Origin of the sequence: Bradyrhizobium sp. CCBAU 11434 (assembly GCF_028128895.1) — a bacterium.
Taxonomy (GTDB): Bacteria; Pseudomonadota; Alphaproteobacteria; order Rhizobiales; family Xanthobacteraceae; genus Bradyrhizobium; species Bradyrhizobium zhengyangense.
This window is the reverse complement of record NZ_LBJX01000088.1, coordinates 1-110,856: the sequence shown is the minus strand read 5'-3', so window position 1 is coordinate 110,856 and position 110,856 is coordinate 1. Positions and strand designations below refer to the sequence as shown.

Here is a 110,856-nt window from a genome sequence, read left to right as displayed (position 1 = left end):
CTCCAGCAGTGCGTGGCAGTCATCGACGGCGCGGTGCGCCTGGTGGAAGAAGCCGGTCCCGTTCAGCAGATAGCCGAGTTGCGCGCCTGCGAAGCCGTGCTCACGCCAGTCGATTTCGGTCGCGCTGCAGCCCCAGGCCTTGTGCTCGAAGACCGGCCAATAGCGCTCCGCGAACTTCCGGTCGAAACCACTGTTATGCGCGATCGTGATGACCGCGTCGTCGACGAACGCGGAGACGGCAGCATCGTCGATCCGCTGGCCGGCGACCATCTCGTCGGTGATGCCAGTAATCGCGGTTATCTCGGGCGGGATGGGGGCGGAAGGTTCGTTGAAGGCGGCGAACGTATCCCTGACGCCGACGATCCGACCGTCCGGCGTGTAGTCGAACTTGACCATGCCGAGCTCGATGATCTCGTCCTTACGATGATCGAGGCCGGTCGTCTCTGTGTCGAGCAGGATGCCGGTCCTGGTTTCCTGCCCCGCTGGCCGGGACAACGGTATGCGCGGGACCAGGCGGCGCAGCACCCGATAGTCCGACGATCGGCTGAGTGCCTCGGCCAAGGCCGCGAGATCGGTCGTGTGTTGAAGCATCGATTCTCAAGGGATAGCGCTGTTCGCTTACCGGTGTGGCACAATACGGGCCCGCGAGGTATCCGAGATTCAAGCGATTCACGGCGTTTTCAGGAGCGTAGATGTTGTTCGGCCGGATTGCAGGCGCAGCAGCATCGGCTGAGCGGCTCGGCGGCGGGGCGGAGTTCGGACCGTCTCCCAGGGTTGGGAACACGGGCCGGCCCTCCTGCGTAGCGTCGTTGTTCACGACAGGTTGAGCGAGCGGCTCGATGGCGAGAAAGCTGAAGACCTACGTCACGTCGCTGGGCTTCTACGACCAGGCCGTCGCGGCGCCGTCGATGAAGGCAGCGCTGGAGGCCTGGGGCGCCAGCAGCAACCTCTTCCATCAAGGCGCCGCGCGTGAAACAGACGACCCTGACATCGTCGCCGTCACGATGGCGAAGCCGGGCGTGGTGCTGCGGCGTCCGGTCGGCTCGACCGGCGGTTTCACCGAGCACGCCGAACTGCCGACCGACCTGGCGGAAGAGGAAGGCGCCAAACGTCCCAAGCGGCGTCAGGCCAAGCCTGCGAAGCGCCCGGCCAAGATCGACGACAAGGCCGCGCGCAAAGCCGCGCAGGATTTCGAGAAGGAGCAGCGCCGACGACACGCCGAGCGACGCAAGGAGGAAGCCGCTCGCGAGAGGGACCGCGACCGCCGCGACAAGGCTGTCGCCCGGGCGCAAGCCGATCTCGAGAAGGCCAAGCGGGCGTACGACGCGAGAGTAGCTGATATCGAAGCCGAGCGGGCCACGCTCGACGAGCGCGCTCAGGCCGAGGACACGCGCTGGGAGCGGGAGCGCGAGAAGCTGCAGGCGGCTCTCCGTCGGGCGCGAGACTAGGACGCGCTGGAGCCGGGGCTCAGAACGGCTCGGCTCCCAGGCTGAGTCCGAATGCCATGGCCGCCAACAATGACAGCAGCAGGCCGGCGCCGCAGAAGATCGCGACGATCTTCAGCTCCTCGGTGCCGACTTCCGCGCGGGTCGCTTGCGAGAGCGCTCTGGCCAAGGCGACAAACATCGGTCTTCTCCGAAGAACGGGAGAGGACACCGTAGCTGGCCGAGGCGCGGCGCCGTGTGAACTGGGTCTCACATGCTGCGCGATTTGAACTCGCGGATTTGGCGCAGACGGCCAGCAACTGCAGTGAGCAGCGGTCGTTATCTTCCATGGAGAATGAGAGAGCCAAATTGCTGGCCCAGGCCGAGCGGTGCCGGAGGCTTGTTGCTTCCATCACGGATCCGGACACGGTCGAGCGCCTCACCGATCTCGCCGAGGAATGCGAGAGGCGCGCCGCCGAGATCACCTCCAAAGGCAAAGAGAGCGATCGGTGAGATCCGCTCGAGGATATCAGGCCTCGCCAGAGCCCGAGAACAGCACCGTCGGAGGCGTTGCCCGCGGTGGCGGGATCGACCTTCCGCCCGGGCTTCCGGGTCTGCTCCTGAGATCGTACCGCTGGGCCAGGTCGAGCAGCCGTCGCCTGGTGAACGGATCCGCGTTCTCGGCCAGATCGCGCGCCCGCTGCGCGAAGCTCTTGTAGAACTCTTCCACGACGCCCCCCCCCGCAACATCACTGAAAGCCGAATTTCAACGCGGGGTGGCCGTCGCGTCAAGAGATCTGACGCAGTCGGATAGCTTCCTGCGATCCGCTTGCGCTCTCCTCACGTCGGGAACTAAGCTGCCTGAGGCAGGACAAATCCCAATGGCGGTACTCTACCCGATCCGGAAGGCGTGCCCGGGGTGCGGCAAGCCGATGAAGGCTGTTACTGACGAAGCTCGGGAGGGGCGACCGCGCTACGTCTGCACCAGCTGCGACGACGACCCGCTGCACGACCCCGCCGCGCGGAAATGGGCGGAAAGCCCGCTGCGGCCGCCGGCCAAGTAGCCAACAAGGAGATCGGCCCTGGCAACCGTATTGCTGCCGAGGCCGATCTTGCTCTCAAACTGTACAAATTCTTTCGCGGTGCAACCCGCAGTCCCGGGCTTCGTTCCATCGAACGTATGCCCGCGGGTCGCTCTCGGAGCCGACGCCGTAACTGCGGTCGCAAAGATTCAGAGCGGAGCCCGGAGTACCTAGGAGTCCGGGTCTCCGCAACCGTAACAGCACTGAGCGCACGCTCCTGCCGCTCGGTACGCAGTCAACTCTACTCCGACTTCGGCCGTTCGCTTTGAGCCATCTCAACTTCGCGTGCGACGACGGCGCCGTTCCGCCGCGCGTCACGCCCACGGCACAGGTCTTCGAGTTTCGCCCGCATGCGCGTCAACAGGAGCTCGGCGGATGCCGTAGGGACGGCGGCGCGCTGCAGCATCAGGATCTCGCGCTCCTGTGCGCGGAGCTGGCCGCGAAGGCGCTCGATCTCGTTGCGCACCCAGTCGAGCTTTCGCTGGGAGGAGTCGCCTCGTTTCGACATCGGCTAGTCCGGATCACGGCCCTGCTCGTACCCGCGCAGCACGACCCTCCGTTCGGGCGGGTGAGCGCGCAGCAGCTCGATTAGATCGGCAGCCTTCATAGCACCTCACAATGCGCTCAGGTCGTCCGGCACGTCGCCGAATTTCCGGATCAGCTTGGCGTCGCTGAAGTCGCCGCTGGAAGGATCTCCCGTCCGAGAGACTCCTGGGCGACCTGTTTCGCCTCCTCGTGCGCTCTTAATTGGGGGGAGGGATCGGCTTCTTTGGGTGGTTCCGTATCGCTCATATCGAAAGTTAGAACAAAATAGAACACTGACAACACTGAGGCGGCTCACTGCCGTTCGATGATGTTGGGCGATAGGTTATCGTCGGCTTTGGGCAAGCCCTCGTCGTCTATCCGCTCCTTTAGATCGGCGGCCCTCTCGATAAATCCAGCCGCGACCGCTGGATCGGAACTCGTCTTGGCGAGCTTGAGTAGCGTGGCTGCTACTTCCCGGGTGTTCTTCGTGACCACGGCATTCACTAACAAATATCAAGTGCAGGGAAGAGTCTGGAACACCTGCATGAGTTCCTTGGAACTGTACAAAAGTGTACTTAGTGGATTAGGCCACCAACAAATCAAACTAGGCCACTGAGGTCGGAAGCAGGCCAACGCCAAGAATTCCTACAGAACAGATCGCGAAAGCTCGATGGCCCCTATGGCGGAGGGGGAAATCGGCCTCCCCCGATGTCGGAACGAGGCTGCCTCGTTCGTCTTGAATCCAAGCCATTCCCAACCGGAGTTCTGCGTACATGGCCCCCCGCGCCAACTGGAAAGGCTTCCTGCGTCTGTCCCTCGTCACCTGTCCGGTCGCGCTCTACCCGGCCACCTCCGAGAGCGACAAGATCTCGTTCAATCAGCTCAACAGGCAGACCGGCCATCGCATCAAGTACCTGAAGGTCGATGCCGACACTGGCGACAAGGTGCCCAACGAGGACATCGTCAAGGGCTACCAGTTGGAGAAGGACCAGTTCATCGAGGTGACGAAGGAGGAACTTGAGGAGATCGCGCTCGAATCCACGCGCACCATCGAGATCGACGAGTTCGTCGACAAGACCGACATCGATCCGCGCTACCTGATCCGCCCATACTACATCCGCCCCGACGGCAAGGTCGGCCACGACGCCTTCGCAGTGATCCGCGAGACCATCCGCGAGATAGACAAGGTCGCGATCGGCCGCGTCGTGCTGACCAACCGCGAGCACATCATCGCGCTGGAGCCGATGGACAAGGGGCTCGTCGGCACGCTGCTGCCTACCCCTACGAGGTCCGCAGCGAGCAGGAATATTTCGACGAGATTCAGGACGTCAAAGTCACCAAGGACATGCTCGACCTCGCTAGGCACATCGTCAACCAGAAGGCCGGCCGGTTCGAACCCGAGAAGTTCGAGGACCACTATGAGACCGCGCTCATCGAGCTCATCAACCAGAAGCGAGCCGGCAAGCCGATCACGCCGAAATCCAAGCCGGCGGCGACCAACGTCTTCGATCTGATGGAGGCGCTGCGCCGATCGGTCGGCAAGGAGGCCACGCCGGCGAAGACCGGCAAGCCCGCCAAGAAAGGGCGCAAGGCATCGGCCGGACAGAAGGAAATGCTGATGCCGATCGAGGGCAAGAAGCCGAAGGAAGCGGCTGCGGAGAAGCCGGCCGCAAAACCGCAGCGGAAATCGGCGTGATGGCACTTGTCTTCATCACCGGCAGCACGGACGGGCTGGGTCGCGCGGCGGCCGAGTCGCTTCTCGGCGGCGGCAACCGAGTGGTGCTGCACGCCCGATCGGCGGATCGCGCGGCCGGCATCGGCGATCCCGGGTCGCGGGCTACAGGAGTTGTGGTCGGCGATCTCCGTAGCGCGATCGAAACCAGAGGCATCGCGGATCAGGTCAACGCCATCGGCCGCATGGATGCGATCATCCACAACGCGGGCGTCTATGCGCAGCAAAGTCGCGGCTCGACACCTGAGGGGCACGCCGGTGTCCTCGCGATCAACACTCTGGCACCCTACATGCTGACGGCGCTGATCGAGCGCCCTCGTCGACTGGTGTACCTCAGTAGCGGCCTGCATCGCGGCGGCGAGGGCTCCCTCGCCGACCTCGACTGGACGAAGCGCACCTGGGATCCCGCGAAGGCCTATGCCGAGAGCAAGCTTCACGCTGTGGCGTTGGCTTTCGCACTGGCACGCCGCTGGCCAAATGTCCTGAGCAACGCCGTCGATCCCGGCTGGGTGCGCACGAAGATGGGCGGGCCCAGCGCGCCGGTCGACATCGAGACCGGGCAGCGAACCCAGGCATGGCTGGCCGTAAGCGATGATCCGGCAGCCAGGGTGAGCGGCCGGTACTGGCATCACCTCCAGCAGGAGCAGCCGGCGCGCGAAGCCGCCGATCCTGAATTCCAGGATCAGCTCATCACCAGACTGGGCGAGATGACTGGCGTCGCGCTTCCTCGGGATTAGGGATCAAGGCCGGCCCTCGAACGTCCGAGCGCGGTCCTCCGGATTCGTACGGCTCCCGCCGCCATCTGTCGTTTACGCACTGTTGGTACGATATCTACCGCATGGGCAGCGACTTCGATCCTCGAAAAATAGGCTGAGGCGGCGATGAAGGAGGCCGTCAACGCCGTTTCGAACGGCAGCGCTGGATCAGCGTCGCGCAGGCCTGGCTCGAGCTCGCTCGCCCGGCAGAGGGGTAGGTACCGCTATGGACGAGAGAAGGGCACAAACGTTCATTATGGCAGCCGCCTTGACCTTGCTCCCAAGTTTTAGCCCGTTTTGAGTTCGCCATCGCCGTTGGATTTGCCCGGTTACGAGCGAGGGGAGTTGGCGCTGAGCCTTCGGCATAGCGCAGCGCCAGATCCCGGCGTTGGTGACTACCTTGCAGCCGTGCGCGGGAGGTCCCGGCCCGGATTTGGCTGCAAACAAACATTCGCTGTACGTTAGCCCCGCCCCTGCTATGCTTATACTATTGGGACCGAATTGCAGTCTCGAATAGAAAAAAGAAGCGGCTGCCGCGTCCTCCTCATACTGGAGATGTACCATGGCTGCGTCCGATTGGCGTCTCGAAGGCGAATGGATCAAGAACTGCAATTGCGCATTCGGGTGTCCCTGCGATTTTAACGCCCCGCCGACCCATGGATCCTGCCAGGGGCTCGTCGCCATGCGGATCACCAAGGGGCATTTTGAGGGCACCAGGCTCGATGGCCTTTGCTTTGCGGCCGTCGTCGATTTTCCAGGCGCGCTACACGAAGGCAACGGCAAGATGCAGCCCATCGTCGATGAGCGGGCGACGCCGCAGCAGCGTGAAGCCCTTTTCAATATTCTGTCGGGCAAGCATTCAGCAGAAGGGACGATGTTCCACATCTTCAGCATGATCGTGACCACCATTCACGATCCAGTCTTCGTTCCCTTCGAATTCTCCTTCGACAAGAACGGGCGCGTCGCGAAGCTTGTCGCCAAGGGCGTGCTCGAAACCAGTGTCGAACCGATCAAGAATCCGGTCACGGGCGTCCCGCACCGGATTCAGGTAATGATGCCCGATGGCTTCGAACACCGGGGCGCCGAGGTCGCCTCTGCCGACATCCATTCCACTGGCGAAATCAAGTTCGACACCAAGGGCACGCACTCTTCTCTCGCCAATGTGACGCAGACGCCGCAGGGTGTCGCGGCCTGATGGTGCGTTGAAGCCGGACCAATAATCGGCTGTATCCTCGGTCGAGAGCATCCATGACCGCGCACCTGGCGCTTGAACGCCTGCTGCACCGCGAACGCCTCATCGTAGCGATCGGCACCGCAACGGTGGCGGCGCTCGCCTGGGTGTATCTCGCCAGCGGCGCCGGCATGGATACCGACATGATGACCGAGATGCCGGACATGGCGCCGATGCCATGGACGCCGGTCTCTGCCGCACTGCTGTTCGTCATGTGGTGGGTAATGATGATCGCGATGATGGTGCCGAGCGCGGCTCCTACCGTGCTGCTGTACGCTGCCGTCAAGCGCGGCAAGGATGATGCATCCGGCCCTGTGCTGGAAGGTTGGATGTTTCTTTCCGGATACCTTCTGATATGGGCGGGCTTCAGCCTCATGGCCGTTCTCGCGCAGGGGGTGCTCGAGCACTTCGGACTGCTATCGATGGCGATGGCCAGCACCAGCCGTGCCTTAGGCGGCATCATCTTGCTCGCGGCGGGACTATATCAGTTCACCCCGCTCAAGCGCGCCTGCCTTCGTTACTGTCAAAGCCCGCTCCTGTTCCTCAGCAGCTTCTGGCGGGAGGGCGCCGCAGGGGCGCTTCGCATGGGAACGAGGCATGGCACTTACTGCGTAGGCTGCTGCTGGTTTCTGATGGCGCTCCTGTTCGTCAGTGGTGTGATGAACTTCGTCTGGATCATAGGCATTGCGCTCTATGTCGCTTGCGAGAAAATGCTGCCGTTCGGCGGCAGGCTCAGCCATTTCGCCGGGGTGGCCCTCATCCTGTCGGGCGCGTTCCTGCTTGCGCGCGCAGCGTGAAGTCAGAGAGAGAGCGCATCGGCCCCGGGTCGCTGGTCAGTCAGGCCCGGCGCCACACCTGTCAGAGCGGAGACGCGGTTGACGAAGACGGGTTTGAAGTCGCTTTTAGTCAGGCGAGGAAGCTGTAGCGGCTCCGATCTTTCGTGTCCCCAGACCGATGCTGATTTCTTTTGCAGCAGCAAAAGCTTTCAGCTTCTGAATTCGGAGACCAATCTGTAACGCAATTCGCCAACCCTCACGGGGGCCGCTGACTACGCTGCTCGACTACCGGCTTTTAAGAACGTGGTGTGAGTGATGGATACTGTCGTCCCCCAGCTCCCGACAGAGTTTCGACCTGGGCGTTTAGACTTTGCGCAAGCGCCTTCACGATGCCGCTGCCAAGTCCAGTTTTAGCTTGCGCAAAAACGCCATCCTGTCTGCCAACTCCATTGTCGGCGACCGAAAGCTCCCAATCTGTGCCACTGACTTCATACTTAATGATGATCTGTCCCTCTGTATCGACTTGGCTGGATTCGACTGAGACGGGTGGTAGTCCTGACCAGCGACCAAGCGCCCCCGTGGGCAACGCTCCACCGCAGGTCCTGGTCAAGGAGCAGACGATCAAGGACGCAAGATCCGCGAAAAGAGCGTGTCACCGCAGTGGTCGAGGAGTTGCTGCAGCGAGGGTTGGATAAAGCCTACACGCCGAAAGGATGAAGCATCGTTTACCTCTCCGACTTCGCGCCCTTTTCTGTTGCCGACAAAATGTCTATATTTCTCAGCGATATCCAGTTTGATTGGGAACAGTCTGTGCCAGGCGTCGTGACCGTTGCCGAGAGAAAGTCCCGCGAGACCGCCAGACGGCGGGCCGCGGCAGATCTCGTCATGTCCGAAATGAGGACCTTCGGCGCCGCGCGGGGCGGAAGGTTTCTGATCCTCGGCTCCGCTAAAGAAGACCGGATGAAGTTCGACAGCGACCTCGACGTCGTCGTCGACTTCCCCGCCGACATGGAATCGGAAGCCGTCGAATTCGTGGAAGACGCCTGCCGAAAGCAGGGCCTCCCGGCGGACATCCATCTCAAATCCAGATCGAGCAGCCGTTTTCTGGACCGCATCCGGAGTCATATGGTGCAGGTGCCATGAGCGACGCCAGGTGGACGGACGTCGACAAGGACATCGACTACGCGCGCTGATCTCGGCATGGCAATCCGCCTATTCGAGGCCGCAGGCTTCGACGCGCCCGGCCTCGATGGCTACAGGAATTCGAGCGCGTTCATGCACGCGATGGGAGCCGGCTACACCTCGATCGAGAACGCGGTTCGTCGGGTCCTCGACATCCTCGGCGAGACGCCGCCATCGGGCGATGCATGGCACAAGGATCTCATCGACCGTCTCTCAAGGCCAATAGCCCGGGGAGAGCGCCAGGCCGGCATTGTTCGACGCCGAAACGCGCCGAGATCTTCTCGAGTGCCTGAGGATGCGGCATCGCGTCAGGCATGCCGAATACGACGAATTCATCCCGAACAAGGCCGAGCCATCGATCGAGGCGGCGCGCCGGGTCGTATCCCGCATCAGGGAAGTCGTCGCGCGTTTCAAGAGCCAGGTCGATCCCGATCCGAACGACGAAAACGACGGTGGGGATGGATCTGGAGGGAGAGCCTCGGGTGGGCCGCCGATCTAGCCTCTGAGGCGAGCGACGGGATCGATGCAGCAGGAAGTCGTCGCCGGAGCCGCCAGGGACGATCGCATCTTCATCTGAAGGCTGCGTGCGCATCCTTGCGATGTAGTGCGAGCACTACGCTGGCAACTCGCCCATTGCGGGCCAACTACGCCTCCGTTTGCGGGCCAACTTGGCCGCTGTGCGGGCTAACTATGGGTCGGTTTGCAGGACTGGGGCCGGACAATGTCAAAGAGGCTATCCGGCCGGTACAACCTGCCGGCGTGGACTCAAAAACGAAGACCGACAGCGAGGGCACCCACTCGAAAGACCTGGTGAAGGTCCAAGCTTTCAATCGCGCCGCGAAGAACGGCTGATCGCTCTTATCCAAACTGGGCGAGCTGACGGGCGTGGTACTTCCCGAGCCATAGGATCACGGCCCCGGTTTCTGCAGCGGCCCCGGATTCCTACGGTGCCATCGACGCGTGATCGTTTACGATCTGCGATTATATTTCCGCCCGATGGAGACCGAGTACGACCCCGAGCATGAGGCAGTTGCGGCGATGAAGCTCGCCGCTGAAGCCGATGGAGCCGAGGGGCAGAGATGGATCAACGCTGCGCTGGCGTGGATTGAACTCACTCGCCTGCGGGCGTCCGGCCGCGAGCGCAGCGGGGCGGAAGAGACGGTCTAGTCACTTGCCAACGATCCTGCCTCGGATGCTCGCGCCCCAGTTGATCTCATCCACGATCTGACCAATACTCAGTCCCCGCAACGTCATAGCGGGGCTGGCCATGGCTGAACTTGCATTGCCCGAGACGCAATATGCGCAGAGCGGCGATTTCAGCATCGCTTACCAGGTCATGGGCAGCGGCCCTGTCGACATCATCCTGGTCCCTGGCATCATCTCGCATATCGATTACCAGCATGAGCTGCCCGGCTACACGCAAATCCTCCGCCGGATGGCCCGGTTCTCGAGGGTCGTCACTTTCGACAAGAGAGGACAAGGCCTGTCCGACAGGCTTGCCGATGTGCCTTCGCTCGAGGACCGCATCGACGACGTCCGGGCGGTGATGGACGGAATCGGATCGCGGCGGGCCGTGTTGGTCGGTTTCTCCGAGGGCGCTTCCATGAGCGTTCTGTTCGCGACGACCTATCCAGATCGCGTCTCCCACCTGGTTCTTTTCGGCGGCCTTGCCCGCATCGCCGACCTGTTTCCGCCGAGCTTTTCCCCTGCAGAGGCCGATGAAAGGCTGGCGAACCTCGTCAAGCGCTGGGGCAGCGGAAGCTTTCTCGCGAACGTATTCGCGAGCGAGGCCTCCAATCCGGACGCGGCCGCGCGCATTGCGAAGTTCGAAAAGCTGGCGTGCAGTCCGGGCGCCATCAGGTCCTACATAATTTCCAATCGCCGGATAGACGTGAATGCCATCCTTCCGTGTGTCCGCGCCCCGACCTTGATTCTGCATCGGGCGACCGACGCCCAAGTGCCGGTAGCGCTGGGCCGTAAGATGGCGGCGGGAATACCCGGGGCGAAGTACATCGAGTATCCGTCCGGAGATCACGCATTCTGGACCGGGGACACCGAGACCCTGGTCGGCGACATCGAGGAATTCGTGACCGGCCATCGCCAGGCGGGCGACACCGATCTCGAGCGCATTCTCGCGACCGTCATGTTCACCGACATCGTCGACTCCACGCGGCAGGCGGCCGAAATAGGCGACCAGCGGTGGCGGGGCCGCCTCGACGAGCACGACGCGCTTGCGCGTCAGTTTATCGACCGGCATCGAGGCAATCTGGTGAAGACCACCGGGGACGGCGTGCTCGCCACCTTCGACGGGCCCGGTCGTGCGATCCGGTGCGCGCTGTCGTTCAGCAGTGCCGCCCGTCAGATCGGCTTGCCGGTACGCGCTGGTCTGCATACTGGCGAGATCGAGATGCGGGGCAGCGACATTGGGGGCATCGCCGTCCACGCGGCGGCCCGCGTCATGTCGCAATCCGCGCCAGACGAGGTGCTGGTTTCGCGAGTTGTGACCGATCTCGTCGCGGGCGCGGGACTGAGGTTCAGCGAGCGCGGTTCGTACGAATTGAAGGGGCTACCGGGCAAATGGGATCTGTTCGCGGCCACCGGTTAGCCTCTGCGCCCGCCACCAGCCACCTGTTGTGCACCGATCAGGCGCTGGGAAAAGCCCAGATGTTCATGGTGGCTATACCCTCGCGCAGTTTCTTGATCGGAACGTAGTCCGGCGAGTTCCAGAACGCGTGGATCGCCTCCATGTCGGGAAACTCGAACATGACGACCGGGCGCTGATCGTGTTCGCCTTCCAGCACCTCCACCTTCGCTCGTCTGGATACAAGTTTTCCGCCAAAGCTGGCTATGAACGGCACGACGGCCTGCACGTATTTCTGGTACTGCGCTTCGTCCTTGATGGTGTTTTGGACAATGAAATAGGCGGGCATAATCAACCTCTCGCGGCAATGATCTGAGAGCAGAAGACGTGCAGCCTAGCATGCTTTCTTGGGGCTCGTCCCACTTGTGGTCCCTTGTCGCAGATAACTGGGGATGCCACAGGCGAACTCATCCTGGAAGCGCGTGACGGCTGAACCTCCGAAGGTGCAGCTGCGATTGTCGTCAATCGTCGACAGCGCACTCGGGGCAAGTGTCCCCGATCGAGTCCAGCACGTCCCGGATCTCCGCGAGCGCCGCTTCCGGAGAAATGCCGTCCGGTGGCTCCTGCCTTGCGATATCCAACGCGCGCTCCCGCGCATGCGGATCGGCGCGGTCCTGCGCCCAGCCGTGCTCCTCGCACTCGCGGATGGCGCCGGCCTCCTGCAGCACGCCGATCGCCCAACCACGCAACGTCCGGATCGCCGATCGTCTTTCCTTCGTCATCAGCATCGAGATCACTCCTGCCAAGACGAATCCTTCGGACCGCCGGCTCGTTCCTGGCGGTTAGCACGGGGCAGGGATTCGCGATCGGCAGGGCTCCGGCTTGTCCACCTGTTCCTGTAGGGGCAAAGCGGACTTACTTTTCGTTGAATCACGCCGCTAAGGGGTGCGCAACTTCGAGCTTGTCCGCCTTAGCGCTCGCGTTCCCATTCTAGTGTTCCCACGACTTTCTTGCCCGGATAGACGGCGCTGATTTGTTCGGCCGTTCTGAGGCTCAGCTTGTCCCCTTCGAGCTTGAAGAATCTGACTTGATCTTGACCCGTTAGAAGCTCGTTCCACGAAATGTCGACCTTGGTCGTAAACCTGTCGCCCTCTATTGTGAACTTTCCGGTGTAGGCAGAAGACTCTTGAGCAGGGCTGCCGACTCCGCATCGTTGGTCGCCGGCTTGCGATTTGCCGCGGTAATGATGAACGCGACGTGCCCGTCCGGCGTAAAAACTGGCCGCCCTTTCGGATCCTGGCCCATCGGTTCGGTGAGCTCGCCACCGATAATCTGAATGGTCCAGGCTGTGAGTTTCCAGCTACCTGCGAGTTGCCCTGCTGCATCGTCCGCGAGAAGCAACGCAGGCTGCAGATAGCAATAGGCGGCAAAGGCCAAGGCAAGGAGACGCACCACGTTGTCCTCCTTAAAAGTAGATCGTGCTCAACTTTGGCAGATTAGCCGAAACCCATCGACTCCGCGATACCCTTCGGGCGAGAGTAGTCGCGATCCACCTGATGTCTGATGCCCGAAACCGCCTTGTGCAGCGCGCGTTCTCGTTGATATGCTGATCGTCCAACGAGGAGTAGCGAACGATGTTCGATATTTCGCGCCGCGACCTCACACTTGGCGCCGCAGGTGCCTGCGCCGCGTTTGGACTCGATAAGCCAATCACCTTTGTCGACGCGGCTTACGCTCAACAGTCCGTCACTCAACCTTTCCGCAAATACAAGGTCGGCGACATTGAGGTCTTCTCCCTGATCGATGGCATGCGGGAGGCGCCGCTGCGCGACGGTATGGTCAGGAATGCCAGCGCCGAACAGGTGAAGACCGTGTTGCGTGGTGCCGGTTTTCCCGAAAATCAGGCGCCCGTGTGGTTTATCGTCATGGCGCTCAAGCTGCGCGATCAAGTGGTCCTGATCGACTCGGGTACGGGCGGTCATCCGATTTATGGCGAGGGGAACGGCCGGTTATTCAAGAGCATGGCGGCGGCGGGTCTCGACCCCAAGGCAGTCAAGACGATCCTCATCTCCCATCTCCACGGCGACCACATTTATGGCCTCATGAACAATGAGAGCGACGCGCAGGTCTTCCCGGATGCCGACATCGTGGTGCCCGCCGCAGAATTGAAATGGTGGACGCGCCCGGGGGTTGAGTCGCTCGATCTTGGACCGACGCGCAAGGGCCTCGCGCGGCGCATTCAGGCTACCGTGGCGACTTGGAAAAACGTCAGGACCTTTGAGGGAGAACCTGAACTCCTGCCTGGCGTGCACGCAATTGAGGTGCCGGGCCATAGCCCGGGAATGGTCGCGCATCTCGTCGCTTCCGGCGGCGAGCAGTTCCTGATCAGCGCCGACGTGGTCAATCTTGCGCCCCACATTGCAACAAATCCCGAGTGGCAGCTCTCAATCGATCAGGATCCACAAATGGCGGTGGAAACGCGAAGGAAGATCTTCGATCGCGCGGTCGCCGACAAGCTCACCATTTCGGGTACTCACTGGTTGATGCCGAACGTCGGCACGCTTGCCAAGGATGGCAACGGCTACGTATTCGCAGCCAAGGGGTGACATCCCCCGTGGCACTAGGTCATGGCTATGCGACGACGACTGCAGCCGGTAGCGGGCGAACCGCTCGGCACGTCAGTCTGCCTCTGGCCCTAAGCCGGCATGGCCACGTCGACCGGCGACGTCCAGACTTGATGGTAGAACGGAAGCCTTGGTCAGTCCGAGTCTGCCCCTAGCCGACTGAAGTCGTTTTTGCATTGACCGATCACGTCCCGATTTTCGGGACGCTTAAGTTCAAAGTTGGGATGATTCCTAGGACATCGGCCCCATGACGGCCGACTAATTCACGTAACTATTGTTTCCGTACGCTGCGGCTCGATCGCTGCCTCAAGGAGGCAATCAGTGGATTATGTTGTCCGGACTTCAATTACGGCTTGCCTCATCGCTGCTATTTGGATGAACGGTGCCATGGTCCGTGCCGCGGCCGAGGATTTCCCTCACCGCACGATCAAGATCGTGGTACCCGTTCCGCCGGGTCCATTGCTGGACGTGGTGCCCCGGATCATCGCCGAGAAGCTTTCGGCGAAATGGGGCATCGCCGTCATCGTCGAGAACCGGCCTGGCGCAGCTCAGAACCTCGGTGCCGAGGCCGTGGCCAGGTCGGATCCCGACGGGTACACGCTGCTGGCTTCGCCCCCTGGACCGCTCGTCGTCAGCGGTCATCTGCGGAGCAATTTGAGCTTCGATCCGGACGCGTTCGTGCCCGTGAGTCTGATGGTCAAACTTCCGACTGTCCTCGTCGTCAATCCCAAGGTGCCGGCATCGAATCTCGGAGAATTGCTCGCCTATGCCAAGGCCAATCCCGGCAAACTGACCTTCGGATCTCCGGGAACGGGAAGCACGCCCCATCTCGCCACCGAGCAATTGATGCAGGCTGCCGGCATTCGCCTGGTCCACGTGCCGTATCAAGGAATGGCGCCGGCCATGAACGATCTTATCGGCGGCCATATCGACGTAATGATCGACCTCTACGGCAACGTCGCAGGCAGCATCAAGGAGGGCAAACTCAAGCTGCTCGCCGTCACGACGCCGACTCGCCTGCGGCAGGAGCCGACCGTTCCGACGATTTCCGAGTCCGTGCCAGGATTCGCCCATGAGGAATGGTTTGCGATGGTCGCGCCTCCGAAGACGCCCGACGCCATAGCCGCAAAGCTTTCCGCAGCGATCGCGGAAGTCTTGGCGCGCCCCGACGTTGCCGGACGGCTGGCCGATCTTTCGGCGGAGCCGGTGGGCGGCACTCCGGACGAAGCCGCCGCCTTCATCAAGGCCGAAAGCCTACGCTGGAAGCGTCTGATCGACGCGACTGGTCTCAGGATCGACTGATGCCGAGTCCGGCGGAGCCGTCGAGATGAGCACACCCCGCGCCCTGGTCATCGGCGGCTCCCTAAGCGGACTGCTCACGGCGAACCTGCTTCGAAACATCGGGTGGCAGGTCGAGATCTTCGAACGCGCGCGCGGCGATCTCGCCGGGCGGGGGGCCGGGCTCGGCGCGCAGTCCGACCTGTTCATGGTCATGCGACAGATCGGAGTCCGTATCGACAGGTCGATGTGGACGGAGGTGCGTTCGCACATCTGCCTCGATCGAACGGGTGAGCCAGTCTGCCGGGTGCCGGTGCGAGAAGTGACGACGGCTTGGGACCGGGTCTACCAATCTCTCAGGGAATCCTTCAGGACCGGACAATACCATGGAGGAATGAGGCTGCTCCGCTGCGAACAGACGGAGCGTGGCGTCGTTGCTCTGTTCGAAAACGGGGCGCGCAATGAAGCCGATCTGCTGATTGGCGCGGACGGCATCCGTTCGACGGTGCGTCGGCAGTACGCGCCTCAAATCATCCCCCGCTATGCCGGCTATGTCGCGTGGCGAGGCATCGTCGAGGAAAGTCAGGTCCCATCACAGTGGCGCGCCACCACGCTTCAGGACATGGTGTTCTGCCTGCCGGACGGCGAACTCGCGTTTTCCATCCCGATCGCCGACGGTGACGGGACCGGCCACCGCAGATGCATGTTCGTCTGGTTTCGTCCGGCCGACTTTGATACCACATTACGAGAGTGGTGCACCGATGCAACGGGAGTTTGTTACGGAGACTCGATACCTCCTCCATTGATCCGAAAGGAGGTCGTCGCGGATCTCCGCCTGGCCGCTCGCAGGTTACTGGCTCCCCAGTTGGCCGAATTGGTCGCCGGCGCTCGGCAGCCGATCTTGTCTGCGATCTTTGATCTCGAAACGACGCGCATGGCGTTCGGTCGCGCCGCGCTGGTCGGCGACGCGGCTTTCGTGGCCAGACCGCATGTCGGCACCAGCGTCACCAAAGCAGCGCAGGACGCTTGGGCGCTTGCCGATGAGCTTGTCAAGGAAGGAGATGTCGGCGCCGCACTGGCGCTCTACGAACGTCGTCGAAAGCCTGCGGGCAGCGAGCTCGTCGCCCGCGGACGTCGCTTGGGCGAACATCTCGAGCCCGGAGGCGCCGGGCTTCGACCTCCGATCGACGCGCTTCTTGGGGAATACGGGCCTGGCGGGATCGGCGAGTGGCCCTCGACGGTCTAGTCGCGGCTATGCTAGTTTTCGGCCGGATATCGTGCCGAACGAAGACTCCTGGGTGGATCGTGTTGCCTCAAACGCAGCAGATACGTTTTTGCACCAGCCGCGATGGCACCCGCATCGCCTACGGAATATGCGGTAGCGGACCGCCGCTGGTGTGGGTCGCGCATTTCGTCCACCATCTGGACTTCGATTGGGACAGCCCGGTCTGGCGGCCTTGGATCGCTGCGCTTGCAAAGCGCCATACTCTGGTCCGCTTCGATTTTCGCGGGACAGGCCTTTCCGACCGTACGGACGTCGAGTTTACGTTCGCGAAGCTCGTCGAGGACTTCGAAGCCGTCGTCAGCGCGTCCGGAGTTTCCAGTTTCTCGCTTCTGGCCATGTCCGGCGGCGCGCGGGTCGTTCTTCCCTTCGTGGTGCAAAATCCTGATCGCGTCGACCAACTTGTCCTGTACGGGACGTCGGCGGCGGGACCCTTGACGGCCAAGGCTCCGCTTGAGCAGGTCGAGAACATGCAGGTCCAACTCAAGGCGTTCGAGATGGGCTGGCCGCAGGACGTCCCCGGGTTCGGCACCTTCCTGACGTCTCTGCACATTCCGGACGCGACCGCGGAGCAGGCCCGTTCCTTCAACGATCTGCTGCGCTTGACGACTTCCGCCGAGAACGGCGTCGCCTTGCTGCGCACGCTTGTGGAGAGCGACATGCAGGACCTGCTGCAGCACGTGCGCTGTCCGACGCTCGTCTTTCATTCCCGCCGGAGCGCGGTGTTGCCTTTCGATGAAGGCCGCAAGGTCGCGGCGTTGATACCCGGTGCGCGCTTCGTGCCGCTGGAGAGCCGCAACCACATTCTGTTGGGCAGCGAGCCCGCCTGGAAGCAGTTCGTTCGTGAGCTCGACGATTTCCTTGCGCACACTCCGCACGACGGCAATACCGAGTCGTTCGAGGAGTTGACGGCGCGGGAGCGCGACGTCGTCGAACTTCTTGCGCACGGCATGACCAATGCCGACATCTCGGCCCGGCTGAAGATCTCGGCGAAGACGGTCAGAAATCATGTCTCGACCGTGTTGGGTAAGCTCGGCGCGAACAACCGGGCTCGTGCCGTGGCCGTCGCGCGCGACGCTGGCTTCGGCCGGCGGGTTACGCCGCAGGCGAGAAGCAGCCAGCGCATTGAATAGCTGGATGACGGTTTGAACCGGCGTGGCTGTGCATGGTACCGTGCAAGCGCCTGGTCGAGACTATTGCCTAGGGATGGACCGATGACTTTGCGTGCAATTTTCGCCGCGTGCGCGATTGCGGCTTCTGGATTTATCATGATGACAGTCGACGCGATCGGGCAGAAGCAATCGTTGAAAGATCAACTGGTCGGTACGTGGACGCTGCTGTCGTGGGAGCAGAAGAAAACCGACGGCACCAAGATCGAGCGTTATGGGGCCGCTCCGAAGGGCATTGCTTTCTTCGACGTGGATGGGCACTACATCATCACGGTGATGCGATCGGATCGAGCCAAATACGCGAGCAATGCCCTGTGGCAGGGCGCATCCGAGGAGAACAAAGAGACCGCGGACGGCACGATAACCTACTTCGGAACGTATTCGACGAACGAGGCAGATGGCAGCATCGCGATCCAGGTCGAAGGCAGTTCGTTTCCCAACTGGAATGGCGCGCAACAGAAACGCTTCGTCACGGTTTCAGGAGATCAACTGACGCTGACTGTTCGTCCTCCTGCGGGAGACATAGTTGACGTAATTTGGAAGAGAGCGAAGTGATCCGACAAGTAGATCGGCCCGTAGACATGCGGCGATGCTCCCGGTCCACCCGTCCCGCGGCTAGTACAGAACTTAGGCCGCTGGCGCCGGATCTTCCTTCACGCCGCGAGCTACGATCCGCAGCGCGCCATCCGGGAGCGGCCGCTGCAGCCGCAGTGCTTCGTCTGGCGACGCGGTCATCCAGGTCTCGACCTCCTGGGGCGTCGTCAAGATCACCGGCATCGCCTTCGGATGGATGGCGCCGACCTCCGCGTTCGGCTCCGTCGTCAGGAATGCGTAGAGGTCGTTGGTGGTCTCGCCTTCCTTGACCTTCCGGACCGACGTCCAGTTCGCCCAGATGCCGGCGAAGCACGCGAGCGGACGGCTCTCGTCGAACGCGAACCAGATGTCGCCGCCCTCGGCCTTGTTGAACTCGCTGAAGCTGTTGAAGGGTACCACGCAGCGGTTCTCCGGGCCCAGCCATCGCTTCCAGTGTTTGCTCTTCACGTTGCGGATGTTGGTCGTGCCGCCGTCCGGCTCCATCCGGAGCAATTCCTTGAAATCGACGGTCTTGCCCTTGGCTTGCAGCTTCTCTGCGCGCCTCTTGGTGGCGTCCATCAGCGCTTTCGACGACGACGGCATGCCCCAGCGCGCGGTCGCAAGCTCGCGGCCATCCGTTCCGGTCCGCACGATCGGCGCGCGGTAGTCCGGAAAGACGCCGGGCATGGGCGCCAGGTTGCCGACATAGCGGTTGACCACGCGGAACAGCGCGCTGATGGCGGCCTGATTGGTCGTGATCGAATATAGGTTACAGATGTGGACGGCCCCCCACTTGTCAGGATTGTAGCAGACTTTTGGCCAGATCGCTTGCTATCAGATGTCCGGCCTGTTTGCGCGGACAAAGCCCGCTGGCCGAGATGGTGTTCGCTACGCGCGCTCCAAGCACATGGGCGACATTCTTGTTGCCAGTGTAATCTTCGGAAGCTCGCGCGTATCGACCGATCGGTCCTTCCATCTACTGCGTCCTGCAAGTTCGTGGGCAATCCGCCGAGCAACCTGCTCGCGGGCCGATTTCAGATCAAGTCGGCATGACGGCTACCGGCTGCTTGTACACGCCGCCCGATATCATCAAGCGCCAAGCGATGCGGGCAAACTTGTTGGCCAAGGCCACCGCGACCAACTTTGGCGGCTTTCGCTCCAGCAGCGAAGCGAGCCATGGTGTGGGCTTATGACGGCCCTTTCGAATATGCCTCAGCAGTGCGGTCGCACCGACGATCAACGTTGATCGCAGTATAGAATCTCCAGCCTTTGTAATGCCGCCGAGCCTTTGCCGGCCGCCAGTTGAATGATCCTTAGGTGTCAGCCCGAGCCACGCCGCAAAGTCGCGACCCGATCTGAAGGTCTCGGGCGGCGGCGCTTTCATGCTTAGCATGGACGACCCAATCGGACCGACGCCGGGAATCGTCGCGATTCGCCTGCTGACATCATCGTCGCGGTGCCACTTCATCAGCTTGGCTTCGATCTTTGCCAGGCGGGCTCGACCGCGGCATATTCCTCTGCTTGGAGTCGGAAGAGATCCTTTGCCATTTCCGGCAAACTGTCATCCTCGAGTACCCGTTTGATAAGTTGCGCGACATTCTGCCGACCGGCGGGGCCGACGATGCCAAATTCAGCCGCATAGCTCCTGAAAGCATTGGAAAGCTGCGACTTCACGCTGACCAGGCGTTCCCGCACAGTCATTAACATGCAGGCCGCTTGCCGTTCCTTCGATTTGACCGGTACAAACCGCATACTCGGCCGGGTGACCGCCTCGCACAGCGCTTCGGCATCGGCCGCGTCGTTCTTGCCGCGCTTCACGTAAGCCTTCACGTACTGAGGGGGGATCAGCTTCACCTCGTGACCGAACGACTGCAGCAGGCGCGCCCAATGATGGGAGCTGCCGCAGGATTCGATGGCGACGAGAACCGGTGGAAGCCGCTCGAAGTAGCGGATCATCTCGGCTCGCCGGAACTGGCGGCGGACCACCACCGCCTCATTCTCATCAACACCATGAAGCTGGAAAACCGACTTGGAAGTGTCCATACCGATGCGAACAGGAAGATTCATCAGACTTTCCTCTCATCTAGCTGTGACGCTGACAGCGCCATAGGACCGTGGGGATGAGAGGCCGTCCACACCAGCACATCGAAGCCAGATGTCTGGAGTGATCTGCCTACGCGGGAGCGTCAATGATCTCGCGGACCTTGTTGACCAAGGCCGCATTGGAGAATGGTTTGGTGATCACCGCCATCCCCGCATCAAGATGGCCATTTCCGATGGCGGCATTCTCCGCGAAACCCGTGATGAATAGCACCTTGAGCTTCGGATTGATGACGCGCGCGGCGTCGGCGACCTGCCGGCCATTGAGGCCATTGGGCAATCCAACGTCGGTGACGAGGAGATCGATGCGGCCACCCGCCTGGATGATCTTGAGGCCGGAAGGGCCATCCGAAGCTTCGACGACTTGGTAGCCGATCTCGGCGAGAACCTCGCCGATCACCATTCGGATCGCGGGTTCGTCGTCGATGATGAGCACCGTCTCGCCGTCGCCTCGGTCGGCAATGACCGCTTCCGCAAGGTCCTCCTCCGAAAGCTCGCCCGCGAATCGCGGGAAATACAGTGTCATCGTCGTACCTTTGCCGATCTCGGAATAGATCCGGACCTGACCGCCGGATTGGCGCACGAACCCGTAGATCATCGATAGACCGAGACCGGTTCCCTGGCCCAGCGGCTTAGTGGTGAAGAACGGGTCGAAGGCCTTCGCGATAACGGGGGGCGTCATGCCCGTGCCGGTGTCGCTGACGCTGATCGAGACATATTGTCCTGGCGGGAGTTCGTGCTCCTTTGCGGCCCTATCGTCCAGCCATTTGTTGGCGGTCTCGATGGTAACGCGACCGCCGTCTGGAGCCATCGCGTCGCGGGCGTTGATGCAGAGATTGAGGATCGCATTCTCGAGTTGCGACGGATCGAGTTTGGTGCCCCAGAGGCCGCCGGCCTGGACGACTTCGATGTGGACGGTCGGGCCCACCGACCGCTGCAGCAGGTCGGCCATTCCGGCGATCGTGCGGTTCGCGTCGATCACCTTGGGATCGAGCGTCTGTCGACGGGCGAAGGCGAGCAGCCGCTGCGTCAGGGAGGCGGCGCGGCGCACCGATTCCTGGGCCACGCCGACATAACGGCCGACGCCTTCGAGACGTCCCTGCGATATGCGCTTGTCGAGAAGCTCCAAGCTGCCCGACAACCCGGCCAGGAGGTTGTTGAAGTCGTGGGCGATGCCGCCGGTCAGCTGTCCGATCGCCTCCATCTTCTGGGCTTGCCGCAAAGCTTCGCCAGCGGCGACCAATTCCGCCGTCCGTTCCTTTACTTTTGCTTCCAGGTTCGCGTGCGACTCGCGCAGCGCCTCCGTACCCTTCAACCGCTCCGTCGCCGTCCTCGTCCGTTCGGCGACTTCCTTGACGAAAGCGAGGTCATCTTCCGACCAAGTTCGTGCCTTGGCGTTGTTCAAGAAGAGAACTGCCACCAGCCGACCGCGCTCGATCACCGGGACATTGACGAACGCGCCGGCGCTGCGGCTCTTCAAAGCTTCGGCGGCGGACGCCGTGCGCTCGTCCTGGTCGACGTCAGCGATCGCGATGAACTCGCCGCGCTTGAGGCTGTCGATGAAGGATCCGTAGTCCCGCAGACGCAAGGTGCCGGCAAGCGACTCCACGCCCGGTGCGAGCCAGTCCCTGTCGACGGTGAGAGTTTCGGCGTCCTGATCGATCGTGCCGTAGCTGGCGCGGCTGATGCCGAGCGTTTCGCCGAGGATGGTGGAAGCTGCGAAGGAAAGCTGGTCGGGGTCGTCCAAATCGCGGATGTGGTCGGTCAGCTTGACCAGTGCTTCCCGCCTGATCTCGGCCTTTTTCCGATCCGAGATGTCGAAGCTGAGGCCCGAGAATCGAAGTGGTTTGCCGTCGGGAGACAGCACGCAGCGACCTTGCGCGATCACCCAGCGCACCTCGCCATCGGGCTGCGGCAGCCGATACTCCGAACTGAGCAAATCGCCGGTCTCCATGCTTCTGGCTACATCGGCTCGGACCCGAGCTACGTCGTCGGGATGGATGCCGCCGAAGAACTCCGCGATCGGGGCGCCGACCCTTGCTCGTTCCGGATCCACGCCGTAGAGCCCTGCAAAACGGGCGTCGGCGAAGACCCGGTCGGATGGCACGTCCCAATCCCAGGTGCCGACGCTGTTTCCGGCCGAAAGAGCGATCTGAAGCCGCTCTTCGCTGACGCGCATCTCGGCTTCCGAGCGACGGAGTTCGCGCGCGGCTTTCACGGCTTCCGAAGTCTCGACGACGACCGCGATGACACCGACCGGTTCGCCGCTTTCGCCGATCACCGGCGAATAATCCAGATTCATCCAGACATGCTCGGCTGCTCCGGACCTGAAAAGGGTGAATTCCTGATCCTTGTAGGAAAGCGAGCCGCCGGCCATGCCGACTTTCATGACGTTGTCGTTGAAGTCGCTTGCCTCCGGCCAACCTTCGCGCACGGGCGACCCGAGCAACGCCGGGTGCCGCCCGCCTGCCAGCGTCGCGTAGGCCTCGTTGTAGATCATGATGCCCGCATCGCCCCACAGGGTCGCCATCGGGATCGGCGAACGGACGATGAGGCCCACCGTCGTCGTGATGGAGGTTGGCCACGTGCCGATCGGGCCGAGCGGGGTCTTGGACCAGTCGAACGCGGAAATAGCCTCGGCCATCATGCCGCCGCCGTTGAGAAACGTTGGAATGGCCGCAGCCCTTGTCATTCGTGGATCTATCAAGAAAATTTCCGCGGTATCAACGGAGAAGAGCTGTGTGAGCGGAGCCGGTACTGCCAACTTGGTATCTTGAGCAGGTCGCCGTAGGCGGTTCGACCCGTCACATGCTCCCATTCTCCAGAGAAACGAAACCGGGCCGAAATCGTTCGCGCTGGCGCGGAAAAGTGGCTTAGGTCTCCGGATCAGGATGCCGGCCCCGCTGCGCCAGCTGCAGCAGGGTAGCGGCCGGCCGGCGTCCCGCCTTCGCACACATGCTGCAGCGAAGTCGGCTGGCCAGGTCGTGGACGAAAGTGGTCGGCGGGTGGCGCAGCGTGGCCATATCGACGTCGCGGGCGGCTCTGCAGCGGGAACATTCGATCTGGAGCCAGCAATAGCCGCCGTTGATCGCCTGGTCGATCGTGGGAGAAGGGTCGATCGGCCCGCCGTCCGCCCAGATCCGTTCGTTCCACGACTCGGAGAGCAACTTGTCGGCCTGACGAATGAGGGCCTCACCTTTGGCACGGGTCTCGGCGGCCTGCGCCGCAAGAATCGTCGTCATAGCGCGCGAGCGGCCGAGCTCCTTGGCGAGCGCCTTGCGATCGCCGCCGGAAAGAGGCGTCGGATGATGTTTCGGTGCCACAGCAACATCCCGGCCGCGCCGACGGCTACTCGAGCGTAGCAGTCTTCTTCATGTCGCCCAGTCCGCTCCGCGCAGGTATTGTCCAAGAGCCGGCGCGCGACATCCTTCCAGAGCGCCTCACGACCATAGAGGCGCACGGCGTCTGCCTTCTGGATCTCGACCAGCGGCGGCATCCCACTCTCAAGAGATGTCCAGGAATTTGGCTAAGCCGCAGCGTGGCTCCGGAGGGGACCGACCGCCCATCGGCGCGAGGGTCGTCCAGTATTGCCTGCCAGTACTCCGCCGGTAGATCAGCGTGGGGCGCCAAAACGGGCTTCTGCGGTACCTTTCTGCCGACGAGAGCGGCCATTTTATTCATCTGCTTCGGTCTCGGCATGCGCCAGCTCGCGGGTCGGTCGGACATCGCTGAACTAGAACATAAAGAGAACAAATGTCGAGTCCGATCGGGCGATGGAACTCGAAAGAGGTCCTAATCAGGATGCCAGCTGACCACTTTGCTCCCGTGCGCATTCGGGACACATGTCGCCAAGCTCGTCGAGGACATTTCTTATCAGTGCCACGACGGCTTCATCGGAAAGCCCGACGAGTGGATCGCGACGCGCGATCTCCAAGGCACGCTCCTTGGCATGGGGGTCGGCGCAATCCTGCATCCAGCCGTGCTCCTCGCATTCCCGGATCGCGCCAGCTTCCTTCAAGATCGAGAGAGCCCATCCTCGGGTCGGCTCAGCCTTCAAGGTGTGGATTTTATCGATGGCTCGACGGTCTTCGCGATCTCACAGAGGTGGCGGTGATGAGTGAAATAAACTACCTGGCCTTTGCGGGCCATCGCCGCCAGCAAACGGAATGCCTCTTCCGCCCGAAAATCGTCGAATGTCTCCATCACGTCGTCGGCAAGGAACGGCGCTGGAGCGCGGGTTCGGGCGAATTCATGATAGCCGGCGACCCGCAGCGCCAAGTAGAGCTGAAATCGCGTCCCCTTCGACAGTTCGGAAGCTATCCTGGAGCTACCGTCGACTCCCTTCGCGATCAGAAGCTCGCTGCCGTTCGAGGGTTGGGTTAGGAGTTCGGAATAGGCGCCTCGACTTATTAGCGCGAATGCCTCCGACGCTCGAGCCATCATCGAGCTTCGATGACGATCGCGGTAAGCTCGGAGCGCCCGCTCGGCTGCCGCTATTCCGAGCCTCAATTTGAGATACTCGATGGCACGGTCTTCCATCGTCATCAAGACGGTGCGCCGCTTCGATTCAAGAACCGCGACCGCAGCATCGCCTCCGACAGCGGCGATCCTGTCCTCCGCCCTGTTGCGCAACGCGAAAAGTTCGCGGCTTCGGCTACGTCTCGCTGTCCGCCACTTCCCGCGAGCTCTCCGCGCGGATCGCCGAGAACATTGATTTCGACGTCACCTCTCTGCAGGATCTGCGGGCCATCGTCGAGACCAGCGCGCATCTCGGCGGACGGACAGTTCCGGAATCGGTCGGTCTCGTCGCCCCTCTGGATCATGTGCAGTTGGCCTCCGCGCTCAACGCACCCGGCGCGAAGGTAGTGGACAACGATTTCCGCTACGGCCGCGACGGCATCTTCGCGCTCACCAGCCGCGACAACACTTTCAGCGGCAACCGCTTCCGGGATCTGCGCTTCGCCGTACATTACATGTACGCCAACGGCGGCAAGATCGTCGGGAACGTCTCGAAGGACAACATCATCGGATACGCCCTGATGTTCTCCAAGAACCTGGTCGTGCGCGACAACGTCTCGGACCACGACCGCGACCGCGGGATCCTGTTCAACGCTACCAACGGATCGGACATCTCCGGCAACACCGTCATCGGTGGGCCGCAGCCGGCGGAACGCTGGGCCACCTCCGACAATCGCGCCACCGACGAAGGCGTGCCGCAGGCGGCTGCCGGTCGCTCGGAGGCCAGCGGCAACGAACGGATCGGCCCGGAAAAATGCGTCTTCATCTACAACACCAACAAGAACCGGATCAAGGGTAACTGGTTCGAAGGCTGCGAGATCGGCGTCCATTTCACGGCCGGCTCCGAAGGCAACGACATCACCGGCAACGCCTTCGTTGGCAACGCCAACCAAGTGAAGTACGTCGGTACCCGCCATCTCGATTGGTCCAAGCAGGGACGCGGCAACTATTGGAGCGACAACCCGGCCTTCGACCTCAACGGCGACGGCGTCGCCGACACGGCCTACGGGCCGAACGATCTGATCGACCGCGTGCTCTGGACGGCACCGGCGGCCAAGGTGCTGATCAACAGTCCCGCCGTCCAGGTGCTCCGCTGGGCTCAAGCGCAGTTTCCTGCGCTGCTGCCGGGCGGGGTGGTCGACAGCCATCCCCTGATGTCGCCGCCGAAGCGCCGCACGGCCGAGGAGGCGCGATGACCGGCACGGTACGCGTCAGCGACGTCGCCAAGGAGTTCGGCCGGGTCAAGGCCGTCTGCGGCGCCTCATTCCAGTTGGAGGCGGGCGAGCTGGTCGCCCTGATCGGCCACAACGGCGCCGGCAAGACCACGCTGATGAAGCTGATGCTCGGGCTGATCCGGCCGACCTCAGGCGCGGTCGAAGTGCTCGGCGACAATCCCGCGGCCGGCGAGTTCGCCGGCCGACGGCAGCTCGGCTATCTGCCGGAAAATGTTTCCTTCGACGCCGCCCTCACCGGCCGCGAGTCCTTGGCGTTCTACGCCAGGCTGAAGCGGGAGCCCACGGCGAAGGCGCTGGAGCTGCTCGATACCGTCGGTCTGGGAGCCGCCAGCCGCCGCCGCGTCAACACCTATTCGAAGGGCATGCGTCAGCGGCTCGGGCTCGCGCAGGCGCTGATCGGGCATCCGCGCGTGCTGCTGCTGGACGAGCCGACCACCGGGCTCGATCCGGAGCTGCGCCAGACCTTCTACGAGATCATCGCGCGCCTGGCGGCCGAGGGCGCGACCGTGCTGCTGTCCTCGCACGCGCTGACCGAACTCGAGGAGCGGGCCGGCCGGGTCATCATCATGAACCGGGGCATCAAAGTTGCGGATGGCTCGATCGAGAGACTTCGCAACATCGCACGATTGCCGACGAAGATCCGCCTCAAGGTGGCCGGCCTTTCCGGAAGCAAGATGCCGGGCTGGGTCCCGAGCGACGCGGTCTGCCGTCGACTGAACGGCCACATCGTCGAGATCGACGCCGTGCCGGACCGCAAGATCGAGCTCCTGCATCGCGCGACCGCCGCCGGCAACGCGATCGAGGACGTCGACGTGATCGCGCCGACCCTCGACGAGCTCTACGCCCACTTCCTCCGGCAGGCGGAGCGGACGCCATGAACATCCTGATCATCGCGGCGAAGGAGATCCACCAGGCCGTCCGCAATCGCTGGGTTCTCGCCGCGACGCTCGTTCTGGCCGGGCTCGCCCTGTCGCTGAGCTTCCTCGGCAGCGCCCCGACCGGGAACGTCGGCGTGCGCGCGCTCGACGTGGTCATCGTCAGCCTCTCGAGCCTCACGATCTTTCTCGTTCCCCTGATCGCGCTGCTGATCTCGCACGACGCCATCGTCGGCGACATGGAGCGCGGCACGATGCTGCTGCTGCTCAGCTATCCCGTCGCTCGCTGGCAGGTGCTGCTCGGCAAGTTTCTCGGGCACCTCGCCGTGCTCGCCTTCGCGACGTGTCTAGGCTACGGACTCGCGGTCGGCGCGCTGGCGGCCACCGGCAGCCGCATCGATACCGACAGCCTCCTCGCCTTCGCGGCCATGGTCGGCTCCTCCGTGCTGTTGGGTGCCACCTTCGTCGCGATCGGATATCTGGTCAGCGCGCTGGTGCGCGACAGGGGAACGGCGGCGGGAATCTGCATCGGGCTGTGGTTGCTGCTGGTGCTGATCTACGACATGGCGCTGCTGGGCGTGCTCGCCCTCGACCAGGGCCGCAACATCTCGGCGGCTGCCCTCAACGCCATGCTCATGTCGAATCCGACCGACGCCTACCGACTGATCAACCTCACCGGTTTCGCCAACGTCAGCACCTTCGCCGGAATGGCGGGGCTGGCGCAAAGCACGTCCCTGACCGTCCCCGTCCTTTTGGCGGCCCTGCTCTGCTGGACCCTGGTGCCGCTGGGCCTGGCCGCCCTCGCCTTCTCGCGGAGGGAGCTATGAGGCACCTCGCCCGGGTCGCGCTTATCTTGCTCGTTCCCCTCGCGCTGGCAGGCTGCTGGGAGAAGCAGGCGGCGCAGGCACCATCCCCTCACCGGATGACCGCAGAGGACATCGGTCACTACTGCGGCATGAACGTGTTCGAGCACCCCGGACCCAAGGGGCACATCTTCGTGGCGAGTCTGATCGAGCCGGTATGGTTCTCGTCCGTGCACGACACCATCGCGTTCACCATGCTGCCCGACGAGCCCAAGGACATCCAGGCCATCTACGTCTCCGACATGGGCAAGGCTCCGAGCTGGGACAAACCAGGCGCCGATAACTGGGTCGAAGCCAGGAAGGCGGTCTTCGTGATCGGCAGCCGCGCTAAAAGCGGCATGGGCGGAAACGAGGCCGTGCCGTTCTCGGAACGAGCCGCCGCCGAGAAGTTCGTCGGCGAAAGCGGGGGCAGGATCGTCGGCTTCGACCAGGTGCCCAGAGACTATGTCCTGGCGTCGGTCGGCGGCCAGAGGCGCGCTTCCGTCGACGACGAGGCCGGCGCGCGCCGGCCGAACGATTGAGGAGACATGATGATGATGCGCAGCATCTCGCGCCGGCGCTTCGTCCGGATCAGTGCCGCAGCGGCTGGCCTCGGTCTTCTCCCCTCCGGGCTTGCCGCCCGCGCCGGCGCGGCGCCCGTTATTTGGCGCGGCACCATGCTGGGCGCCGTCGCCACGGTGGAAATCCACCACGACGACCGGCGGGAAGCGGAACGGCTGATCTCGCTGGCCAGCGCGGAGGCGCGGCGCCTGGAGCGATTGTTCAGCCTCTACCTGAAGGATTCCGCTCTCGTCGAACTGAACCGGAGCAGCATCCTCGTCGATCCGGCGGCCGAGATGGTCGACCTGCTGACGAGTTCTCAGCACTACTCCAAGCTGACGGACGGATCGTTCGATGTCACCGTGCAGCCGCTATGGGACCTCTATGCGGGCCACTTTGCCCGCGAGGGCGCGGATCCATCCGGTCCGACGCCCGCCGCGATTCAGGGCGCGCTTGCGTGCATCGGCTGCGGCCGGCTGTCGGTCGGCCGCGATCGGATCTCAATGCCTCGCGGGATGGCAGTGACCCTGAACGGGATCGCGCAAGGCTACGTAACCGACAAGATCGTCGACCTGCTGCGCGCCCACGGCGTTGCCCATAGTCTGGTCGACATGGGCGAAAGCCGGGCCATCGGTTCGCGTCCGGACGGTCGCCCCTGGGAAATCGGCGTAGCCGACCCTGAGGTCCCGGGGCGCGTGGAAGCGGTCCTTCCGATCGTCGACCGCGCGGTGTCGACCTCGGGAGCCTACGGCTTCCAGTTCGACCCCGATGGCCACTTCAATCACCTTTTCGATCCGAGGACGGGCCGCTGCGCGAGCCGCTACCGGAGCCTTACAACCGTGTCCCGCAGCGCGACTGCGGCGGACGCGCTGTCGACCGCCTTTAGCCTGATGCCTGAGGAGCGGATCCGCTCGCTGCTACCCGCCGTGGACGTTGAGCGGGTGCATCTCGTCGACGCTGAGGGTAAGCCATCCGAAATCGCCGCCTGATCAACCCAATCAACCACCGAAGGAGAACTTGATGAACCGGACAGCACTCGTAGCCCTGTTTCTCGCTGTGGGCCTCGGCCAGGCAAGCGCCCAGGACGCCGCCGCGGGCGAAAAGGCCTTCGTCGTATGCAAGGCCTGTCACCAGGTCGGCGACACCGCGAAGAACGCCGTCGGCCCTGTGTTGAACGGCCTGATCGGACGGAAGGCCGGATCGGTCGAGGGCTACAACTATTCCGACGCCAACAAGAAGTCCGGCATCACCTGGGACGAGGCGACCTTCAGCGAGTACATCAAGGACCCGAAGGCGAAGATCCCGGGGACCAAGATGGCGTTCGCTGGCATCAAGGATGAGCAGGAGATCAAGGACCTGATCGCGTACCTGCACACGTTCGACAAGGCGCCGGTGAAGCTCACCCAGTAACGTTGCGCCCGTCTCCAGCAAAGCTAGTGAGGATGCACATGAGCGAAAATTGGTTACCTTCCTTGAAGACCGACACACCTCAGGCCGGCTTCGAACTTGCGGTCAAGCTATCGCGGATGGCGGTGAAGATGACGCAGCCGTCGGACGAAGTCCGGACCCGCCTTCGGACGGCGTACGAGCAGGACGCAGAGCAATTGATCGCGACATCCCATGTCGTCGCGGTCCACTTCCAGACGGTCGCCGCCGCGAACAATTGGTGGCGCTAACGGGAGCGCGCGGAGCACATGAGCTTGCACGTCCCAAGGGAGCTCCGCGGCCAAACGGAGCTCCCTTGGCAAGCCGTGCGTTCACGAAAGCAGGAAAGGAAACGAAATGGCCGTGCATCATGCCGGTTCGGGAGAAGCCGTCGACCTTCGGCCCCTTGGAGCAAAGCTACACGACGCACGCACGACCGCGATCGTGAAGACCGACACGTTTGAAGCCGTACGCCTGATTGTTCCGGCCGGGCGCGAAATCGCGTCCCACCGGGTGGACGGGGAGATCACCCTCTTCTGTATAGAAGGTTGCGTGCGCCTTGGTCTTTCCGACACGGAATTGGAGCTCTCCGCGGGCGAATGGCTCTACCTCGATGGAGGAGCAGCGCACTCGGTCACGGGAATCAAAGACGCCTCCCTGCTGCTCACGATCCACTTCCAGTCGAAATGACAGCGAGCGGCAGCTTGGGTCCGGCCGTTCGCTTTAGACGGCCTTTCCGGACGCTACTGCTCGACGAACCGGTCCGTGGCGGAGAGCGTATTACCGGCCTCATCCCGAGCCGTGAACACGACGTCCTTCTGCTCGGCGTCCGCCGCCGTCAAGGTGACGCGCAAGGACTCTGAGGCATCGGCGGCGACCTCGGTGGGAGCGACACCATCGCTGCCCACGATGGAGAGCCTCGCCTCGATGCCGGCGACGGACAGCGTGTAGCGATGAGGACTCGAGGACTTGTTGAGGAGCTTCACCGTGTAAGCATTGCGCAGGGAACCGTCCGACAGGCGAACGGCGACGGGATCGCGATCGTGTTGGACAGACAGGCTCGCGGTGCTCTTCGTCGCGAACGCAACGCCGATCGTTCCAGCAAGTGCAAGGGAGACCGCCGCAAGGCCGAGCGTCTTCGGCCGCAGCAGACGGTTGCGAGGAGGCTCCTGGCTGCGCCCGCGTTCGATGTTGGCCCAGCTTTCGTAATCGATCAGACCCCGCGGGCGCCCGAGCTTCGCCATCACGCCGTCGCATGCATCGACGCAGAGGCCGCAATTGATGCACGCGAAATTCGGACCTTCCCGGATGTCGATACCGATCGGACAGACCGCCACGCACTGGCCGCAGTCCACGCAATCGCCTGCCGTCTCACCCCGCAGGCGCAATTCGGCGGCCTTCTTTGCGGAGGTCCGCTGCTCGCCGCGGTAGTCGCGATAATTGACGGTATAGGCCTCGGGATCCCAGATCGCGCCCTGCAGGCGCGGCCAGGGACACATGAAGGTGCAGACTTGCTCGCGCGCAAAACCCGCAAGCCCATACGTCGTGCCCGTAAACACCGCAATCCAGGTCAAGACGTTGGCCGACAGATTGCCGACGGCCAAGCCGCGCAGCAGGTCGGGCGCGTCGGTGAAGTAGAAGATCAGCGTGCCGCCCGTCATCAGCGAGATCAAAAGCCACGCCGCGTGCTTGGCGGCGGTCTGGGCAACCCGCTTGGGCGTGAGGGGTGCTCCGATGTTCTTCAGACGCTGGCGCCTGTCGCCTTCGATCAGGCGCTCGACGAGCAGGAACAGATCGGTCCAGACCGTCTGCGGACATGCGAAGCCGCACCACAGACGCCCCGCCAGCGCGTTGGTAAGGATCAGGATCGTCGAGGCGAGCACCAGGAGGCCCGTGACCAGATAGAGATCCTGAGGCCATAACTCGACGAAGAACGCGTAAAGGCGCCCGTTGACGAAGTCGAGCAACACGGCCTGGTCGGGCGCGTTCGGTCCGCGATCCCAGCGCACGAATGGAGTGACGTAGTAGATCGCCAGGGTCAGCAGCAAGATGGCCCATTTGATCCTTCGGATGGGGCCTTTGACGGCCTGCGGCACGACGGGCAAGCCGGCTGCAGCAGCTGCCTTGGCCCGCGTCCTCGCATGATCGATCTCGATAGTGATGGCCATTGCGCGCCGTCAATTCACTGCAGCAAAGCCAAGCGAGGCCCGAACGGACGGCTCGATGAGGTCAGGGGTCCAGGCCGGTTCGAAGGTCATCGCGACGTCGACGAAAGCGACCCCTGGAACGGTGGATGCCGCCGCCTGCACGCCTTCCTTCAGGAAGGACGTCGCGGGACACCCCGGCGTCGTCGCCGTCATCGTGATGCGGACTGCGCCATCTAGGACTGCGATGTCGTAGACGAAACCGAGATCGACGATGTTCTCGCCCAGTTCGGGATCGATCACGACGCGTAGCGCGCCGCGGATGTCCTCGACCAACCGGTCCATCATGATGGCGCCCTCACGGTCAGCTCGTAGGTGGCGCCGTCAGGCCGAAAACCACCGAGCCAGCGAAAGCCTCGCTTCTCAAGCTGAGGAAACAGGAACACCGGCTCTCGCCGCAGGAGAGATGACAGCGTCTCGCCGGGCCCGAGCTTTTCCGCCGCTGCGAGGATCCTGACCATAGGCTCGGGTGGATCGAGGTCGCGGTTGTCGAGTTCAACGACAGGTTCGGGCCAGGGGTCGAACGGCGAATTGATCGCAGCCATCGGTGTGGCTTCCGGCTTGGCTCCGACCGGCGTGAACAACACCTCCCATTCGCCGCCTTCGAGTTCGCTTGCCGAATGAGCGAAGCCCTTGTCCGCCATGACGCTGAACAAAGGAACTGGCTTGAACGGCGCGTAGAGGCGGAGACCCTGCCCTTGTTGCAGACGACCGACCGCAGCCATGATGACCGAGAACGGCTCGCCTCCGGCACGCAGGATCGGACGGGCATCGACATCCAAATAACAGGTCATTGCGATCTCCTCAGGTTTTGGCGAACAGCAGGTGCGGCGCGACGGCGCCCGCCGGCAGGCGCAACGGCGAGGCGACGTCTTCCAGACGCCGGATTCGAATGATTTCGTGGATGATCCCGACGACGCCGATCATCATCGCGGCCGCTGCCGTCCGGAATGCGCCTGGCTCTGCCGCCAGCAAAGCAAGCGTCCCGATCCAGACGGAGACGTAGTAGATCACGAACCACTTGCTCGCCCTGTTTTCCGCGACGAGGTCCTGGACGCGGGGCGTCGGCACGCGTCCCATCACGGGTCCGTAGGTCTCGAGCCAGGTGAGAAATGCGACGATCTTGTAGAGCTTGGCCAGGACCAGCCCCGACAACCAGCCGAACGCGACCAGAAAGGCAAAGGCGCCCAGATGCAGCGGCAGCGTTCGCGTCGAAACGAGCGCTATTCCCAGCAGCGCCGTTGCCGCCAGACTCGCGAATGACAGCGTCGCCATCCGCATGTTGAGCTCGAGTTGACGCCGCTTGCGGCTGCGGAAGATGCCGGCAAGATCCCGCCCGTAGAGAGCGGCGCAAGCCAGGCCAAAAAGCGCGGCGGTGAAGAGCACAATGTTCAGCCCCAGTTCGAAGCCGATCGCTGCGGCTCCCCCGACGACAGTCGCCGCGACCGCAAGCGCGCCAGCGGCGAGCGTGAGGCGGCTCTTCCGGTCCTCGACGTCAGGCGCCAGCATGAACATCGAAAGCAAGCGGTAGCTGACGCCCATGGCCGTCAACGTCAGCCAGCCGCCGAGCCCGGCGATCGCATGCAGCGGGATGCCGCGCGCCAGGACAGCATCACCGATCCGCCCTGCCCAGCCGGCCAATGCGAACGCGAACACCGCGCCGAATGCGGCTGTTGCGCAAAGAGAGGCCAGGCCAACCAGGACGAATCGCGCCGGTCCTGCCGGCCGCCTCCAAGCCGTCAAGGCGAGATCAACCACGACGAGGCCGAAGCCGCCGACCAGCAGCAGAGCCCCGAGCGGCAGCAACCATGGTGCGGAAGGCAGGCGGGCGCCCAAAGCCAGGAACCCGGCGAGCAGCGAGACCAGTCCCGCCGTTAGCAACGCCAGGGCCGGCAGGGCCCATCGTTCGGAGAAGAGAGGCTGTGCCACCAGGACAGGCACGAATTGGAAGAGCGCTCCGCACATCGCGACGCTCAGCCAACCGATGCAGACCACGTGCACCAAAACGAGCGTGTCCGGCGCGGCCAAATCAGCTGCAGGGTGTCCGATGCCCGCGACCATCAGAGCGAGCGCGGCCAGCAGCCAGGTCAGCGCCGCCGCGAAGTAAGTCATCGTCCATCGCGAAATGCTGCCGCCGATCATGATCGTTGTCGTTTCCTCATCCCTTCCCGCCGCGGAACAGACCGGGTTAGGTCTCGATAGGTTGTGGGTTTTGCCGGATGTCTTCTGACCGATGATCGGCAGCCTACCGGAGCTACCGTCGAGAACGTTGCGGTGTCGCAAAGAAACCGAGATCTCGCGGCGCAATAAGGTTCAAGAACCTATCGGGGCACGACATATGCGAGTTTTCCAAAGGCTACGGCAGCACATGCGAGTTCCAACCCAATTGCTCGATCCTATCGCCCCATACGCCGACGCCTTCCCACGTCATTGCGGTTCACTTGACGGATTCTGCCGCGAACAACTCACGACACTGAGGAGGAGGAACCCCACTCCCCGCTCGGCGATTCAACCAGTCATGGGGGCGATTAAGGGTGCAGCCATGCGAGGCCTCAGTACCGGTCAAGTCATTCTCCTGGTCGTTTTGGGCGCCGTATTGATCCTCACAGCCGTGTGGGGGGCCTCCGTCTGGGGCGCAAGCGCTGGCGTCGAGATGGGTAAGCACGGGTGGATCGCTCTGGGGCTTGGAACCTTCTTTTCGCTCCTCATCGGTTGCGGACTCATGGCGCTGATGTTCTTCAGTAGCCGCTCCGGCCACGACGATGCCGCGGATCCGTTCCGGCAGCGTGAGCGTCGCGATCCGTGATCCCCGGCGTTGTGGCGCCACCCTGAGTACCTTTGAGCAGCCTCCGGAAATCATCTCCTGGGCAAGTGACCCAGTCCGCCAAGGAATAGAAACGTTAGCGTCAGTCCTACGGCTGAGGCGCGTCCACCTCGTCCAACGCCCCTCGAGAGAGCGCCCTTCTCTGGCGGTGGTTTTGACCTCGTCCGTAAGCCGACGCCCCGCTCGTCGACCCCAGTGGCCATTCCTCGCCTTTCGACCGCCGGCGAGGCTCCAGCCACTATGGTCCATTCTCAGTCCGGTAACCGAGCGCGGAGAGAGGCGTTTGCGGCGATGAAGCTCGCCGCGGAAGCCGATGGAGCCGAACGGCAGAAATGGATCAACGCCGCGTTGGCGTGGATCGAACTCACTCGCCTGCGGCCGCCGTTCCGCCGCAAGTCGAGAGAAGAGACGGCCTAGCCGGTCTCGGAGAGGTACTCCGGACAGGAGTCGCCGATCGAATCTAAAACATCGCGGATCTCGGCGACAGCCTCTTCCGGAGAGAAGCCGCTCGACGGACCCTGACCTGCGATGTCGAAGGCCCGCTCGCGAGCGTGCGGGTCGCCACGGTCCTGCATCCACCCATGCTCCCGCACTCGCGGATGGCGCGGCTTCCTGCAACACCGAGATCGCCCACCCGCGCAGCGTCCGGATCGCGGGCCGTCTTTCCTTGAACATCAGCATCGAAATAGCTCCGTGGCCTTCGACGAATCCTTGTCGGCCGCCGTGCGTTCCGCGCTGCTACCGCAGCCCACGGATTCGAAATCACCGGGCTGTGTTTTTCCACGAGTTCCCCGCTGCGCCGACTTCGGGTGTGTTTCCTCCGACGAGGCCCCTTCCGGAAAGAGGTCAGCGCCTGTGACGCGCAGGCTCGAAGGTCACTTCAGAGAAGCCCGAGCTTTTTCAGTTCTCCGGCGAGCGCCTGCTCGGCGGCTTGGTACAGCGCCTTCTTGCGCTTCCCGGCCTGCTTCCTGTCCTCCCCGAGCTTCCACAATGCCTTTACGATGTCGGGGTTGAGCTGGAGGTAAAACTTGATGGCTTCCTCGACGATCACGTAACCCGGCTCGGGTTCGTCGATCACGCGTTTCTTGAATGCCGACAGGATGTCGGGAAACAAGTAGATCGTCGTGGCTTTGCGCTTCTCTTCGGCATCGCCCTGCGGGTTCTCGGCGTCCTTCTCGGATTTCTTAGGGCTCATAATCGGTCTCCTTTCGCTTCGGATACCAGTAAGCGTGCGAACGCGACAGGTGAGAACATCGAAATCCCGAGAATTCTTGATGTTTGAACATCTAGACGTTTTAATTGACTTAGTGGGTCCGCTCTGATAGACGCCCCGCCCCACTCGGCAGCCGAGAGCGCCCGCTTGGTCGCTCAGGGAGATCGACGAGCCCATGAACTTCAAACCGCTTCCGTCAGTTGCAACTTCCGCCGGGCCGATGATCCGTTGCCCGAAATGCAGCCACGAGATGAGACTAACGGACTCGCTCGCTGCTCCCATCGTAGAGCGCCTGAAGGCGGATTTCGCCACAAGGTTGGAAGAACTTGACAGTCAGCTCGCGCGCGAACGCGATAACGCCCGAAGCGAAGCCGCCAAGACGGCTGAGGCTCGGCGGGACCTCGAAAGCGAGCTAATCCGACGACTGGCAGCGGAACGTGCGAGGATCGCCGCGGAGGAGGCCGGCAAGGCGCACGAAACGGTCGCGAGCGAGCTCGCCCAGCGCGAACAGGAACTCGAAGACCTCCGTGATCACGTACGGAGGAGCGACGCCCGCCTCGCCGAGGCCCATCGCGCCCAGGCAGCGACGCTTAGGATGCAGCGCGAGCTCGACGCCGAACGAGCCCAACTTGAGCTGACCGTCGAACAAAGGGTGAGGACATCTCTCGATGCCATCCGTGCGCACGCTCGCCGAGATGCGGAAGAAGCCGCCCGCCTACTAATCGTCGAGCGCGACGGCACCATCGCCTCAATGCGGCGCACGATCGACGAACTGCGGCGCCAGGCCGAACAGGGTAGCCAGCGTCGGCAAGGCCAGGCGCTGGAGATCGAGCTTGAGCAGGAGCTCAAGGCCAAATTCCCCGCCGACATCGTCGAGCCGATCCACAACGGCCAGCCAGGGGCCGACATCGTCCAGCAGGTCAACGGCGCCGTCGGCGAAGCCGCGGGACGCGTGGTTTGGGAGCTCAAGCGGACCAAGGCCTGGAACGCCGCCTGGCTTGGAAAACTGCGCGACGACCAGCGCCGCTGCGGCGCGGACGTCGCCGTCATCGTCTCGCAGGCCCTGCCCGAGCGTATCGAGCATTTCGATCAGATCGACGGCGTCTGGGTCGTCTCACCGCGCTGCGCCATCCCGGTCGGCATTGCGCTGCGCCACGGGTTGCTGGAGGTGAATCGCGCTCGGTCGGTCCGCGCCGGCGAGGCCTCGAAGGCCGAGCAGCTCTATCGGCATCTCACGAGCCCTGCCTTCCGCCGTACCGTGGAGGCTTTGGTGGAAAAGTTCGACGACATGCGCGCCGACCTCGAGCGTGAACGCAAGTTCCTGCTCCGGCAATTCGCCAAGCGCGAGACGTTGATCGGGACCTGCGTCGAGCTCACGGTCGGCATGGTCGGGGACCTGCAGGCGATCGCGGGTGCGGGCCTGGCGCCGTTGCTGCTCGAAGCGGAGGACGAGGCGGTCCGGCCGACCGACAGCGAAAGCGATGGCTCGACCATCACCTGAATAAATCTAGGCATCTAGATATCTAGATATTGACTCGGAGGCAGCGGTTTGGTATGAAGATGGCGACGGGACAATCAGAAAGGATGCAGGCGACATGGCCGGCAAGTTCGATCGCGACCAGTTCCAGAGCGGCAACAACACCCGGGTCGGCGCGCAGCCGAGCTTCCGCGGTCCCCGCCTCCACGGGCTCAAGTGCTTCGGGTGGTTCGGGACGGCGCTCGGCGATCACCGTCCCCGCCAGCGCGTTACGTTGACGCGCAGCTTCCACGCGCCGCGGCGGGATTACTGACCGCCGACGAAGTGCTCGCCTGCGACGACCGCACTCGGGCGGCGCAAACGGGCGGAGACGTCGGCGGAGCCCTCGCGAGCCGGGCCCCCTGGCCGCGCCCGCGGGGCGATCTACGCAATGAAATCGGTCGGCCCGCCTCCTGTCGTAGCCGAACCACTACCTCAAAAGCAGAGGAGATTCGAATGACCAACGACGAAACGGACAACGCCGCCGGCGCTCCCTCCGCAAGCTCCACGTTCAATCTTCGAAGGGCTCCTGGTCTTCATGTTCACGATCCGCCGCCACCCGCGGCCAAACGTCGTCGTTTCTCCCAAGGCTAAAGGCGCCCTCCCCGCGCACGGGCCGCTCGCGCGGGACCTCGCCATCCAAGCCGTCCTCGATCCGAGCGTCCACGCCGTCGAGTACCGCCACCGGGTCGTCCATGGCGGTCAGGTCGTCGATGCGCGCTCCCTCGTCGTCGACAAGCCGGGCGGCCGATTCCTCCTCGATCTCACGGGCGAGCATCGATCGCGCGGCGCGCTCGAGACCCGGATTCTCGAGGCCGGACTCGAACGCGATGGTATCCGACGCATCGAGGTCGCCGCCGACACTGTGCGCCGCGAACCGCGCCGCGGAAACGCAAGGGCCGTTTGGGCGCGCCGAGACTTTCCCGTGCCCCACCGCATTCGGTCGCGCCTCCTCGACGCGCTGACCGAACACGGTCCTCTGACCATCGCAGAACTGGAGAACGAGGTCGCGTCGTCCGTCGACGTCGAGGCATCGGTCTACCGGCTGATCTGCGACAATCTCATTGAGATCGACCTCGACGCCGCGCCGCTCGGCGCCGCCACGATGGTCCGGATCCGCCGATAAGGAGTGCTCGTCATGACCACGACGACGAGGCCCGCGGATCTCCTCGCGCGGCGCTATCTCGAGCGGCTGTCGGCGAAGCGGGGCGGGTCTCCGCATTCCGACGACGGGTTCTCGCTCGATCTGACTGCGTCGGCCGTCGATGATCCAGCAAATCCGTCCCGGCCCGCCGCCGTGCGGCCGGACGTGGCGCTCGCCGCGCTGCTGTTCGCGCGCGCGATCGAAAACACCTCGGGACTGGCAGCAGCGCTGCGTGGCGGTAGGTCGGTCATCGTGGTCGGCACGCGCGACCCGCAGCTGGTAGCGCCGGCGTTGGAGGTGCTGGAAACCTGCGTCTTCGATCCCCCCACTAAGATCCGGGCCGAGGGGGATTTCCTCGCCGATATTTCCGGCGGCGTTGTCTTGTTCGGCCGCAACGGTCGCAAGAAAGGTCACAGCCCCGACAGCGGCAATGAGAGGGTGGCCGACTTGGTGCACGGCGGCGCGACCCTCATCGGAATAGCGCCCGAGCCGCGGAGCCACCTGCCGCGCGATTTGATCCGCATTTGCGATTTCGAGCTCACGTTGCCGCACGCGGACGCCTCGGCGCTCGCGTTCGTCATCGAAGCGGTCACGGGGCAGACCGCAAACATCGAAGAGGCGATCGCCGGACAGATCGAGCTCGGCGATCTGCCCCTCGCGATCCGCCCCGGAACGACCGCGACGGCCAGCGTCGAACGGTTGCGAAGGTTGGTAGCCGACAAGAACGCGTTGACCCGTGAGGTGCCGCGCCTGGAGACGCTGCATGGCTTCGGCGGTGCGATGATCTGGGCGCGGAATTTCGTCACCGATCTCCGGCAGCTGAGGTCCACGGGGCGGGTCGACTGGTGGCAGTTGATGGGGAGTACTTCGCTACTCCTGTCGGGCCCGCCCGGCACGGGCAAAACCACGTTCTGTCAGGCCGTCGCGGCCTCGGCGGGCATCGCCATCGTGCAGACCTCGGTCGCGGAATGGTTCAGCCATCCCTACCTGAGCGGCACATTGAACGCAATCAAAGATTGTATCGCCCGCGCGAAGAAGTGCGCGCCGAGCCTGCTCTTCGTCGACGAGGCGTCGGGTCTCGGCGACCGCGCCCGATTGGTCAACGCCGATTACGGACCCTTCTACAGCCAGGTGATTGCGTTGGTCCTCGAATCCTTGACGGAATTGAGGGTGCATCCTGTCGCCGTGATCTTCGCCTGCAACGACCGGGATCATCTCGACCCCGCGATCCGGCGCGCGGGACGTCTGGATACCGCGGTCGAGCTCGCCCTGCCCGATTTCCGCAGCCTCGTGCAAATCTTCGAATCCTATCTTGGCCGCGATGTTCTGACGCAAGCCGAATTGACCTCGGCGGCCTCGCTCGCAGTCGGACGGACCGGCGCCGACGTCCAGGCCTGGGTCAAGCGCGCGCGCGCGACCGCCAGACGTGCGGGCCGCGCGGTATGTCTGGTCGACGTCACCGACGAGATAAAGGCCGTAAGGCCGCCCTTGCCGCGGTGGCTGCGCCGTAACTGCGCGGTTCACGAGAGCGGCCACCTCGTCGTCGGCGTGGCGCTGCGGATGTTCGAGCCCCGGAATCTGTCGATCACGGACGAGGGCGGCATGGCGAGCGTCGAAACGGGGTACGCGCCGCAGACGCTCGCCGAGATCGAAAACTCGATCGTCGCGGCTCTCGGCGGCAGGGCGGCCGAGGTCGTGCTCCTCGGCGAGAAAATGGCGACCGCCGGCGCGGGCGTCGACGACGAACGCCGGCGGAGCGATCTGTCGCTCGCCACGGACGCCGCGCTAAACATCGAGCTGGCCTACGGCATGGGCGAGATGGGGCTGATGCGCTTCTCCGATCGGTCAGCCACGGCGATGATGCACGATCCCAGGATCGCGCGGCTCGTTCGCGATCGTCTGGATCGTTGCTTCGGGCGCGCGAAGAAGCTCGTCGCCGCCAACGCAGGCGCAATCCGCGCCTTGGCCGTAGAGCTCGAAGCCGCGGGCTATCTCGACAACGCAGCGATTGCAGCAGTCCTCGAAAAACATCAGATCGAAGGAGATGTCTGAACGTGATCCTCGTGAAGATTAACTGCTCCCGGGCGTCGTCGGTCGAGTGTTTTGAGCCTCGTAGAAACAGCGATGAAGGAAGACCAATCATTTCTTGCGCAAAGGATCGAGATCCAGACCGTGATTGTAGCTAAGGCCTTTAATCGGCTGACGCAAAAAGTCTAACAAAACTCTGGATTACCGACGCAAAGCTATACCGGAGGCATGATGAAAACGATCAATGCGAAAGACCGGCCGAAGGAACTGAAAAGGCGCGCTCTTGTTCGTGCACTGGCCTGGATGATGGCGGACCGCTTCGTCGATCAGCGCAGACGTGCCTGGCAGGAAGCGTTTCACGCTGCGATCGACGCACAGCGCGAATAGACAACTGCACCCCGGCGAAGATTAGCGTACCAATGATGAAATTAGGCAGACGTGACACTGCTTTCGAGGTCCCTCGGCCTATGGGAGACTTCCCTCACACTCACATCGAAGCGTTTGCATAGACCTCGGCCAAGGATAAGTTGATATCGAGATCAGGAAAGGCGATCACTCCGTCGTCGACAAGTCGTCTCGCCGTCCACTTTCCATCGCGCTTCTCCCAGTGCGCCACCAGGCGGCGATCCGTGCAGACCAACAGGATATGTCTCAGTCCACGCACGCAGCGAAACCGTTGCACTTGCGTGGTGCTTAGTGAAAATCGTTCGTAAAATGTTCGCTGAGCGACAATGATGGGGGCAATCATCGTAGCGCCGACGGCGCTACCACGGAAACCCGCGCACAGATCAGGCATGAGAACTTTGTGGTCGGGGGCTCGTACTCGCGTTCCCTTCAGTCGAATATCGAGAGATTTTTGGCACGCCGAGAGGCCTTCCGCAGCTTTGGCAAAAATACCTTTGGTGTTTTGGGCACCCCGCCTCACCGCCTCTAATGTTTTCTGTCTGTCTCGATTGACGGAAGCGCCCCAAGCGTTGAGATCTTCGACAGGAAGGCCGATCAACATTTCGGGGAACGCCTTACGCCACCTGGCGACCATCTGGTCCCAAACGCCGCTTGCTCCCAAAATCTTCGCTTCGCGCCTGAAATCGCTCCCCTTTTGCCAGGGAGGCGGCATTTTGTGCCAAGCCGCTCCGGACCTAAGCTTGATCAACACTCCATTGACCAATGTGCGCGGGTCTATCGTCTCTCGAAAGTAGCGCGGCCGGAAAAGCTCGGGTGTAATCAGGTCCCTGACGGCCTCAAATTGAGGCGTCGTGACATTAGCCGTGCCGTCTTGTGCCAGCTTCGCAGCAATCATTTGGCCGTTGCCGAACAAGCAGGATTGGCCATTCAATTTCCCACTCGGTCGAAATTTGTCCAGATCGAGTCCCGCCGGCCATTTGGAATCGGCCGCGCTCAGGATCCGAACCATCTCGGCCATCGCACCGACCCTTACGAAGCGAACGATAAGTGCTTCTAGCTCAAGGGGATCGCCAAAGATGGTTGGCAAGCGCTCATGCTCGATCCCCGTCCGGAACTTGAAGATAGCAGCATCTGCGACACGCCTCGTCGGCATCATCGCGGAGACCCTATTGTAACGGACGTTCATGTCCGGAAGATGGTCTTTCAGTAGCTCCCATTGAGCATCGGTCAACGCGTATTCGGCCGATGCTGCGAGAGCTTCGAGCGCGGCTGCTGATTTGGCGTTGGCGCGAAACGCTTGCGTTCCGCGAACCTCTGTTCGGTCGATGACCCAATCCTGTTCGGTCGTCTGATGCGCGCCGGAGACATAGCCATCCACGTCGAGAAAAACCTCGATCTCTGCTCGGCCGGCCAGCACGGTCTCGCGCCGGATAACGACCTTAGGGACCAGAGCGCTAATGATCGTCGTGACCGCAGCATGATCGTCGCCTTGAGGTCGGAACGGAAGCTGTTTTTCGACGATTTCGTAGGCTGCCGCGATCGACGTGAGATTGTTGTCGATGGCGACCGCATTAACGGAAATAACCGGCAACCTAGCAATCTCGATTTTCTTTCGCTTGAGATCGTCCTCCAGCGACTCTACCTTGGCGCGCACGCGATCCGGATCAAAGCCGCTCTTTATTGCGTCTCTGAGGGTTCGGTTGATCTGATGGTCTAACTCGTCGTGCTCGGCTTGCAAGCGGTTTCGATTGAGATTGTCTCGAGCCGCGCGTGCGTCTACACGCTCCAGAAAGTCGGCTTTGAAGTCGTCGTCTTTGCAGAGCGAAAGCGCATGCTTCCGGATGCTCGACACCACGACACGTTGGACGTCTTCGATCGGGATTGCGCTTTGACCAATTCGGCACAAGCAAGCCCCGCGGCTGATCCCTAGCGAACACTGATAAGACGGCGTGGCATCGTTGTGCCAGCAAAAGATAAAAGACTGATTGTCCGGTCGACCCGGACAGTCGCAAACCGGATTCCGGAAAGGATCTGGAATGGGCGCTGTGCGGACCCTGACGGTGCCACGACGGTTCTGGCTTCGCGCCATGGCCACCGCAAGGAAATCTTCCTCTTCTATGATTGCGTAATCCGAATTGTATCCGACGATCCATTCGGACGCCTGACGTTTGGTTCGTCCTCTAACGTCTTTCGTCCTCACACTGAAGTCGCCGGGTATCAAAGGCGCTTCCTCGTCGACTACCCGCTTCGATTCCTGATCGGTCACCCGATAATTGATAACTCCGATGTAGATCAAGTTCGAACGGATCGCGGCGACTTGCGCTGCTGTCCATTGCGTGCTGCCGTTGGGAGAGATGAATCCTTCGAGCTCGAGTTGATTGGCCGTTTCGCGATCGGTATTTGTTTTTGCGAGCTCGAACAGCCTTTCGACCGCCGGAGCTTTCTGTTCACAGATGACAGGGAATCCGGGTCGCGTTCCCTTTTTGAACGCGAACGGCTTTTTTCCCGGAATGCCTCCTTCGCGGACGAGATTGTAGACGCCGTCGCTCATGGATTCCCAGCGACGGCTCTGGTCAGCTTCGGCTCGCTTCGCCTCGTCGACAAATTCCTGGCGACTGACGGCACGATCTAAATTCCAAATATGAAGGCGGACGCCAAACGCCTCCAAGGTTTCTCCGATTCGGGTTGCGTCCCACGTATGACGGGACAGTCGGTCGAAAGCCTCGATGACGATATCGCTGACCTTCTTCTTCATGACCAATTCCATCATGGTCATGGCGTCCGGTCGATCCCTTAGGCGCCTACCGCTGTATCCCTTATCGGCGAGGATCTGAATATTATGGTCGGGGAGCTTATGTTTTTTGATGTATCCGCAGCACCTATCCTTCTGGCGTTCGATGCTCCGCAACTTCTGTTCGAGAGTCGAGAAGCGGGCGTAGATGATGGTAAGTTTTGTTTCCGGCAACTTTTGCCAAATACCGCCTGCCTCGTTTGCTTCAGCTAGTAGCTTTCGCTGCTCCTTCCCAAACTTGGGCAAGCGCGTGCTGGACTGAGGACCCGGCTCTGACACCGTCCGGGAGCTGGCGTGCATCGTGCGCTTCAAGCAACAGGTTCCACGTGTAAAACAGACCTGTTTAATTAGACGTATTCATCTGAATGTCAATGCCTGGCTAACCTCAAGGCTTTTCAGCAGGTTGAATAGGGGTCCGCCTCGTGCGCGCGATCACGAATGGTGGGGCCTGAGATTCCATGCTGAAGGTCGACAGCATGTTGAAAATACGGCGAGGATTTATGTGCAATCGTGTGAGTTGCGTGACGATAATATGCTCAAAAAAACAATACCTTGCGAGATTGGCATCGCCTATCCGAATTTTGCAATGGTGCCGATAAGCCGTCCCACGACGTTCGGTAACCGCGCCGCGGCTCGGTTCGGGATTTTTACGATTTCGAGTTTCTTGCCGGAGCTCACGAGATAGTCCGTGTCCTCCCCAACATCAGAGAAGGATTTGGTGACGAAGACGCGTCTGTATTTCGCGTACTTCGGATCTGCTACATCGACCAAGACAGAGAAAAATTCGTCTTCCCAGTCGGCAACACGTGGGAATTGAATAGTCGATTTCGGTTTGAGTTTGGTCAGATCTCCTCGACCTTCTATCAAGGAGGACCAGAGATACTCCGGCACGGGGATCGTCCCCTTTCGCCTACCCGTTTCTAGGTGGGTTGGCGGCCCATGATACGTGGCTGCCAACTGCGCTGCCGCGGCGCCTAAGTACTGCATAGGATCGTCAATGATTTTATGGATGTTTCTGTCGATTTCCTTGCCGAGGCCAGAGGGCAATTTGCCAAGCAGCAGCCAATCGTATGAAACGCGGAAGTCGTGTGCGTAGGATTCGAGAAGCCCTTCCCCGATGCCGTTGCTTCCGTTTTCGTGTTTCAGGTACGTGGGCGTGCGGATCCCGAGCGACTTTGACGCGGCGATCGCGCTCGAAAACCCGCGAAGGATTCGAGCGCACTTTAGCCGCCTTGCGATGGCTAATCGCGGTGAGGTCGTAATCCGGCGTGCCTCGTCCAACTGTCGATCGACCGTCGCCCAATCGGGATTTAAGATGGTAGACTTCGCGACTCCGAAGGAAGCGGCATAAATCCTGGCGTCTGCATCCGGAATTTTTCGGGCTCCGCTTTCGTGAGAACGATAGCGGCCGACTGCCCATCCAAAATGGGCTGCGGCTCCAGCGGCGGTCTCAAATCCGGCCGCCTTACGGGCAGCCTGAAGAGCCACGTGGACCGCGGGAACATCATAGTTGGCCGGCAAACAAGCACCTGCGCTGTTGAGATCGCAACTTACTCTTTACGCCTCGGGGGAACAATCAGCTTGCCAGACGAAGACAGCGTGACTTTTTGCCCGGCGTTGAGCGGCTGCCCGGCGGCGGGAATGGACGCCTCAGCCGCGCCCCAGCTGTACAAGAAAATGGATCTTCCGACCAACGTGCACGCAAATCCAGTCCCAACGATCGGCAAGGATTGGTTCACCTCGTTGGTTCTGATCCCGATGGCGAGGATGAGTTGTTTCTGACGGCACGATCATTGGTCTAGTGGCCTGACTGTCGCCGTTGACGAGTATGCGAGAGTTCCAGGATGAACGTCTAGTCATCTCGACGCGGGACGAGCGGCTCGTACCACGTCCACGTTGCCATCATTGGTCTCGTAACCTGATGCCATGAAACGGAGATTCCGCTCTCCACATCCGCGTAGCCGTTTCGGCTGGTTTTTCGTTGCTCGCCGGGCTTTAGGATCCGATATTGAAATCGGCCCGCGCCTCGTATGCCGGACTTGTTCAATCTCGATTGGGCACACGCGTGACGAAGCTGAACCTCAAGACCATCAACGCGCACTTTCCCGAGCATCGCGCTGCGCGGTCAGCGGATGCAGTCGACTGCCTCGAAACGGAGATTGCGGCCGGCCGCGTTCCGAACGCGTCTTTCGTGAAATCGAAAGAGGCCATCAACCACGCCGTTTCAGATGCCGTCCAGGAGTTCAGCAGGCGTCACGGGCAGTCTATGCAGTTCGACGTCCTCGTGCTCGGAGCCTACCACCTGCCCGCTGCTCACAAGGAGGCGGTTCGGGCGTGCGCGGGGGGCCGCGCCGGCTTCCTTGCCGATCTTCTGCCTCTACACGAGCTTCTGCAGAGCGCGAAGCCGCTCATCGTGAAGCGTTCGGACGGCGCCGCGAGCGGCACCATCGCAGCACCCAAGCGCGGGGCCATGACATGCCAAGTCTGCGGGCGGTTGATATTTGCCGCGACTGGTTCGATTGCGCATCATGGTTACCGCCGTCCGTGGGGAGGAGGACAGACTTCTTCGTGCGAAGGCGCCATGTGTGCGCCGTTCGAAGCCAACCGCTCACGGTTAGGCCGCCTGATCGAAGAGCTTCGTGCCGACGTAGCTGCGAGCCTTCGTATCCTCGAGGACGTCGATGCCGAGCGATCCCCGGTCCTTGTCTCGGTGGCGGACCGGACGATGCCGCTTGGCAGCGACGGCCGCCGGCCCACGCGGAAAGTGCCAGTCACGCGGGTCACCTTCGAGGAAGCCAAAGCTCGCGGCGACGTTGACTTTCTTGTGGCGAGTTTTGATGCCCTGAAAACCAGCCATGTCCGCGGCCATCGCCATGCGATCGAGAAGCTTCAAGCTGAGATCGATGTGCAGACCCAGCGGTTCGAAGGATGGGTCCCGACACACCGCTGGGAATCCGAGCGGGGAGCGTGGAGCCCGCTGGTAGGTGCCGCATGAGACCGCCGGCCGCAAGGACGTAAACACGGCGACAGTTAGCCTTCGGGCGCAGCACGAAAGCAAGGCTTCAAACTCATGACGAAGAACATCTTGGCAAAGGCGCCCGAGCCGACCTCGGACGCGCTCGAACCGATCGCAGAAATCGGCTGGAGCCGCGAACTGGTCAGGCTGATCGCCAAGGACGTCGGGGAAGCCGTCGCCACGCACATTGAGTTGATGTACCCGAGCGCGGTGGCCGCCACACCGTCGACGTTCAAGACGTCGGTGAGAAACTGCGTGTTCAACGAAATCATGGCGGCGGTCGACGTGAGCGATGCCGGCCGGATCGAGGCGCGCCTCAAGGATAGGCAGGCGTCGCGCCGCAGGCTGAAGGCGGCGTACCGCAAGCTGCGCGAGACGGACGAGGCGTCGGCCGACTAGGGCCGGCCGACGCGCAGAATGTCCATTGATGCTGGTGTACCTCCGCTCCGGGAAGCACGGAACGTCCAAAAAGGAGTAGCTCGCGGGACCAGAACCCGCGGCCCATTCTCGGACGCCTCCTACTAGCCAACGCGACTTTTCGGCTAGGGGCAGGCGCCAAGCGGGTGGACAGCCCGCAGCGCTACGGGAGCGCGAGGGCGGCGCTTCCGGGGGAGCTGGTTCACGCATTCATCGATAGGAAGAGGCGGTCTTGGGATGCGTCCGGCAACCCAGCCAGGCGGCAGAGCGTCAGCCGTGGTCACCTTCAGCCGCTTCGCGAACTCTCGCTGCGCCAGCGTGGCGGGATCGAACATCTTTGAGCCGGCCATCGCGGTGCAATTTGAAAATCCACCTCGATAGTTCGCGAGTGTGCACTGTCGGCCATCAACGTGCGTGATCGGTCGCTGGCGTATATTCGACGTGTATTCAACGAGCGCGGCGCCGATCGGCTAAGGCGTTGTTATTGCTGGCGCTCCCCAGGGGAATCGAACCCCTGTTTCAGCCTTGAGAGGCCGAAGATGAGGTCGAAGGCTATGAGCGGCCCGCCGAGAAAGCCCCCGCGTGCTGCTACGGCTGAGGCATTGGCTTCCTGAGGCGACCGGCCGTTCCTGTCAGGACTTTGAGACCTGCGGTAGGTAGATGGCTTGCGCTTAGGTTCATAAGGGAACGAGCAGAAACGTGGTACCAAGCGTGGTACTTAAAAGTGCCGGAGTCAGCTTGTCGATGTAAGTTGCTGATATTGTTGGTAGCGGGGGAGGGACTCGAACCCCCGACCCCAGGATTATGATTCCCGTGCTCTAACCAGCTGAGCTACCCCGCCACAGGGATCGCGGAGGCCGAAACGGCCGATCTCGCGAACGCGCGGCATATAATGAGGGGGGCGGTGGGAAGTCAAGCCAAGGTCGCTTGAGATGTGACTTGGCTGATTTGGCAGCGGAATCCGACCTTTGGCCACCGGACTCGTGGAGAGTCCCCCTCACCCGGAATCCGCGCCTTGCGCGGATTCCGGCCTCTCCCCGCGGGCGGGGAGAGGCGAAGGAAGAAATCCCCTATTTCGGCCGGACCGTCTGGTCGCCGCCGGGGCTGCCGGGGGGCGGGACGACGGGCATGCTGCCGTCGGTGCTCGGCGCCGGAGCGTGCATTTCGGGGTCCACGCCGGCGGGTGGGCAGAGCACGCCGTCGGATTTTGCGAGCTTGTCGCCGAGCGGTTCCCGAGACTGGCCGGTGGTGGTGCCGTCCGGCGCGGTGGCGCGGTTCGGGCGGTCCTGCGGGGCGCAGTCGGCGACGTGTTGCGGGGATGGCGGCGCGGTCGTTTGCGGCGGCGTCGCCGGGGCGGGCGGGGCCTGCGCGATCGCAGGCCCAAAGGCTGCGATCACGAGGCTTGCCAGGATGATGTTTGCTGTCGTGCGCATGGGAGGGAAACGCGCGGAGCCCGCGCGCTGTTCCCACCCAAAAGCGCGATGTGATCGCGCTTTCGTCTTCGTTTTGAGCATGATCTGATCGGAAAACCGCTTCACACTTTTCCGGATCATGCTCGACATTACGATTTGTGGTAGCGGATCAGCGAGAAGTGCCCCATCGGCGGCATGGGGCGGCGCTCTGCCAGGGTGACGCCGCCGTGCTTGGCGGCCCAGTTCACCAGGCGGGCCCACGGGAATTCCGGGCGCCACCCGAGGCGACGGGCGAGCGGCGCGAAGGCGAGCTCGGAGAGCTTGCGCAGGCCCTTTTCCGCGCCGATGTGGTTGACCAGGATCAGCTCGCCGCCGGGCTTGAGCACGCGCACGAATTCGTCGAGCGTGCCTTCGGGATCGGGCACGGCGGTGATGACATATTGCGCCACCACGGCGTCGAAGGAGGCGTCGGGAAACGCAAGGTTCTTCGCGTCCATCACCGAGAGCACTTCGACATTGGAGAGGCGCATGCTCCGCACGCGTTGTTGCGCCTTGCGCAGCATCGGCTCGGAGATGTCGACGCCGCAGATCTTCGTGGTGCGCGAATAATCCGACAGCGAAAGACCGGTGCCGACGCCGACGTCGAGGATGCGGCCGCCGATGCGGTCGGCCTCCGCGATGGTCGACTGCCTTCCGGCATCGAACACCTTGCCGAATACGAGATCATAGACCGGCGCCCAGCGGCCATAGGCCTTCTCGACCCCGGCCCGCGAGATGTCTGCTGCCATGCCCCCTGCCCCGGAATTTTTTAGCCGCGGACCGCCTCGACGAGCGGCCTCGCCGTGCTCGTAGCGACCTTTGCGGCAGCGCTCTGGATGAAGCCGCCGCCGAGCACGCGCGCCTGCCCGCTGGCTGCGTCGTAGAACACGCAGGCTTGTCCCGGCGAGACGCCCTCTTCGCCGGCGACGAGCTCGACCTCGTAATGACCGTTTGCACCGCGCAGCCACGCCGGCTGCGGCGCGCGAGTGGATCGCACGCGGACGAACAGCTCGAGGCCGGCTCCGATGGCGCTGTCGATATCGCCGCCGCCGATCCAGTTGACGTCGCGCAAGGTGATGCGATGCATCTTCAGAGCCTCACGCGGGCCGACGACGACGCGGCGATTGGCGGCATCGAGCCGCACCACGTAAAACGGCGCGGCGGCCGCGATCCCGAGGCCGCGGCGCTGGCCGATGGTGAAATTGGCGATGCCGTGATGCTGGCCGAGCACGCGGCCGTCGAGATCGACGATGTCACCAGGGTCCATCGCGTTCGGACGCAGGCGCGTGATGATGTCGGTGTAGCGGCCCGTCGGCACGAAGCAGATGTCCTGGCTGTCGTGCTTGTCGGCGACGGACAGACCAAAGCGGCGCGCGAGCTCGCGCGTCTCGGGCTTGGTCATGTCGCCGAGCGGGAAGCGCAGGAAGTCGAGCTGCTCCTGCGTGGTCGCGAACAGGAAATAACTCTGGTCGCGATCGGCATCAGCAGCGCAGACCAGCGCGCGCGAGCCGTCCTCGCGGCGGCGCGAGGCGACGTAATGGCCGGTGGCGAGCGCCTGGGCGCCGAGCTCGCGCGCTGTCTTGAGGAGGTCGCGGAATTTGACTGATCGGTTGCACTCGATGCACGGCACCGGCGTCTCGCCGAGCGCGTAAGAGTCGGCAAAGTTGTCGATGACGGACTCGCGAAAGCGGTCCTCGTAGTCGAGCACGTAATGGGGAATGCCGAGCTTGGCCGCGACGTCGCGCGCGTCGTGGATGTCCTGGCCGGCGCAGCAGGCGCCCTTGCGGTGGGTGGCCGCACCATGATCGTAGAGCTGGAGCGTGATGCCGACGACGTCGTAACCCTCGGCCTTGAGCAGCGCAGCCGTCGTCGAGGAGTCGACGCCGCCCGACATGGCAACGACGACCCTGGTATCCTCAGGACGGCCTTCGAGATCCAGACTGTTGAGCATGGGCTTAAGCTGACGTGACGGCGGCGTTTCCCGCGATTCCTGTTGCGCTTCCCGATCGCTTGGACCGGGACGGCAGCGGTCCCCGGGAACCCCTTGGTTCCCTCGGGGGCACTGGCTGGCCCGGTCGAAAGCGGCTGAGAGCACCCTTTAATATAGGCGGCCTTCCGGTGAAGCAATCATGCCGGCCCCGCGCTTTCAGGCAATTCTTGCCGGGGCGGCAGAAATGACGGGGCCAGAGGCGGGGTGGTGGCGGCCGGGATAATTGAGTAAATAATTGATTCTACTATATAATTTTTCAGCGCGAGGGATTGGCCCGCTCCTTGCTGATCTCCTGACCCGAAGATGTTTTCAAGGGGTCGCCTGTGGTCGGTAGTACATCAGACGTAGCGGCAAGTGCGCAGGTCTCCAGCGTGCAGCAGAAGCCTGCCCGGCCGCAGACCAAGGACCAGGCGCCGAGTTCCTCCTTCGGCGACCTGGTCGACAGCAACACCCAGGCCATCAGCAACAGCGCCCAATCCTCCAGCCAGGACAACGCGCCGCGGCACAGCGACGCGTCGTCCACGTCGTCGTCGTCCTCCTCGTCGGACCGGAGCAACAGCTCCTCGACCGACCAATCCTCGCAGAGCAAGGCGAGCGACGACACGAATTCCCAGGCAACGACGGCCGCCAGCGACACGTCGGCCGCTCCGGCCAAGGCCGATGGCAAGGCCAAGGACAAGGCCGACGCTTCCACCGCCAAGTCGGGCGATAAGTCGGGCGACACCAAGGACGGCACCAAGGACACCAAGACCGACAGCACCGACGGCCTCGCCGCCGCGGTGGACGCCTCGGCCGCCGCGCAGACCGCGACGCCGGCCGCAACGCCCGATCCGACCGCCGTTCCGGTTGCCGCGCCCGCGGTGCCGGTCGACCCGAATGCCGCGGCGAACCAGGCCGCCAACGCTGTTTCTTCGCCGCTGACGATTGCAGCTGCCGGCATCGCCGCCAGCGCCTCGACCACGGCGCAGATCGCCGGCACCAAGACGGACGCGTCCGGCAAGATCGCCAAGACCGGCGATGGCAAGACCACCGATGCGAAGGCCGCACTCACCGAGGTGGCGGTTGCGAACACCGACGGCACCGCAACCGATGTCACGGCGAAGGCCGCGCAGGTCACCGCGGTCGACCAGGGCACGCCGAAGACCTCGTTCAAGGCGGTCGCGACTGCGCAAGGCCAGACCGACGTCTCCAATATCGGCCAGGACGCCGGCAACACCGCACAGGCCGCGACCACGGCCCAAAATCCCGCAACCGCGACGATCGCGGCGACCAACGCCGCCGCGCATCCGCAAGGCTCAAAGCCGCAGACTGACGCGGCCGCGACCGACGCGAAGGCCGATGCGGCCAATCGCACCGCTGACGCCGTGCCGGCCGCGCCCACCACACATGCGCATGCCGATACGCAAGCGGTTGCCGCTGCGACCACCGACGTCAGCACGCAGGCAGCGAACGCCGTGCAGACGCCGCTGACCACGACGACATCGATGGCCACCGCTTCCACCGCGACACTCACCGCGACCGCGGCCAATCCGAACGCCGTGCCGATCGCCGGCATCCCGGTCGAGATCGCCGCTGCCGCGCGCGCCGGAAAGACTCGCTTCGACATCAGCCTCGATCCTGTCGATCTCGGCCGTATCGACGTCCGCATCAATGTCGACCGCAACGGCCAGGTCACTTCGCATCTCACCGTCGAGAAGCCGGAGACGCTGCAGATGCTGCGGCAGGACGCGCCGCAATTGCAGCGGGCGCTCGACGATGCCGGCCTCAAGACCGGCAGCAACGGGCTCTCCTTCAGCCTGCGCGACCAGAACTCGTCGGGCCAGAACGCCGGCCAGAACAACGACAATGGCAGCAATTCGCGCCGGCTGATCATCAGCGAAGACGATCAGGCCGCGAGCGCCCCCGTCGGCCGCAGCTATGGCCGCATGCTCGGATCGAGCAGCGGCGTCGATATCAGAGTGTGAGGAGTATCAGGCAATGACCACCACGAATGCCGCCACCGCACCGTCAGTCGTCTCCGGTACGACGCCGACCTCGTCATCGTCCTCGTCGAGCTCGAGCCTGAGCTCGTCCACGGGCGCAACGCTCGCCGGCAACTTCCAGACCTTCCTGACGCTGCTGACCACGCAGCTGCAGAACCAGAATCCGCTCGATCCGCTCGACACCAACCAGTTCACCCAGCAGCTGGTGCAGTTCGCCGGCGTCGAGCAACAACTGAAGACCAACGACTCGCTGTCGCAGCTCGTCACCTTGCAACAGACCACGCAGGCGACGCAGGCGCTGGATTTCGTCGGCAAGACCGCGGTGGTCGACGGCACCACCGCGACGATGTCGCAGTCCTCGGTGACCTGGCACCTCAACGTGCCCTCCAGCGCCACGGTCAATATCTCCATCGCCAATTCCACCGGCCAGACCGTCTTCACCGGCCAATATACCGCCGGCCAAGGCAGCGACATTCCCTTCACCTGGAACGGCCAGGGCAACGACGGCACACAATGGCCTGACGGCAAGTACACCATCACGGCGACCGGCAAGGACGCCTCGGGCAATTCTGTCGGCGTCGCCGCGCAGGTGCAGGGCACGGTGAGTTCCGTCGACCTGACCCAATCGCCACCGCTGCTCTCGATCGACGGCAACAGCTACACGCTGAGCCAGGTGAAGAGCGTGGTGGCGGCCAGCAGCAGCAGCGGCAGCTGAGGCAGAGGCTGAATAGTGCTTCTACAAACTTGGTGTCGTCCTGGCGAAAGCCAGGACCCATAGCCACCGAAGATCGTTTCAAGGCGAGGATGTAACCCCACGTCTTCGTCAAACTACTCCTTGGGGTCATGGGTCCTGACTCTCGTCAGGACGACAATTGAGGCCCTTGCGACGTCAACGCAGGCCCCGTTCGTTAGTAAAGTATTTACGAAGACCCCGCTCAGCCGGCTGAAAGCGCGTTCTCAGCCCGCCGGGCCGGCTTCGTTCCAGCCGGATTCAACGAGAATTGTATTGAAGCCTTAGGCTTAGCGGATTTTTAAGCCGGCACGCGTAGGGTTACGGCGTGAGTTCAGTGGTTGAGAGTTTGTGAGTACGCCATGACAGAACCCCATCGCCCGAGGGTAAAATACGTCATCGGGCCGGACGGCAGTCCGCTGACGATTGCAGATCTGCCCGCACCCGGCACCAAACGCTGGGTCATCCGACGCAAGGCCGAAGTCGTAGCCGCGGTTCGTGGCGGACTTCTCTCGCTCGAGGAGGCCTGCAGCCGTTATACCCTGACGGTCGACGAATTCCTCTCCTGGCAGTTTTCCATCGACCAGCACGGTCTGGCGGGTCTTCGCACCACCCGCATCCAGCAATATCGCCAGTAAGCGATCCGGAAATCTGCTGCTTTTGACGAAAATCGGCCTCGCCCCGCGAGGTCGATTTTTTTCATATTTGCGTTTGGCGCGACTTTTGTCCGAGCTCTTAACCTTCGTTAACCATATCGAAACCATCACCTAGGCAATAATTGCCCAGTCGGCCTTTCCAGTGAAAGCAGCCGAATCTGTCGGGGCGGTTGCTTGCAAGGTCTTGCGGACTTCTTAAAGGGTATTGGCGCCGCCCGGTTCGGGGCGATGATCGCGGTCACCGCCGCGCTCGTCGGCTTCTTTGCCTTCGTCATCATGCGCGTCACCACGCCGCAGATGACGACGCTGTTCACCGACCTCAGCGTCGAAGATTCTTCCAGCATTATCAAAGACCTGGAACGCCAGGGCATCCAGTTCGAGCTGCGCAATGAGGGCACCATCATCATGGTGCCGAAGGACAAGGTCACTCGCCTGCGCATGAAGCTCGCCGAGGGCGGCCTGCCCAAGGGCGGCGGCGTCGGCTACGAGGTGTTCGACAAGTCGGATGCGCTCGGCACCACGTCTTTCGTCCAGAACATCAACCATCTGCGAGCATTGGAGGGCGAGCTCGCCCGCACCATCCGCGCCATCGACCGGATCCAGGCCGCCCGCGTCCATCTGGTGCTACCCGAGCGCCCGCTGTTCGCGCGCGAGGCGCCGGAGCCGTCGGCCTCGATCGTGGTGCGGGTCCGAGGCTCGCTCGAAGCCCAGCAGATCCGCGCCATCCGCCACCTCGTCGCCTCTGCCGTCAACGGCCTGAAGCCGCAGCGGGTCTCCATCGTGGATGAGGCCGGCCAGCTGCTCGCCGACGGTGCCCAGACCGATCCGGAGCAGGCTGCAGGCGACGACCGGCGCGTCGCCTTCGAAAAGCGGCTGCGCAAGCAGGTCGAGGACATCGTCTCCTCCGTGGTCGGCTCCGGCCGCGCCCGCGTCCAGCTCTCCGCGGATTTCGACTTCAACAAGATCACCCAGACCTCGGACAAGTTCGATCCCGAAGGCCGCGTGCTGCGCTCGACCCAGACCCGCGAAGAGCAGAGCATGACCGCCGACAACAACGGCCAGGTCACGGTCAACAACGAGCTCCCCGGCCAGCAGCAGAACAGCGGCGTGGCAGCGAAGGACCAAAGCAAGAAGAGCGAAGAAACCAACAATTACGAGATCTCCCGCACCACCAAGACCGAGGTGACCGAGGCCGGAAGAGTCAATCGCATCTCGGTCGCGGTGCTGGTCGATGGCATCTACACCAAGAACGACAAGGGCGAACTCGCCTACACGGACCGCACCAAGGAGCAGCTCGACCGCATCGCCACCCTGGTTCGCTCGGCGATCGGCTTCGATCAGAAGCGGGGCGACCAGGTCGAGGTCGTCAATCTGCGCTTTGCCGACGCCCCCTCCACCACCCCGATCGCCGAACCGTCTGGCTTCCTCGGCATGCTGCAGTTCACCAAGGACGACATCATGTACTTCGTCGAGCTCGGCGTGATGATGATGCTCGGCCTGGTCGTGATGTTCATGGTGATCCGTCCGCTGGTGAAGCGCATCCTCGCCTCCGACGAGGTCGCGGCCGCCATCAGCGGCGTCCTGGCGGGCCCCGCAGCTTCCGAAGAGGCTGCACCGGCCGGCGGCCAGGCGCTGATACCGAGCGGCACCGCGAGCGCGATCGACGTCGCCACCGTCCAGGGCCAGGTCCATGCCCAGTCCGTTCATCGCGTCGGCGAGCTCGCCGAGCGCAACCCCAACGAAACCGTCGCCATCATCCGTCAATGGCTGACCGAACCCGCGAAATGATCGAGTGAACTGACATGGCCGGCAATCTGCAAAACGCCAACTCGAACGACATCACCAGCGTGATCTCCACGCTTGGCCAGCGCGCGGGCAGCCGGGCGAGCAGCGGCAAGACCGAGGTCGTGGCAGGGCCGAAGCGCGCCGCGATCCTGATGCTGGCGCTCGGCGAGCAATATGGCGGCAAGATCTGGTCGCTGCTCGACGATGACGAGGTACGCCAGCTCTCGCTGGAAATGTCGACGCTCGGCACCGTCGAGGTCGACACGGTCGAGGACATGCTGCTCGAATTCGTCTCGCGCATGTCGGCCTCCGGCGCGCTGATGGGCAATTTCGACGCCACCGAGCGACTGCTGCAGCAATATCTTGCGCCCGAGCGCGTCAACGGCATCATGGACGAGATCCGCGGCCCTGCGGGGCGCAACATGTGGGAGAAGCTCTCCAACGTACAGGAAGAGGTTCTCGCCAACTACCTCAAGAACGAATACCCGCAGACCATCGCGGTGGTGCTGTCGAAGCTGAAGCCGGAGCATGCCGCGCGCGTGCTCGGCATCTTCCCCGAAGACCTCGCGCTCGACGTCGTCAACCGCATGCTGAAGATGGAAGCGGTGCAAAAGGAGGTGATCGAGAGCGTGGAGAAGACGCTGCGCACCGAGTTCATGTCGAACCTGTCGCAGACCCGCCGCCGCGACGCCCACGAGGTGATGGCGGAAATCTTCAACAATTTCGATCGCCAGACCGAAACCCGCTTCATCACCTCGCTCGAAGAGGACAACCGCGAATCCGCCGAGCGCATCAAGGCGCTGATGTTCACCTTCGACGACCTCGTGAAGCTCGATTCCGGTTCGGCCCAGACGTTGATGCGCAACGTTGACAAGGACAAGCTCGGCGTGGCGCTGAAGAGCGCCAACGAGGACGTCCGCAACTTCTTCTTCGGCAACATGTCCTCGCGCGCCGCCAAGATGCTGCAGGACGACATGGCGGCAATGGGACCGGTCCGCCTGCGCGACGTCGACGAGGCCCAGGCGCTGTTGGTCAACCTCGCCAAGGACCTCGCCGCCAAGGGCGAGATCATGCTGACCAAGAACCGCGCTGACGACGAGCTGGTATACTGATGGGCGCCCCGGCCAAATTCCTGTTCGATACCGATTTCGCCGCGCCCGACCGGACGCGCGAAAAGGCCGCAACCGCGGCAGAGATCGCGCAAAAGGTCGCGGAAGCCGAAGCGCGCGCCTATCAGGACGGTTTTGCGGCGGGCCAGCGCGAGGCCAAGGCGGAAAGCGACCGCCGCGTCGCCCTCGCCATGGAAGAGATCAACATTGCGGTCCGTGGCATTGCCGCAGGCATCGGCAACATCGAGAGCAAGATGGAGACCGAGGCGGTCGACGTCGCGGTCGCGGTGGCGCGAAAGCTGTGCGCCGACCTGGTTGCCGCCGAGCCGCTTGGCGAGATCATGGCGCTGGTGAAGGACTGCTTCTCGCACCTGGTCGCGACTCCGCATCTCGTGGTCCGCATCAACGACGCGCTCTACGACGTCGCTCGCGAGAAGATGGAGCGGCTCGCCAAGCAGAGCGGCTTCGAAGGCCGGCTGGTGATCCTGGCCGAGCCCGAAATTGCCACCGGCGACTGCCGGATCGAATGGGCCGATGGCGGCGTCGTGCTGGAACGCAGCGCAATCGCGGCCAAGATCGACGACATGGTCGGACGCTATATCGCGTCCCGCAAGGGGAACTAAGCCATGAGCGAGAACGACGGACAGGTCCCGCTGCCCGATCTCAACGGCCCGTTGCCGCCTGCCGGCGCCGACGTCGGCTACAACGAGGACGAATATGCCTCGCGCGTCGCCGCCGATCTCGAAGCCGTCTTCGACGTGCCGGTGCAGGTCTCGGCCGTGCTCGGCCGCTCCAAGATGGATGTCGGCGAGTTGCTCAAGCTCGGACCGGGCACCGTGCTCGAGCTCGACCGCCGCGTCGGCGAGGCGATCGACATCTACGTCAACAACAAGCTGGTCGCCCGCGGCGAAGTCGTCCTCGTCGAGGACAAGCTCGGCGTGACCATGACCGAAATCATCAAGACCGAACGCAGCTAGTAGCGCAAGAATAGACGCGCGGCAGCGCGACCAGACGGACAGGAGACTGACATGCGGCTTCTCATCGTTGGCACATTGAAGGGCCAGCTCACCACCGCCACCAAGATCGCGATGGAGAATGGCGCCACCGTGACCCATGCCGAGGATCACGAGCAGGCGATGCGCGTGCTGCGCGGCGGCAAGGGCGCAGACCTCCTGCTGGTCGATGTCGCCCTCGACATTCGCGACCTCGTGATGCGGCTCGAGGCCGAGCATATCCACGCTCCGATCGTCGCCTGCGGCATCACCAACGATGCCCGCGCCGCGGTCGCCGCGATCCACGCCGGCGCCAAGGAATACATCCCTCTGCCGCCGGATCCGGAGCTGATCGCAGCGGTGCTGGCCGCCGTCGCCAACGATTCCCGCGAACTGGTCTATCGCGACGACGCGATGGCGCGGGTGATCAAGCTCGCCCAACAGATCGCAGGCTCCGATGCCTCGGTGATGATCACCGGCGAATCCGGCACCGGCAAGGAAGTGCTGGCGCGCTACGTCCACACCCGCTCGGCCCGCGCCAAGCGTCCGTTCATCTCGATCAACTGCGCCGCGATCCCCGAGCATCTCCTGGAGTCCGAGCTGTTCGGCCACGAGAAGGGCGCCTTCACCGGGGCGATCGCCCGCCGCATCGGCAAGTTCGAGGAAGCGACCGGCGGCACGCTGCTGCTGGACGAAATCTCCGAGATGGACGTCCGCCTGCAATCGAAACTGCTGCGCGCCATCCAGGAACGCGTGATCGACCGCGTCGGCGGCACCAAGCCGGTGCCGGTGGACATCCGCATCATCGCGACCTCGAACCGCAACCTCGCCGACGCGGTGCGCGAAGGCACGTTCCGCGAGGACCTGCTGTTCCGCCTCAACGTCGTGAACCTGAAGATCCCGCCGCTGCGCGAGCGTCCCGCCGACATCATGGAGCTCGCCCAGCATTTCGTGAAGAAATACGCCGAGGCCAACGGCGTGCCGATGCGCCCCATCTCGGCCGAAGCCAAGCGCGTGCTCTCCACCAACCGCTGGCAGGGCAACGTTCGCGAGCTGGAAAACACCATGCACCGTGCGGTGCTGATGGCGCAGGGCGACGAGATCGGCCCCGATGCGATCCTCACCCCGGATGGCGACCGCCTCGACCTCGCCAAGACGCCGCCCGCCGTGGCGCATGCCACCATGGCCGCCGAGCAGGTGACGCGCGCGCTGGTGGGCCGCACCGTCGCCGACGTCGAGCGCGATTTGATCCTGGAGACGCTCAAGCACTGCCTCGGCAATCGGACCCATGCCGCCAACATCCTCGGCATCTCGATCCGCACGCTGCGCAACAAGCTCAACGAATATGCCGACGGCGGCATCCCGGTCACGCCGGCCGGCACGCCGGGTGAGTATCCGCGGATGCCGATGATCGGGGCGTAGGGCCCCTCAGAACATAAAGCTGACGAACGAATGCCCGGGTCAGTCCCGGGCATTTTCTTTTGGAGGCTCACCCGCCCGCCACACCCTCGATGTCGTCCTGGCTTTCGCCAGGACGACGATGAGGGTCTCAACTCGCAGCACGCGACATGGCCGCACCGCATCCGGCGACTAGGTCATCGCCGCGCGAGGCCCTATAACGCTCGCGAGAACCACGCGAGGAAACACATGTCTGAAGCTCAAATCACCGATTGGCTGGCGTCGCAGCGGCAGGCGATGATCGATCTGTTGCGCGACGTCGTGAACATCGATTCCGGATCCTATGACAAGGAAGGCGTCGATGCGGTCGGTGCGCGGTTCGAGCGGCACTTTGCCGAGCACGGCATTCCGTTCCGGCGCGAGAGCCACGGCACGTTTGGCGATGCCATCCATGCCGAAGTGGCCAAGCCGGGAAGCAACGAGAAGCCGGTGCTGTTGATGGGGCATCGCGACACCGTGTTCGGCAAGGGCGAGGCCGGCAAGCGCCCGTTCACGATCAAGGACAAGCGCGCCTATGGGCCCGGCGTCGCCGACATGAAGGCCGGCGTTGTGATGAACATCTTCGTGGCCACCGCCTTCCACAAATTCGGCGGCAACCCGCATCCGATCAAGCTGCTGATCACCTCGGACGAGGAGATCGGCTCGCCCTCCTCGCGGCCGGTGATCGAACGCGAGGGGCGCTCAGCGCGCGCCGTGTTCAACTCCGAACCGGGCCGCCCGACCGGCAACGTCGTCACCAGCCGCAAGGGCGGCATCTTCATGCATATGGCCATCACCGGGAAGGCAGCGCATTCCGGCGCCAATTTCGCGGCGGGCATCAGCGCGATCGGCGAGCTCGCGCATAAGATCACGCAAATCCACGCGCTGACCGACCTCACCAAGGGCATCACGCTCAATGTCGGTCTCATCTCGGGCGGCCAGTCGGTCAACACGACGGCGCCTTATGCCGAGGGCCAGATCGACATGCGCTACGTCGACCCCAGGGATCGCGCCACTGTCATGGCCGAGATCGAACGGATCATCGCGACGCCTTACGTGCCCGGCACCACCGCGACGCTGACGATCAAGGGCGAGTTCGTGCCCGTCGTGCAGAGCGAAAGCTCAAAGGCACTGTTCGAAGATTACCAGGCTGCGGCGAGGCGGGCGGGGCTCACCACATTGCAAGGCGAGTTCTCCGGCGGATGTGCCGATTCCGGCTTCACCGCCGCAGTGGGGACGCCGACGATTTGCGGCGTCGGCCCTGTGGGCGGCCTCGCCCATTCGCCGGAGGAATATCTCGAGCTCGACAGCATCGTGCCGCGTGCGCAGACGCTGGCACTGGCGATTCTGCGGGGGTGAAGGTGCCGTAGGGTGGATTAGTTAGCCGAAGGCGTAATCCACCAACTTCGTCCGGCGTTCGCCGAAGCATGGTGGGTTACGCTCAGCGTCTGCGCTTCGCGCAGTCGCGGGGCTAACCCACCCTGCGAGACCGTCACGAATAACTCGGCGCGTCGGGCTTGCGAAAAATGTGGATGGGATCGCCGGGCACGAACGGCTGGCCGCGAGACATCGCATAGGCGTAGAGCGCCAGATAGGCGATCGCCAGCGCGCCGACGGCGTAGAAGACCCAGACTGCAAGACGCTTGATCAAATCCTGACACCACATTGCGGAGAGACGGAGCGACCCCCGCTCAGGCGGGCCTTTTAGGCCGCGAGCAGGCAAATTGCCACCGGGCAAGACCTTCTGCCGCACCGCGGCGTCACGCACTCTTCACACGCAACGCGGGCAAAATCGATTGCCGCGCGCAACCTGTTGTTGATAGGATCACTGAAACAACGGGAGGACGATTTCATGACTCTCTATGCGCAAAGCAGCGGGACTCACTCGACCAGCTCCGGCTCGTGGTCGGCCATTCCAGGCCTGACCGTCACCCTTCCCGGCGGCGTCGGCATCACCGCGATCGTCATCCTGAACGTCCCAAACCCCTACGCACAGGGCAATGATTTTCCCGGCGGGACTTTTGGCATCCAGGTGGGCAACACCGTGCAGGCCGTAACGGCGACCTTCACCTACAACGAGGCCCAGCCGCAATCCACCGGGCGCATCCCCACCACGCTCGTCGTCGGCGTGCCCCTGGTCCAAACCCCACAGCCGGTCACGGCTGTCTGGCAAAGCGTCCGCAACAGCAAGGTCATCATCGATACGCCGGCCACGCTGACCGTGCTGACGATCTAGTCATAGAGCTTGCTCACCTGGCGTGGACGTGCCGGCCCGGGGACGCTGACCTCGACGAGCCGGGCTGCGTCCTCCTCATGGTCGATCGCCACATATTGGCCGTGCCAGTAAGCGAGCGCGGCGTTGCGCGTCGAATTCCTGACATCCCTGACGCGGCCGATGACGATGCCGTGCGAATGGCGCTCGATGATGTCCTCGACCTCGCAATCGACGGCCGATAAAGCGCCGACCAGCAACGGCACGCCTGATATGGCCGTGACCCACTGGCTGCCTGCAAAACGATCGGCCCCCTTCAGTCCACCCTTGCCGGCAAAGCGCTCGGCGATGTCGAGCTGGTCGGCCGCGAGGATGTTCACGCCGAAGGCGCCGTGGCGCCGGATCAGCGGGAAGGACGAGGCATCGCGGTTGATGCTGACCAGCAGCGTCGGCGGATCGACCGAGAGCGAGGTCACTGAAGTCACCGTCATGCCGGTGACGTCCTTGCCCCGCCCGGCGGTGATGACACTGACGCCGCCGGTGAGGTGACGCATGGCGCCGCGGAAATCGGCGGACGAGACGGGAATTTCGGTCATGAGATCGCGGGGCACTATGTTCATGGGCATGGTCCCCAAAGCGGGGTTTCCCTCTATTTAGGTACGATCGTCCGCCGACAAAAGATGGTTCAGGATCGAGCCTTCGAGACCGGCAAGCTCAAGAAACGCGAAAACAACCCCATGCAAAGTAGGCGGGCGTCCGAATGCGACAGACTACGAATTATCCGAAATCGATTTGACCCGTCGGGCAAAACAGGAGTAGGGTGGCATGATGGCGGCATTCGGCTGGATGGCCCTGCCCGGCTAGACTAGTGCTGCCACCGAACCGGCAAGTTCTGCAAGCCCCGGAACGCCCAGCCGCCGATCCGCACCGGCTCGTCATCGGCGAGCTCGATTCCATGGGCGCGCGCGAACACGGTCGGCAGAGCGACGTCGGCGATCATGGCGCGCGAGGCGAAAGCGCCGGCGCAGAAATGCGGACCGGCGCCGAAGGCAACGCTCTTCGAGGTGTCGCGCCGCACGTCGAACGCGTCGGGGCGCTCGAAATGCTTCTCGTCGCGATTGGCCGAGCCGAACATCAGGAACACGCGCTCGTCCGTCTCGAAGGACACATCGCGAATGCTCCATGGCCTCGCGATGCGCCGCGGCGACATGCCGATCGGCGAGATCCAGCGGGCATATTCCTCGAACGCCTGCAGCCACGACACCTCGCCCTTGCGCACGAGGTCGAGCTGTTCGGGATGGGTGAGCAGAGCCCATACCGTGCCGGCAATCGCCTTGCGCGGCTCGTTCTGGCCGCCCGAGATTGCGAGCTTGACGTTGGCGCGCACGCTCTCCATCGGCATGCCGGAGGCGAGCAGCACGCCGAGAATGCTCTGATCAGGATGCTTGCGCATGACCGGCAGGATGTCGTCGATCGCAGCATCGATGCCCGACGTCGCAGCGTGGCAGCGCGCCTCGACTGCGGGATCGCCGCCGTAATTGGCGATGCCCTCGATCATGCCCTGCGACCAGGCATCCATGTCCGCAAAGCCGATATTGGTGAGGCCGGTGATCGACTTCAGGCACTCGCCGGAAAACGGCAGCGCGAAGTCGCGCATGAAATCGATCCGGCCCGGCTCGATCGCGTTCATGATGCGATCGGCATGGGCCTGAAACAGCGCGGTCCAGTGCGCCTTCACCGTCTTCGGCGACACCGTCGGAAACATCGCCCGGCGCTCGACCTGATGCGCCTCGCCATCCTTGCGCATCATGTTGTGGCCCATCAGACGGTTCATCAGGCCGGCGGGCTGGTGCGAGGAGAACACGTCGATCTGCTTCTCCGAGATCGAGATGTCGTCGCGGCTGGTCAGCAGCGTCGAGCCGAGCTGGGGCACGAAGGCGATCGGCGCCTCCTTGCGCATTCTTGCCAGCATCGGATAAGGATCGGCCCAGAACGAAGTGGGGTCGATATCGACGCGCGGCGCGGTGCTCAAGGCGGGCTCCCTGGATTCTCGTTTGATTGAGGTCAGACTAGCGAAATCCGCGGCGCCCGTCTGTCCCTAGTGATAGGGACAGGTGGCATCGGAGCGTGCGTTCACAAGACGGGGCATCCCGCAAAGAAACGGCTAACCACGCGCAGCGACCGCATCAGCGAGGGCATGGGAAGGTCGATCAACCAATGATAGTATTTACTTGCCTAGACCAACCCAAGGGAACCTCCGTGACTGAAAAGACCAAGCCTCGAGTTCGGCTTCTGTTTGTCGCGATATGGATCGCTCTCGTCGTTGCTCTCTTCGTTGGCTTTACGTTCATCAACGCACCACACGGTGGTTCGCCACCCTGGATCGCTAGCGTGATTGTGTCCTGGTTGCCGTTCCTGGCGCTGGTGGGCGTTTGGCTATGGTACGCGCGCACGAGCCGACGCTCATCATCCGGCACGAGCTGGGTGGATCTCTATGAGCAGCAGGTCGCCGAAAACAAGCGCACCAACGCATTGCTGGAGAGAATCGCGGCCGCTCTGGAAAAGCCGTCCCCGGGTTAGCTCGAACAGCGGCGCATCACGGGGAGAAGAGATATGCGCTTAGGGATTTCCGCGCACATCTGGCTGATTGTCTTGACGTTCGCGACAGCCGTTTCTGTCAGCCAGCCAGCGGCAGCCGACGATCGACAGGAGTGCCTGAAAACGTCGAAGGACACTGCTACCGCGGCGATCGCCGCTTGTACACGCGCGATCCAGAGCGGAGTCTACGACGACCAGGACCTCTCCGACCTGTATCATCACCGCGGCTATTCCTGGTCATGGACAAGCTACGCCGATCGCGTCGACCGCGCCTTCGACGACTACGCCGAGGCGATCCGGATTGACCCGAAGGCGGTCAGCTCACTGCTCAACCGGGCGGGAATCTACAACCAGCGGCACGACTACGACCGGGCGATAGCGGACGTCGACCGGGCGTTCGAAGGCGGCCTGTCGAACTATGGAAAGCGGGTCGGATACGGCGAGCGCGGCTACGCCTATCAAGCCAAAGGTGACCTCGACCGCGCCATCACGGACTACACCGACAGTCTCCAGCTCGATGCGAACAACGCCAGCGCACTTTGCGCTCGAGGCTACGCCTACCTCATCAAGGGAGATCCCGATAGCGCCATCGCCGACTACGACAAGGCGATCGCACTCGATCCAAGCTATGCACTGCCCTACTACAACCGCTCCGTTGCATACAGGGAGAAAGGTGACCTCGATCGCGTCATCGCCGACAGCAGTCAGGCAATCGCGCTCTATCCGAGCTACAGGGACGCCTACGCCAACCGCAGCTATGCCTATCGAGCCAAAGGTGACCTCGACCGCGCCATCGCCGACTACGATCAGATGATCGCGCTCGATCCAAACGACAGCGACGCCCGTAACGGCCGCGCCACGGCGTACCTGCTCAAGGGCGATATTCGTCGCTCTATCGCAGACTTCGCTCCGGAGCAGGTACTCTCATGGATCGCGATTGTTGTTGTCTTGCTAGCGGTGGCGACCTGGCTCTGCTCCCGAACAGGCACGCATGCGCGCGGGTGGTTGTCCAGGCCGAAGATGATCGAGATGTTCGAACGGGAACTCGTCGAAATCCAGGGCAAGAACGCCTCCCTGGAAAAGATCGCGCTCGCCTTGGAGAAGCATTCGCCGGGTAGCGGTGGAGCCGTCCGGTGATCTACAACGGACTTACGGGTTCGCCGCCGCAGCGGCGGTCGCCACATATTTGGTGTAGAATTCGGCGACCCGGCCGCGCCACATGCCGACGAACGCTTCTGACGTCACGTTGTCCACCGATTTCCAGCTTCGCTTGAATGCCGGAAGTGCATTGCCCCAGATCGCGCGCTTGCACCACCTCTCGCCCTTCTCCTTGCCTTCGCCGGTGGCGCACATGGATTTCCAGGCGGTGCGAGCAGGCCGGCTGATGTGCTCAGCGGCGCCTTCCCAGCCTTGCTGATGGATCAGGTAAAGGTCGCTCATGTCCGGCTTCCGATGCGTGATCCACTCGAACTGCACGCCTTCGGTAATGATCTTGTAGGCGGCCGCTACGGCGTTGTCCCGCGGGTTGAGAATCTGACCGGAGCCGAACTTGCCGAACTCATATTTGCTCAGCTGAAACAGGCCGATATACGACCCGGTGCGTTGATTGGGGTTGAAACCGGATTCGATCTTGGCAACCGCCATCATGAAATTGACATCGAGACCAAACGCATCGGAAACGCGCTTGATCTCTTCGGCCGGCGTTCCGAGCGGGATGTCCTTGAACGCACGCAAGACGGTCTCCGCCGGTTTCTCGGCGGGCGGTACTTCGGACCAGATGTAATAGGTCAGATAGCGAAAATCCGGCGTCGACGCCGCTTTGGGGGCACCGTCGGACGCTTCGCGTGCTGCCGGTAGCGACTGGACGATATCATCTCCCAACGACGCCAGCTTCGGCCCGGCCGGACGATCGGCGATGTCGGCCCCGGTGCTCGACGGCGCGGAACCTGCTGACGTCGCGGCGCCCAGCTCTGGTCGTTCTGCCCGAAGCGCGGCCGCGAGTCTGGCGGATGCCTCTGCGTATAACGCAGGCGTCACCATGTTCGCAGGAGTCATAATGTTGGCGGGAGCCGCCATGTTCGCAGAAGCTGCAAAGTTCGCTGCCGCTTCCAGCATGACCTCAGGCGCCGTCGCGGCCGATCTGTTTCCGCCAGCCAGATAAAGTCCCACGGCGGCGATGACAGCCACGATGCAGCTGGTCTGCCAAACCTTCATTGCCCGAAGTCCACGGATGGCTTCCGTACGAAGGCTGTTGGCATGTTCCTGCGGCCCATGGTGAGTCCCCTTCGTAGAATCTTAAGGTTTAAATGTGGTGAACAGGGGCAGATTTTCTGCCTCGCCAATCATGGAACATGTCCCACTTTGGGTCAAAGGCCAGCCGCCCGGCGTGCCGCCTCGGTTCAGCGCGCTGCCGTCGGCGTCGAACAGCGCATCGCTGATAGGATCGGATTCGTGGAACTGCCGGCATGCGCCGCGCCGAGATTCCGCTGCTGCTGGTCGGATGTTGCCGGCCGTGGCCGGCCATGACGCTGAACATACGCGTCGGTTCCTGTAACAAGTCAGCCGGTTCGATCGAAGAGAATGCATGACATGAACAAGGAGGCGCTCCATGTTCGTCGGCTTTGAATCCCGTCTGGTAAACCTTGAAGCGACGCCAATCTTTGCAAGGATCGCGGGAGATGGCCCGCCGCTACTCCTGCTGCACGGTTTCCCTGAAACCCATCTGATGTGGCGGGACATTGCGCCAATCCTGGCACAAAAATTTACGGTGGTCTGCGCTGATCTCCGCGGCTATGGGCAGAGCGGCACTCCGGCATCGGCTCCCGATCACGCCCCTTACGCAAAGCGTGCGATGGCTAACGACATGATCAAGCTCATGAAGCGGATTGGGCATGACCGCTTCATGGTTGCCGGGCACGACCGCGGAGGACGCGTTGCCTATCGAATGGCGCTTGATTGTCCGTCAATCGTCCAAAAACTTGCGGTGCTCGACATCATACCGACGGCGGATGCGTGGAGTCGGGCCGACGCTCGCTTTGCGCTAAGCTTCTGGCCGTGGAGCTTGCTTGCTCAACCGGCTCCTCTCCCAGAGGACACCATCGGCGTCGCGGCAGATGCCGTTATTCAAGGCGCGCTATCGGGCTGGGGCTCGCCGTCTTCGATCTTCCCACAAGCGGTTCGCGCAAGCTACGCGGCAATGCTCAGAGATCGCGAACATCTCCATGCCATTTGCGAAGAATACCGTGCAGCAGCAACGCTCGACCGTGATCACGATGTCGCCGATCGCGCTGCCGGAAACAAAATTGTCTGCCCAACCCTGGCGCTTTGGAGCGGCGGCGGCGGACCGGCGACGTGGTATGGTGGAGAAGGCGGTCCATTGGCGATCTGGCGCGGATGGTGCGAAAATGTGGAAGGACATGCCGTGGCTGGTGGTCACTTCTTCCCTGAAGAGTTTCCGTCGGAAACTGCCAAGGAATTAGCCGGCTTCTTCGAGGCCTAGGATCATGGGCTCTATCTTGCGATAGGCATCTTCCACAACAACGAACGACGCTTTGGGTTGATCTGAAAGAGGTAGGCAAACCAATTCAAACCGAACCGGCAGCCTAACTCCCGGTTCGCGCTCCGGTCCTCAATGGAGAGCCTGCCCGATGTCAATTTCCAGCCCGTCACCGCATCTTATGGATGTTTTTTGCGTCGATTCCATTCATAATCATCGAATGAAAACTCGCAATAGCCGATGGCTCATCGCGACTGGACCGAGCGGCATCCGCCGTGCTGCAGTGACATGACAATGGTCGAGAGGCCCTTCAGCAGCGCACCAATTTCCAACATTGCGCGCTTGAGCGCTGTGTTCATGCCGCGAAGATTCTGAGCGTCAATCAGGGAAACCGTCATGCTCTCCAGGATTGTTACGGCGGCCTTTGCGGCGCTGTATCTTTCAGCACCTGCTGTCGTCGCCGCTCAATCGGTCCCCTCGCCCGCCGCCACATCAAGCAATGGGCCCTTGGAGCGGGCCGTCGATCAGCTGTTCGCGCGATGGGCTGAACCGAACTCACCCGGCGCTGTCGTCGCTGTCCTGCAAGACGGCAAGATCATCTACAGCCAGGGCTATGGCGCGGCCAATCTGGAGTATGGCGTGCCCAACACGCCAGCAACCGTATTCCACCTCGCATCGGTCTCCAAGCAGTTCACGGCCTTCGCGATCCATCTCCTCGCTCACGAAGGAAAACTGTCTCTGGACGACGATGTTCGCAAATTCGTTCCGAAGCTGCACGACTTCGGTAAGTTGATAACGATTCGCCAACTGCTTCACCACACCAGCGGCGTTCGCGACCAGTGGAATCTTCTGGCGCTCGCGGGGTGGCGGCTGGACGACGAGATCACGGACGACGATGTTGCGCGCCTGCTGTTTCAGCAAACCGAGTTGAACTTCGCGCCCGGCGATCAGTTCCTCTACAGCAACAGCGGTTACACGTTGCTCGCGATGGTGGTGAAGCAGGTGTCCGGCCAAACGCTGCCGGAGTTCGCGAAGGAGCGCATCTTCGAACCTCTCGGCATGTCTCACACACACTTCCAAGACAAGTACAGCATGATCGTCAAGGACCGGGCCTATTCCTACGCCCGGCAGCCGGACGGCAAATACCAATACATCGCGCTCACCTATTCGACGGTCGGACCTTCGAGCCTGTTTTCCACGGTCGGCGACCTGGCGCGCTGGGACGAGAACTTCTACACCGGAGACGTCGGCGGCCTGACGCTGCTCGCCGAGATGCAGCAGAAGGGCAAACTCAACAACGGCAAGAACATCAATTACGCATCGGGCCTATCTATCGGAAAGTATCGCGGGCTCAGAACGGTTGAGCATGCCGGCGGCGATGCCGCATACCGGACCAATATTCTCAGATTCCCGGACCAGCATTTCTCGGTCGTGATCCTGGCAAACGCGGGAGATCTGAACCCGGCAGCGCTCTCATTCAAGATCGCCGACCTCTATCTCAAGGAGTTGCTCGAGCCTGCTCCCGACAAGCCGACCCTTGACGACAAGCCGGAAGTTGCGGTCGACCCCAAGATTCTCGATGCCTACGTTGGCGACTATGAACTCAGGCCGGGGTTCATCATTTCCATCAGCAAGGACAATGACCATCTCGTCACACGCGCGACCGGCCAGCCATCCTTTCCGATGTACGCTGTCTCCAACACCGCCTTCCGACTGAGGGTCGTTCCCGCCGAAATCGTCTTCGACGAAGTCGCGGCAGGCGGAACGGCTCAGAACGCAGTGCTGCACCAGAACGGCGCCAATCTTGCTCTCAAGCGGATCACGATCAGCAAGCCCGCAGCAGACCGACTCAAAGCGTACGAGGGCCACTACTACAGCACAGAGCTCGGCGTCATCTATGACGTGTTCCTTCGCGAGGACGTGCTGATGGTGCACACCCCGCGGGGAGACCTCGATCTGCAGCCTGTCGGGGTTGACGCGTTCTCGACGGGCTTTCCGATCGGAAACCTGAAGTTCGTGTGCGCAGACGATGGCAAGTGCAATGCAATGTCGATCGACGACGGCCGCGTCAAGCAGCTGCGATTCGACAAGACCTCGCTCGATCCGATCGGTTCGAAGTCAGCGCAATGAGGCTGGTCATCCTTACAGGAGCGTCGGGTTCGGGCAAGACGACGATTGCAGAAAGGATCGAGCGGCAACATCCGAGGCTTACTCGCGTGTTCCGGTTTGACAGCATCGGAGTTCCGTCTCCGGAGGAACGCATTGCGAGATGGGGCGCAGAATCGCGGCCAGGAGGCGGTTGGCAGCGCGCGATGACCATCGAGTGGCTGGCCCGGATTGCGCGAGAAATTGATACTCTCCCTGTTCTATTTGAAGGCCAGATGCGGCTGTCGTTCATCACGGAGGGGTTGACAGCTGCCGGGATTGCAAGGGCTCGCATCGTCCTGGTGCATTGTGACGATGAAAGCCGAACGCATCGCCTCGTTAACGAACGCAACCAGCCTGACTTGGCCAATCCCGATATGATGAACTGGGCAAGATTTCTGCGCGGTGAGGCTGAGGCGGGTGGATTCGAGGTGCTGGACACGTCGAAAATTTCGATCGAAGACAGCGTTGAATACGTTTGCGAGCGTCTCGGGATCGGGCGATCTGGCGGATCAGCAACTGTTTCGACTGGCCGTCGGGCATAACACGCAACTCTGGCCGATCACAACTCCCTGACCAGCTTGGGAAGCATTCTACCAGGTATCGAGCCTGAGGGGGCGAGGCCACAGTCTTTGGCGCCCATTCGTCGATAGAACGGCGCGGCATCCGGGTCGGCTTCGATCGACATGCGCTCGGCACCCATTCGAGCCGCTTGGCTGATAGCCCAGTGGAACAGCTTCGTTCCTACACCGCCGCGAAGCATCGTCGGTTCGACGAACAACTTCAACAAGTCTGCTTCGTCGCCGGTCACCTTAATTTGGGTAATCCCGACAATCTGGCGGTCCTGTTCCGCCACGGCAATCGCACTCGACCGCATGTCACCGGGTTCGATGGTGAGCTCGCTGCGGCAGGCTTCGATGAAGTCCTTGTCGTAGCCCCACACAGCTTTTGACCGGAGGCACAAAGCAGAGAGTGCCGGCAGCTCTTCAAGCAGGGGCGGTCTGAGAACACACGACACGAGGCCAGCTCCGATCGATTGGCCTCGCATAACACATCGCGCCACCGATGTCTCTCAGCGCACGCGCGCGCCGCTTTCGGCATCGAAAACGAATGAGCGTGGCGGCGTCAGCGAGATGCCGATGCGCTCGCCTTGCCTGCCGGCAAACTGCTTGGGGGCCTTCACGGCGATGAAGTCATTTTCGACCTTGACCGTCACAAGCGTATGGTCGCCGATCAATTCGTTGGCGTAGATTTCGCCCTTCAGATCGCCCTTGTCGTGTTCGACGATGGTGCAGTCCTCAGGCCGCACGCCGAGGACGGCCTTGGCGATCTTGCCTGGCACCGGTGATGTCAGCCGGGCTCCGTGGCCCATGAAGGCCGTGCCGTCGAGAGCCCCGTGGATGATATTCATCGGCGGCGAACCGATGAATTGGGCGACAAACAGATTGGCAGGATCGTTGTACGTGTTTGCCGGCGTATCGAGCTGCTGCAAGACGCCCTTTTCCAGGATCGCGACCCGGTGGGCCAGGGTCATGGCTTCGATCTGGTCGTGTGTCACATAGATGGTCGTGATGCCCAGCGACTGCTGCATGTGCTTCAGCTCGGCGCGCATGTGACCGCGAAGCTTGGCATCGAGATTTGAAAGCGGCTCATCCATGAGAAACACCGACGGGCGGCGGATGATGGCCCGCGCCAGCGCAACCCGCTGACGCTGGCCTCCGGATAGCTCCCTTGGATAGCGATCGAGCAGGGTCTGGAGTTGGACTTGAGCTGCAGCCTCCTTGATCGCGGCGGCACGCTCGGCTTCGGGAATGCGGCGAACCTTGAGCGGAAAGCCGATATTCTCGGCCACGGTCTTGTGCGGGTAAAGCGCGTAGGATTGAAACACCATCGAGATATCGCGGTATTTCGGCAGGATGTCGGTGACATCGCGGTCTCCGATCAAGACGCGGCCGGCGCTGGCGGTCTCGAGGCCGGAGAGGATGCGCAGCGCAGTTGTCTTTCCCGAGCCGGACGCGCCGAGCAGCACCAGGAATTCGCCTGGCGCGATGTCCAGGTTGAAGTCCTCGAGCACCTTCACGCTACCGAAATATTTCCGTACCTTTTCGAAACGGACCGGGACCTGACGAGCAGCGGCCGAAATGACACTGTTCATCCGCTCATCCCTTGACCGCGCCAAGCAGGACGCCCTTGGCGATATAGCGCTGCAACACAATGGCCATGATGATGACCGGAAGGATCATGATCATGATGATGGCGCACATCTCCCACCAGAGAATGCCGCGCTCCCCCGTGTTCTTGGCGGCAACCATGATCGGCATGGTCAGGGCGCGAGCGGTCGTCAGGAAGATCGCAAAGAGATACTCGTTCCAATTGAGAATGAGCGTCAGCAGGGTGGTTGCAGCGAGCCCCGGACGGGTCAGGGGCAACACGATGTCCCAAAAGATTTCGAAGCGCGACGAGCCGTCGAGCTGTGCCGATTCCTCCAGTTCAACGGGAAGATTGGCGAAGAAGTCATGCATGAGCCAGACCACGATCGGCAGATTGGCGACCGCGTAGACGATGATCAGCGCGAGGTGGGTGTCGATCATGCGGACCGACTGAAACATCATGTAGACCGGGATGATGACGACGATCGGCGGCAATATGCGCTGAGATACGATCCAGAACAGGATGTCGTTATTTCCGAGCGTGGTCTTGAAACGGCGCCCCAGGCTGCGGGCCAGAAGGAAAAACAAAGCGAGGCCAACGGAGCCCGAGATCGCCCAATGAACGTCGAAATAATTGGACGCGACGATGGCCGACAGGGCCAGCAGCACGAACACCACGACGTTGCCGAACTTCGGCTTGTAGCTGATACGCGCCAATGCGTAGGCAGCCATGGACCCGACCGCAATGCAAAGCGCGGTGGCGCCGAAACTGATCACAAAGGAATTCGTATAAGCGAGGTAGACCTTGCAAATCTGCGGCTCCATTCTTTCGATCGCGATAACAGGCGAAACAATGAAGGCGAACAGATTGTGGACCAGCAGGACAAGCTGGCGGCCGACGGAATAGGCATCGCAATAGGGGTCTGTTGCGAATTGCGCAGTCCAACCTTTCAACGTCGGCTGGAAATCGACGAAGGGGATAAAGAACGGCCCGTTGTTGACGGTCCAGGCATCCTTGAAGGCCGTAATGACCACCCAATAGATCGGAAAGAGCACGAACAGCGACCAGAACAACAGGATGGCCCCGGCCACAAGGTTGGCCATCAGGGACATCTTGCCCACGGCGGGCGGCTCGAACAGCCGTTGTCTGAGCGACCGCGCCGGCTTGGAGATTCCGTAAGTCGCCCCGCTCATGCCCGCGCCCTGCGCAATCGTTTGAGGACCACATAGTTGAAGAACGAGGAGCAGACGACCACGGTCAATATCAGGAGAAGATAGGCCACGGCGGCGGAATCACCCATGTTGTTGGCACGCCAGAGAAACAGCGAATGCAGTGTCATCGACTCGGTCGCGATCCCGGGCCCTCCTGCCGTCATGATGTTCGGCAGATCCACGATCTTGAACGCCTCGATCATGCGAATAAGCATGACGGTTGCCGCGACCGGAAGAATCTGCGGCCAGGTGATTTCGCGGAAAATCTGGAAGCTGGAGGCACCATCGACCTGAGCGGCCTCGACATGATCCTTGGGCACGTTCTCCAGTGCGGCCAGCAGGACGATGAAGATGAAGGGGATCCATTGCCAGGAATCGCCCAGGATAACGAACCAGCGAGCGGCCCAGGCATCGGTCGACCATGCCCAATTCCCGAGACCGACAAATTGCCAGAAGGGCTGGAACGGACCTTTGGTCACGTCGAGGATCATCTTGAAGGCGTAGCCGACCCCGAGGGGGGTGATCATGAGGGGGATGAAGAACAGGACCCGGAAGAAATTCTTGCCGCTCACGGGCTGTGAACACAGGAAGGCCAGCATCAAGCCGATGACGAATTGGATGGAGCACCCGACGACGACATAGAACAGGGTGTTGAGCAGCGTGCCCCATTGATTGCCTGACAGCAGCGTGGCGGCGAATAGAAGCGCGATGAACATGGCCATGGCCGCGCTGATCAACCGCCCGGCGAGGCCCACCCAGCTTACTCCGCTGACAACAGCGCGATAGAGCCACCACAAGAGAGCGCCGGCCATCAGCAGGCTGAAGACCCAGCCGGTCAAGCTCATGGTGGTGAAGCGGCCAAGGAAGTGAACCTGCTGGTTGCCGGCAAATTGGGCCGCGAAGTTCTCGAACCAGACCATCCGGAATTTTAGACCGGTGGCCGAGAACCTGACATGACTGATCGCGAAGACGATCGTGTAGAAGGTCGGGAAAATCGCAAAGAGCAGGACGAGCGTAACGGCCGGGGCAATGAAAAACGTTCTCGAATGGCGGTCAAACCATTCGCCCCAGCTTTCACCCCGAGAAAGTCCAGCCGGGGAAATCCCCGGCTGGCTCGTAACTGTCACCTCAGACATCGGGCTCGCTCACTTTGCAGGTCCGACAGCGAGTGCCATCTGCTTGATCTGCTCGTCGCGACCGAAGTCTTTGGTGATTTTTTCCCAGCCCGCGTCGATGTTCTTCAAGGCTTCGTCCACGGTGATCTCGCCGGCCATGTAGCGCGCCAGCTCCGTGTCGAGCACGACGCCGGTGTACTGCTGCGCACCGGGAATCTTGAGGTCCGAGGCCATATTGGGATTGTTGAGGGCGTCGTTGATGGCGCCCATGTAGTTCTTGGCAAGGCCCTCATCCATGCCCGATTTCACCCAGAGGTCCGTGCTCTTGAGCTGGCTCAGGCGGTAAGGGTTGAAGCCGGTCCAGCCCATGGTCACGTCGACGTTGGATTGCTCTTTCTGACTGATGTAGGACAGGAAGTCGTAAGCCGCCTGCTTGACCTTGCGATCCGACTTGGCGTTGATCGCGCCACCCCAACCGCCAAAGGCCGAGAACGGCGCATAGTTGATGCCGTCGATCGCATTCGGTGCAGACTCCTTGCTGACGGGAACAAGCTTGCCGGTCTTGCGGTCCAAGACTTCCTTCGAACCGACATTGGTGGCGTAGAGCTTGTTCTTGATCCCCTTTGCGTCGTCCTCGAGCTGGAGCGGACCCGGATCGCCCCATTCGATCAGGAGGCCGCAGCGGCCCGACTTGAACAGGGCACGGGTGTCGCCGATGTCCATGTTCAGCTCTTCAGGCGGTCCGTATTTGCTCGTCTCCTTGTAGAGCTCAAAGGCCTTCTTCCAGCCGGCATTGTTGACGAGGGGCTTCATCGTGGCGTTGTCGAACTGAAAGCCCTGGGCCGTACCCTGGGTCTGAACGATCGTCGAAGCGATCGTCTGTATGGCGAAATAGCTCTGCGCATTCCGCTTCTTGAAGATGCAGGAGCCGTAGCCCGGCTTGCCGTCACCGCTCATGTCCTGGCCGTTGATCGCCTTGGCAATGGCGAGATAGTCGTCCCAGGTCTTGGGCGGCTGCAGATTGTTCTTTTCCAGGATGTCCTTGCGATAATAGACCATCTGGAAGTCGCCATCGACCTGGATCACCATCGTATGCCCGCCGATCTTCTGGGCAAACTCGCGGAAATAGGGAGCGATGTCCTGGACGTCGATCTTGCCGTCCTTCGCAATGTAGGGATCGAGGTTTTCGAGCAACCCTGCCGCCGCGAGCTCGACGCCCCAGCCGGCGGCGAAGACCGCGACATCAATGGAGTTCGTGCCCGTGGACCAGTCTTGCTGAACCTTCGGGAAGATCTCGGCATAAGGCACTTCGTTGACGATGATCTTGGCGCCCGTCAGCTTCTCGAATTCCTTGCCCCGCTGGGACACTGCACCGGCGATGACCGGTCCCGGGCGCGTCAGGATGTTGATCGTAATGCCGTCATATTGGCCGGCAGCGGCGATGCCCGACCATCCACACAAGGCGACGGCCGACGCGGCAGCTGTCGCAAGCTTCCGAATGTCCATAGGTCCCTCCCGTGTACATTTTTATTGAAGTGCAGGCCTGAGCCCGCACAACCCGCAGCCTACAGCATTTCGCCGCCCGGGAAAGCCGGCGCATTCTTTATTTGCTGGATGGCCTTTATTTGCTTGATGGCGCGCCGTCCTTCAGGCCTCGACCCGGTGTGCAAGCGCAGCAAGACCACGTGCAGCGGCGCAGTTTATCAACCGACGCGGACCCAGGCGCCATCGGCCGCCGATGATCTCACTGCGGCGTCGATGAACTTCATGCCGGCGAGCCCATCATGCACCGTCGGATAAATCACCGCCGGATCGGGTTTGACGCCTGATGTGGCGGCGCGAATTGCGCGCGCGGCTTCGGCATAGATCGTTGCAAATCCTTCGAGGTAGCCTTCGGGGTGACCTGACGGAATGCGGGTGACGCGGCCGGCGTCCGGTAGCGCGCCGGCGCCTCCGCGGGTCAGCAGCTGCTTCGGCTGGCCATAGGGCGTGAACCAGAGATAGTTCGGATCGGACTGCGCCCATTCGAGGCCGCCCTTGGTGCCGTGGACGCGCAGCTTCAATCCGTTCTCATTGCCGACCGCGACCTGGCTCGCCCAAAGCATGCCCTTGGCGCCGCCCTTCCACCTCAGCAGGATCTGGACGTCGTCGTCGAGCAGCCGGCCCGGCACGAAAGTCGAGAGCTGCGCAAGCAGCGCGTCGAGCTCGAGCCCGCTGACGAAGCAGGCGAGATGATAGGCATGGGTGCCGATGTCGCCGATGCAGCCGCCGGCACCGGAGCGGGCCGGATCGGTGCGCCACGCCGCCTGTTTCTGGCCCGTGGCCTCCAGCCGCTCCGTCAACCAGTCCTGCAGATATTCGGCCTGGACCAGCCTGATCTCGCCGAGATCGCCTGATGCCACCATGGCGCGGGCCTGGCGGATCATCGGATAGCCCGCATAATTATGCGTGACGACGAAGACCTTGCCGGTCTTTTCCACCAGCGCTGCCAGTTCCTCGGCCTCCGCGACCGTCGTCGTCAGCGGCTTGTCGCAGATCACATGGATGCCGGCTTCGAGGAACGCCTTTGCCACCGGGCCATGCATGTGATTGGGGGTGACGATCGAGACCGCCTCGATGCCGTCGGCGCGGGCGGCTTCCGATCTTGCCATCTCCTCAAAGCTGCCATAGGCGCGGTCCGCGGCAATCCCGAGCTCCTTTGCCGAAGCTTTGGCGCGGGCGGGATCCGAAGCGAGCGCACCGGCCACGAGCTCGAACTGGTCATCGATCCTGAAAGCGATGCGATGCACCGCTCCGATGAAAGCCCCCTGCCCGCCGCCGACCATGCCGAGCCGAATACGGCGGTGACCCCCGGCCTCGTTGCCTGCCTCGATTGCCATCTGTTGCCTCGCTCTAGGAGATGCCAAGCATCTTGCGGACCATCTCGACGTCGGTGCCGGCACCGGCGAAATCGTCGAAGGCCTTTTCGGTGACGCGGACGATATGGTTCCTGATGAATTCGGCGCCCTCGCGCGCACCGTCCTCGGGATGCTTCAGCGCGCATTCCCATTCGAGCACCGCCCAGCTGTCGTAATCATACTGCGTCAGCTTGGAGAACACCGCGCCGAAATCGATCTGCCCGTCGCCCGGCGAGCGGAAGCGGCCGGCTCGGTTCACCCAGCTCTGGAAGCCGCCATAGACGCCCTGTCGGCCGGTCGGGTTGAACTCGGCGTCCTTGACGTGAAAGGCCTTGATGCGGTCGTGGTAGATGTCGATGTAATCGAGATAGTCGAGCTGCTGCAGCACGAAGTGCGAGGGATCGTAGAGCAGGTTGGCCCGGCGATGGTTGTTCACCCTTTCGAGGAACATCTCGTAGGAGACGCCATCGTGGAGATCTTCGCCGGGGTGAATCTCGTAGGCGATATCGACGCCATGCGCGTCGGCATCGTCGAGGATCGGCCGCCACCGCCTGGCGAGCTCGTCGAACGCCTCCTCGACGAGGCCCGGAGGACGTTGCGGCCATGGATAAATATAGGGCCAGGCCAGTGCGCCGGAAAAGGTCGCATGCGCCGTGAGCCCAAGGCGCTTTGAAGCGCGGATCGCTGACTTGACCTGGTCGACGGCCCATTCGGTGCGCGCTTTCGGATTGCCGCGCACTTCAGGCACGGCGAAGCCGTCGAACACGGCGTCATAGGCCGGATGAACGGCGACCAGCTGGCCCTGGAGATGGGTCGAAAGCTCAGTGATCGCGAGGCCGTGACCGGCGGCGACCCCCTTTACCTCGTCGGCATAGCCTTGCGACTCCGCCGCCCTCTTGAGGTCGAACAGCCGTCCATCCCAGCTCGGGATCTGGACGCCCTTGTAGCCCAGCGAGGCGGCCCATTTGCAGATCGAATCGAAGGAATTGAACGGCGCGGTGTCGGATGCGAACTGAGCGAGGAAAATTGCCGGTCCCTTGATCATCTTCATCGAATGATTCCTTCTTACTTGTTTCGCGTGGCGGCCTGAGCGACGGTACGGCGAGGCCGCGACGTCGGCCGTGCGTCAGAACGTCTCCGCCGCCCACAGCGCCAACGCGTCGGTCTCGGACATTGCCGCGGGCCGATCGACACGCGACTGTACGGCGATCTCGCCGCCCTCGACACCCGCCTTCAGGGTGGCGTGCATCACCTCGAGCGCATGGCTTGCCAGCGCTCCGGAGGCGCGGTGCGGCGTACCGTGCAACACCGAGCTTGCGAGTTCGGCGACGCCGAGACAGCGATAATTGGCCTGGCTCGGCATGTGATCGGCCCAATTCGGCGAGCGCCAATTGGGCTTGCCGAACGCGCGGTCGTCGGCTGCGAGCGAAATCCAGTCGCTGCCTTTCTCGGTATATTGTACCACGCCGCCGAAAAAGTTCGGATCCGGCACGCGCAGCGATCCCTCGGTGCCGTACAGCTCGATCGGCGCATGTCCGTGCTTCCAGACGTCCCAGCTCATCGTGAAGACGATGTCGGCGCCCGTCTCGAAGTGAAGCAGCGCCATCACCGTCGTCGGCGTCTCCACTGCGATCGTCTTGCCGTTCATCGGCCCCTTCGAGGAGACAAGCCGCGTGGCGAAGCCGGAACTCGCGCGTCCCTGCACATGCGTCACCGATCCCAGGAGATTGATCAGGGCCGCAAGGTAATAGGGCCCCATGTCGAGGATGGGTCCGCCGCCGGGTTTGAAGAAGAAAGTGGGGTCGGGATGCCAGTGCTCCATCCCGTGCGACATCAGAAAGCAGGTCCCGTAGAGCACCTTGCCGATCCTGCCCGCATCGATGAGCTCGCGCGCGGTCCGGCCACCGCCGCCGAGGAACGTGTCGGGCGCGCAGCCGAGCTTGAGGCCGCGCTGCGCCGCTTCGCTGACCAGCGCAGCCGCATCGGCGGCCTCGACCGTGATCGGCTTCTCGCCGAACACATGCTTGCCGGCGGTCAGCGCGGCGTGGCTGACCGCGAAATGCGCGTTGGGTGTCGTGAGATTGACGACGATCTGGATATCGGGACGCGCCAGCAGCGCCTCGATCGTCAAGGCCTCGATGCCGAATAGCCCGGCCTGGTCGCGTGCGACCTCGGGGCGCAGGTCGGCGCAGGCGACCAGCCTGAGATCGCGGAAGTTCGGAATGTTCCGCAGGTAGATCGTCGAAATGTTGCCGCATCCAACGACGCCGACGCCGAGCTTGTTCATGTCACTCATGTCTTTCAGCTCCAAGTCCTTCAAGTCCAAGCGGTCACGGTCTCGTGCGCCCGGCGCGCGAAGCGAGCGACATCGTTCGGCTTGTCATGTTCGGCGACGAACAGCGACACGCTCGCTTCCTTCATCGCGGCCCGAAGCGCAGGCCAGTCCATGGTGCCGTGGCCGGGATCGGCCCAGCCATCCTCGTCCGCGCATTGCCCTGACGGTGCGAGGTCCTTGATGTGGCAGGCGACAAGGCGCCCCGCGTGCTTCTTGATTTCGGCGACGGGATCGCCGTTGCCGCGTACGATCCAGGCGAGGTCCGCCTCCCAGACGAGTTCGGGCGCTTCCTCGAACAGGCATTCGAGATAGGTCACGCCGCTGGCGGTGCGGCCATATTCCCAATGGTGGTTGTGCCAGCCGAAGCGCAGCCCTTCGCCTGTCACCGCCTTGCCGATCGCGGCCAGCTCGCGCCCGATGCCGCGCCACTCCTTCTCGCCACCCTCGCGTTCGCCAGGCGGCGGCGCCGGGGCAAAGATCGTATCGATACCCAATCCCTTGCAGAGCTTTGCGGTGCCGGCCGCGTCGGTGCGCAGCCGGTCGAGGCCGACATGCGCGCTCGGCGCGGTCATGCCATGGTGTTGAAGCAGCCGCTTCAACGTATCGGTGTCGTTGAACAGCGCGCCCCAGGGCTCGACCATCCTGTAGCCGAGACCGGCAAGCAGTTTGAACTGCGCCTCGAGCGGTTCGATCGAACGGGCGGAATAGAGCTGGAAGGACAGTCGGTCTATCGGCGTGGTCATGCTGGATTCTCGTGCGAGGTGGGGTACGGAGTTAAAGACGCTGTCCGCACTGGTCGTCGAACAGCGAGAAAGCTTCGGCTGGAAACCGCAAGCCAAGGACATCGCCCGCGCCTGCCTTTGCATCGGCATCGGCGCGGAAGGAGAACGCGGTCCCGTCGGCAAGGCGGCACCAGATCAGCGCGTCGGCGCCCATTGGTTCCACCATCTCGACTCGTGCCGTCACGGCGGACGGATGATCGGAGCCGATGATCTCGATGTGCTCGGGACGGATGCCGAGGACGGCGGGGGCATCTGATAGCGGCGAACGGAACGCGTAGCCGTTCAGGTCGAACCTGACATCTCCGGCGATGAACGCCGGGCCGCCATCACGGACAATCCGGCCGCGAAGGAAATTCATCGCGGGCGAGCCGACGAAGGAGGCTACGAAGCGGTTGGCCGGCTCGCGATAGATCTTTTTCGGCGTATCGAGCTGCTGAATGACGCCGCCCTGCATGACGGCGATACGGTCGGCAAGGGTGAGCGCCTCGATCTGGTCGTGCGTCACGTAGATCATGGTGGCGCCGAGGCGCGCGTGCAGCCGCTTGATCTCGACCCTGAGCTCGGCGCGCAATTGGGCGTCGAGATTGGAGAGCGGCTCGTCGAACAGGTAGACGCCGGCATGGCGCACCAGCGCTCGGCCGATCGCGACGCGCTGGCGCTGTCCGCCGGACAGTTCGGACGGACGCCGGTCGAGCAGCTCGGTCAGCCGCAGCATCTTTGCGGCCTCGCCGACGCGGCTATCGATCTCGCCCTGCGGCGTGCGGGCAACCTTCAGTCCGAACGACAGGTTCTTGCGCACGCTCATGCGCGGATAGAGCGCGTAGCTCTGGAACACCATGGCGATGCCGCGATCCTTCGGCTCGGCCCAGGTCACGTCGCGATCGCCGATCCGGATCTGGCCGCCCTTGACCTCGATCAGTCCCGCGATGGCGTTCAGAAGCGTCGACTTTCCGCAGCCGGAGGGGCCGAGCAGGACGAGGAATTCGGAGGCGTCGACGTGAAGGTCGAGATTCTCCAGAACCTTCAACCCGCCAAAGCCGATCTGCAGCTTCGTGATATCGACGTTGGAGCGTTCCATGTTGCCTCAGCCCTTCACAGCGCCCGCGGCGATGCCGCGAACGAACCAGCGGCCGGAGCCGAAATAGATCACGAGCGGCAACAATGCGGTGAGCAGCGTGGCCGCCATGTCGACATTGTAGGCGCGCTCGCCTTGCGTCGAGTTGACGATGTTGTTGAGCTGCACGGTCATCGGCAGATTGTCGCGGCCGGCGAACACCAGCCCGAGGATGAAATCGTTCCAGATGCCGGTGGTCTGCAGGATCACCGCGACGACGATCATCGGCGTCGCCATCGGCATCATGATGCGGGCATAGATCTGGTAGAAGCCGGCGCCGTCGATGCGCGCGGCCTTGAACAGTTCGATCGGCAGCGAGCTAAAATAGTTGCGGAACAGCAGCGTCATGGTCGGAAGGCCGAAGATCGTGTGAATGGTCACGATGGTGGCAAGCGACTGGCCGAGCCCCGTAAACGAGAACACCCGCACCAGCGGATAGATGAACACCTGATAAGGGATGAAGGCGACGACCATCATCGCGCCGAACAGGATGTTGGCGCCCCGCACGCGCCACAGCGACAGCGCGTAGCCGGTCAACGATCCAACGACGATCGAGATCACCACCGACGGCACCAATATCCGCAGCGAATTGAAGAATCCGGTCCTGATGCCCTCGCAGGTGAGCCCGGTGCAGGCCGACGTCCAGGCCCTGACCCATGCCGCAAGGCTCGGCGAGGCCGGCAGCGCGAGCAGATGGCCCTGCCGGATCTCGGCCATCGGTTTCAGGGACGTGACGATCATGACGTAAAGCGGGAGCAGGAAGTACAGTGCAGTGATCAGGATGAACGCATAGAGACCCCAACGCGCCGGGTTGACGCGCCTCGGCCTGACAGAGCTGAGAGCGATCGCGCTCATCGCACCTCTCCCTTGCGCGCGCGCCAATAAAGATAGGGCGCGACGACTGCGATCACGGTCACCAGCATGGTGGTGGCGGCCGCGGTTGCGAGCCCGATATTGGCCCGCTCGAACAGATGGTCCATGACGAACTTGGCCGGCACTTCGGAAGCGATGCCGGGGCCGCCATTGGTCATCGACACCGACAGGTCGTAGAGGCGCACGACGGCGGTCGAGAGCAGCACCGTGGCGGTCGCAAAGCTCGCGCCCATCATCGGGATGATGATGGATATGTAGACCCGCCATTTCGGCAGGCCATCAACCCTTGCCGCCTTCCAGATTTCATCGTCGACGCCGCGAAGACCGGCCAGCATGATCGCCATCACGAGGCCCGAGGCCTGCCAGACGCCGGCGATCACCAGGCAGTAGATCGCCGTCTCCGGCCGCACGATCCAGTCGAAGGTTGCGCCCGCGAAACCCCAGCTGCGCAGCACATACTGGACGCCGAGGGTCGGGTTCAGAAGCCACTGCCACACCAGCCCCGTGACCACGAAGGACATCGAATAGGGATAGAGGTAGATCGAGCGGATGGTGTCCTCGGCCCGCACCCGCTGGTCGATCGCGACCGCCAGCAGGAACCCTATCAGCAGCGCCAGCGAGACGAACAGCACGCCGTAGATGATGATGTTGTGGACCGAGGTGATCCAGCGATCGTTGGTGAACAGCAGTTGATATTGCCGGAAGCCGACGAAATTGTTGTTCGGCAGCATCCGCGAATTGGTCAGCGACATCCACGCCGTCCAGCTCGTGGCACCGATATAGACGACGAGCATCACCATCAGCGCCGGCAGGAGCGCCGAGATGACGGACAGTTTGGAGGTCAGCGAAAGGCGCATCGTATCGCCGGATTGGAGAGGGATCGACGGACCGGGAGCGGCGGCCGACCATGTGCCGGCCGCCCCTTGCGATGCATCACTCGGCGGATTTCAGCACCGCAGCAACCTTGGCGGAGAATTCATCGGCGCTCATATTGGTGTTCCAATATTGCGAGATGGCATCCTGCAGCGCACCGGTCAGAGAGGGCGGCGCCAACATGTCGCCGGACGGCATTTGCTGGGCCTTGTCTGCGACATAGCGCATGCCCTTCTGGGCGCAAGCGTCCAGGGCTGACGTGTCGACATCGCTCCGCACCGGGATCGAGCCCTTCTTCAGCGCGAACTGAATCTGCGTCTCCGGCGTCAGCATCAGCCTCGCCAGGGTCATCTGCGCCTTGGTGGTGGCAGGATCCTTTGCCTTCGGGAAGACGAACACATCGCCGCCCATCACATAACCGCCGTTGCCATTGGATAGCACGGTGCAGCCGTAATCCTTCTCGGGGACCTTGCCGGCGGCGACGAACTCGCCCTTGGCCCAGTCGCCCATGATCTGCATTCCGGCCTTGCCCTGGATGACCATGTTGGTTGCGTCATTCCAATTGCGGCCGGGCGCGCCGGGATCGACATAGTCCTTGAGCTTCTTGTAGGTGACGGCGACCGTCTTGAACTCGGCGCTCTGCGCCAGCGCCGCGTCGCGCTTGCCAAGGATGCCGGTCCACATCTGCGCGCCGCCGACACCGATCATGACCGCGTTGAACAGATTCTGTTCCCAGTTCTTCTGGCCCGAGAAGGCCAGCGGGATCACCTTGCCGTCGGCCTTGAGCTTCTCGAGAACGGCAAGCGCGTCGTTCCAGCTCTTCGGCTCGTCGGCGCCGACGGAGGCGAGCACCGCCTTGTTGTACCAGAGCCAGTTCTGGCCGTGGATGTTGATCGGCACCGCATACATCTTGCCGTTGCGGGTCGCGGCGGCAATGATCGCGGCCGGCATCACATTTTTCCAGTTGCCTTCGGTGGCGATCGCATCGACATCGGCGAGCAAGTCGCCTTCCACCAATTCGTCGAACTGCTTGCCGGTGTTGAGCTGCATGGCAGTCGGCGGATTGCCGGAGACGGTGCGGGTGATCGCTGCGTTTCGTGCGTTCGCCGCGCCGGCGACCGCGCTATCGATCCAGGTGCCGCCTGCCTTGGTGAACTGGTCGGCGAACACCTTCACGGCGGCGGCCTCACCGCCGGAGGTCCACCAGTGGATCACCTCCGCCTTCATCTCCTGGGCGTTGGCAGGCAACGAGACAAGCGCCGTCGTGGCAACAGCCACCGCGGCAAGCAGTGTGCGCTTCATGACTTCCCTCCCGTGTAGGCCCATTTGCGGGCCGATTACCCTTTACAGGCTTATGTAATCGATTACATATGATCGTATCACAACCGCAGGATTTTGCAAGCGCGGCGATGGCACAGCATGTCCAAGCCGCCTAGATCTGGATCAGCAGATGGCCAAGCGCACCAAGGAGACACGTCGGCCGCCCGCGAAGATCGCCGATGTTGCGCGGCTCGCGGGCGTTTCTGTTGCGACAGTGAGCCGGACGCTGGCGCGGCCGGCGGTCGTGAGCGAGGATACCCGCAACCGCGTGCTCGCCGCGGTCCGCGACACGTCCTATACGCCGAACATCTCGGCGAGGAATCTACGCGTCCGCAAGACCATGGTGGTGCTCGTGGCGGTGCCCGACATCGCCAATCCGTTCTTCGCCGAGATTCTGCAGGGCATCGACGATACGCTGTCGGCCGCCGGTTACGGTCTCGTCATTGCCAATCTGGCCGGTCCGCCGGAGAAGGAGGCGCGCTACGTCGATCTGGTGTGTGCCGGTCAGGCCGACGGTGTGCTGCTGCTGTGCGGTCACGTGATACGGAGTCGCGACCGCGACTTGCGCGATGCGCACGTGCCGCTGGTGGGAGCCTGCGAGTATATTCCCGGGGCGAGCTTCCCGCAGATTTGCATCGACAATGTCGGTGCCGCGCGCGAGGCGGTGCGGCATCTGATCAAACTCGGGCACACCGGCATCGCCTATCTGTCGGGACCGCAATCGACGATCCTGGAACGACAGCGCCTCGAAGGTTACAGGCAGGCCCTGAAAGAGGCCGGCATTGCTGCCGTCGACGGCTTGATCATGCCCGGCGATTTCACGTTTCGAACCGGTGTCGAGGCCGGGCGCGCACTGCTTGCGCTCAGCCCGGAGGTCCGTCCGACCGCATTGTTCGCCGCCAATGACGAGATGGCGATCGGCCTGATCAAGACCGTGCACGCGGAGGGACTGCGGGTCCCGCGCGACCTTTCTGTCGTCGGTTTTGATGGCATTCCCTATGCCGATTATTGCGAACCGACGTTGACCACCATTGTCCAGCCGCGCCGGGAGCTCGGCGCCAGCGCCGCCGCCGAGCTGATTGCACTGATGACGACGGAGAAGTCAGCGGTACGCAAGGATATCGAGCTTCCCGCGAAGTTGGCATTGCGCGACAGCACGTGTCCACCATCGACTCGCAGCACCTAGCTGCCAACGGTCATTTTGAAAGCGCTACAGAAAGTATCGCAAACAGAGCGCGATCACCGCTGCTCTGAGCTACCTGTTGGCTTGTCGCATACCCGTGCGCCAACTCGACGTTTGCCTCGGAGACGTGCCATTTCCATAGCGCAGGCTCCTGATGGATCACGGTGACTTCCAGAAGCCGCGGCGTGAAATAGGTTTTCATGCCACGACTATGCGCCGCTACACACGGTGAGTCCATCTTCTGCTTCATGGCCCGGTCCAGGCGGCTCTCGCGTCATGCATGAGCCTGGTTGCCCGACTCCACTCGTTGCAGCGTCACTTCGGTGGGCTGCCCTCGCATTTCGCGGCCGCCTTATCAGCCTCGAGCATTTCGATGGCGCATCGGATCATCGCCAGGCTAAGCGAGTCCATTCCCGGGGCTATCAACCTGCGGAACTGTTCAATCTCGTTGTCGATTCGGTCGCACTCGTTGCACATGGACGTCCCGCGGCTTGGAGGCGGGAGCAACAAGCTCAGTCACCGATAGTCGCCTAGATATCCGAAAAGGTGATCAAGCTTAAAGCCGCTCTTCCAGCCGCGTTCCCTGAAGCTGCAAAAAATGAGACGCAGACCGCACCTGACCAGGTAAAGGTCGGCTTCGACACGGCGGGCTGAAGTCCGTCACCTCGGGCAAGGACCAGTCCAAAATCTAGGACGGCGCCCGAAGTCCGGGCGAGGTCAACCACTCGTTGATCTCTCCAGCAACATCGATCTGCCTGGCCTTTCGCAAGAGCTCCGTGCGGCGAATGCCGAGCGGCATCCCCTTGGCCTGCAGGCGGAGATTGATCGCCTCTTGCGCGAGGCGATATTCGAATGTCGAGGATTGTCCTGGGGATCGATGAGCCGACATATTTGACGCTCCGCTGCGGGGTTGAGCGGGAGCGCAACTTGCGTCCACATCACCGATAGATGCTAAGGGCGGCGCGGTGGTAGCGGGACAATGCGCCTTTACCTGCCGGATAGCGAGCGCATTGTTTGGGTCCGAGCAGGAACCATGCGCGAATTGCCGAGTGCTAGCCGCGGACCCGCTGAGCCCTGAGCAATTGGCCGATCGCACGTTGAGCCGCGACGATAGCCTCCGCTCGGTTGAAGGCGATCCCTGTTTTGGGGGATCGACCATGTCGCTCAAACGACCATTTCCAGCCCGATGGATTGAGCGTCTGGACGACCGTGTATTCAATACCCTGATATTGCATGCGCTATCACAGCTCTGTGTCGAATCAACCCGTCTGCCGCGACCACGTCCGGTCAATCATCATTGCTTGAAGTCTTGTTTGAACGATCGACGCGGACAGCTCTAAACTCCGCAGGCCCGTCAAGCAGGCGATGCTTTCGTGTCTGGCGTTCCTTGGGACTCGCCGAGCTGTCTGCCTTGTCCTCCAATGTCGCGGTGGCCAAGCGAAGGGCCCGCCTTCGTTGGCGGACCACCCTGCGACCTCCCGCATCTTCTTCCGTCATTCAATCGGGCCTCTGAATTGGAGCGCAGTCGATCGGGCTCGCCCGCGCGATCGACGAGACTCAGCAGCCGCGGCAAATATTCTTCAGCTTTGCAGCTGTTCGGGCCTCTTCCGCAAGGAATGGATCCTTGTCTCCCGACGACCCGGCGATGCCGTTTTCGGCAGGTTTCGCAGTCTTTGGCGGAAACGCCGCATCGTAACAGGAGAGGCGCGCACTGGTGCTCTCGATCGCTCGGCAACTCGGCTCCTTGACGGAAGCCGCTAACGCCGATGCGCCGATTGCCGATGCGAGCAACAGCGCTGCCGTCCAAGTGACTGGTCGAGCCTTCTTCATGCCGAATATCCCATCGCTATTTGCTCTTGCTGGCCCAGGACGGACGCTCGCCGGTCCAAGCCGGAAGAGCATCCCACTCGGACCAACGCATCCGGCGCTCCTCACCTCCGACCCTCACGAAAACAAAGGGCGCATCGTCCCGGCCCGTTTTCGAGCCAACGAAGATTGCTGGAACTCCGTAAGCATCCCTGATGATTGCTGTGTTTGCCATCTTCGGCTCCCGCTTGGCTTGAACTGGCTCCAGCGCCTGCATTTTGACGCATGGTGATCGAACGAGCTTACCGCTGTAAAATGGCCGCGATCGTAATCAGCAGCGCAGGGAAGACGGGCACCAGCAACGGTGGTACGGGCCACTCACGAATGTCGGATTTTTCGGGATTTGACATCTGACCGCCTTTTATCGGGTCAAGGCGGGAGCGCGACGCTCTCAGTCACCGATAACAGCCACGTAGCGCGCGGTGATACCAACAGTCTAGCAGCGTTCTCGACAGCAAGCGAGATCAATCTCAACCGATGGTTCGCCGATTGTCCAAGGTGCGCGCCTTACGCAAGCTCATCCGTCCACACCTTGAAGCTGACGAGTGTGTTGGGCCCGAAAGTCTGGGTAATCGGAACATCTGCGGCATCGCGGCCCTGAGCAATCAGCACACGGCCGATTCGCGGAGTGTTGTTGCGTGGATCGAAAGTGTACCAGCGACCGCCGAGATAGGCTTCGAACCAGCCTGCGAAATCCCCGACAGCGTGGGGCGGCGGGATGCCGATGTCGCCGAGATAGCCGGTGCAATAGCGCGCCGGAATGTTCATGCAGCGGCACAATGCGATCGCAAGATGCGCATAGTCGCGGCAGACGCCTTTGCGCTCGTTGAATACTTCCCAAGCGGTCATGGTGGGCCGCGCGTGCTCGTAGCCGAACGCGATGCGATCATGCACGAAATCGCAGATCGCCTGGACCCGTGGCCAACCCGGCGCCACTTGCTCGAACAGCTTCCATGCGATGTCGGAGAGCCGATCGGTTTCGCAGTAGCGGCTGCCGAGCAGATAGACGATGGTATCAGATGGAAGATCCTCCACCGCGTGTTGCGTGGCGGACGGCGCGATCATGTCGGGCAATCCGCTATCGCGCACCGTCCCTTCGGCAGCAAGGCGCATGCGACCGGCGGGCGCAACGAGCCGGTTGCACCAGTTTCCGAAGCCATCGCGGTAGGGCGTGATCGGCACGGCAGGCTCGGTGGTGAGGTAATCCGGCACAATGATGTCGGATGCCCGGGTAAAGTGCATCCCGACCACGGCAATCAACGGCGTGACCTGCTCGAAGTCGTAGATTATTTCGAAGCCAACACCGATCTTCATGCTTTTGGCCTGACCCCGATTGCATCGACTCGAATTGGCTGCGTGGATGATCGCGCTGACAAGGGTGACCTCCGGCCGTCACTTCAAGGTAGAGGCTTCCTTGGTGATGGCCGAGATCGAACTGCCAGACTTGCGAACGACGCTGATAAACTGCTCATCCGATAGCTTGAGCCGCTTGCGCAGGAGCTTGACCTGCACTTTGTCTCTCAAATCCAGCGAATTGCGGAAGTATGTCGGCTTGCGCCTGTACATGTGAATCTCTCGCGATGAAGGAGTAGACCGGATCGCGACCAAGCGGGCATTACGCCGCTCCGGCCGCGATGGTGACTGTCCCGCTGCTCGCGAAGATTCTGTCGCCACGAAGCCAACCTTCTCAAGGAACCCGTGTTCCACTGCCTTGATAATTATCTCGTCCTTGGACGAATTGGAGGGCAACCGGAAGAACCCCGGAAGGTCGCATGCAACAAAAACGCCGCCCGCTTAAATGAAGCGCAGGCGGCGGCTCTCCAGCCCCGGGAGGGAGATTGTAAAATCCCGATGTAGGTTTGTCTGACGGGATGACGCAAGGTTCAACCGGCGAGCGATCGCGCTTCGGATTCCCGTTCACCCGGCACGGCAGCAATCGCGGATGGTTCCTGGCTGGAACCAAAACAAAGCGCTCGCTATCCGGCTGATAACAGCGCACAGTCCGACGACCATCGAGCGGCCCCTTAGCATCTATCGGCGATGTGAACGCAAGTCGCGCTCCCGCTCACCCCCTACAGCGGAGCATGAGCATGTCAACTCGACGATCTCCGGAGCAATCGAGCACGTTCGAATACCGCCTGGCGCAAGAAGCGATCAGTTTGCGCCAACAGGCCAAGGAAATGCCCTCTGGCGTTCGCCGCACGGAGCTTTTGCAAAAAGCGCGGCAGCTTGACGTTGCCGGCGAGGTCAACAAGTGGCTGACGTCGCCTGGCTTACAGCCACCATCTTGAACTCAGGTGTTAGCGTTAGAAAGAGCCGCTTCCGGCGTGACCGTCGGTGCAGACCGGCCCCAGGGCTGTGAATCCCTGCTCATGAGGGTAGGGAACGGGCGTCATGCGGCGGAGTTGACAACCATGACACTTGTCAGCGCTCTCGAGGAGTCGTTCGACATCGCCTGGAGCTTTCTTGAGAAGTCCGGCGAGTTGAGAGGAGCGGCGGAGTCCGAGGACATCCTTCTGAATTCGATCGAGCAGCAGCTGCGCAAGGGCGAGCGAAGGAAGCTCATGCTCGCCAACAGGGCGATTTCAGCCTACCGCGCGCAGGTCGCGAGGATTCCGGCGTTCAGGGGGAGGATACTCGAGCTCCTGGAGGGACAATGATCAGGAACGAAGCGAATGCCCGCCACGTGCGGGAAGCCAACAAATCATTCAAGGCGACCAGCAAGGCCAAGCCACAGACCGACTATGCGAAAGCGGAGCAATCCTTTCAGGAAAATCGCGAACGCCTGAAGGCGGAGCGTCTGGCAAGGGAAGCCCACGCAAAGGATGCTTCGAAATAGCCTCTTCTGCAGATGGCCTCGTGTCACCCTGGTCCGGGTCTAAAGCATCGAGAGAACGACGATCCCGTCTTCAAGCTCTCCGGAAGCAAGGCGCGCCCGCGCGATCTGCTCGAACTCCGTGCGATATTTGTGGAGATAGCTGAAGGCCTGCTTGTCGGTCTGAAACGTCGTCGTCAGTCTGCATATCTGTCGCGCCGCCCCGTGCGCGAGAGTAAAGGTAATGGTTCCACCACCGTCCGACTTGGCTCTGGGCACGATCAGCACTCCGGCTTGGGACGGTCATTGAAGCGGGTTATTTTGGCGACTTCCTTGCGCGCTTCTTGGGCGCCGGCGCCGGCATCGCTTCTGCTGCAGCGGCGTCAGCGGCTTCCTTGGCCTGCCGCAACTCGCGCAGTCGCGCCATGTTCTTGCGAACCTCGAGGCCCTGGCGCTCGACATCCGCGATCGCCCGTACACCTTCTTCCGCGGCCAGACGCTGACGCTGGGAGCGTGCAATTGCTTCGGGCGACGGTACTGCCGATTTCCTGGCGCTCATCCTTCACCCTGTCATGCAATGGGCAAAACCCGCTCAATCCAGGGATCGAGCGGGTACCACGGCCGTTTCAGTACATCCGTGAAACGGCGCTACGAAATCAGGCCAGCGAGAGGTTCTCTGCGCTGACTTTGCCCCGCATCTTGTCGGTCTTGGCTTCGAAATTGACCTTCTGGCCCTCGGCGAGGCCCGCAAGGCCAGCACGTTCGACCGCGCTGATGTGAACGAACACATCGTTGCTGCCATCGTCCGGCTGGATGAATCCAAAGCCTTTTTGGCCGTTAAACCACTTCACGGTACCTGTCGTCATGTTCTTCTCCAAAGCGCGCACGCGCGCGCCGCGCGACAATCACGCGGACGTTTCAACTTCGTCGATGTCTTTGGAAAAGGAGCCCGCGGGCACGTTCAACAAGGCACAGCGGCTAATCGAATGACGTCAATATACACATCATCTGCGCTTTTACAAGGAAGGCAGCCAATTTGTTTTCAATCCTGCGGTTTTGACGCTGCGCGGGCCTAGTTCCAGGCAGAACGCCGGCGCGCGCGAGAGGCCTTTATCGATTGACTTGGCCGCGCGAGGGTGGTCTCGTCGTTGCCACTGAACCGCATCGCCGTAACGTGCAAACCTGCTCGTTCGAGGCCGGCGAAGGCATCCGCGGTCACTCTCATTCTCCCATTTGTAACAAGTCTCCTGCGCAATCGGCTGCGTGCAGGATCACCTCATTTCGCAGCCCAGCGAGGAGTTTCAATGCAGGTTCTTGTTCGCGACAACAATGTCGATCAGGCGCTTCGCGTTCTGAAGAAGAAGATGCAGCGGGAAGGCGTCTTCCGCGAAATGAAGCAGCGGCGTGCCTATGAGAAGCCTTCCGAGCGAAAGACGCGCGAGAAGTCCGAAGCCATTCGGCGAGCCCGCAAGCTCGCCCGTAAGCAGGCCATCAGGGAAGGCTTATTGCCGGCACCTCCGAAGAAGAAGCTCCCCGAACGCAAGCCACCCCTTCCGCAGACTTCGGCGTCCGCCACCCAGAAAGCTCTGATTTCCTAAGGGCGAGAAGCGACAGATGCGCTGTCCCTATCAGCCTCGGATTGAGCCTGGCGGCACCCTCCTCGATCAGGAACGCCCCGTTGACGCTCGTGTTAAAGCAGGACCACATCAAAGGGTGATGCGGTGACGCGCTATTATTTCGACATCAGGGACAGCACCGGGCTCTATCCCGACGAGGAAGGGCTGGAGTTTCCAACTCAGCGTGAAGCTGAGGTAGAAGCAGCCGAGACGCTGGCAGGCCTGGCGCGCGATCTCGCGAGCCTGGATGAACGTCAAGACGTTGCAGTCGAGGTGCGAACCGACAGCGGGAGCGTGTTTCAGGCGGCGTTCATCTTCAGCGGCAACAGAACAACACAGTAGGGCTGGCGGAGCTTCAGCCTGATCAGTTCCCGGGCGACGCAAACTGCTCATGAATTGGCCGGCTTTTTCGAAGCCTAGGATCATGAACTCCCACATCGCCCGCGGCCAGGACCGCGATCTATGCCAGGCTGGCTATGCCCGCGTCTCGCAAACGGGCAAGGACCGCAAGGTCACGCTTAAACCATTTCCGGTCTGATCGCGCGGCGAGCACGATACTATCAAACATCGAGGATCGTTCGAACCGTCCCAGCCCGATATTCAGAGCGGTGCCATCGAAGTCCAGGGCCTGCCAGTTCGATGCGGCCAGAGCGTTCCGCGTTACCAACACGTGTCGCTCGGGATCGAGCTTTATCTTGTCCCCCGGGATGGCTTCGAAGCTGATCCCACCTGGAAATTCGGCCTGAGCGATGTCGAGCGCCCAGTCGGACGTGGCATAGAATTCCTTCACAAAGAGATCGTGAGCTTCCCGACGTCGTTGATTTTCTTCAGTGGTCGCCTTGGAATGCGAGAGCAGGCTTCCGTTTATCTTCACGGCACTGATGCGACCGGAAAGCACAACCCGCTCGAAAACGCATCCCCAAAGAAATAGCGGGGCGTCGCCGAGTCGCTTGAGACCTCGCAGAGACACGTCACGGAACACCCCCTCGTATATCGAGCAATTCATCTGCGAAGCCCGCTCAAGGTCTATCCGCTCAAACAGGTTAAGCGGCGCCCCCTCACCACGGCGGGCGACGCACCCACTGAACTCGCAATCGACGGCGGTGAAATCCGACAGACGGACGCCGGACGCTTTGCAAAAGAACCGTCCTCCGACGACTTCTGTAGGCATTCCCTCGGCTCTTCGCCCTATGCGTTTGACCGGAGTGAACGGTAGCGTTACCAGGAAATATCTGCAACGGATCAGACGCGATTTCGCGCTCGGCCAATCGATTCCGGTCTATCCCGATAGCCGGACAATTCAAGCTCGCGAGCGCGGACCAGGTTTCCACTTTGCCTTCGGAAGCAGGGAGCCGTGGACTTCGCTTACCATTTCAGTTCAAGCGATCAGGCCCAGCCAGCAGTCGCAATACAATCCCGAACAATTCGCTCTGCGAGGAGATGCCGAGCCGCTCATAGGCGCGCTTGCGATAGGTCAGGGTCGAATGCAGGCTGATGCCGAGCTCTTGCGAGATCGCCTCCGAGCTGAGGCCGGAGAGTATGCGGCGGCAGACCTCCTGCTCGCGCGGTGTCAGCGCGGCGAGCGGCGCGCGTGTCGCGAACAACGCGGCGAGATTCTGGTCGGGCGTTGCAGCCGGCTGGAAGTGACGGGCGACGCTGGCGCCGATGACAGGCGCGATGGCCTGCAGCCGTGCACGCTCGGCATCGGCAAAGCGCCCCTGGGCGGTGATCCGATAGAAATTAACGTAGAAGCAGGTGTCGCCGGCCCAGATCGCGGTGGCACATTTGTCGACGATATCGGAATCGTTGAAGAAGATTTTCCGGTAGCGCGCGCCGTACATGCGCGGGGCGAAGGACGGCAGCATGATCGGTGCACCGCCCTCGCCTTCGAAAAGCGCATCACGGTTGGGATCGGATTGGTGAAATTGCCCGGCATAGGCGGCGCCGAGATCGCTGCCGGTCGGGATATTGCCGGCATCGAGCAGGCAGCGCGCCGCACCCGCGCGCGTCAGCGCGAACACCATGCAATGACCGACGGCAGCCTGCCTTCGCAACGTGTCGATCAGGATGCTTGGAAAGTCGGGACGACCGATGGCGAGCACCGCGGGCGTGACATCGCCTGCCGCAGGAGTTTGGGCCATCGTGTGGGGCCGCATGGGGTTCCTCCGCAAGAGTTCTTTTGGCGGAAGATAGCAGCCAGGGGGGATCGTCGGAAGGCGCCGTCCCGATTGTGCGCCCCCTACCCTGCCGCCGCCTTCACTGGCGCGACATTGATCGCGAGCTTGCCGTAGCGGTCAGTGAAGGCCTCGGTGTCGATCTCTTCCAACTTGATCTCGCCGCTCATGACGCCCTGCTTCCATTCGGCCTGGGCCGGGTCGTTCTGGAACTCCGGCATCACTTCGCGGCCGAACAGCTCGAGCGATTCGCAGATGTGCTCGTGGCTGTTCTTGCCGGCCTGATTGAGCAGAATGACCTGGTCGATATGCGAGGATTGGAAGCGCTTCAGCTTCCTGCGGATCGTCTCGGGCGAGCCGATCAGGCCGCCGCGCAGCGCGGCCTCCTGCGCCTCAGGGTTCTCGCGCTTCCACTTGTTGTATTCGTCCCACATGTTGACGGTGTAGGGCGCCGGCCGCTGGCGGTTCTGCGAGGCGCCGTAGAAGCGCAGCGCGAACTGGAAGAAGGTGGCGCCGTCGGCGCGCGCACGCGCCTCTTCATCCGTCTTGGCGCACATGAAGAACGACACTAGCGCCATGTTCGGATTGATCTCGTAGTCAGCGAGCTTTGCGAGACGCTTGGTCATGGCGTTGTAGTAAGCGTGCACCCAGGCATGCGCGGCATCGGCGCTGACGAACTGGAAGCCGAGCGCGCCAAAGCCGTGGCGGCCGGCACGCTCGATGGTCGGCAGCTGCGAGCAGGCCATCCATAGCGGCGGATGCGGCTTCTGCACGGGCTTCGGCACGACATTGCGCAACGGGATATCGAAATACTTGCCGTGATGTTCGGAGCCGGCATCCCTGAACATCGGGAAGATCGCGGCAACGGCCTCCTCGAACACTTCCTTCTTGGTCTCCATATCGCGGCCAAACGGCGTGAGCTCGGTGATGGACGCGCTCTCGCCCATGCCGAACTCGCAGCGGCCGTTGGACAAGAGGTCGAGCACCGCGACGCGCTCGGCGACGCGCGCCGGATGGTTGGTGGTGAGCTGGAGGATACCGTGGCCGAGCCGGATGTTTTTCGTGCGCTGGCTCGCGGCGGCAAGAAACGATTCCGGCGAAGGCGAGTGCGAATATTCTTCAAGGAAGTGATGCTCGACCACCCAGGCATGGTCGTAGCCGAGACGATCGGCCAGTTCCATCTGAGAGAGCGCGTTCTGGTAAAGGGCGAGCTCGTCGCCGGCCACCCAGGGCCGCGGCAGTTGCAGCTCATAGAAGATGCCGAACTTCATGACGCCTCTCCCAGTTTTCTTGCCCGCTTATTCTTGTTGCGGGCATCTTAATGCGTGAGGCGGCGCTGTCTACGCAGTCGCAATTCCGCCTTGCGGGAGAACGGGCCTCATCACGCGGCGGCCATTCAGCGCCACGCCGATGAAGGTGAAGCGCACCATCAGGTGATAGGTCGCGAGCATCAACGGAATCGCGACGACGGGAATGATTGCGAACTTGACCAAAGCGGGCCAGTCGAACTGCGACAGCGCGACCTGCAATGCCATCACGATCGGCAGATGGATCAGATAGAGCCAGTAGGAGGCATCAGCGAGATAGCGCCGGGTCGGGCTGAAGCCGGACATGAAACGGAGCGCAAGGCCGAGGGCCGCGAAGGTCGTTATCCAGATCGCGGGCGCATAGAGGATGGCGGAGGCCAGCCGGAGCGTGGCGAAGCTGTAGGGCAGTTTTGGCGCACCCGGAGCAGACAACATCACGCCGGACAAGACGAAGCTGATCAGGATCAGGCAGAGCGCGAGCAGCAGATGCGCAAGCCAGCGCCGCTCGAGGATCCGCAGCAGACCGATCTGCCGATGCAACAGCCAGCCGACGCCGAAGGCGCTGCCGAAGCCGATCCAGGCCTGCGCATTGGTGATGAGCGAGTGATCCGGCGTCCGCACACCCATTACATTGACCCATCGTGGATCGAGGCAGAAGGCGATGCCGATGGGGATCGCCAGAACCAGCGGCGCCAGCGGATTGCGGATGATCCCAGCGAAGAGGCGATCAACAACCGCCCGCAGCGAGCCCGACGTATCGAGCCGGACGATCGCGCCGCGCAGCAGCAGCATGGCGGCATAGAGCTGCAGCAGCACATAGAGAAACCAGAGATGGGTCAGGCGGAAATTCGGCAAGGGCGGCAGCCAGCGGGACGCCCATTGGATCGAACCGCCATTCGGAAAGTCCGCCGCCCAGGTGATCACCAGGGCGATCGGCACGAACAGCAGCGGCCAGCCGATCACCAGCGGCAGGGCGATCCGCTGCAACCGGTCCGTGACGAAGCCGAAGGCGCCGCGGCGATGAAAGCTCATGCGGGCAAAGAAGCCGGCCATCAGGAAGAACGTCGTCATCCGAAACACATGGATAGCGAAAGACAGCAAGCTGAGCATGAGGCTTGGATGGGTGTCCTGGATCAGCCAGAACCGGGGCGAGGCCGGCACGAACGACAATGTCGCGTGCAGGACAATGCCGAGCAGCAGCGCGATCCCCCTGAGCGCATCGAGCGCGTGGAGCCGTTCGGGTGCGGAGGTGACGGCGCTCGCATGTAACATGGGGCTCTCGCTGGCTGGACAGGGCTTTCGTACACTCTGCCCAACCGGGGTACGTCTCTCTCGCCCGATCCAAGAATCGGCTAGCCGATTTCTCGTTGCGGCTCGCCGATGTCAGCGATGACCGGCCGGCTCAGCGCCTCGCGCCGGAATTCGGTCGGTGTGACGCCGGTCTCAGCCTTGAAGGCGCGGTTGAAAGGTCCGATCGACTGGAAGCCCGCATCCATGGCGATGGTCAGCACCGGGACCTCCCGTTGCGTCACATCGGAGAGGGCCAGCCTGGCATCCTCGATGCGATAGCGGTTGAGGAACGCATTGAAGTTCCGATAGCCCAGCCCCTCGTTGATGGCCTGGCGCAGCCGATGCTCGGGAACCTCTAACCGGGCCGCCAGCGCCCCGATCGCGAGACCTTCCTGCCGATAGGTTCGCTCCACGCTCATCAGGTGGTCGAGGCGCCGCAACAGGATCGGGTCAACCACGACCCGAGCCGTCGGAGCACGATCGGTGCCGCGCGCATCGCCGGACGCGATGGCCGCCGTGGCATCGTTGGCGGGCACGGCCGGCGGCGTGGCGAGAGTACCTACCCCGGCCATCATCGCCACCACGAACAGGACGAGCGCGGTGGGAAGGCTGCCGGGCGCGCCGGGGACAGCGACGGGAATGGCGGCGAAGCCGGCACCGGCGAAGACCACGATGAGCCCGACATTGATCGCCAGCATCGCCAACCGCAGCCGGCGGCGCCGCGCCACCAGATCGGCACGCCAGGTCTTGACGGTCTGCACCGCGGCCGCGAGCGCCAGCGCCAGATTGACCAACGCCAGGCCTCTGCCGCCCGCTCCGGCCAAAGCGGGCGAGTAAGCCCAGCCCAGCGTGAGCACAAAGCCGACGGCCACGATGCCCAGCCACATGGCGCCGTGCCATCGCCTCAGCACGAAATCGTCGTCAAACGCCGCACGTGCCCATAGCCAGAACAAGGCCGGTTGTGCCGACATGATCGGCAACACCCACCACCATGACGATTTGGGAAAGAACGGAGCGGTCGCGATGGCATAAAACACGCCGCCCGCCGACATGGCCATGCCCAGCAAAGCCTGCTGGCTGGTGGCCCGACGCAGCAGCGCCGCAAGAATGATCAACAGGAACACGCCGCTGGCCGCGCCGCGAAGCCCGAGATCGATGGCCGTGAGCCCCATCACACCCTGCCGTCTCCATCAGAAGCTCAATTTTCGCATCGCCTTCGCGCGTGCACAATCCAAAATTGCGCTTGCGGTCGCGGCGACTGCGACATCCGCAACTTGAACGGTTGATCCAGATCAACGCGTCAGCCGGCCTGCTGCATCAAAAATGCAGCAAGGCAACGGCCCGGATGCCGTCCCGATTCCCCGGACACCCCGAAGAGACCGAATATGTCGGCCCCTGACGACACGACCTCGCGCGTGCGCCGTAAGCGCATGGAGATCTTTGCGTTCCTGTTCCTGACCGCGGTTGTGATGCCCGTCCTCGCGGTCGGAACGGTCGGCTCTTACGGCTTAGGTGTCTGGATCTACCAGATGTTCGCCGGCCCTCCCGGCCCGCCGCCCTCCCCGCATTGATCCCCTCACAGCGAAAGACAGGCATCATGGCTCACGCCACACTCAACCGCCGCGCATTGATCACCGGTCGGGTGCTCAGCGCCGAGCGCATCACCCCGCCGCCGGGCTGCGAGATCGCCAGCATCATCGTGCAGGCGCGCCCTGAGCGTCTCGCCGAGCTGGACGCCGCGATCACCGCCCTTCCCGGCTGCGAGATCCACGGCCGCGATCCACGCGGCAAGCTCATCGTCGTGACCGAAGCACCTGACGCAGGCAGCCTCGGCACCCTGCTCAACACGATCCAGTCATTGCCGGACGTCTATTCCGCAGCGCTCGTCTTCCACGCCATTGAAACCGCCTAAGGGACGGGAGAGCCATCCCATGACATCGCCAAAGCTCGACCGCCGCCAGATGCTGAAGCTCGAGGCCGCCGCAATTGCGGCCGCTGCCGCGGGCATGCCGGTGCCGTCGCTCGCCGCCAATCTCGTCGCTGAGCGCGACGTCGCCGAACTGAAATGGGACAAGGCCGCCTGCCGCTTCTGCGGCACCGGCTGCTCGGTGATGGTCGCGACCAAGGACAATCGCGTCGTCGCCACCCACGGCGATACCAAGGCCGAGGTCAACCGCGGCCTCAACTGCGTCAAGGGCTACTTCCTCTCCAAGATCATGTACGGCCACGACCGCCTGACCCAGCCGATGCTGCGCAAGACTGATGGCAAGTACGTCAAGAACGGCGAGTTCACGCCCGTGTCCTGGACCGAAGCCTTCGACATCATGGAGGCGAAGTGGAAGGAGGCGATGAAGAAGCGCGGCCCAAACGGCGTCGCCATGTTCGGCTCCGGACAATGGACGATCTGGGAAGGCTATGCGGCGTCAAAGCTGTTCAAGGCCGGCTTCCGCACCAACAACATCGACCCCAACGCACGCCACTGCATGGCCTCCGCCGTCGCGGGGATGATGCGCACCTTCGGCATCGACGAGCCGGCCGGCTGCTATGACGACATCGAGGCCACCGATGCCTTCGTGCTGTGGGGCTCCAACATGGCGGAGATGCACCCCATCCTGTGGACGCGCGTGGCCGACCGACGGCTCTCTGCGCCGCATGTCCGCGTCGCCGTGCTCTCGACCTTCGAGCACCGCTCGTTCGACCTCGCCGACATCGGCATGGTGTTCAAGCCGCAGACCGACCTTTATTTGCTCAACGCCATCGCCAACCACATCATCAAGACGGGCCGGGTCAACAAGGATTTTGTGGCCGCGCATACCGTGTTCAGGCGCGGGCAGACCGACATCGGCTATGGCCTGCGGCCGGAGCATCCGCTGCAGAAGAAGGCCACCGGCGCGGCCAAGGCCAACGACTCCACCGACATGACCTACGACGAATACGTCAAGTTCGTCTCTGAGTACACGCTGGAGAAGGCGGCGCAAATGTCCGGTGTGCCGCTGAACCGGCTGGAAGCGCTCGCCGAGCTCTACGCAGACCCGAAGACAAAAGTGGTCTCGTTCTGGACCATGGGATTCAACCAGCACACCCGCGGCGTCTGGTGCAACAACCTCGTCTACAACATCCATCTCCTCACGGGGAAGATCTCCTCGCCCGGCAACAGCCCGTTCTCGCTGACCGGCCAGCCCTCGGCCTGCGGCACCGCGCGCGAGGTCGGCACCTTCTCGCACCGCCTGCCCGCCGACATGGTGGTGACCAACAAGGAGCATCGCGACAAGGCGGAGCATCTCTGGCTGCTGCCCGAGGGCACCATTCCCGACAAGCCCGGCGCGCACGCGGTGCTGCAAAGCCGGATGCTGAAGGACGGCCTCATCAACGCCTATTGGGTGCAGGTCAACAATAATCTGCAAGCCGGCCCGAACGCCAACGAAGAGACTTATCCCGGGTTTCGCAACCCCGACAATTTCATCGTGGTCTCGGACGCCTATCCGAGCGTGACGGCACTCGCCGCCGATCTGATCCTGCCGACCGCGATGTGGGTCGAGAAGGAAGGCGCCTACGGCAATGCCGAGCGGCGCACGCAGTTCTGGCACCAGCTCGTCCAGGCGCCCGGCGAGGCCAAGTCCGACCTCTGGCAGCTCATGGAGTTTTCAAAGCGCTTCAAGATCGAGGAGGTCTGGCCCGAGGAGCTGATCGCCAAGAAACCGGAGGTTCGCGGCAAGACGCTGTTCGACGTGCTCTACAAGAACGGACAGGTCGACAAATTCCCCGTGACCGACATCGAGCAGGGCTATCTCAACGACGAGTCCAAGGCGTTCGGCTTCTACGTGCACAAGGGCCTGTTCGAGGAATATGCCTCGTTCGGTCGCGGCCACGGCCACGACCTCGCGCCGTTCGACACCTATCACCGCGAGCGCGGCCTGCGCTGGCCTGTCGTCAACGGCCAGGAGACCAAATGGCGCTTCCGCGAGGGCAGCGACCCCTACGTCAAGCAGGGCGCGGACGTGCAGTTCTATGGCTACCCCGATGGCAAGGCGCGCATCTTCGCACTGCCTTACGAGCCGCCGGCGGAATCGCCCGACAACGACTATCCGTTCTGGCTCTCGACCGGCCGCGTGCTGGAGCACTGGCACTCCGGCACCATGACGCGCCGCGTGCCCGAGCTCTACAAGGCTTTTCCGGAAGCCGTCTGCTTCATGCACCCGGATGACGCGCAGGACATGAAGCTGCGCCGCGGCGATGAAGTGAAGGTCGTCTCGCGCCGCGGCTTCATCCGCGCCCGCGTCGAGACGCGCGGCCGCGACCGGCCACCGCGCGGCCTGGTGTTCGTGCCGTGGTTCGACGAATCCAAGCTGATCAACAAGGTGACGCTGGACGCCACCGATCCGATCTCGCTGCAAACCGACTACAAGAAATGCGCCGTGCGCATCGAGCGGGTGAACGTGTCATGATGAAGCGATTTGGTATCGCCCTGCTCGCCTGCGCGATCGCCGCCGGCGCCAGCTCGCTGACCGCGCAGACGGTGACGTCCGGCCTGCGCGGCCCGACCCCGCTCAATGACGAGGGACCGGCGCCGCCGATGCTGCCGAACCGCAACACGTCGGAGCGGGAGGTGCGCAACTATCCGGAGCAGCCGCCGGTCATCCCGCACACGATCGACGGCTACCAGATCGACCTCAACGGCAACAAATGCCTGTCCTGCCATGCGCGGGCACGCATTGCGGAATCGCAGGCGCCGATGGTCTCGATCACGCACTTCATGGACCGCGAGGGCCAGTTCCTGGGGTCGATCTCGCCGCGGCGCTTCTTCTGCACCGAATGTCACGTGCCGCAGAACACCGCAACACCGCCGGTCAGCAACGACTTTACGGACATCGACACCTTGCTGTCGCGTGCAAGCCCCGGTGGCCGGCGATGACGACGACCGCTGATGAATCCAAAGCCAAACGCGGCTTCATCGCGCGCGCGTGGGATTTCGCGCTCGAGCTGTGGGGCGTGCTGTCGCGGCCGAGCACGGTGTTCGCGCTCGGCACGCTCGTGCTCGCAGGCTTTGCCGCCGGCGTGATCTTCTGGGGCGGCTTCAACACCGCGCTGGAATTGACCAACACCGAAAAATTCTGCACCGGCTGCCACGAGATGAAGGACAATGTCTATGCCGAGCTGAAGTCGACCATCCACTTCAGCAACCGCTCCGGCGTGCGCGCGACCTGCCCCGACTGCCACGTGCCGCATAACTGGACCGACAAGATCGCGCGCAAGATGCAAGCGTCCAAGGAGGTCTGGGGCAAGATCTTCGGCACGATCGATACGAGGGAGAAATTCCAGGACAAGCGCCTCGAGCTGGCGGCGCATGAATGGGCGCGCTTCAAGGCCAATGATTCCCTGGAATGCCGCAACTGCCACAGCGCCGATTCCATGGACATCACCAAACAATCGTCGCGGGCTTCAGTGGCGCATCAGCGCTTCCTGTTCACGGGCGAAAAGACCTGCATCGACTGCCACAAGGGCATCGCCCACCATCTGCCCGACATGCGCGGCGTTCCCGGCTGGCAATAGGGCCGATCCGGGCCGCTTGAACCTGCGGTGCGAATGGTTAGTTTTGAGATCCGGCGAATCGCATCGTTTCGCCTCTCCTCAAGACAGATATGGCCACTTTCACCCCGCATCAGGATGCCGCGCTCAAGGCCGTCGGCGATTGGCTTAAAGCCAAACCGGGCCGCAACGGCACGCCGCCGGTGTTTCGGCTGTTCGGCTTTGCCGGCACCGGCAAAACCACGCTGGCGCGGCATATCGCCGAGGGCGTCGACGGCGAGGTGAAGTTTGCCGCCTTCACCGGCAAGGCCGCCCTCGTCATGCGCAACAAGGGCTGCGATGACGCCTCCACCATCCATTCGCTGATCTACCGCGCCCGCGAATCCGGCGAGGAGCAGCCCAGCTTCGAATTGTGGGACGATGCGCCGGCCTCAAAAGCCAAGCTGATCGTGATCGACGAATGCTCGATGGTCGATGCCGAACTCGGCCGCGACCTGATGTCGTTCGACTGCCCGCTGCTGGTGCTGGGCGACCCTGCGCAGCTGCCGCCGATCCAGGGCGGCGGCTTCTTCACCAATTCCGAGCCGGACGCGATGCTGACCGAGGTGCACCGCCAGGCCCAGGACGACCCGATCGTGCGGATGTCGATGGACGTCCGCGAGGGCCGCGAGCTCGACATCGGTCGTTACGGCGAAAGCGAGGTGGTGTCGCGGAAAGAACTGGATCCCGATCGCGTCATGGGCGCCGACCAGGTGCTGGTCGGCCGCAACAACACAAGGCGCGCCTACAATATGCGGGTGCGGCAACGGCAGAACATCGAGGACGTCTTTCCGGTCGCCGGCGACAAGCTGGTGTGCCTGCGCAACAACCGCAAGAAGGGCCTGTTCAACGGCGGCCTGTGGCGCGTCAAGTCGCGCAACACCTCGCGCTCGAAATCGCGCATCCTCTCGATGCGGCTGTCGCCGGATGAAGAGTTTGGCCACAAGGTCACAAAAGTCTCGGTGCGCGCCGATTGCTTCGAGGGCGGCATCGAGCAGATCGCCTGGGAGCAGCGCAAGCCCTATGACGAGTTCGACTACGGCTACGTGCTGACCGTGCACAAGTCGCAGGGCTCGCAATGGGACGACGTCGTGCTGTTCGACGAGAGCTTTGCGTTTCAGGAGAGCCGGGCGCGGTGGCTGTATACGGGCATCACCCGGGCGGCGAAACGGTTGAGTATCGTGGTTTAGAGCGCCGCTGCCGTAGGGTGGGCAAAGGCGCAATGCGCCGTGCCCACGATCTCTCTCCACAAGCAATGAACGCGTGGGCACGCTTCGCTTTGCCCACCCTACGGCACCGTGAATGTGGCGCCGATATCGCGCCGTTCACTTCCCCGCAACGAAATAAAAATCCTCCCTGCCCGGCGGCGAGCCGTAGGTGAACGGCTGCTGCACGTGCTTGGTGGCGGACCAGACATCGTCGCGGACGATGTCGAACAATTTCCGGATCTCGACCTTCGGCTCCTTGAGCTCGCGGGCGAGTGCGGTGGAGAACGGACTGTCGGCGCCGTTGTCGCCGTCGATCGCGGTCTCGCCGTGCTTGGCTGCGTAGACCACCATGAAGCCGGCGCCGGGCTCGATGTTGGAAAAGCCCTTGTCGACCAGCTTCAGCGACAGCGTATGCTGCATGGTCGGCGCGAACGGGTTGTCGCGGCAGGCATCCAGGATCACCAGGCGCACTTTTCGCGCAGCTCCCACCGCTGCAATCACCTGCTCCAGCGCGACGGCTTGCGTCTCGGCGTCCCGGTCGACCGCGAGCTTGGCATCGACAGGAACGAGGTAGTTCACCCCGCCGATCTCGAAGCCGTGGCCGGCGTAATAAACCACCGCCCAGTCGGCCTTCTCCGCTTCGTCGGCAAAGGTCTTCAAAGCGTCGAAGAACTTGTCGCGGGTCAGGTCGCTGACGGAGATCACGGTCTGGAAGCCGACATCGTGCAGCACGCCCGCGATCAGTTTGGCGTCGCGCGGCGGATTTGGCAGGGCGTGGACGTTCTTGTAGGCGCCGTTGCCGACGACCAGCGCGACGCGGCGCCCGGTGGGCGCGCCTCCCGGCGTTTGCGGCGTCAGCGCTGCGAGCCGCTGCTGCGCGGTGGCGCGGGCGCGGGCGACGTCGTACTCGTCGAATTTCGTCAGCGAATAGGCGGCCGCGCGGTAGTCGGCGCGGGCCTGGGCGAGGTCTTTCTTGCGCTCGTAGAGCTGGCCGCGGCCGGAATGCGCGCGGACATTGTTCGGGTTGATCTGGATCACCGTGGTGTAGTCCTTCAGCGCAGCGTCGAGATCGCCCTTCAACATGCTGACATCAGCACGATTGTTGATCGCGTAGACATTCCTCGGCTGCTTCTCGATCAGACCGTTGCAATCGGCGAAGGCCAGATCGTATTTGCCCATCAGGCCGTAGGTGGTGCAGCGATTGGCCGCGATCTGCTGCGCGGTCGGATCGATCTTCTCCGCCTCGGCGAAATCGGCAATGGCGCCGTCATAGTCCTTCATCACCGTGCGCACACGGGCACGATTGGTCCAGCCGAGCAGGAATTTCGGCGTGTATTTGATCGACAGGTTGAAATCGTCGAGCGCGCTCTGCAGCGCGGCCCGGCGCAGCTGAATGGTGCCGCGATTGTTGTAGGCATAGCCGAAATTCGGCCGCTTCTGGATGGCGAGATTGTAATCGGCCATCGCGAGGTCGTCCTCGCCCTTGTGCTCATGGGCGATGCCCCGCACGTTGATGGCGCCGACATTGTCCGGATCCAGCTCGATGGCTGAAGTCAGCGCCTCGATCGCGTGGTCATAATCGCGCTTGCTGATCAGCGCCTGGGCGTGAATGACGAGCGCGAGCGATTTGTCCTTGCCGGTGACGCGGTTGGCGTTGAGCAGGTTCTCGCAGGCCGTCGTCCGCGCCGCGGTTTCGGCCTGGCGATCCCTGCAGGTGGCGAGGTCGTCGCCGGCTTGCGGGTCCGCCGCGGCGGTCGCGATGCCCGCGAGGAGTATGACAAAGCTCAAGGGAACGACGCGCAGCATGTTGTCAGATCAGCTCCAGCCACCACAATTTAAGTCGAACGGCGATCGTGCCGGTTCATCTAGCCCGGAGTTCCCCAACCCGCCAAGCCGGACCGGGGTTAGCGGCTTTTTTTCACGGACTCGTGTCACGCCGGCTGTAACAATCGCCGGCTCGGTCCGTATCTGAGGTGTCTGAAAACGCCGGGCAGGCTGTTCGCCAGCCCTCAACCGCCCTAAACTGTCAGGCCTTCCGAAAGAGGATCCGCCATGCGCCGCTCCGTCCTGTCCCTGCTCGCCGCCACCGCCGCCTTGTCGCTCGGCTTTGCCGCACCGACCTGGGCCGCCGAAGACGCCATCGTGATCCCCGCCCCCGCCATGGACGCAGCCCCCGCGAGCGGCATCCAGACCGCTGTCATTGCCGGCGGATGCTTCTGGGGCGTGCAGGGCGTGTTCCAGCACACTGCCGGTGTCGTCAACGCCGTGTCCGGCTATGCCGGCGGCACCAAGGCGACTGCGGACTACGAGACGGTCTCGACCGGACGAACCGGCCATGCCGAGTCGGTCGAGATCAAGTTCGACCCGAAGAAGATCTCCTACGGCAAGATCCTGCAGATCTACTTCTCGGTGGCGCACGACCCGACCCAGCTCAACCGCCAGGGGCCCGACACCGGCACGCAATATCGCTCGGCGATCTTCACCACCTCGGACGAGCAGAAGAAGGTCGCGGAGGCCTATATCGCCCAGCTCAACTCCGCCAAGGTGTTCAGCAAGCCGATCGTGACCAAGGTCGGTACGCTCGAGGGCTTCTACCCGGCGGAGGCCTACCACCAGGACTATCTGACGCTGCACCCGAACCAGCCCTACATCGCCTTCAACGACATCCCGAAGGTCGAGAACCTGAAAAAGCTGTTCGCGGATAACTACATTGAGAAGCCGACGCTGGTGAGTGCCAGCAAGGCCACCAACTGATCTCGAGATCATCAGAAAAACGGGAGACCCATGCCCGACACCAAGACGAAAACCACCGACGACAAGGTCATGAAGAGCGAAGAGCAGTGGCGAAGCGAGTTGACGCCGATGCAGTACGCAGTGCTGCGCGAGAAGGCGACCGAGCGTCCCTTCTCCGGCGAATATGAGCACGACCACCGTGCCGGCACCTATGTCTGCGCCGGCTGCGGCAACGTCCTGTTCGAATCCGACGCCAAGTTCGATTCCGGCTGCGGCTGGCCTAGCTTCACCGCGCCTGCGGTCGAGAGCCATATCGACGAGGAGCGGGACACGACGCACGGCATGATCCGCACCGAGGTCCTCTGCTCCAAATGCAGCGGCCATCTCGGCCACGTCTTCCCCGACGGACCGGGGCCGACCGGCCTGCGTTACTGCATCAATTCGGCGGCGCTGAAGCTCGAGCCGAAATAAGATTGCGCCGCCGGGTTCCCCGATGGAACCCGGCGGCGCGATGTGCTTTTCTCTTCCAGCGGTGCAGCCGATGTGTGCATTCCGGCGGCCGCCAGGGAGGACGCCATGACACTCGGGACCATCCTGATCATCCTGGTGATCATTTATCTGCTGGGCGGCTGGTCCGGCCGGATCGGCGGCTATGGCTACGGCATGGGCCATTCCGGCATGGGGATCGGCGGCGTCGTTCTGGTGGTGCTGCTCGTCCTGCTGCTTCTTGGTAAACTATAAACCATACAAGTTACTGAATTTACTTAGATTTCCGCTTCTGCGGACCTGCCATGCGTGGATTCATCATCTCCCATCGCAGGGGTCGCAATTTTGTCAAATCGGCTTATATTAGGGGTCGAAAATGACATGCGGCGGGCCCGCTCGATTGCGGCCCCTGCCCTCCCAAACCCCACGCGCTTAAAGCCCCAGAGAAGATCACGAGGTCTTTGACCATGCGTCCACTGCGTCCGTTCAACTTCAACACTTCCGCCGAGCTCTTCCCCGCCGCCATCCGCAAGAAGAAGCGCGCGGGCTTCACCTACCGCCGTTTCGGCACTGCGGCCGAAGCCGTGCAGTTCGCGATGGAGCAGTTGCCGACGGATTCGCTGAACGGCGCATATCTCCAGGTTGAGGAAGCCCGTTTCGACCAGAACGGCATCCGCTCGCTCTACGAGAGCGAGGCCTTCCCGCTGCCGCGCCGTCCCAAGCCGGCCCCGGCCGCCGAGACCGACGCCGACGCGGCGTAAGATTTAGCAAAACTCCGATGTGCGGAGAAAGCGCGATGGCCGAAAGGCTGTCGCGCTTTTTGCGTTTGGGCGACACTCTCTCTTTCCCCTCTCCCCGCTTGCGGGGAGTGGCGAAGACCTACATCCGTGGCTGCTTGTCGAGCCAGCGGCGCAAGAGGCGCACATTGCGCATGTTGGCGCGGAACATGACGTCGAAGGCATCGCCCGCAAACGGCACCATGCCGACCACGCCGTCGACCGCGACATTGCCGAGCATGCGCGCGGTGATGTACCAGGGCGCGCCGAGCGCGCGGGCCTCGCGCACCAACCACAGCGAGATCGCGGTGGTGATGATGTCGCCGATCACTGGGATCAGCCCGATCAATCCGTCGATGCCGTAGCGGATGTTGGTGCCGGGCAGGACGAAGGCGACATCGAGCAGCTTGGCGATCGCCTCGAGCCGCGCGAGCCGCTGTTCCCGCGTCAGATTGCCGAACGGATTGCCATTGCCAAATCCATTGCCAAATCCTTGGCCGAACTCGACACGGAACTCGCGAAACCCCTGCTCCAGTGTTTCAGGCCGGATCTCGTGGCCCTCCTGGTCGATGATCGGACCGCGCGCATGCGTCCCGGAACGGGACCTGCGCGGCGCGAGAATGTCGTCGTCTTGCATGGTCATGGCCGTTGTGAACTCACGAGCGCAGCAGAGGTTGCTGCATCGCGTCCGATGGTCGCGGGCTTAGCTCGCCGCCGTCGCCGGCCGCGGCTCCTCGACGTAATGATGCACGAGCCAGGATGAAAGCATCGCGGGCACGAGACCGACTAGGCCGTACAGGATCAACTGCACCGCGCCCGAATCCGACCCGCGCGAGCCATAGGTGAATGCGGCGAGGACGAAAGCGAGCAGGCCGACCAGCAGCATCCGCAACACCGGCCCGATCCGCCTGACATGGAGCAGGATGTCGTCGATCGCACCGATCATCAGCGACGGCAGGAAGCCGAACAGATAGCTGTATTGCAGGGTCTTGAAGAACACCACGATCAGCTTGCCGACCTCGCCGAGATGCGCCTCGGCCCAATAGCCGGACTGGTAGGTCGTCGTCATCAGCAGCAGGAATCCGCCCACGAACGGACCGACGAGCGCGAACACCAGATAGCGTTTCATCAAGGACTCCTCATACGCGAGGGCATTTATAGCAGCGGGCCGGGAACCTTGGATAGCGGGGTTGCGGGCTGTTTGGGGGAACAAGTGGCAAGCCGGCGGGTTCAGACTGGAGCCGAAATTGACCCGTCAGATTTGGAGCCGCCGATGTCCCGTAAACTGTTGTTGCTGGCGACGATCACCCTCTCCGCCCTGTCGAGCGCACCCGCCTTTGCGCAAGGCCATATGGGCACGCCGCAGGAGCAGAACGCGTGCTCGCGCGACGCCTCGCGACTGTGTCGCAAGGATCTCGGCAATGACGGTGCGGTGCAAGGCTGCCTGCAAGCCAACCGGGCAAAACTGTCGCGATCGTGCAGCAAGGTGTTCGCGAGCCATGGAATGTAAGATCGGCATGTGAGCTCGCGCCGCCTTTTGCGTGACGGAGGCGCAACAGCTGCGAATTCCTTCGCGCCTCCCATTGAAGCTTCACGGCAATCGCGCATACTCAGGTCGGGCGGCGCAGCACTTTTCGATTCGAATATCAGAAAAAATCGAGCGACCACATCCGGGAATGAACACCCGGCATGAAGGCTGTGACATGCGGCAGATCAAGCCGCGTGCGGCGTCCCAACAATCAAGCGGCTCAAATCCGCGCAACTCGGGGACGCATTTTTCATGACACGCTATCGGACTATCGCCACGCTCTTCACCTTCGCCGCCACCGCCATCGCCCTCCAGACATCGCCCGGCCTCGCCTTCTCGCCCGAAGCGCAGCAGATGTGCTCGGACGATGCGATGCGGCTGTGCTCCAGTGAAATCCCTGATATCCCGCGGATCACCGCCTGCATGGTGCGGAACAAGTCGCATGTCAGCCCCGGCTGCCGCGCCGTGATGGACCGCGAAGCCGCCGCAGCAGCAACCCGCAAGCGGGAAGCCGCCGCGCAGTAGTGCCGGCAAATTCCAAGTAGGCAGCTGCTCCCCCGGTTGGGCCGTCACCTCTCGCCGCTGGGGAGAGGTGAAGAGCTCAGTCGCCCCACTGCGCGAAAGCGTCGTTGAAGGCGCGCTCGCCGGGAGCGCCCTTCTCGATGGCGATGATGGCGCGGCGCTGATTGGCGTAGACCAGCGGCACGTCGAACCAGGAGCGCTCCTTCAGGAGCTGGACGTTGCGGGCGCGATCGGCATCGACATTGGAGAGGCCGACCAGGAAGAAGCCGTCGGTGACCTTGACCGCGAGCCCTGCGAGCGGCGTGCCGCGCGCCTGCTCGTTCGACTTCATCAAGATGCCCGGTACGTTGGAGACGCTGCCGCTCGGAAAGTCCGGCGGCAGGATGAAGGTCAGCTCGGCCGTGTGGCTCGCCGGCAGCGACGAGTCGGTGTTGCGGCGGAAGGACATCGTCATCTTGAACTTGCGGTCTGGGATCTCGATGTCGGCGCGGACGGCGACGTCGGCCTTCTGGTTGCCCGACGCCTTGATCGGCTCGAGCCGCCACACCACCGAGCCGACATATTGCTTGCCCTTCGGGTCGGACGGATCCTCGTCATAGAGCACCACCTTCTGCGCCACCGGTGCGGCGGGCTGGTCGCTCGCCGAGGGCTGGCCGACGCGATCCGGAATCTTGGGCTTGGTCTGCGGCTGCGACGTATCCTTCGGCGCCTCCACCACCTGAGTGGGCGACGGCTTGAACAGATTGGTCGCGGTCTGCACCAGCTGCTTGCCCCAGAGGATGCCGGCACCGACCAGGATCAGCACGATGCCGATGGCGATCGCGCTCTTGAACGGGAAGACCGAGCCCCTTCCGGCGCGCTTCTTGACGTCGCGGTCGGGCGCGATGCGTGGACGCGGCGACGGCGGCTGCGGCGTGTAGCGCTCGGCCTCCTCGATCGACTCGTCATAGGAATAGGGCGCATCGCCTTCGCCGGCGCGGTTTTCCAGGCTCGGCTCGAGCCGGTCGAATTCCGGCGAGGGCGAAGGCACGTTGGCGTAGGTGCGGCGCGCGGCCCGGTTGGCCTGCGCGGCAGCGCCGCCGAGGTCGTTGACGTCAGCCGTGATGTCGCGGAAGCCGCGCACGCCAGGGGCCGGCGGCAGCGGTGGCGGCGGACCGCCCTCCGGCGGGCGTCGCGGAGAGGAGCGCCCAGGCGGCGGCTCCGGC

General features: G+C 62.7%; 124 protein-coding genes, 1 tRNA gene and 6 pseudogenes. 68 read left to right on the top strand and 63 right to left on the bottom strand.

Annotated features, from left to right (window positions below; all coding sequences use genetic code 11):
* Positions 1-591, bottom strand: a 591-nt coding sequence (locus XI06_RS21030) for a 3'-5' exonuclease (RefSeq protein WP_271606360.1), incomplete at its 3' end; no start/stop codon positions are given.
* Between the two features lie 248 nt (positions 592-839).
* Here XI06_RS21030 and XI06_RS21025 point away from each other — a divergent pair.
* Positions 840-1,448 (top strand): cell envelope biogenesis protein TolA, encoded by a 609-nt coding sequence (locus tag XI06_RS21025; protein ID WP_271606359.1) that lies wholly within the window; start codon positions 840-842, stop codon positions 1,446-1,448.
* Between the two features lie 19 nt (positions 1,449-1,467).
* Here XI06_RS21025 and XI06_RS21020 read toward each other — a convergent pair whose 3' ends face one another.
* Positions 1,468-1,626: a hypothetical protein gene (locus XI06_RS21020; protein WP_164935709.1), complete on the bottom strand. Its 159-nt coding sequence runs from the start codon at positions 1,624-1,626 to the stop codon at positions 1,468-1,470.
* A 167-nt stretch (positions 1,627-1,793) separates the two neighbouring features.
* Between XI06_RS21020 and XI06_RS21015 the strand changes: the two genes are divergently transcribed.
* Positions 1,794-1,937, top strand: a complete 144-nt coding sequence (locus XI06_RS21015) for a hypothetical protein (RefSeq protein ID WP_271606358.1) — start codon at positions 1,794-1,796, stop codon at positions 1,935-1,937.
* 16 nt (positions 1,938-1,953) lie between these two features.
* Here the strand turns inward: XI06_RS21015 and XI06_RS21010 are convergent, their stop codons facing one another.
* Positions 1,954-2,154, bottom strand: a complete 201-nt coding sequence (locus XI06_RS21010; protein WP_271606357.1) for a hypothetical protein — start codon at positions 2,152-2,154, stop codon at positions 1,954-1,956.
* Between the two features lie 151 nt (positions 2,155-2,305).
* Here XI06_RS21010 and XI06_RS21005 point away from each other — a divergent pair, with 151 nt between their 5' ends.
* The gene (locus tag XI06_RS21005; protein ID WP_271606356.1) at positions 2,306-2,488 is read left to right on the top strand and encodes a zinc ribbon domain-containing protein; all 183 of its coding nucleotides are present in this window, start codon (positions 2,306-2,308) and stop codon (positions 2,486-2,488) included.
* Positions 2,489-2,747: 259 nt separating this feature from the next.
* Here XI06_RS21005 and XI06_RS21000 read toward each other — a convergent pair whose 3' ends face one another.
* Together XI06_RS21000 and XI06_RS20995 are read right to left on the bottom strand one after the other, a co-directional pair.
* The gene (locus XI06_RS21000) at positions 2,748-3,014 is read right to left on the bottom strand and encodes a hypothetical protein (RefSeq protein WP_271606355.1); all 267 of its coding nucleotides are present in this window, start codon (positions 3,012-3,014) and stop codon (positions 2,748-2,750) included.
* A gap of 329 nt (positions 3,015-3,343) precedes the next feature.
* Complete coding sequence (locus XI06_RS20995; RefSeq protein ID WP_271606354.1) at positions 3,344-3,535, bottom strand: hypothetical protein; 192 nt, start codon at positions 3,533-3,535, stop codon at positions 3,344-3,346.
* A gap of 269 nt (positions 3,536-3,804) precedes the next feature.
* Here XI06_RS20995 and ku point away from each other — a divergent pair.
* From ku to XI06_RS20955, 9 genes and pseudogenes are all read left to right on the top strand, one after another.
* Positions 3,805-4,727, top strand: a pseudogene (gene ku / locus XI06_RS20990) (non-homologous end joining protein Ku).
* Positions 4,727-5,500, top strand: coding sequence for an SDR family NAD(P)-dependent oxidoreductase (locus XI06_RS20985; protein WP_271606353.1), 774 nt, complete (start codon positions 4,727-4,729; stop codon positions 5,498-5,500). Before ku ends, XI06_RS20985 begins: the two are co-directional and overlap by 1 nt.
* A gap of 580 nt (positions 5,501-6,080) precedes the next feature.
* Positions 6,081-6,713 carry a DUF1326 domain-containing protein gene (locus XI06_RS20980; protein WP_271606352.1) on the top strand — a complete coding sequence of 211 codons (633 nt, stop codon included), beginning with the start codon at positions 6,081-6,083 and terminating at the stop codon, positions 6,711-6,713.
* A gap of 53 nt (positions 6,714-6,766) precedes the next feature.
* A complete protein-coding gene (locus XI06_RS20975; protein ID WP_271606351.1) occupies positions 6,767-7,546 on the top strand; it encodes a DUF2182 domain-containing protein in 780 nt (259 codons plus the stop codon).
* Between the two features lie 789 nt (positions 7,547-8,335).
* A complete protein-coding gene (locus XI06_RS20970; protein ID WP_271606350.1) occupies positions 8,336-8,668 on the top strand; it encodes a hypothetical protein in 333 nt (110 codons plus the stop codon).
* 57 nt (positions 8,669-8,725) lie between these two features.
* Positions 8,726-8,941 (top strand): annotated as a pseudogene (locus tag XI06_RS43930) (hypothetical protein); the annotation flags it as partial.
* 16 nt (positions 8,942-8,957) lie between these two features.
* Complete coding sequence (locus tag XI06_RS20965) at positions 8,958-9,206, top strand: hypothetical protein (RefSeq protein ID WP_442869464.1); 249 nt, start codon at positions 8,958-8,960, stop codon at positions 9,204-9,206.
* A 461-nt stretch (positions 9,207-9,667) separates the two neighbouring features.
* Positions 9,668-9,874, top strand: coding sequence for a hypothetical protein (locus tag XI06_RS20960; RefSeq protein WP_271606348.1), 207 nt, complete (start codon positions 9,668-9,670; stop codon positions 9,872-9,874).
* A gap of 100 nt (positions 9,875-9,974) precedes the next feature.
* Positions 9,975-11,312, top strand: a complete 1,338-nt coding sequence (locus XI06_RS20955; RefSeq protein ID WP_271606347.1) for an adenylate/guanylate cyclase domain-containing protein — start codon at positions 9,975-9,977, stop codon at positions 11,310-11,312.
* A 37-nt stretch (positions 11,313-11,349) separates the two neighbouring features.
* Here XI06_RS20955 and XI06_RS20950 read toward each other — a convergent pair whose 3' ends face one another.
* From XI06_RS20950 to XI06_RS20940, 4 genes are all read right to left on the bottom strand, one after another.
* Positions 11,350-11,637 carry a DUF1330 domain-containing protein gene (locus tag XI06_RS20950; RefSeq protein WP_271606346.1) on the bottom strand — a complete coding sequence of 96 codons (288 nt, stop codon included), beginning with the start codon at positions 11,635-11,637 and terminating at the stop codon, positions 11,350-11,352.
* Between the two features lie 172 nt (positions 11,638-11,809).
* Positions 11,810-12,076, bottom strand: a complete 267-nt coding sequence (locus XI06_RS20945) for a hypothetical protein (RefSeq protein WP_271606345.1) — start codon at positions 12,074-12,076, stop codon at positions 11,810-11,812.
* Positions 12,077-12,258: 182 nt separating this feature from the next.
* Positions 12,259-12,444: a lipocalin-like domain-containing protein gene (locus XI06_RS43925; RefSeq protein WP_442869465.1), complete on the bottom strand. Its 186-nt coding sequence runs from the start codon at positions 12,442-12,444 to the stop codon at positions 12,259-12,261.
* Complete coding sequence (locus tag XI06_RS20940; RefSeq protein WP_271606344.1) at positions 12,441-12,743, bottom strand: lipocalin-like domain-containing protein; 303 nt, start codon at positions 12,741-12,743, stop codon at positions 12,441-12,443. The genes XI06_RS43925 and XI06_RS20940 overlap by 4 nt, the downstream gene beginning before the upstream one ends.
* A 179-nt stretch (positions 12,744-12,922) precedes the next feature.
* Between XI06_RS20940 and XI06_RS20935 the strand changes: the two genes are divergently transcribed.
* The 5 genes from XI06_RS20935 (at position 12,923) to XI06_RS20915 (ending at position 18,196) form a co-directional block, all read left to right on the top strand.
* Entirely contained in the window at positions 12,923-13,894 is a 972-nt protein-coding gene (locus tag XI06_RS20935) for an MBL fold metallo-hydrolase (protein ID WP_271606343.1), read from the top strand.
* Between the two features lie 405 nt (positions 13,895-14,299).
* Positions 14,300-15,214: a Bug family tripartite tricarboxylate transporter substrate binding protein gene (locus XI06_RS20930; protein ID WP_271606342.1), complete on the top strand. Its 915-nt coding sequence runs from the start codon at positions 14,300-14,302 to the stop codon at positions 15,212-15,214.
* Between the two features lie 25 nt (positions 15,215-15,239).
* Complete coding sequence (locus tag XI06_RS20925) at positions 15,240-16,436, top strand: FAD binding domain-containing protein (RefSeq protein WP_271606341.1); 1,197 nt, start codon at positions 15,240-15,242, stop codon at positions 16,434-16,436.
* Between the two features lie 62 nt (positions 16,437-16,498).
* Positions 16,499-17,605: an alpha/beta fold hydrolase gene (locus tag XI06_RS20920; RefSeq protein WP_271606340.1), complete on the top strand. Its 1,107-nt coding sequence runs from the start codon at positions 16,499-16,501 to the stop codon at positions 17,603-17,605.
* Positions 17,606-17,686: 81 nt separating this feature from the next.
* Complete coding sequence (locus XI06_RS20915) at positions 17,687-18,196, top strand: lipocalin-like domain-containing protein (RefSeq protein ID WP_271606339.1); 510 nt, start codon at positions 17,687-17,689, stop codon at positions 18,194-18,196.
* A 72-nt stretch (positions 18,197-18,268) separates the two neighbouring features.
* On the opposite strand, the gene XI06_RS20910 is transcribed toward XI06_RS20915, so the two are convergent.
* The 7 genes and pseudogenes from XI06_RS20910 to XI06_RS20880 form a co-directional block, all read right to left on the bottom strand.
* Positions 18,269-18,991, bottom strand: a complete 723-nt coding sequence (locus XI06_RS20910; RefSeq protein ID WP_271606364.1) for an SOS response-associated peptidase — start codon at positions 18,989-18,991, stop codon at positions 18,269-18,271.
* 262 nt (positions 18,992-19,253) lie between these two features.
* Positions 19,254-20,281, bottom strand: a pseudogene (locus XI06_RS20905) (IS110 family transposase).
* Between the two features lie 106 nt (positions 20,282-20,387).
* Positions 20,388-23,006 (bottom strand): ATP-binding protein, encoded by a 2,619-nt coding sequence (locus tag XI06_RS20900; protein WP_271606338.1) that lies wholly within the window; start codon positions 23,004-23,006, stop codon positions 20,388-20,390.
* Positions 23,007-23,187: 181 nt separating this feature from the next.
* Positions 23,188-23,637, bottom strand: a complete 450-nt coding sequence (locus XI06_RS20895; protein WP_271606337.1) for a hypothetical protein — start codon at positions 23,635-23,637, stop codon at positions 23,188-23,190.
* Between the two features lie 41 nt (positions 23,638-23,678).
* Positions 23,679-24,040: pseudogene (locus XI06_RS20890) on the bottom strand (hypothetical protein); the annotation flags it as partial.
* 70 nt (positions 24,041-24,110) lie between these two features.
* Positions 24,111-24,332, bottom strand: coding sequence for a hypothetical protein (locus tag XI06_RS20885; protein WP_333909356.1), 222 nt, complete (start codon positions 24,330-24,332; stop codon positions 24,111-24,113).
* 35 nt (positions 24,333-24,367) lie between these two features.
* Positions 24,368-24,946 carry an ATP-binding protein gene (locus tag XI06_RS20880; protein ID WP_271606336.1) on the bottom strand — a complete coding sequence of 193 codons (579 nt, stop codon included), beginning with the start codon at positions 24,944-24,946 and terminating at the stop codon, positions 24,368-24,370.
* A gap of 203 nt (positions 24,947-25,149) precedes the next feature.
* Between XI06_RS20880 and nosD the strand changes: the two are divergent.
* The 8 genes and pseudogenes from nosD to XI06_RS20840 all read left to right on the top strand — a co-directional run.
* A pseudogene (gene nosD, locus XI06_RS20875) lies at positions 25,150-26,028 on the top strand (nitrous oxide reductase family maturation protein NosD); the annotation flags it as partial.
* Complete coding sequence (locus tag XI06_RS20870) at positions 26,025-26,945, top strand: ABC transporter ATP-binding protein (RefSeq protein WP_271606335.1); 921 nt, start codon at positions 26,025-26,027, stop codon at positions 26,943-26,945. The pseudogene nosD and the gene XI06_RS20870, both read left to right, overlap by 4 nt.
* Positions 26,942-27,769, top strand: coding sequence for an ABC transporter permease (locus tag XI06_RS20865; RefSeq protein ID WP_271606334.1), 828 nt, complete (start codon positions 26,942-26,944; stop codon positions 27,767-27,769). The genes XI06_RS20870 and XI06_RS20865 overlap by 4 nt, the downstream gene beginning before the upstream one ends.
* Entirely contained in the window at positions 27,766-28,326 is a 561-nt protein-coding gene (locus XI06_RS20860; protein WP_271606333.1) for a nitrous oxide reductase accessory protein NosL, read from the top strand. Before XI06_RS20865 ends, XI06_RS20860 begins: the two co-directional genes overlap by 4 nt.
* Positions 28,327-28,338: 12 nt before the next feature.
* On the top strand, positions 28,339-29,334 hold the full coding sequence (locus tag XI06_RS20855) for an FAD:protein FMN transferase (RefSeq protein WP_271606362.1): 996 nt from the start codon (positions 28,339-28,341) through the stop codon (positions 29,332-29,334).
* Positions 29,335-29,365: 31 nt separating this feature from the next.
* Positions 29,366-29,755: a c-type cytochrome gene (locus XI06_RS20850; RefSeq protein ID WP_271606332.1), complete on the top strand. Its 390-nt coding sequence runs from the start codon at positions 29,366-29,368 to the stop codon at positions 29,753-29,755.
* A gap of 38 nt (positions 29,756-29,793) precedes the next feature.
* Entirely contained in the window at positions 29,794-30,021 is a 228-nt protein-coding gene (locus XI06_RS20845) for a hexameric tyrosine-coordinated heme protein (protein WP_028133488.1), read from the top strand.
* 106 nt (positions 30,022-30,127) lie between these two features.
* The gene (locus XI06_RS20840) at positions 30,128-30,460 is read left to right on the top strand and encodes a cupin (protein WP_271606331.1); all 333 of its coding nucleotides are present in this window, start codon (positions 30,128-30,130) and stop codon (positions 30,458-30,460) included.
* A gap of 53 nt (positions 30,461-30,513) precedes the next feature.
* Here the strand turns inward: XI06_RS20840 and ccoG are convergent, their stop codons facing one another.
* The 4 genes from ccoG to XI06_RS20820 are packed head-to-tail and all read right to left on the bottom strand — an operon-like array spanning position 30,514 to position 34,116.
* Complete coding sequence (gene ccoG / locus XI06_RS20835; protein WP_271606330.1) at positions 30,514-31,938, bottom strand: cytochrome c oxidase accessory protein CcoG; 1,425 nt, start codon at positions 31,936-31,938, stop codon at positions 30,514-30,516.
* 9 nt (positions 31,939-31,947) lie between these two features.
* Positions 31,948-32,262: a metal-sulfur cluster assembly factor gene (locus tag XI06_RS20830; RefSeq protein WP_271606329.1), complete on the bottom strand. Its 315-nt coding sequence runs from the start codon at positions 32,260-32,262 to the stop codon at positions 31,948-31,950.
* The gene (locus XI06_RS20825) at positions 32,259-32,768 is read right to left on the bottom strand and encodes a DUF2249 domain-containing protein (RefSeq protein ID WP_271606328.1); all 510 of its coding nucleotides are present in this window, start codon (positions 32,766-32,768) and stop codon (positions 32,259-32,261) included. Before XI06_RS20825 ends, XI06_RS20830 begins: the two co-directional genes overlap by 4 nt.
* A gap of 10 nt (positions 32,769-32,778) precedes the next feature.
* Positions 32,779-34,116 carry a hypothetical protein gene (locus tag XI06_RS20820; RefSeq protein ID WP_271606327.1) on the bottom strand — a complete coding sequence of 446 codons (1,338 nt, stop codon included), beginning with the start codon at positions 34,114-34,116 and terminating at the stop codon, positions 32,779-32,781.
* Positions 34,117-34,516: 400 nt separating this feature from the next.
* On the opposite strand from XI06_RS20820, the gene XI06_RS20815 reads away from it, so the two are divergent.
* Complete coding sequence (locus XI06_RS20815) at positions 34,517-34,780, top strand: hypothetical protein (RefSeq protein ID WP_271606326.1); 264 nt, start codon at positions 34,517-34,519, stop codon at positions 34,778-34,780.
* 309 nt (positions 34,781-35,089) lie between these two features.
* On the top strand, positions 35,090-35,215 hold the full coding sequence (locus tag XI06_RS20810; protein ID WP_271606325.1) for a hypothetical protein: 126 nt from the start codon (positions 35,090-35,092) through the stop codon (positions 35,213-35,215).
* Here XI06_RS20810 and XI06_RS43920 read toward each other — a convergent pair.
* The 3 genes and pseudogenes from XI06_RS43920 to XI06_RS20795 form a co-directional block, all read right to left on the bottom strand.
* A pseudogene (locus tag XI06_RS43920) lies at positions 35,212-35,479 on the bottom strand (hypothetical protein). The gene XI06_RS20810 and the pseudogene XI06_RS43920 sit on opposite strands and share 4 nt — an antisense overlap.
* Positions 35,480-35,678: 199 nt before the next feature.
* Complete coding sequence (locus tag XI06_RS20800) at positions 35,679-35,993, bottom strand: hypothetical protein (protein ID WP_271606324.1); 315 nt, start codon at positions 35,991-35,993, stop codon at positions 35,679-35,681.
* Between the two features lie 430 nt (positions 35,994-36,423).
* A complete protein-coding gene (locus XI06_RS20795) occupies positions 36,424-36,660 on the bottom strand; it encodes a hypothetical protein (RefSeq protein ID WP_271606323.1) in 237 nt (78 codons plus the stop codon).
* A 3-nt stretch (positions 36,661-36,663) separates the two neighbouring features.
* On the opposite strand from XI06_RS20795, the gene XI06_RS20790 reads away from it, so the two are divergent.
* The 5 genes from XI06_RS20790 (at position 36,664) to XI06_RS20770 (ending at position 41,086) form a co-directional block, all read left to right on the top strand.
* The gene (locus tag XI06_RS20790; RefSeq protein WP_271606322.1) at positions 36,664-37,512 is read left to right on the top strand and encodes a DUF2130 domain-containing protein; all 849 of its coding nucleotides are present in this window, start codon (positions 36,664-36,666) and stop codon (positions 37,510-37,512) included.
* Positions 37,513-37,606: 94 nt separating this feature from the next.
* Positions 37,607-37,801: a hypothetical protein gene (locus XI06_RS20785; RefSeq protein WP_271606321.1), complete on the top strand. Its 195-nt coding sequence runs from the start codon at positions 37,607-37,609 to the stop codon at positions 37,799-37,801.
* A gap of 264 nt (positions 37,802-38,065) precedes the next feature.
* A complete protein-coding gene (locus XI06_RS20780) occupies positions 38,066-38,653 on the top strand; it encodes a hypothetical protein (RefSeq protein WP_271606320.1) in 588 nt (195 codons plus the stop codon).
* 183 nt (positions 38,654-38,836) lie between these two features.
* The gene (locus XI06_RS20775; protein WP_271606319.1) at positions 38,837-40,723 is read left to right on the top strand and encodes an AAA family ATPase; all 1,887 of its coding nucleotides are present in this window, start codon (positions 38,837-38,839) and stop codon (positions 40,721-40,723) included.
* A gap of 204 nt (positions 40,724-40,927) precedes the next feature.
* Positions 40,928-41,086, top strand: a complete 159-nt coding sequence (locus XI06_RS20770) for a hypothetical protein (protein WP_271606318.1) — start codon at positions 40,928-40,930, stop codon at positions 41,084-41,086.
* A 100-nt stretch (positions 41,087-41,186) separates the two neighbouring features.
* Here the strand turns inward: XI06_RS20770 and XI06_RS20765 are convergent, their stop codons facing one another.
* Positions 41,187-44,207 carry a recombinase family protein gene (locus tag XI06_RS20765; RefSeq protein WP_271606317.1) on the bottom strand — a complete coding sequence of 1,007 codons (3,021 nt, stop codon included), beginning with the start codon at positions 44,205-44,207 and terminating at the stop codon, positions 41,187-41,189.
* A 258-nt stretch (positions 44,208-44,465) separates the two neighbouring features.
* On the bottom strand, positions 44,466-45,416 hold the full coding sequence (locus XI06_RS20760; RefSeq protein WP_271606316.1) for a helix-turn-helix domain-containing protein: 951 nt from the start codon (positions 45,414-45,416) through the stop codon (positions 44,466-44,468).
* A gap of 60 nt (positions 45,417-45,476) precedes the next feature.
* Between XI06_RS20760 and XI06_RS20755 the strand changes: the two genes are divergently transcribed.
* The 3 genes from XI06_RS20755 to XI06_RS20745 all read left to right on the top strand — a co-directional run bounded on the left by XI06_RS20755 (position 45,477) and on the right by XI06_RS20745 (position 47,310).
* Positions 45,477-45,677, top strand: coding sequence for a hypothetical protein (locus XI06_RS20755; RefSeq protein WP_271606315.1), 201 nt, complete (start codon positions 45,477-45,479; stop codon positions 45,675-45,677).
* A gap of 283 nt (positions 45,678-45,960) precedes the next feature.
* Positions 45,961-46,890, top strand: coding sequence for a hypothetical protein (locus XI06_RS20750; protein ID WP_271606314.1), 930 nt, complete (start codon positions 45,961-45,963; stop codon positions 46,888-46,890).
* A 75-nt stretch (positions 46,891-46,965) separates the two neighbouring features.
* The gene (locus tag XI06_RS20745; RefSeq protein WP_271606313.1) at positions 46,966-47,310 is read left to right on the top strand and encodes a hypothetical protein; all 345 of its coding nucleotides are present in this window, start codon (positions 46,966-46,968) and stop codon (positions 47,308-47,310) included.
* A 782-nt stretch (positions 47,311-48,092) separates the two neighbouring features.
* On the opposite strand, the gene XI06_RS20740 is transcribed toward XI06_RS20745, so the two are convergent.
* From XI06_RS20740 to mnmA, 4 genes are all read right to left on the bottom strand, one after another.
* Positions 48,093-48,169: transfer RNA gene (locus tag XI06_RS20740), tRNA-Met, on the bottom strand.
* A gap of 229 nt (positions 48,170-48,398) precedes the next feature.
* Positions 48,399-48,761: a hypothetical protein gene (locus XI06_RS20735; RefSeq protein ID WP_271606361.1), complete on the bottom strand. Its 363-nt coding sequence runs from the start codon at positions 48,759-48,761 to the stop codon at positions 48,399-48,401.
* 128 nt (positions 48,762-48,889) lie between these two features.
* Positions 48,890-49,528, bottom strand: a complete 639-nt coding sequence (locus XI06_RS20730; protein WP_237872515.1) for a class I SAM-dependent methyltransferase — start codon at positions 49,526-49,528, stop codon at positions 48,890-48,892.
* A gap of 20 nt (positions 49,529-49,548) precedes the next feature.
* The gene (mnmA, locus tag XI06_RS20725; protein ID WP_237862824.1) at positions 49,549-50,730 is read right to left on the bottom strand and encodes a tRNA 2-thiouridine(34) synthase MnmA; all 1,182 of its coding nucleotides are present in this window, start codon (positions 50,728-50,730) and stop codon (positions 49,549-49,551) included.
* A 362-nt stretch (positions 50,731-51,092) separates the two neighbouring features.
* Here mnmA and XI06_RS20720 point away from each other — a divergent pair, with 362 nt between their 5' ends.
* The 9 genes from XI06_RS20720 (at position 51,093) to XI06_RS20680 (ending at position 60,819) form a co-directional block, all read left to right on the top strand.
* Complete coding sequence (locus XI06_RS20720) at positions 51,093-52,733, top strand: flagellar hook-length control protein FliK (RefSeq protein WP_237862825.1); 1,641 nt, start codon at positions 51,093-51,095, stop codon at positions 52,731-52,733.
* A gap of 13 nt (positions 52,734-52,746) precedes the next feature.
* A complete protein-coding gene (locus tag XI06_RS20715) occupies positions 52,747-53,466 on the top strand; it encodes a flagellar hook assembly protein FlgD (RefSeq protein WP_237872520.1) in 720 nt (239 codons plus the stop codon).
* 377 nt (positions 53,467-53,843) lie between these two features.
* Entirely contained in the window at positions 53,844-54,119 is a 276-nt protein-coding gene (gene sciP / locus XI06_RS20710; RefSeq protein ID WP_002714638.1) for a CtrA inhibitor SciP, read from the top strand.
* Between the two features lie 192 nt (positions 54,120-54,311).
* Positions 54,312-55,925 carry a flagellar basal-body MS-ring/collar protein FliF gene (gene fliF / locus XI06_RS20705; RefSeq protein ID WP_237862828.1) on the top strand — a complete coding sequence of 538 codons (1,614 nt, stop codon included), beginning with the start codon at positions 54,312-54,314 and terminating at the stop codon, positions 55,923-55,925.
* 14 nt (positions 55,926-55,939) lie between these two features.
* Positions 55,940-57,034: a flagellar motor switch protein FliG gene (gene fliG, locus XI06_RS20700; protein WP_237862829.1), complete on the top strand. Its 1,095-nt coding sequence runs from the start codon at positions 55,940-55,942 to the stop codon at positions 57,032-57,034.
* Complete coding sequence (locus XI06_RS20695; protein WP_237862831.1) at positions 57,034-57,654, top strand: FliH/SctL family protein; 621 nt, start codon at positions 57,034-57,036, stop codon at positions 57,652-57,654. Before fliG ends, XI06_RS20695 begins: the two co-directional genes overlap by 1 nt.
* A 3-nt stretch (positions 57,655-57,657) precedes the next feature.
* Positions 57,658-58,008, top strand: a complete 351-nt coding sequence (gene fliN / locus XI06_RS20690; RefSeq protein WP_237862833.1) for a flagellar motor switch protein FliN — start codon at positions 57,658-57,660, stop codon at positions 58,006-58,008.
* 51 nt (positions 58,009-58,059) lie between these two features.
* On the top strand, positions 58,060-59,445 hold the full coding sequence (gene flbD, locus XI06_RS20685) for a sigma-54-dependent transcriptional regulator FlbD (protein ID WP_237862834.1): 1,386 nt from the start codon (positions 58,060-58,062) through the stop codon (positions 59,443-59,445).
* A 225-nt stretch (positions 59,446-59,670) separates the two neighbouring features.
* Complete coding sequence (locus tag XI06_RS20680; RefSeq protein WP_271606312.1) at positions 59,671-60,819, top strand: M20 family metallopeptidase; 1,149 nt, start codon at positions 59,671-59,673, stop codon at positions 60,817-60,819.
* 133 nt (positions 60,820-60,952) lie between these two features.
* Here the strand turns inward: XI06_RS20680 and XI06_RS20675 are convergent, their stop codons facing one another.
* Positions 60,953-61,111, bottom strand: a complete 159-nt coding sequence (locus XI06_RS20675; protein WP_237863369.1) for a hypothetical protein — start codon at positions 61,109-61,111, stop codon at positions 60,953-60,955.
* Positions 61,112-61,312: 201 nt separating this feature from the next.
* Between XI06_RS20675 and XI06_RS20670 the strand changes: the two genes are divergently transcribed.
* Positions 61,313-61,696 carry a hypothetical protein gene (locus tag XI06_RS20670; protein ID WP_128949975.1) on the top strand — a complete coding sequence of 128 codons (384 nt, stop codon included), beginning with the start codon at positions 61,313-61,315 and terminating at the stop codon, positions 61,694-61,696.
* Here XI06_RS20670 and XI06_RS20665 read toward each other — a convergent pair.
* Both XI06_RS20665 and XI06_RS20660 read right to left on the bottom strand, forming a co-directional pair.
* The gene (locus XI06_RS20665; protein ID WP_271606311.1) at positions 61,693-62,292 is read right to left on the bottom strand and encodes a flavin reductase family protein; all 600 of its coding nucleotides are present in this window, start codon (positions 62,290-62,292) and stop codon (positions 61,693-61,695) included. The genes XI06_RS20670 and XI06_RS20665 overlap by 4 nt on opposite strands.
* Before the next feature lie 245 nt (positions 62,293-62,537).
* A complete protein-coding gene (locus XI06_RS20660) occupies positions 62,538-63,704 on the bottom strand; it encodes a cytochrome P450 (RefSeq protein WP_237872527.1) in 1,167 nt (388 codons plus the stop codon).
* 227 nt (positions 63,705-63,931) lie between these two features.
* On the opposite strand from XI06_RS20660, the gene XI06_RS20655 reads away from it, so the two are divergent.
* Entirely contained in the window at positions 63,932-64,252 is a 321-nt protein-coding gene (locus tag XI06_RS20655; protein WP_237891048.1) for a hypothetical protein, read from the top strand.
* A 33-nt stretch (positions 64,253-64,285) separates the two neighbouring features.
* Positions 64,286-65,407, top strand: a complete 1,122-nt coding sequence (locus XI06_RS20650; protein ID WP_271606310.1) for a tetratricopeptide repeat protein — start codon at positions 64,286-64,288, stop codon at positions 65,405-65,407.
* 12 nt (positions 65,408-65,419) lie between these two features.
* On the opposite strand, the gene XI06_RS20645 is transcribed toward XI06_RS20650, so the two are convergent.
* Positions 65,420-66,484 (bottom strand): transglycosylase SLT domain-containing protein, encoded by a 1,065-nt coding sequence (locus tag XI06_RS20645; RefSeq protein WP_271606309.1) that lies wholly within the window; start codon positions 66,482-66,484, stop codon positions 65,420-65,422.
* Positions 66,485-66,878: 394 nt separating this feature from the next.
* Between XI06_RS20645 and XI06_RS20640 the strand changes: the two genes are divergently transcribed.
* A complete protein-coding gene (locus XI06_RS20640) occupies positions 66,879-67,769 on the top strand; it encodes an alpha/beta fold hydrolase (protein WP_271606308.1) in 891 nt (296 codons plus the stop codon).
* 242 nt (positions 67,770-68,011) lie between these two features.
* Here XI06_RS20640 and XI06_RS20635 read toward each other — a convergent pair whose 3' ends face one another.
* The gene (locus tag XI06_RS20635) at positions 68,012-68,164 is read right to left on the bottom strand and encodes a hypothetical protein (RefSeq protein WP_271606307.1); all 153 of its coding nucleotides are present in this window, start codon (positions 68,162-68,164) and stop codon (positions 68,012-68,014) included.
* On the opposite strand from XI06_RS20635, the gene XI06_RS20630 reads away from it, so the two are divergent.
* On the top strand, positions 68,163-69,896 hold the full coding sequence (locus XI06_RS20630; protein ID WP_271606306.1) for a serine hydrolase: 1,734 nt from the start codon (positions 68,163-68,165) through the stop codon (positions 69,894-69,896). The two genes, XI06_RS20635 and XI06_RS20630, sit on opposite strands and share 2 nt — an antisense overlap.
* Positions 69,893-70,456, top strand: a complete 564-nt coding sequence (locus XI06_RS20625) for a hypothetical protein (RefSeq protein ID WP_271606305.1) — start codon at positions 69,893-69,895, stop codon at positions 70,454-70,456. Before XI06_RS20630 ends, XI06_RS20625 begins: the two co-directional genes overlap by 4 nt.
* Before the next feature lie 17 nt (positions 70,457-70,473).
* Here the strand turns inward: XI06_RS20625 and XI06_RS20620 are convergent, their stop codons facing one another.
* The 13 genes from XI06_RS20620 to XI06_RS20560 all read right to left on the bottom strand — a co-directional run bounded on the left by XI06_RS20620 (position 70,474) and on the right by XI06_RS20560 (position 84,564).
* A complete protein-coding gene (locus XI06_RS20620) occupies positions 70,474-70,854 on the bottom strand; it encodes a GNAT family N-acetyltransferase (protein WP_271606304.1) in 381 nt (126 codons plus the stop codon).
* A gap of 129 nt (positions 70,855-70,983) precedes the next feature.
* On the bottom strand, positions 70,984-72,066 hold the full coding sequence (locus XI06_RS20615) for an ABC transporter ATP-binding protein (RefSeq protein WP_271606303.1): 1,083 nt from the start codon (positions 72,064-72,066) through the stop codon (positions 70,984-70,986).
* Positions 72,067-72,070: 4 nt separating this feature from the next.
* Positions 72,071-73,255 carry a carbohydrate ABC transporter permease gene (locus tag XI06_RS20610; protein WP_237872547.1) on the bottom strand — a complete coding sequence of 395 codons (1,185 nt, stop codon included), beginning with the start codon at positions 73,253-73,255 and terminating at the stop codon, positions 72,071-72,073.
* The gene (locus tag XI06_RS20605; RefSeq protein WP_237862849.1) at positions 73,252-74,409 is read right to left on the bottom strand and encodes a carbohydrate ABC transporter permease; all 1,158 of its coding nucleotides are present in this window, start codon (positions 74,407-74,409) and stop codon (positions 73,252-73,254) included. The genes XI06_RS20610 and XI06_RS20605 overlap by 4 nt, the downstream gene beginning before the upstream one ends.
* A 9-nt stretch (positions 74,410-74,418) precedes the next feature.
* Positions 74,419-75,894: an ABC transporter substrate-binding protein gene (locus tag XI06_RS20600; protein ID WP_237862850.1), complete on the bottom strand. Its 1,476-nt coding sequence runs from the start codon at positions 75,892-75,894 to the stop codon at positions 74,419-74,421.
* A 197-nt stretch (positions 75,895-76,091) separates the two neighbouring features.
* Positions 76,092-77,267: a Gfo/Idh/MocA family protein gene (locus tag XI06_RS20595; protein WP_237862851.1), complete on the bottom strand. Its 1,176-nt coding sequence runs from the start codon at positions 77,265-77,267 to the stop codon at positions 76,092-76,094.
* 13 nt (positions 77,268-77,280) lie between these two features.
* Positions 77,281-78,336, bottom strand: a complete 1,056-nt coding sequence (locus tag XI06_RS20590) for a sugar phosphate isomerase/epimerase family protein (RefSeq protein ID WP_271606302.1) — start codon at positions 78,334-78,336, stop codon at positions 77,281-77,283.
* 75 nt (positions 78,337-78,411) lie between these two features.
* Complete coding sequence (locus tag XI06_RS20585; protein ID WP_333909354.1) at positions 78,412-79,581, bottom strand: Gfo/Idh/MocA family protein; 1,170 nt, start codon at positions 79,579-79,581, stop codon at positions 78,412-78,414.
* A gap of 20 nt (positions 79,582-79,601) precedes the next feature.
* Positions 79,602-80,363 carry a sugar phosphate isomerase/epimerase family protein gene (locus XI06_RS20580; protein WP_237862853.1) on the bottom strand — a complete coding sequence of 254 codons (762 nt, stop codon included), beginning with the start codon at positions 80,361-80,363 and terminating at the stop codon, positions 79,602-79,604.
* A 31-nt stretch (positions 80,364-80,394) separates the two neighbouring features.
* A complete protein-coding gene (locus tag XI06_RS20575; protein WP_271606301.1) occupies positions 80,395-81,480 on the bottom strand; it encodes an ABC transporter ATP-binding protein in 1,086 nt (361 codons plus the stop codon).
* A gap of 6 nt (positions 81,481-81,486) precedes the next feature.
* A complete protein-coding gene (locus XI06_RS20570; RefSeq protein ID WP_237862855.1) occupies positions 81,487-82,371 on the bottom strand; it encodes a carbohydrate ABC transporter permease in 885 nt (294 codons plus the stop codon).
* The gene (locus XI06_RS20565; RefSeq protein WP_237862856.1) at positions 82,368-83,246 is read right to left on the bottom strand and encodes a carbohydrate ABC transporter permease; all 879 of its coding nucleotides are present in this window, start codon (positions 83,244-83,246) and stop codon (positions 82,368-82,370) included. Before XI06_RS20565 ends, XI06_RS20570 begins: the two co-directional genes overlap by 4 nt.
* Positions 83,247-83,322: 76 nt before the next feature.
* On the bottom strand, positions 83,323-84,564 hold the full coding sequence (locus XI06_RS20560) for an ABC transporter substrate-binding protein (RefSeq protein WP_237872560.1): 1,242 nt from the start codon (positions 84,562-84,564) through the stop codon (positions 83,323-83,325).
* 148 nt (positions 84,565-84,712) lie between these two features.
* Here XI06_RS20560 and XI06_RS20555 point away from each other — a divergent pair, with 148 nt between their 5' ends.
* Positions 84,713-85,768, top strand: a complete 1,056-nt coding sequence (locus tag XI06_RS20555; RefSeq protein ID WP_271606300.1) for a LacI family DNA-binding transcriptional regulator — start codon at positions 84,713-84,715, stop codon at positions 85,766-85,768.
* 10 nt (positions 85,769-85,778) lie between these two features.
* Here the strand turns inward: XI06_RS20555 and XI06_RS20550 are convergent, their stop codons facing one another.
* The 4 genes from XI06_RS20550 to XI06_RS20535 form a co-directional block, all read right to left on the bottom strand.
* Positions 85,779-86,015 (bottom strand): hypothetical protein, encoded by a 237-nt coding sequence (locus XI06_RS20550; RefSeq protein ID WP_237872564.1) that lies wholly within the window; start codon positions 86,013-86,015, stop codon positions 85,779-85,781.
* 438 nt (positions 86,016-86,453) lie between these two features.
* Positions 86,454-86,654 (bottom strand): hypothetical protein, encoded by a 201-nt coding sequence (locus tag XI06_RS20545; protein ID WP_237862860.1) that lies wholly within the window; start codon positions 86,652-86,654, stop codon positions 86,454-86,456.
* 1,484 nt (positions 86,655-88,138) lie between these two features.
* The gene (locus XI06_RS20540) at positions 88,139-88,945 is read right to left on the bottom strand and encodes a transglutaminase-like domain-containing protein (protein ID WP_237862861.1); all 807 of its coding nucleotides are present in this window, start codon (positions 88,943-88,945) and stop codon (positions 88,139-88,141) included.
* A gap of 78 nt (positions 88,946-89,023) precedes the next feature.
* A complete protein-coding gene (locus XI06_RS20535; RefSeq protein ID WP_237862862.1) occupies positions 89,024-89,197 on the bottom strand; it encodes a DUF3606 domain-containing protein in 174 nt (57 codons plus the stop codon).
* Between the two features lie 524 nt (positions 89,198-89,721).
* Here XI06_RS20535 and XI06_RS20530 point away from each other — a divergent pair.
* From XI06_RS20530 to XI06_RS20520, 3 genes are all read left to right on the top strand, one after another.
* Positions 89,722-89,922 (top strand): hypothetical protein, encoded by a 201-nt coding sequence (locus XI06_RS20530; protein ID WP_271606299.1) that lies wholly within the window; start codon positions 89,722-89,724, stop codon positions 89,920-89,922.
* 123 nt (positions 89,923-90,045) lie between these two features.
* Positions 90,046-90,291, top strand: coding sequence for a hypothetical protein (locus XI06_RS20525; protein WP_237862863.1), 246 nt, complete (start codon positions 90,046-90,048; stop codon positions 90,289-90,291).
* A complete protein-coding gene (locus XI06_RS20520) occupies positions 90,288-90,470 on the top strand; it encodes a hypothetical protein (protein ID WP_237862864.1) in 183 nt (60 codons plus the stop codon). The genes XI06_RS20525 and XI06_RS20520 overlap by 4 nt, the downstream gene beginning before the upstream one ends.
* A 39-nt stretch (positions 90,471-90,509) precedes the next feature.
* On the opposite strand, the gene XI06_RS20515 is transcribed toward XI06_RS20520, so the two are convergent.
* The 3 genes from XI06_RS20515 to XI06_RS20505 form a co-directional block, all read right to left on the bottom strand.
* Positions 90,510-90,725, bottom strand: a complete 216-nt coding sequence (locus XI06_RS20515) for a hypothetical protein (RefSeq protein ID WP_377803182.1) — start codon at positions 90,723-90,725, stop codon at positions 90,510-90,512.
* Between the two features lie 37 nt (positions 90,726-90,762).
* A complete protein-coding gene (locus XI06_RS20510) occupies positions 90,763-91,005 on the bottom strand; it encodes a transcriptional regulator (RefSeq protein ID WP_237862866.1) in 243 nt (80 codons plus the stop codon).
* 97 nt (positions 91,006-91,102) lie between these two features.
* Entirely contained in the window at positions 91,103-91,312 is a 210-nt protein-coding gene (locus XI06_RS20505; RefSeq protein ID WP_237862867.1) for a cold-shock protein, read from the bottom strand.
* A gap of 438 nt (positions 91,313-91,750) precedes the next feature.
* Between XI06_RS20505 and rpsU the strand changes: the two genes are divergently transcribed.
* Together rpsU and XI06_RS20495 are read left to right on the top strand one after the other, a co-directional pair.
* Complete coding sequence (gene rpsU, locus XI06_RS20500; RefSeq protein WP_237872568.1) at positions 91,751-92,044, top strand: 30S ribosomal protein S21; 294 nt, start codon at positions 91,751-91,753, stop codon at positions 92,042-92,044.
* Between the two features lie 123 nt (positions 92,045-92,167).
* On the top strand, positions 92,168-92,404 hold the full coding sequence (locus XI06_RS20495) for a DUF6894 family protein (RefSeq protein WP_271606298.1): 237 nt from the start codon (positions 92,168-92,170) through the stop codon (positions 92,402-92,404).
* Positions 92,405-92,522: 118 nt separating this feature from the next.
* Here the strand turns inward: XI06_RS20495 and XI06_RS20490 are convergent, their stop codons facing one another.
* From XI06_RS20490 to XI06_RS20470, 5 genes are all read right to left on the bottom strand, one after another.
* A complete protein-coding gene (locus XI06_RS20490) occupies positions 92,523-93,233 on the bottom strand; it encodes a hypothetical protein (protein ID WP_271606297.1) in 711 nt (236 codons plus the stop codon).
* Between the two features lie 202 nt (positions 93,234-93,435).
* Positions 93,436-94,218, bottom strand: a complete 783-nt coding sequence (locus XI06_RS20485; protein ID WP_271606296.1) for a helix-turn-helix transcriptional regulator — start codon at positions 94,216-94,218, stop codon at positions 93,436-93,438.
* Positions 94,219-94,301: 83 nt separating this feature from the next.
* Complete coding sequence (locus tag XI06_RS20480; RefSeq protein WP_237872572.1) at positions 94,302-95,507, bottom strand: LLM class flavin-dependent oxidoreductase; 1,206 nt, start codon at positions 95,505-95,507, stop codon at positions 94,302-94,304.
* Between the two features lie 69 nt (positions 95,508-95,576).
* Positions 95,577-96,815 carry an acyltransferase family protein gene (locus XI06_RS20475; protein WP_271606295.1) on the bottom strand — a complete coding sequence of 413 codons (1,239 nt, stop codon included), beginning with the start codon at positions 96,813-96,815 and terminating at the stop codon, positions 95,577-95,579.
* A gap of 80 nt (positions 96,816-96,895) precedes the next feature.
* Positions 96,896-98,005, bottom strand: a complete 1,110-nt coding sequence (locus XI06_RS20470; RefSeq protein ID WP_237862874.1) for an AraC family transcriptional regulator — start codon at positions 98,003-98,005, stop codon at positions 96,896-96,898.
* Positions 98,006-98,218: 213 nt separating this feature from the next.
* Between XI06_RS20470 and napE the strand changes: the two genes are divergently transcribed.
* From napE to XI06_RS20440, 6 genes are all read left to right on the top strand, one after another.
* A complete protein-coding gene (napE, locus tag XI06_RS20465) occupies positions 98,219-98,404 on the top strand; it encodes a periplasmic nitrate reductase, NapE protein (protein ID WP_027532529.1) in 186 nt (61 codons plus the stop codon).
* A gap of 26 nt (positions 98,405-98,430) precedes the next feature.
* Positions 98,431-98,745 (top strand): chaperone NapD, encoded by a 315-nt coding sequence (locus tag XI06_RS20460; RefSeq protein ID WP_271606294.1) that lies wholly within the window; start codon positions 98,431-98,433, stop codon positions 98,743-98,745.
* 19 nt (positions 98,746-98,764) lie between these two features.
* Entirely contained in the window at positions 98,765-101,278 is a 2,514-nt protein-coding gene (gene napA, locus XI06_RS20455; RefSeq protein ID WP_271606293.1) for a nitrate reductase catalytic subunit NapA, read from the top strand.
* Positions 101,275-101,745, top strand: a complete 471-nt coding sequence (locus tag XI06_RS20450) for a nitrate reductase cytochrome c-type subunit (protein WP_237862877.1) — start codon at positions 101,275-101,277, stop codon at positions 101,743-101,745. Before napA ends, XI06_RS20450 begins: the two co-directional genes overlap by 4 nt.
* Positions 101,742-102,383, top strand: a complete 642-nt coding sequence (locus tag XI06_RS20445) for a NapC/NirT family cytochrome c (RefSeq protein ID WP_271606292.1) — start codon at positions 101,742-101,744, stop codon at positions 102,381-102,383. The genes XI06_RS20450 and XI06_RS20445 overlap by 4 nt, the downstream gene beginning before the upstream one ends.
* A gap of 89 nt (positions 102,384-102,472) precedes the next feature.
* A complete protein-coding gene (locus XI06_RS20440) occupies positions 102,473-103,588 on the top strand; it encodes an ATP-dependent DNA helicase (protein WP_220003245.1) in 1,116 nt (371 codons plus the stop codon).
* A gap of 135 nt (positions 103,589-103,723) precedes the next feature.
* On the opposite strand, the gene XI06_RS20435 is transcribed toward XI06_RS20440, so the two are convergent.
* Positions 103,724-105,412 (bottom strand): caspase family protein, encoded by a 1,689-nt coding sequence (locus XI06_RS20435; protein WP_271606291.1) that lies wholly within the window; start codon positions 105,410-105,412, stop codon positions 103,724-103,726.
* Between the two features lie 246 nt (positions 105,413-105,658).
* Here XI06_RS20435 and msrA point away from each other — a divergent pair, with 246 nt between their 5' ends.
* The 4 genes from msrA to XI06_RS20415 all read left to right on the top strand — a co-directional run bounded on the left by msrA (position 105,659) and on the right by XI06_RS20415 (position 107,586).
* A complete protein-coding gene (gene msrA, locus XI06_RS20430) occupies positions 105,659-106,360 on the top strand; it encodes a peptide-methionine (S)-S-oxide reductase MsrA (protein WP_237862880.1) in 702 nt (233 codons plus the stop codon).
* Positions 106,361-106,390: 30 nt separating this feature from the next.
* On the top strand, positions 106,391-106,810 hold the full coding sequence (gene msrB, locus XI06_RS20425) for a peptide-methionine (R)-S-oxide reductase MsrB (RefSeq protein WP_237862881.1): 420 nt from the start codon (positions 106,391-106,393) through the stop codon (positions 106,808-106,810).
* A gap of 105 nt (positions 106,811-106,915) precedes the next feature.
* Complete coding sequence (locus tag XI06_RS20420) at positions 106,916-107,080, top strand: DUF3309 family protein (RefSeq protein WP_035731827.1); 165 nt, start codon at positions 106,916-106,918, stop codon at positions 107,078-107,080.
* Positions 107,081-107,292: 212 nt separating this feature from the next.
* Positions 107,293-107,586: a hypothetical protein gene (locus XI06_RS20415; RefSeq protein WP_027560969.1), complete on the top strand. Its 294-nt coding sequence runs from the start codon at positions 107,293-107,295 to the stop codon at positions 107,584-107,586.
* 118 nt (positions 107,587-107,704) lie between these two features.
* On the opposite strand, the gene XI06_RS20410 is transcribed toward XI06_RS20415, so the two are convergent.
* Both XI06_RS20410 and XI06_RS20405 read right to left on the bottom strand, forming a co-directional pair.
* Positions 107,705-108,244, bottom strand: a complete 540-nt coding sequence (locus XI06_RS20410) for a DUF4112 domain-containing protein (protein ID WP_237862882.1) — start codon at positions 108,242-108,244, stop codon at positions 107,705-107,707.
* A 60-nt stretch (positions 108,245-108,304) separates the two neighbouring features.
* Entirely contained in the window at positions 108,305-108,730 is a 426-nt protein-coding gene (locus XI06_RS20405) for a DUF5413 family protein (RefSeq protein ID WP_237862883.1), read from the bottom strand.
* A gap of 144 nt (positions 108,731-108,874) precedes the next feature.
* Here XI06_RS20405 and XI06_RS20400 point away from each other — a divergent pair, with 144 nt between their 5' ends.
* Together XI06_RS20400 and XI06_RS20395 are read left to right on the top strand one after the other, a co-directional pair.
* Positions 108,875-109,111, top strand: a complete 237-nt coding sequence (locus XI06_RS20400) for a hypothetical protein (RefSeq protein WP_237862884.1) — start codon at positions 108,875-108,877, stop codon at positions 109,109-109,111.
* Positions 109,112-109,381: 270 nt separating this feature from the next.
* Positions 109,382-109,654 carry a hypothetical protein gene (locus XI06_RS20395; RefSeq protein WP_237862885.1) on the top strand — a complete coding sequence of 91 codons (273 nt, stop codon included), beginning with the start codon at positions 109,382-109,384 and terminating at the stop codon, positions 109,652-109,654.
* 76 nt (positions 109,655-109,730) lie between these two features.
* Here XI06_RS20395 and XI06_RS20390 read toward each other — a convergent pair.
* Positions 109,731-110,856: hypothetical protein (locus XI06_RS20390; RefSeq protein ID WP_271606290.1), on the bottom strand; the 1,126-nt coding region annotated here is incomplete at its 5' end.

Bases quoted from the DNA above. Each gene is read 5' to 3' on its own strand.
- XI06_RS21025 (WP_271606359.1), top strand. From the start codon at position 840: ATGGCGAGAAAGCTGAAGACCTACGTCACGTCGCTGGGCTTCTACGAC.
- XI06_RS21020 (WP_164935709.1), bottom strand. From the start codon at position 1,626: ATGTTTGTCGCCTTGGCCAGAGCGCTCTCGCAAGCGACCCGCGCGGAA.
- XI06_RS21005 (WP_271606356.1), top strand. From the start codon at position 2,306: ATGGCGGTACTCTACCCGATCCGGAAGGCGTGCCCGGGGTGCGGCAAG.
- XI06_RS21000 (WP_271606355.1), bottom strand. From the start codon at position 3,014: ATGTCGAAACGAGGCGACTCCTCCCAGCGAAAGCTCGACTGGGTGCGC.
- XI06_RS20985 (WP_271606353.1), top strand. From the start codon at position 4,727: ATGGCACTTGTCTTCATCACCGGCAGCACGGACGGGCTGGGTCGCGCG.
- XI06_RS20980 (WP_271606352.1), top strand. From the start codon at position 6,081: ATGGCTGCGTCCGATTGGCGTCTCGAAGGCGAATGGATCAAGAACTGC.
- XI06_RS20975 (WP_271606351.1), top strand. From the start codon at position 6,767: ATGACCGCGCACCTGGCGCTTGAACGCCTGCTGCACCGCGAACGCCTC.
- XI06_RS20955 (WP_271606347.1), top strand. From the start codon at position 9,975: ATGGCTGAACTTGCATTGCCCGAGACGCAATATGCGCAGAGCGGCGAT.
- XI06_RS20950 (WP_271606346.1), bottom strand. From the start codon at position 11,637: ATGCCCGCCTATTTCATTGTCCAAAACACCATCAAGGACGAAGCGCAG.
- XI06_RS20945 (WP_271606345.1), bottom strand. From the start codon at position 12,076: ATGCTGATGACGAAGGAAAGACGATCGGCGATCCGGACGTTGCGTGGT.
- XI06_RS20935 (WP_271606343.1), top strand. From the start codon at position 12,923: ATGTTCGATATTTCGCGCCGCGACCTCACACTTGGCGCCGCAGGTGCC.
- XI06_RS20930 (WP_271606342.1), top strand. From the start codon at position 14,300: ATGGTCCGTGCCGCGGCCGAGGATTTCCCTCACCGCACGATCAAGATC.
- XI06_RS20925 (WP_271606341.1), top strand. From the start codon at position 15,240: ATGAGCACACCCCGCGCCCTGGTCATCGGCGGCTCCCTAAGCGGACTG.
- XI06_RS20915 (WP_271606339.1), top strand. From the start codon at position 17,687: ATGACTTTGCGTGCAATTTTCGCCGCGTGCGCGATTGCGGCTTCTGGA.
- XI06_RS20900 (WP_271606338.1), bottom strand. From the start codon at position 23,006: ATGACAAGGGCTGCGGCCATTCCAACGTTTCTCAACGGCGGCGGCATG.
- XI06_RS20870 (WP_271606335.1), top strand. From the start codon at position 26,025: ATGACCGGCACGGTACGCGTCAGCGACGTCGCCAAGGAGTTCGGCCGG.
- XI06_RS20865 (WP_271606334.1), top strand. From the start codon at position 26,942: ATGAACATCCTGATCATCGCGGCGAAGGAGATCCACCAGGCCGTCCGC.
- XI06_RS20860 (WP_271606333.1), top strand. From the start codon at position 27,766: ATGAGGCACCTCGCCCGGGTCGCGCTTATCTTGCTCGTTCCCCTCGCG.
- XI06_RS20855 (WP_271606362.1), top strand. From the start codon at position 28,339: ATGATGCGCAGCATCTCGCGCCGGCGCTTCGTCCGGATCAGTGCCGCA.
- XI06_RS20850 (WP_271606332.1), top strand. From the start codon at position 29,366: ATGAACCGGACAGCACTCGTAGCCCTGTTTCTCGCTGTGGGCCTCGGC.
- XI06_RS20845 (WP_028133488.1), top strand. From the start codon at position 29,794: ATGAGCGAAAATTGGTTACCTTCCTTGAAGACCGACACACCTCAGGCC.
- XI06_RS20840 (WP_271606331.1), top strand. From the start codon at position 30,128: ATGGCCGTGCATCATGCCGGTTCGGGAGAAGCCGTCGACCTTCGGCCC.
- ccoG (WP_271606330.1), bottom strand. From the start codon at position 31,938: ATGGCCATCACTATCGAGATCGATCATGCGAGGACGCGGGCCAAGGCA.
- XI06_RS20830 (WP_271606329.1), bottom strand. From the start codon at position 32,262: ATGATGGACCGGTTGGTCGAGGACATCCGCGGCGCGCTACGCGTCGTG.
- XI06_RS20825 (WP_271606328.1), bottom strand. From the start codon at position 32,768: ATGACCTGTTATTTGGATGTCGATGCCCGTCCGATCCTGCGTGCCGGA.
- XI06_RS20820 (WP_271606327.1), bottom strand. From the start codon at position 34,116: ATGATCGGCGGCAGCATTTCGCGATGGACGATGACTTACTTCGCGGCG.
- XI06_RS20815 (WP_271606326.1), top strand. From the start codon at position 34,517: ATGCGAGGCCTCAGTACCGGTCAAGTCATTCTCCTGGTCGTTTTGGGC.
- XI06_RS20810 (WP_271606325.1), top strand. From the start codon at position 35,090: ATGAAGCTCGCCGCGGAAGCCGATGGAGCCGAACGGCAGAAATGGATC.
- XI06_RS20800 (WP_271606324.1), bottom strand. From the start codon at position 35,993: ATGAGCCCTAAGAAATCCGAGAAGGACGCCGAGAACCCGCAGGGCGAT.
- XI06_RS20785 (WP_271606321.1), top strand. From the start codon at position 37,607: ATGGCCGGCAAGTTCGATCGCGACCAGTTCCAGAGCGGCAACAACACC.
- XI06_RS20780 (WP_271606320.1), top strand. From the start codon at position 38,066: ATGTTCACGATCCGCCGCCACCCGCGGCCAAACGTCGTCGTTTCTCCC.
- XI06_RS20770 (WP_271606318.1), top strand. From the start codon at position 40,928: ATGATGAAAACGATCAATGCGAAAGACCGGCCGAAGGAACTGAAAAGG.
- XI06_RS20745 (WP_271606313.1), top strand. From the start codon at position 46,966: ATGACGAAGAACATCTTGGCAAAGGCGCCCGAGCCGACCTCGGACGCG.
- XI06_RS20735 (WP_271606361.1), bottom strand. From the start codon at position 48,761: ATGCGCACGACAGCAAACATCATCCTGGCAAGCCTCGTGATCGCAGCC.
- XI06_RS20730 (WP_237872515.1), bottom strand. From the start codon at position 49,528: ATGGCAGCAGACATCTCGCGGGCCGGGGTCGAGAAGGCCTATGGCCGC.
- mnmA (WP_237862824.1), bottom strand. From the start codon at position 50,730: ATGCTCAACAGTCTGGATCTCGAAGGCCGTCCTGAGGATACCAGGGTC.
- XI06_RS20715 (WP_237872520.1), top strand. From the start codon at position 52,747: ATGACCACCACGAATGCCGCCACCGCACCGTCAGTCGTCTCCGGTACG.
- sciP (WP_002714638.1), top strand. From the start codon at position 53,844: ATGACAGAACCCCATCGCCCGAGGGTAAAATACGTCATCGGGCCGGAC.
- fliG (WP_237862829.1), top strand. From the start codon at position 55,940: ATGGCCGGCAATCTGCAAAACGCCAACTCGAACGACATCACCAGCGTG.
- XI06_RS20695 (WP_237862831.1), top strand. From the start codon at position 57,034: ATGGGCGCCCCGGCCAAATTCCTGTTCGATACCGATTTCGCCGCGCCC.
- fliN (WP_237862833.1), top strand. From the start codon at position 57,658: ATGAGCGAGAACGACGGACAGGTCCCGCTGCCCGATCTCAACGGCCCG.
- flbD (WP_237862834.1), top strand. From the start codon at position 58,060: ATGCGGCTTCTCATCGTTGGCACATTGAAGGGCCAGCTCACCACCGCC.
- XI06_RS20680 (WP_271606312.1), top strand. From the start codon at position 59,671: ATGTCTGAAGCTCAAATCACCGATTGGCTGGCGTCGCAGCGGCAGGCG.
- XI06_RS20670 (WP_128949975.1), top strand. From the start codon at position 61,313: ATGACTCTCTATGCGCAAAGCAGCGGGACTCACTCGACCAGCTCCGGC.
- XI06_RS20665 (WP_271606311.1), bottom strand. From the start codon at position 62,292: ATGAACATAGTGCCCCGCGATCTCATGACCGAAATTCCCGTCTCGTCC.
- XI06_RS20650 (WP_271606310.1), top strand. From the start codon at position 64,286: ATGCGCTTAGGGATTTCCGCGCACATCTGGCTGATTGTCTTGACGTTC.
- XI06_RS20645 (WP_271606309.1), bottom strand. From the start codon at position 66,484: ATGAAGGTTTGGCAGACCAGCTGCATCGTGGCTGTCATCGCCGCCGTG.
- XI06_RS20640 (WP_271606308.1), top strand. From the start codon at position 66,879: ATGTTCGTCGGCTTTGAATCCCGTCTGGTAAACCTTGAAGCGACGCCA.
- XI06_RS20630 (WP_271606306.1), top strand. From the start codon at position 68,163: ATGCTCTCCAGGATTGTTACGGCGGCCTTTGCGGCGCTGTATCTTTCA.
- XI06_RS20635 (WP_271606307.1), bottom strand. From the start codon at position 68,164: ATGACGGTTTCCCTGATTGACGCTCAGAATCTTCGCGGCATGAACACA.
- XI06_RS20625 (WP_271606305.1), top strand. From the start codon at position 69,893: ATGAGGCTGGTCATCCTTACAGGAGCGTCGGGTTCGGGCAAGACGACG.
- XI06_RS20615 (WP_271606303.1), bottom strand. From the start codon at position 72,066: ATGAACAGTGTCATTTCGGCCGCTGCTCGTCAGGTCCCGGTCCGTTTC.
- XI06_RS20610 (WP_237872547.1), bottom strand. From the start codon at position 73,255: ATGAGCGGGGCGACTTACGGAATCTCCAAGCCGGCGCGGTCGCTCAGA.
- XI06_RS20605 (WP_237862849.1), bottom strand. From the start codon at position 74,409: ATGTCTGAGGTGACAGTTACGAGCCAGCCGGGGATTTCCCCGGCTGGA.
- XI06_RS20600 (WP_237862850.1), bottom strand. From the start codon at position 75,894: ATGGACATTCGGAAGCTTGCGACAGCTGCCGCGTCGGCCGTCGCCTTG.
- XI06_RS20595 (WP_237862851.1), bottom strand. From the start codon at position 77,267: ATGGCAATCGAGGCAGGCAACGAGGCCGGGGGTCACCGCCGTATTCGG.
- XI06_RS20590 (WP_271606302.1), bottom strand. From the start codon at position 78,336: ATGAAGATGATCAAGGGACCGGCAATTTTCCTCGCTCAGTTCGCATCC.
- XI06_RS20585 (WP_333909354.1), bottom strand. From the start codon at position 79,581: ATGAGTGACATGAACAAGCTCGGCGTCGGCGTCGTTGGATGCGGCAAC.
- XI06_RS20580 (WP_237862853.1), bottom strand. From the start codon at position 80,363: ATGACCACGCCGATAGACCGACTGTCCTTCCAGCTCTATTCCGCCCGT.
- XI06_RS20575 (WP_271606301.1), bottom strand. From the start codon at position 81,480: ATGGAACGCTCCAACGTCGATATCACGAAGCTGCAGATCGGCTTTGGC.
- XI06_RS20570 (WP_237862855.1), bottom strand. From the start codon at position 82,371: ATGAGCGCGATCGCTCTCAGCTCTGTCAGGCCGAGGCGCGTCAACCCG.
- XI06_RS20565 (WP_237862856.1), bottom strand. From the start codon at position 83,246: ATGCGCCTTTCGCTGACCTCCAAACTGTCCGTCATCTCGGCGCTCCTG.
- XI06_RS20560 (WP_237872560.1), bottom strand. From the start codon at position 84,564: ATGAAGCGCACACTGCTTGCCGCGGTGGCTGTTGCCACGACGGCGCTT.
- XI06_RS20555 (WP_271606300.1), top strand. From the start codon at position 84,713: ATGGCCAAGCGCACCAAGGAGACACGTCGGCCGCCCGCGAAGATCGCC.
- XI06_RS20550 (WP_237872564.1), bottom strand. From the start codon at position 86,015: ATGAAGCAGAAGATGGACTCACCGTGTGTAGCGGCGCATAGTCGTGGC.
- XI06_RS20545 (WP_237862860.1), bottom strand. From the start codon at position 86,654: ATGTCGGCTCATCGATCCCCAGGACAATCCTCGACATTCGAATATCGC.
- XI06_RS20540 (WP_237862861.1), bottom strand. From the start codon at position 88,945: ATGAAGATCGGTGTTGGCTTCGAAATAATCTACGACTTCGAGCAGGTC.
- XI06_RS20535 (WP_237862862.1), bottom strand. From the start codon at position 89,197: ATGTACAGGCGCAAGCCGACATACTTCCGCAATTCGCTGGATTTGAGA.
- XI06_RS20530 (WP_271606299.1), top strand. From the start codon at position 89,722: ATGTCAACTCGACGATCTCCGGAGCAATCGAGCACGTTCGAATACCGC.
- XI06_RS20525 (WP_237862863.1), top strand. From the start codon at position 90,046: ATGACACTTGTCAGCGCTCTCGAGGAGTCGTTCGACATCGCCTGGAGC.
- XI06_RS20520 (WP_237862864.1), top strand. From the start codon at position 90,288: ATGATCAGGAACGAAGCGAATGCCCGCCACGTGCGGGAAGCCAACAAA.
- XI06_RS20510 (WP_237862866.1), bottom strand. From the start codon at position 91,005: ATGAGCGCCAGGAAATCGGCAGTACCGTCGCCCGAAGCAATTGCACGC.
- XI06_RS20505 (WP_237862867.1), bottom strand. From the start codon at position 91,312: ATGACGACAGGTACCGTGAAGTGGTTTAACGGCCAAAAAGGCTTTGGA.
- rpsU (WP_237872568.1), top strand. From the start codon at position 91,751: ATGCAGGTTCTTGTTCGCGACAACAATGTCGATCAGGCGCTTCGCGTT.
- XI06_RS20490 (WP_271606297.1), bottom strand. From the start codon at position 93,233: ATGCCTACAGAAGTCGTCGGAGGACGGTTCTTTTGCAAAGCGTCCGGC.
- XI06_RS20485 (WP_271606296.1), bottom strand. From the start codon at position 94,218: ATGCGGCCCCACACGATGGCCCAAACTCCTGCGGCAGGCGATGTCACG.
- XI06_RS20480 (WP_237872572.1), bottom strand. From the start codon at position 95,507: ATGAAGTTCGGCATCTTCTATGAGCTGCAACTGCCGCGGCCCTGGGTG.
- XI06_RS20475 (WP_271606295.1), bottom strand. From the start codon at position 96,815: ATGTTACATGCGAGCGCCGTCACCTCCGCACCCGAACGGCTCCACGCG.
- XI06_RS20470 (WP_237862874.1), bottom strand. From the start codon at position 98,005: ATGGGGCTCACGGCCATCGATCTCGGGCTTCGCGGCGCGGCCAGCGGC.
- napE (WP_027532529.1), top strand. From the start codon at position 98,219: ATGTCGGCCCCTGACGACACGACCTCGCGCGTGCGCCGTAAGCGCATG.
- XI06_RS20460 (WP_271606294.1), top strand. From the start codon at position 98,431: ATGGCTCACGCCACACTCAACCGCCGCGCATTGATCACCGGTCGGGTG.
- napA (WP_271606293.1), top strand. From the start codon at position 98,765: ATGACATCGCCAAAGCTCGACCGCCGCCAGATGCTGAAGCTCGAGGCC.
- XI06_RS20450 (WP_237862877.1), top strand. From the start codon at position 101,275: ATGATGAAGCGATTTGGTATCGCCCTGCTCGCCTGCGCGATCGCCGCC.
- XI06_RS20445 (WP_271606292.1), top strand. From the start codon at position 101,742: ATGACGACGACCGCTGATGAATCCAAAGCCAAACGCGGCTTCATCGCG.
- XI06_RS20440 (WP_220003245.1), top strand. From the start codon at position 102,473: ATGGCCACTTTCACCCCGCATCAGGATGCCGCGCTCAAGGCCGTCGGC.
- XI06_RS20435 (WP_271606291.1), bottom strand. From the start codon at position 105,412: ATGCTGCGCGTCGTTCCCTTGAGCTTTGTCATACTCCTCGCGGGCATC.
- msrA (WP_237862880.1), top strand. From the start codon at position 105,659: ATGCGCCGCTCCGTCCTGTCCCTGCTCGCCGCCACCGCCGCCTTGTCG.
- msrB (WP_237862881.1), top strand. From the start codon at position 106,391: ATGCCCGACACCAAGACGAAAACCACCGACGACAAGGTCATGAAGAGC.
- XI06_RS20420 (WP_035731827.1), top strand. From the start codon at position 106,916: ATGACACTCGGGACCATCCTGATCATCCTGGTGATCATTTATCTGCTG.
- XI06_RS20415 (WP_027560969.1), top strand. From the start codon at position 107,293: ATGCGTCCACTGCGTCCGTTCAACTTCAACACTTCCGCCGAGCTCTTC.
- XI06_RS20410 (WP_237862882.1), bottom strand. From the start codon at position 108,244: ATGACCATGCAAGACGACGACATTCTCGCGCCGCGCAGGTCCCGTTCC.
- XI06_RS20405 (WP_237862883.1), bottom strand. From the start codon at position 108,730: ATGAAACGCTATCTGGTGTTCGCGCTCGTCGGTCCGTTCGTGGGCGGA.
- XI06_RS20400 (WP_237862884.1), top strand. From the start codon at position 108,875: ATGTCCCGTAAACTGTTGTTGCTGGCGACGATCACCCTCTCCGCCCTG.
- XI06_RS20395 (WP_237862885.1), top strand. From the start codon at position 109,382: ATGACACGCTATCGGACTATCGCCACGCTCTTCACCTTCGCCGCCACC.